At 60.7% G+C, this 113,338-nt stretch carries 108 protein-coding genes and 1 pseudogene (1 of these 109 only partly in view); 51 read left to right on the plus strand and 58 right to left on the minus strand.

Annotation, left to right across the window (positions count from 1 at the left end):
* The 8 genes from mutL to ACEN2R_RS02725 all read right to left on the minus strand — a co-directional run.
* Positions 1-1,243 carry the 5' portion of a DNA mismatch repair endonuclease MutL gene (mutL, locus tag ACEN2R_RS02690; protein WP_442038939.1) on the minus strand. It extends 584 nt beyond the left edge of the window, so only the first 1,243 of its 1,827 coding nucleotides appear in the window; it begins with the start codon at positions 1,241-1,243; its stop codon lies off the left edge, out of view.
* Positions 1,244-1,296: 53 nt separating this feature from the next.
* Positions 1,297-2,610 (minus strand): M16 family metallopeptidase, encoded by a 1,314-nt coding sequence (locus ACEN2R_RS02695; RefSeq protein ID WP_442038941.1) that lies wholly within the window; start codon positions 2,608-2,610, stop codon positions 1,297-1,299.
* Positions 2,607-3,959, minus strand: coding sequence for a M16 family metallopeptidase (locus tag ACEN2R_RS02700; protein WP_442038943.1), 1,353 nt, complete (start codon positions 3,957-3,959; stop codon positions 2,607-2,609). The genes ACEN2R_RS02695 and ACEN2R_RS02700 overlap by 4 nt, the downstream gene beginning before the upstream one ends.
* A gap of 81 nt (positions 3,960-4,040) precedes the next feature.
* Positions 4,041-4,580: a DUF3035 domain-containing protein gene (locus tag ACEN2R_RS02705; protein ID WP_442038945.1), complete on the minus strand. Its 540-nt coding sequence runs from the start codon at positions 4,578-4,580 to the stop codon at positions 4,041-4,043.
* 54 nt (positions 4,581-4,634) lie between these two features.
* The gene (gene lspA, locus ACEN2R_RS02710; RefSeq protein ID WP_442038947.1) at positions 4,635-5,105 is read right to left on the minus strand and encodes a signal peptidase II; all 471 of its coding nucleotides are present in this window, start codon (positions 5,103-5,105) and stop codon (positions 4,635-4,637) included.
* Positions 5,106-5,114: 9 nt separating this feature from the next.
* Entirely contained in the window at positions 5,115-6,704 is a 1,590-nt protein-coding gene (gene purH / locus ACEN2R_RS02715) for a bifunctional phosphoribosylaminoimidazolecarboxamide formyltransferase/IMP cyclohydrolase (RefSeq protein WP_442038949.1), read from the minus strand.
* Between the two features lie 11 nt (positions 6,705-6,715).
* Entirely contained in the window at positions 6,716-8,431 is a 1,716-nt protein-coding gene (locus tag ACEN2R_RS02720) for a heparinase II/III family protein (RefSeq protein WP_442039479.1), read from the minus strand.
* A 130-nt stretch (positions 8,432-8,561) separates the two neighbouring features.
* The gene (locus ACEN2R_RS02725; protein ID WP_442038950.1) at positions 8,562-9,851 is read right to left on the minus strand and encodes an RsmB/NOP family class I SAM-dependent RNA methyltransferase; all 1,290 of its coding nucleotides are present in this window, start codon (positions 9,849-9,851) and stop codon (positions 8,562-8,564) included.
* A gap of 76 nt (positions 9,852-9,927) precedes the next feature.
* Here ACEN2R_RS02725 and ACEN2R_RS02730 point away from each other — a divergent pair, with 76 nt between their 5' ends.
* Positions 9,928-10,107: a DUF1674 domain-containing protein gene (locus ACEN2R_RS02730; RefSeq protein ID WP_442038951.1), complete on the plus strand. Its 180-nt coding sequence runs from the start codon at positions 9,928-9,930 to the stop codon at positions 10,105-10,107.
* 3 nt (positions 10,108-10,110) lie between these two features.
* On the opposite strand, the gene ACEN2R_RS02735 is transcribed toward ACEN2R_RS02730, so the two are convergent.
* Together ACEN2R_RS02735 and dapB are read right to left on the minus strand one after the other, a co-directional pair.
* On the minus strand, positions 10,111-10,467 hold the full coding sequence (locus ACEN2R_RS02735; protein WP_442038952.1) for a dihydrodipicolinate reductase: 357 nt from the start codon (positions 10,465-10,467) through the stop codon (positions 10,111-10,113).
* An 80-nt stretch (positions 10,468-10,547) separates the two neighbouring features.
* Entirely contained in the window at positions 10,548-11,357 is an 810-nt protein-coding gene (gene dapB / locus ACEN2R_RS02740; protein WP_442038953.1) for a 4-hydroxy-tetrahydrodipicolinate reductase, read from the minus strand.
* A 99-nt stretch (positions 11,358-11,456) separates the two neighbouring features.
* On the opposite strand from dapB, the gene rbfA reads away from it, so the two are divergent.
* From rbfA to ACEN2R_RS02785, 9 genes and pseudogenes are all read left to right on the plus strand, one after another.
* Positions 11,457-11,861, plus strand: coding sequence for a 30S ribosome-binding factor RbfA (gene rbfA, locus ACEN2R_RS02745; protein WP_442038954.1), 405 nt, complete (start codon positions 11,457-11,459; stop codon positions 11,859-11,861).
* A gap of 56 nt (positions 11,862-11,917) precedes the next feature.
* Positions 11,918-12,823 (plus strand): tRNA pseudouridine(55) synthase TruB, encoded by a 906-nt coding sequence (gene truB, locus ACEN2R_RS02750; protein ID WP_442038956.1) that lies wholly within the window; start codon positions 11,918-11,920, stop codon positions 12,821-12,823.
* 80 nt (positions 12,824-12,903) lie between these two features.
* Positions 12,904-13,467: a DUF1643 domain-containing protein gene (locus ACEN2R_RS02755; RefSeq protein WP_442038957.1), complete on the plus strand. Its 564-nt coding sequence runs from the start codon at positions 12,904-12,906 to the stop codon at positions 13,465-13,467.
* Between the two features lie 102 nt (positions 13,468-13,569).
* Complete coding sequence (locus tag ACEN2R_RS02760) at positions 13,570-13,920, plus strand: hypothetical protein (RefSeq protein ID WP_442038958.1); 351 nt, start codon at positions 13,570-13,572, stop codon at positions 13,918-13,920.
* A complete protein-coding gene (locus ACEN2R_RS02765; RefSeq protein WP_442038959.1) occupies positions 13,913-14,251 on the plus strand; it encodes a hypothetical protein in 339 nt (112 codons plus the stop codon). Before ACEN2R_RS02760 ends, ACEN2R_RS02765 begins: the two co-directional genes overlap by 8 nt.
* On the plus strand, positions 14,205-14,672 hold the full coding sequence (locus ACEN2R_RS02770; protein WP_442038960.1) for a phosphatidylglycerol lysyltransferase domain-containing protein: 468 nt from the start codon (positions 14,205-14,207) through the stop codon (positions 14,670-14,672). Before ACEN2R_RS02765 ends, ACEN2R_RS02770 begins: the two co-directional genes overlap by 47 nt.
* A 98-nt stretch (positions 14,673-14,770) precedes the next feature.
* Entirely contained in the window at positions 14,771-14,920 is a 150-nt protein-coding gene (locus tag ACEN2R_RS02775; RefSeq protein WP_442038961.1) for a hypothetical protein, read from the plus strand.
* 15 nt (positions 14,921-14,935) lie between these two features.
* Positions 14,936-15,133, plus strand: a pseudogene (locus tag ACEN2R_RS02780) (phosphatidylglycerol lysyltransferase domain-containing protein); the annotation flags it as partial.
* Between the two features lie 116 nt (positions 15,134-15,249).
* Positions 15,250-16,149 carry an alpha/beta fold hydrolase gene (locus ACEN2R_RS02785; protein ID WP_442038963.1) on the plus strand — a complete coding sequence of 300 codons (900 nt, stop codon included), beginning with the start codon at positions 15,250-15,252 and terminating at the stop codon, positions 16,147-16,149.
* Here ACEN2R_RS02785 and ACEN2R_RS02790 read toward each other — a convergent pair.
* Positions 16,146-17,123: a calcium-binding protein gene (locus tag ACEN2R_RS02790; protein ID WP_442038965.1), complete on the minus strand. Its 978-nt coding sequence runs from the start codon at positions 17,121-17,123 to the stop codon at positions 16,146-16,148. The genes ACEN2R_RS02785 and ACEN2R_RS02790 overlap by 4 nt on opposite strands.
* A 194-nt stretch (positions 17,124-17,317) precedes the next feature.
* Here ACEN2R_RS02790 and ACEN2R_RS02795 point away from each other — a divergent pair, with 194 nt between their 5' ends.
* The 3 genes from ACEN2R_RS02795 to pnp all read left to right on the plus strand — a co-directional run bounded on the left by ACEN2R_RS02795 (position 17,318) and on the right by pnp (position 20,361).
* Entirely contained in the window at positions 17,318-17,611 is a 294-nt protein-coding gene (locus ACEN2R_RS02795) for a DUF5665 domain-containing protein (protein ID WP_442038967.1), read from the plus strand.
* 164 nt (positions 17,612-17,775) lie between these two features.
* Entirely contained in the window at positions 17,776-18,045 is a 270-nt protein-coding gene (rpsO, locus tag ACEN2R_RS02800; RefSeq protein ID WP_442038969.1) for a 30S ribosomal protein S15, read from the plus strand.
* Positions 18,046-18,225: 180 nt separating this feature from the next.
* Positions 18,226-20,361: a polyribonucleotide nucleotidyltransferase gene (gene pnp, locus ACEN2R_RS02805; protein ID WP_442038971.1), complete on the plus strand. Its 2,136-nt coding sequence runs from the start codon at positions 18,226-18,228 to the stop codon at positions 20,359-20,361.
* Between the two features lie 81 nt (positions 20,362-20,442).
* On the opposite strand, the gene ACEN2R_RS02810 is transcribed toward pnp, so the two are convergent.
* On the minus strand, positions 20,443-21,096 hold the full coding sequence (locus tag ACEN2R_RS02810; protein WP_442038973.1) for a peroxiredoxin: 654 nt from the start codon (positions 21,094-21,096) through the stop codon (positions 20,443-20,445).
* Between the two features lie 145 nt (positions 21,097-21,241).
* On the opposite strand from ACEN2R_RS02810, the gene ACEN2R_RS02815 reads away from it, so the two are divergent.
* Positions 21,242-22,681: an aldehyde dehydrogenase family protein gene (locus ACEN2R_RS02815; RefSeq protein ID WP_442038975.1), complete on the plus strand. Its 1,440-nt coding sequence runs from the start codon at positions 21,242-21,244 to the stop codon at positions 22,679-22,681.
* A gap of 124 nt (positions 22,682-22,805) precedes the next feature.
* Here the strand turns inward: ACEN2R_RS02815 and ACEN2R_RS02820 are convergent, their stop codons facing one another.
* From ACEN2R_RS02820 to ACEN2R_RS02855, 8 genes are all read right to left on the minus strand, one after another.
* A complete protein-coding gene (locus ACEN2R_RS02820) occupies positions 22,806-23,453 on the minus strand; it encodes an RluA family pseudouridine synthase (RefSeq protein WP_442039481.1) in 648 nt (215 codons plus the stop codon).
* A gap of 31 nt (positions 23,454-23,484) precedes the next feature.
* On the minus strand, positions 23,485-25,926 hold the full coding sequence (locus ACEN2R_RS02825) for a GcvT family protein (RefSeq protein ID WP_442038977.1): 2,442 nt from the start codon (positions 25,924-25,926) through the stop codon (positions 23,485-23,487).
* 70 nt (positions 25,927-25,996) lie between these two features.
* Positions 25,997-28,441, minus strand: coding sequence for a GcvT family protein (locus ACEN2R_RS02830; protein WP_442038979.1), 2,445 nt, complete (start codon positions 28,439-28,441; stop codon positions 25,997-25,999).
* An 11-nt stretch (positions 28,442-28,452) separates the two neighbouring features.
* Positions 28,453-28,578: a hypothetical protein gene (locus ACEN2R_RS02835; protein ID WP_442038981.1), complete on the minus strand. Its 126-nt coding sequence runs from the start codon at positions 28,576-28,578 to the stop codon at positions 28,453-28,455.
* 61 nt (positions 28,579-28,639) lie between these two features.
* Positions 28,640-29,257 (minus strand): LysE family translocator, encoded by a 618-nt coding sequence (locus tag ACEN2R_RS02840; RefSeq protein WP_442038983.1) that lies wholly within the window; start codon positions 29,255-29,257, stop codon positions 28,640-28,642.
* Between the two features lie 7 nt (positions 29,258-29,264).
* Positions 29,265-29,837, minus strand: a complete 573-nt coding sequence (locus ACEN2R_RS02845) for a helix-turn-helix domain-containing protein (protein WP_442038985.1) — start codon at positions 29,835-29,837, stop codon at positions 29,265-29,267.
* A gap of 103 nt (positions 29,838-29,940) precedes the next feature.
* A complete protein-coding gene (locus tag ACEN2R_RS02850) occupies positions 29,941-30,390 on the minus strand; it encodes a GAF domain-containing protein (RefSeq protein ID WP_442038987.1) in 450 nt (149 codons plus the stop codon).
* The gene (locus ACEN2R_RS02855) at positions 30,390-31,568 is read right to left on the minus strand and encodes a thiolase family protein (protein ID WP_442038989.1); all 1,179 of its coding nucleotides are present in this window, start codon (positions 31,566-31,568) and stop codon (positions 30,390-30,392) included. The genes ACEN2R_RS02850 and ACEN2R_RS02855 overlap by 1 nt, the downstream gene beginning before the upstream one ends.
* Before the next feature lie 106 nt (positions 31,569-31,674).
* Here ACEN2R_RS02855 and ACEN2R_RS02860 point away from each other — a divergent pair, with 106 nt between their 5' ends.
* From ACEN2R_RS02860 to ACEN2R_RS02875, 4 genes are all read left to right on the plus strand, one after another.
* Complete coding sequence (locus tag ACEN2R_RS02860; protein WP_442038991.1) at positions 31,675-32,019, plus strand: STAS domain-containing protein; 345 nt, start codon at positions 31,675-31,677, stop codon at positions 32,017-32,019.
* On the plus strand, positions 32,009-32,542 hold the full coding sequence (locus tag ACEN2R_RS02865) for an ATP-binding protein (RefSeq protein ID WP_442038993.1): 534 nt from the start codon (positions 32,009-32,011) through the stop codon (positions 32,540-32,542). The genes ACEN2R_RS02860 and ACEN2R_RS02865 overlap by 11 nt, the downstream gene beginning before the upstream one ends.
* A 187-nt stretch (positions 32,543-32,729) precedes the next feature.
* Positions 32,730-34,307, plus strand: coding sequence for a gamma-glutamyltransferase family protein (locus ACEN2R_RS02870; protein WP_442039483.1), 1,578 nt, complete (start codon positions 32,730-32,732; stop codon positions 34,305-34,307).
* A gap of 3 nt (positions 34,308-34,310) precedes the next feature.
* On the plus strand, positions 34,311-34,694 hold the full coding sequence (locus tag ACEN2R_RS02875) for a rhodanese-like domain-containing protein (RefSeq protein WP_442038995.1): 384 nt from the start codon (positions 34,311-34,313) through the stop codon (positions 34,692-34,694).
* Here ACEN2R_RS02875 and hspQ read toward each other — a convergent pair.
* A complete protein-coding gene (gene hspQ / locus ACEN2R_RS02880) occupies positions 34,691-35,017 on the minus strand; it encodes a heat shock protein HspQ (protein ID WP_442038997.1) in 327 nt (108 codons plus the stop codon). The genes ACEN2R_RS02875 and hspQ overlap by 4 nt on opposite strands.
* 85 nt (positions 35,018-35,102) lie before the next feature.
* Here hspQ and ACEN2R_RS02885 point away from each other — a divergent pair, with 85 nt between their 5' ends.
* Together ACEN2R_RS02885 and ACEN2R_RS02890 are read left to right on the plus strand one after the other, a co-directional pair.
* Positions 35,103-35,990, plus strand: coding sequence for an AEC family transporter (locus tag ACEN2R_RS02885; protein ID WP_442038999.1), 888 nt, complete (start codon positions 35,103-35,105; stop codon positions 35,988-35,990).
* A 66-nt stretch (positions 35,991-36,056) separates the two neighbouring features.
* The gene (locus ACEN2R_RS02890) at positions 36,057-36,641 is read left to right on the plus strand and encodes a transglycosylase SLT domain-containing protein (protein ID WP_442039001.1); all 585 of its coding nucleotides are present in this window, start codon (positions 36,057-36,059) and stop codon (positions 36,639-36,641) included.
* On the opposite strand, the gene ACEN2R_RS02895 is transcribed toward ACEN2R_RS02890, so the two are convergent.
* The 4 genes from ACEN2R_RS02895 to ACEN2R_RS02910 form a co-directional block, all read right to left on the minus strand.
* Complete coding sequence (locus ACEN2R_RS02895) at positions 36,642-37,244, minus strand: LolA family protein (protein WP_442039003.1); 603 nt, start codon at positions 37,242-37,244, stop codon at positions 36,642-36,644. It lies immediately after the preceding gene.
* Between the two features lie 72 nt (positions 37,245-37,316).
* Positions 37,317-40,283, minus strand: a complete 2,967-nt coding sequence (locus ACEN2R_RS02900; RefSeq protein ID WP_442039005.1) for a DNA translocase FtsK — start codon at positions 40,281-40,283, stop codon at positions 37,317-37,319.
* A 14-nt stretch (positions 40,284-40,297) separates the two neighbouring features.
* The gene (locus ACEN2R_RS02905; RefSeq protein WP_442039485.1) at positions 40,298-41,479 is read right to left on the minus strand and encodes an aminotransferase class I/II-fold pyridoxal phosphate-dependent enzyme; all 1,182 of its coding nucleotides are present in this window, start codon (positions 41,477-41,479) and stop codon (positions 40,298-40,300) included.
* Positions 41,480-41,596: 117 nt separating this feature from the next.
* Entirely contained in the window at positions 41,597-42,940 is a 1,344-nt protein-coding gene (locus ACEN2R_RS02910) for an amidase (RefSeq protein WP_442039007.1), read from the minus strand.
* Between the two features lie 84 nt (positions 42,941-43,024).
* On the opposite strand from ACEN2R_RS02910, the gene ACEN2R_RS02915 reads away from it, so the two are divergent.
* Positions 43,025-44,251 carry a UbiH/UbiF/VisC/COQ6 family ubiquinone biosynthesis hydroxylase gene (locus ACEN2R_RS02915; RefSeq protein WP_442039009.1) on the plus strand — a complete coding sequence of 409 codons (1,227 nt, stop codon included), beginning with the start codon at positions 43,025-43,027 and terminating at the stop codon, positions 44,249-44,251.
* 5 nt (positions 44,252-44,256) lie between these two features.
* Here the strand turns inward: ACEN2R_RS02915 and pobA are convergent, their stop codons facing one another.
* The gene (gene pobA, locus ACEN2R_RS02920) at positions 44,257-45,426 is read right to left on the minus strand and encodes a 4-hydroxybenzoate 3-monooxygenase (RefSeq protein ID WP_442039011.1); all 1,170 of its coding nucleotides are present in this window, start codon (positions 45,424-45,426) and stop codon (positions 44,257-44,259) included.
* A 20-nt stretch (positions 45,427-45,446) separates the two neighbouring features.
* On the opposite strand from pobA, the gene ACEN2R_RS02925 reads away from it, so the two are divergent.
* The gene (locus ACEN2R_RS02925) at positions 45,447-46,382 is read left to right on the plus strand and encodes a helix-turn-helix domain-containing protein (protein WP_442039013.1); all 936 of its coding nucleotides are present in this window, start codon (positions 45,447-45,449) and stop codon (positions 46,380-46,382) included.
* A gap of 31 nt (positions 46,383-46,413) precedes the next feature.
* Here ACEN2R_RS02925 and ACEN2R_RS02930 read toward each other — a convergent pair whose 3' ends face one another.
* From ACEN2R_RS02930 to ACEN2R_RS02950, 5 genes are all read right to left on the minus strand, one after another.
* Positions 46,414-46,596 carry a Trm112 family protein gene (locus tag ACEN2R_RS02930; RefSeq protein ID WP_442039015.1) on the minus strand — a complete coding sequence of 61 codons (183 nt, stop codon included), beginning with the start codon at positions 46,594-46,596 and terminating at the stop codon, positions 46,414-46,416.
* Positions 46,593-47,237 (minus strand): LON peptidase substrate-binding domain-containing protein, encoded by a 645-nt coding sequence (locus tag ACEN2R_RS02935; protein WP_442039017.1) that lies wholly within the window; start codon positions 47,235-47,237, stop codon positions 46,593-46,595. The genes ACEN2R_RS02930 and ACEN2R_RS02935 overlap by 4 nt, the downstream gene beginning before the upstream one ends.
* 27 nt (positions 47,238-47,264) lie before the next feature.
* Complete coding sequence (gene trxA / locus ACEN2R_RS02940) at positions 47,265-48,179, minus strand: thioredoxin (protein WP_442039487.1); 915 nt, start codon at positions 48,177-48,179, stop codon at positions 47,265-47,267.
* A 169-nt stretch (positions 48,180-48,348) separates the two neighbouring features.
* Entirely contained in the window at positions 48,349-49,137 is a 789-nt protein-coding gene (locus tag ACEN2R_RS02945) for an exodeoxyribonuclease III (protein WP_442039019.1), read from the minus strand.
* A gap of 318 nt (positions 49,138-49,455) precedes the next feature.
* Entirely contained in the window at positions 49,456-50,142 is a 687-nt protein-coding gene (locus tag ACEN2R_RS02950) for a response regulator transcription factor (protein ID WP_442039021.1), read from the minus strand.
* A gap of 165 nt (positions 50,143-50,307) precedes the next feature.
* On the opposite strand from ACEN2R_RS02950, the gene ribA reads away from it, so the two are divergent.
* Together ribA and ACEN2R_RS02960 are read left to right on the plus strand one after the other, a co-directional pair.
* A complete protein-coding gene (ribA, locus tag ACEN2R_RS02955; protein ID WP_442039023.1) occupies positions 50,308-51,399 on the plus strand; it encodes a GTP cyclohydrolase II in 1,092 nt (363 codons plus the stop codon).
* Positions 51,396-51,890 carry a L,D-transpeptidase family protein gene (locus tag ACEN2R_RS02960; RefSeq protein WP_442039025.1) on the plus strand — a complete coding sequence of 165 codons (495 nt, stop codon included), beginning with the start codon at positions 51,396-51,398 and terminating at the stop codon, positions 51,888-51,890. Before ribA ends, ACEN2R_RS02960 begins: the two co-directional genes overlap by 4 nt.
* Positions 51,891-51,950: 60 nt before the next feature.
* On the opposite strand, the gene ACEN2R_RS02965 is transcribed toward ACEN2R_RS02960, so the two are convergent.
* Positions 51,951-52,604 carry a YggS family pyridoxal phosphate-dependent enzyme gene (locus tag ACEN2R_RS02965; RefSeq protein ID WP_442039027.1) on the minus strand — a complete coding sequence of 218 codons (654 nt, stop codon included), beginning with the start codon at positions 52,602-52,604 and terminating at the stop codon, positions 51,951-51,953.
* 155 nt (positions 52,605-52,759) lie between these two features.
* The gene (locus ACEN2R_RS02970) at positions 52,760-53,698 is read right to left on the minus strand and encodes a porin (protein WP_442039029.1); all 939 of its coding nucleotides are present in this window, start codon (positions 53,696-53,698) and stop codon (positions 52,760-52,762) included.
* 371 nt (positions 53,699-54,069) lie between these two features.
* Between ACEN2R_RS02970 and ACEN2R_RS02975 the strand changes: the two genes are divergently transcribed.
* The 5 genes from ACEN2R_RS02975 (at position 54,070) to ACEN2R_RS02995 (ending at position 59,259) form a co-directional block, all read left to right on the plus strand.
* Positions 54,070-54,552, plus strand: a complete 483-nt coding sequence (locus ACEN2R_RS02975) for a DUF3576 domain-containing protein (RefSeq protein ID WP_442039031.1) — start codon at positions 54,070-54,072, stop codon at positions 54,550-54,552.
* A gap of 75 nt (positions 54,553-54,627) precedes the next feature.
* A complete protein-coding gene (gene leuS, locus ACEN2R_RS02980; RefSeq protein WP_442039033.1) occupies positions 54,628-57,171 on the plus strand; it encodes a leucine--tRNA ligase in 2,544 nt (847 codons plus the stop codon).
* On the plus strand, positions 57,158-57,646 hold the full coding sequence (lptE, locus tag ACEN2R_RS02985; protein WP_442039035.1) for an LPS assembly lipoprotein LptE: 489 nt from the start codon (positions 57,158-57,160) through the stop codon (positions 57,644-57,646). Before leuS ends, lptE begins: the two co-directional genes overlap by 14 nt.
* Positions 57,643-58,668 carry a DNA polymerase III subunit delta gene (holA, locus tag ACEN2R_RS02990; protein WP_442039037.1) on the plus strand — a complete coding sequence of 342 codons (1,026 nt, stop codon included), beginning with the start codon at positions 57,643-57,645 and terminating at the stop codon, positions 58,666-58,668. The genes lptE and holA overlap by 4 nt, the downstream gene beginning before the upstream one ends.
* Positions 58,669-59,259 (plus strand): glutathione S-transferase family protein, encoded by a 591-nt coding sequence (locus ACEN2R_RS02995; protein ID WP_442039039.1) that lies wholly within the window; start codon positions 58,669-58,671, stop codon positions 59,257-59,259.
* A 50-nt stretch (positions 59,260-59,309) separates the two neighbouring features.
* Here ACEN2R_RS02995 and ACEN2R_RS03000 read toward each other — a convergent pair whose 3' ends face one another.
* The 4 genes from ACEN2R_RS03000 to ACEN2R_RS03015 form a co-directional block, all read right to left on the minus strand.
* The gene (locus ACEN2R_RS03000; protein ID WP_442039041.1) at positions 59,310-60,494 is read right to left on the minus strand and encodes a TIGR03862 family flavoprotein; all 1,185 of its coding nucleotides are present in this window, start codon (positions 60,492-60,494) and stop codon (positions 59,310-59,312) included.
* Complete coding sequence (locus ACEN2R_RS03005; protein WP_442039489.1) at positions 60,491-61,801, minus strand: mechanosensitive ion channel family protein; 1,311 nt, start codon at positions 61,799-61,801, stop codon at positions 60,491-60,493. The genes ACEN2R_RS03000 and ACEN2R_RS03005 overlap by 4 nt, the downstream gene beginning before the upstream one ends.
* Before the next feature lie 81 nt (positions 61,802-61,882).
* Positions 61,883-62,491: an enoyl-CoA hydratase/isomerase family protein gene (locus ACEN2R_RS03010; protein WP_442039043.1), complete on the minus strand. Its 609-nt coding sequence runs from the start codon at positions 62,489-62,491 to the stop codon at positions 61,883-61,885.
* Positions 62,488-63,243, minus strand: coding sequence for an SDR family oxidoreductase (locus tag ACEN2R_RS03015; protein WP_442039045.1), 756 nt, complete (start codon positions 63,241-63,243; stop codon positions 62,488-62,490). The genes ACEN2R_RS03010 and ACEN2R_RS03015 overlap by 4 nt, the downstream gene beginning before the upstream one ends.
* A 127-nt stretch (positions 63,244-63,370) precedes the next feature.
* Between ACEN2R_RS03015 and ACEN2R_RS03020 the strand changes: the two genes are divergently transcribed.
* From ACEN2R_RS03020 to lpxK, 7 genes are all read left to right on the plus strand, one after another.
* Positions 63,371-64,885 carry a DUF2125 domain-containing protein gene (locus ACEN2R_RS03020; protein ID WP_442039047.1) on the plus strand — a complete coding sequence of 505 codons (1,515 nt, stop codon included), beginning with the start codon at positions 63,371-63,373 and terminating at the stop codon, positions 64,883-64,885.
* A gap of 54 nt (positions 64,886-64,939) precedes the next feature.
* On the plus strand, positions 64,940-65,332 hold the full coding sequence (locus ACEN2R_RS03025) for an MAPEG family protein (protein ID WP_442039049.1): 393 nt from the start codon (positions 64,940-64,942) through the stop codon (positions 65,330-65,332).
* A 40-nt stretch (positions 65,333-65,372) separates the two neighbouring features.
* Positions 65,373-66,719: a TldD/PmbA family protein gene (locus tag ACEN2R_RS03030; protein ID WP_442039051.1), complete on the plus strand. Its 1,347-nt coding sequence runs from the start codon at positions 65,373-65,375 to the stop codon at positions 66,717-66,719.
* Positions 66,706-67,476, plus strand: coding sequence for a 3'(2'),5'-bisphosphate nucleotidase CysQ (locus ACEN2R_RS03035; RefSeq protein WP_442039052.1), 771 nt, complete (start codon positions 66,706-66,708; stop codon positions 67,474-67,476). The genes ACEN2R_RS03030 and ACEN2R_RS03035 overlap by 14 nt, the downstream gene beginning before the upstream one ends.
* Positions 67,477-67,688: 212 nt before the next feature.
* On the plus strand, positions 67,689-67,934 hold the full coding sequence (locus ACEN2R_RS03040; RefSeq protein ID WP_442039053.1) for a DUF4170 domain-containing protein: 246 nt from the start codon (positions 67,689-67,691) through the stop codon (positions 67,932-67,934).
* A gap of 9 nt (positions 67,935-67,943) precedes the next feature.
* Positions 67,944-69,233, plus strand: a complete 1,290-nt coding sequence (locus ACEN2R_RS03045) for a 3-deoxy-D-manno-octulosonic acid transferase (RefSeq protein ID WP_442039055.1) — start codon at positions 67,944-67,946, stop codon at positions 69,231-69,233.
* A complete protein-coding gene (gene lpxK, locus ACEN2R_RS03050; protein ID WP_442039491.1) occupies positions 69,233-70,231 on the plus strand; it encodes a tetraacyldisaccharide 4'-kinase in 999 nt (332 codons plus the stop codon). The genes ACEN2R_RS03045 and lpxK overlap by 1 nt, the downstream gene beginning before the upstream one ends.
* On the opposite strand, the gene ACEN2R_RS03055 is transcribed toward lpxK, so the two are convergent.
* From ACEN2R_RS03055 to ACEN2R_RS03065, 3 genes are read right to left on the minus strand one after another with little or no spacing between them, the layout of a single operon-like run.
* Positions 70,218-71,360, minus strand: coding sequence for a CaiB/BaiF CoA transferase family protein (locus ACEN2R_RS03055; protein ID WP_442039056.1), 1,143 nt, complete (start codon positions 71,358-71,360; stop codon positions 70,218-70,220). The genes lpxK and ACEN2R_RS03055 overlap by 14 nt on opposite strands.
* Positions 71,357-72,025 carry a DsbA family protein gene (locus tag ACEN2R_RS03060; protein ID WP_442039057.1) on the minus strand — a complete coding sequence of 223 codons (669 nt, stop codon included), beginning with the start codon at positions 72,023-72,025 and terminating at the stop codon, positions 71,357-71,359. The genes ACEN2R_RS03055 and ACEN2R_RS03060 overlap by 4 nt, the downstream gene beginning before the upstream one ends.
* 16 nt (positions 72,026-72,041) lie before the next feature.
* A complete protein-coding gene (locus ACEN2R_RS03065) occupies positions 72,042-72,569 on the minus strand; it encodes a DUF721 domain-containing protein (RefSeq protein ID WP_442039058.1) in 528 nt (175 codons plus the stop codon).
* An 83-nt stretch (positions 72,570-72,652) separates the two neighbouring features.
* Here ACEN2R_RS03065 and mutY point away from each other — a divergent pair, with 83 nt between their 5' ends.
* Positions 72,653-73,702 carry an A/G-specific adenine glycosylase gene (gene mutY, locus ACEN2R_RS03070; RefSeq protein WP_442039059.1) on the plus strand — a complete coding sequence of 350 codons (1,050 nt, stop codon included), beginning with the start codon at positions 72,653-72,655 and terminating at the stop codon, positions 73,700-73,702.
* Between the two features lie 61 nt (positions 73,703-73,763).
* Positions 73,764-74,897, plus strand: coding sequence for an alkane 1-monooxygenase (locus ACEN2R_RS03075; protein WP_442039060.1), 1,134 nt, complete (start codon positions 73,764-73,766; stop codon positions 74,895-74,897).
* A 96-nt stretch (positions 74,898-74,993) separates the two neighbouring features.
* On the opposite strand, the gene ACEN2R_RS03080 is transcribed toward ACEN2R_RS03075, so the two are convergent.
* The 3 genes from ACEN2R_RS03080 to ACEN2R_RS03090 form a co-directional block, all read right to left on the minus strand.
* The gene (locus tag ACEN2R_RS03080) at positions 74,994-76,109 is read right to left on the minus strand and encodes a site-specific DNA-methyltransferase (protein WP_442039061.1); all 1,116 of its coding nucleotides are present in this window, start codon (positions 76,107-76,109) and stop codon (positions 74,994-74,996) included.
* Between the two features lie 88 nt (positions 76,110-76,197).
* On the minus strand, positions 76,198-76,836 hold the full coding sequence (locus tag ACEN2R_RS03085) for a ribonuclease HII (RefSeq protein ID WP_442039063.1): 639 nt from the start codon (positions 76,834-76,836) through the stop codon (positions 76,198-76,200).
* Positions 76,837-76,954: 118 nt separating this feature from the next.
* The gene (locus ACEN2R_RS03090; protein ID WP_442039065.1) at positions 76,955-77,422 is read right to left on the minus strand and encodes a hypothetical protein; all 468 of its coding nucleotides are present in this window, start codon (positions 77,420-77,422) and stop codon (positions 76,955-76,957) included.
* A gap of 199 nt (positions 77,423-77,621) precedes the next feature.
* Here ACEN2R_RS03090 and ACEN2R_RS03095 point away from each other — a divergent pair, with 199 nt between their 5' ends.
* Together ACEN2R_RS03095 and ACEN2R_RS03100 are read left to right on the plus strand one after the other, a co-directional pair.
* On the plus strand, positions 77,622-77,876 hold the full coding sequence (locus tag ACEN2R_RS03095; RefSeq protein WP_442039067.1) for a hypothetical protein: 255 nt from the start codon (positions 77,622-77,624) through the stop codon (positions 77,874-77,876).
* On the plus strand, positions 77,818-78,552 hold the full coding sequence (locus ACEN2R_RS03100; protein WP_442039493.1) for a winged helix-turn-helix domain-containing protein: 735 nt from the start codon (positions 77,818-77,820) through the stop codon (positions 78,550-78,552). The genes ACEN2R_RS03095 and ACEN2R_RS03100 overlap by 59 nt, the downstream gene beginning before the upstream one ends.
* Before the next feature lie 37 nt (positions 78,553-78,589).
* Here the strand turns inward: ACEN2R_RS03100 and ACEN2R_RS03105 are convergent, their stop codons facing one another.
* The 3 genes from ACEN2R_RS03105 to dapE form a co-directional block, all read right to left on the minus strand.
* On the minus strand, positions 78,590-79,864 hold the full coding sequence (locus ACEN2R_RS03105) for a lytic murein transglycosylase (RefSeq protein ID WP_442039069.1): 1,275 nt from the start codon (positions 79,862-79,864) through the stop codon (positions 78,590-78,592).
* A gap of 92 nt (positions 79,865-79,956) precedes the next feature.
* Positions 79,957-82,215 (minus strand): ribonuclease R, encoded by a 2,259-nt coding sequence (gene rnr, locus ACEN2R_RS03110; protein WP_442039071.1) that lies wholly within the window; start codon positions 82,213-82,215, stop codon positions 79,957-79,959.
* A 44-nt stretch (positions 82,216-82,259) separates the two neighbouring features.
* Positions 82,260-83,408, minus strand: coding sequence for a succinyl-diaminopimelate desuccinylase (gene dapE, locus ACEN2R_RS03115; RefSeq protein WP_442039073.1), 1,149 nt, complete (start codon positions 83,406-83,408; stop codon positions 82,260-82,262).
* A gap of 303 nt (positions 83,409-83,711) precedes the next feature.
* Here dapE and ACEN2R_RS03120 point away from each other — a divergent pair, with 303 nt between their 5' ends.
* Positions 83,712-85,340: a Hint domain-containing protein gene (locus ACEN2R_RS03120; RefSeq protein WP_442039075.1), complete on the plus strand. Its 1,629-nt coding sequence runs from the start codon at positions 83,712-83,714 to the stop codon at positions 85,338-85,340.
* Between the two features lie 9 nt (positions 85,341-85,349).
* Positions 85,350-86,429 (plus strand): Hint domain-containing protein, encoded by a 1,080-nt coding sequence (locus tag ACEN2R_RS03125; RefSeq protein ID WP_442039077.1) that lies wholly within the window; start codon positions 85,350-85,352, stop codon positions 86,427-86,429.
* A 3-nt stretch (positions 86,430-86,432) separates the two neighbouring features.
* Here ACEN2R_RS03125 and ACEN2R_RS03130 read toward each other — a convergent pair whose 3' ends face one another.
* Positions 86,433-86,783, minus strand: coding sequence for a hypothetical protein (locus ACEN2R_RS03130; protein WP_442039079.1), 351 nt, complete (start codon positions 86,781-86,783; stop codon positions 86,433-86,435).
* A gap of 6 nt (positions 86,784-86,789) precedes the next feature.
* The gene (dapD, locus tag ACEN2R_RS03135; protein ID WP_442039081.1) at positions 86,790-87,617 is read right to left on the minus strand and encodes a 2,3,4,5-tetrahydropyridine-2,6-dicarboxylate N-succinyltransferase; all 828 of its coding nucleotides are present in this window, start codon (positions 87,615-87,617) and stop codon (positions 86,790-86,792) included.
* A 99-nt stretch (positions 87,618-87,716) separates the two neighbouring features.
* Between dapD and ACEN2R_RS03140 the strand changes: the two genes are divergently transcribed.
* A complete protein-coding gene (locus ACEN2R_RS03140; protein ID WP_442039083.1) occupies positions 87,717-88,565 on the plus strand; it encodes an LOG family protein in 849 nt (282 codons plus the stop codon).
* A 108-nt stretch (positions 88,566-88,673) separates the two neighbouring features.
* On the opposite strand, the gene rlmN is transcribed toward ACEN2R_RS03140, so the two are convergent.
* Together rlmN and ACEN2R_RS03150 are read right to left on the minus strand one after the other, a co-directional pair.
* Entirely contained in the window at positions 88,674-89,858 is a 1,185-nt protein-coding gene (gene rlmN, locus ACEN2R_RS03145; protein ID WP_442039084.1) for a 23S rRNA (adenine(2503)-C(2))-methyltransferase RlmN, read from the minus strand.
* Between the two features lie 106 nt (positions 89,859-89,964).
* Complete coding sequence (locus tag ACEN2R_RS03150; protein WP_442039086.1) at positions 89,965-90,486, minus strand: invasion associated locus B family protein; 522 nt, start codon at positions 90,484-90,486, stop codon at positions 89,965-89,967.
* A 189-nt stretch (positions 90,487-90,675) separates the two neighbouring features.
* Here ACEN2R_RS03150 and ACEN2R_RS03155 point away from each other — a divergent pair, with 189 nt between their 5' ends.
* Positions 90,676-91,671, plus strand: coding sequence for an asparaginase (locus tag ACEN2R_RS03155; RefSeq protein WP_442039088.1), 996 nt, complete (start codon positions 90,676-90,678; stop codon positions 91,669-91,671).
* Positions 91,661-92,398, plus strand: coding sequence for a hypothetical protein (locus ACEN2R_RS03160; RefSeq protein ID WP_442039090.1), 738 nt, complete (start codon positions 91,661-91,663; stop codon positions 92,396-92,398). The genes ACEN2R_RS03155 and ACEN2R_RS03160 overlap by 11 nt, the downstream gene beginning before the upstream one ends.
* 87 nt (positions 92,399-92,485) lie before the next feature.
* Here the strand turns inward: ACEN2R_RS03160 and ACEN2R_RS03165 are convergent, their stop codons facing one another.
* Both ACEN2R_RS03165 and serB read right to left on the minus strand, forming a co-directional pair.
* Positions 92,486-93,244, minus strand: coding sequence for a TSUP family transporter (locus ACEN2R_RS03165; RefSeq protein WP_442039092.1), 759 nt, complete (start codon positions 93,242-93,244; stop codon positions 92,486-92,488).
* Between the two features lie 18 nt (positions 93,245-93,262).
* Positions 93,263-94,138 carry a phosphoserine phosphatase SerB gene (gene serB / locus ACEN2R_RS03170; RefSeq protein ID WP_442039094.1) on the minus strand — a complete coding sequence of 292 codons (876 nt, stop codon included), beginning with the start codon at positions 94,136-94,138 and terminating at the stop codon, positions 93,263-93,265.
* Between the two features lie 156 nt (positions 94,139-94,294).
* Here serB and ACEN2R_RS03175 point away from each other — a divergent pair, with 156 nt between their 5' ends.
* The 3 genes from ACEN2R_RS03175 (at position 94,295) to ACEN2R_RS03185 (ending at position 97,944) form a co-directional block, all read left to right on the plus strand.
* Positions 94,295-95,449: a phosphoserine transaminase gene (locus ACEN2R_RS03175; protein WP_442039096.1), complete on the plus strand. Its 1,155-nt coding sequence runs from the start codon at positions 94,295-94,297 to the stop codon at positions 95,447-95,449.
* Positions 95,450-95,501: 52 nt separating this feature from the next.
* Positions 95,502-97,097, plus strand: a complete 1,596-nt coding sequence (gene serA, locus ACEN2R_RS03180; RefSeq protein ID WP_442039098.1) for a phosphoglycerate dehydrogenase — start codon at positions 95,502-95,504, stop codon at positions 97,095-97,097.
* A gap of 106 nt (positions 97,098-97,203) precedes the next feature.
* Positions 97,204-97,944: a metallophosphoesterase family protein gene (locus ACEN2R_RS03185; protein ID WP_442039100.1), complete on the plus strand. Its 741-nt coding sequence runs from the start codon at positions 97,204-97,206 to the stop codon at positions 97,942-97,944.
* Here the strand turns inward: ACEN2R_RS03185 and ACEN2R_RS03190 are convergent.
* The gene (locus tag ACEN2R_RS03190; RefSeq protein WP_442039102.1) at positions 97,941-98,192 is read right to left on the minus strand and encodes a hypothetical protein; all 252 of its coding nucleotides are present in this window, start codon (positions 98,190-98,192) and stop codon (positions 97,941-97,943) included. The two genes, ACEN2R_RS03185 and ACEN2R_RS03190, sit on opposite strands and share 4 nt — an antisense overlap.
* Positions 98,193-98,304: 112 nt before the next feature.
* Between ACEN2R_RS03190 and ACEN2R_RS03195 the strand changes: the two genes are divergently transcribed.
* On the plus strand, positions 98,305-99,480 hold the full coding sequence (locus ACEN2R_RS03195) for an acetyl-CoA C-acyltransferase family protein (RefSeq protein WP_442039104.1): 1,176 nt from the start codon (positions 98,305-98,307) through the stop codon (positions 99,478-99,480).
* A gap of 96 nt (positions 99,481-99,576) precedes the next feature.
* Here the strand turns inward: ACEN2R_RS03195 and pbpC are convergent, their stop codons facing one another.
* Both pbpC and ACEN2R_RS03205 read right to left on the minus strand, forming a co-directional pair.
* Positions 99,577-101,616: a penicillin-binding protein 1C gene (gene pbpC / locus ACEN2R_RS03200; RefSeq protein ID WP_442039106.1), complete on the minus strand. Its 2,040-nt coding sequence runs from the start codon at positions 101,614-101,616 to the stop codon at positions 99,577-99,579.
* The gene (locus ACEN2R_RS03205; protein WP_442039108.1) at positions 101,613-107,051 is read right to left on the minus strand and encodes an alpha-2-macroglobulin family protein; all 5,439 of its coding nucleotides are present in this window, start codon (positions 107,049-107,051) and stop codon (positions 101,613-101,615) included. The genes pbpC and ACEN2R_RS03205 overlap by 4 nt, the downstream gene beginning before the upstream one ends.
* 135 nt (positions 107,052-107,186) lie before the next feature.
* Between ACEN2R_RS03205 and ACEN2R_RS03210 the strand changes: the two genes are divergently transcribed.
* Positions 107,187-109,409: a response regulator gene (locus ACEN2R_RS03210; protein ID WP_442039110.1), complete on the plus strand. Its 2,223-nt coding sequence runs from the start codon at positions 107,187-107,189 to the stop codon at positions 109,407-109,409.
* Here the strand turns inward: ACEN2R_RS03210 and yaaA are convergent.
* The 3 genes from yaaA to ACEN2R_RS03225 form a co-directional block, all read right to left on the minus strand.
* Positions 109,362-110,138 (minus strand): peroxide stress protein YaaA, encoded by a 777-nt coding sequence (yaaA, locus tag ACEN2R_RS03215; protein ID WP_442039112.1) that lies wholly within the window; start codon positions 110,136-110,138, stop codon positions 109,362-109,364. The genes ACEN2R_RS03210 and yaaA overlap by 48 nt on opposite strands.
* Positions 110,139-110,204: 66 nt before the next feature.
* Positions 110,205-112,247: a DNA helicase RecQ gene (recQ, locus tag ACEN2R_RS03220; RefSeq protein ID WP_442039114.1), complete on the minus strand. Its 2,043-nt coding sequence runs from the start codon at positions 112,245-112,247 to the stop codon at positions 110,205-110,207.
* A 68-nt stretch (positions 112,248-112,315) separates the two neighbouring features.
* Entirely contained in the window at positions 112,316-112,600 is a 285-nt protein-coding gene (locus ACEN2R_RS03225; protein ID WP_442039116.1) for a YggT family protein, read from the minus strand.
* Between the two features lie 138 nt (positions 112,601-112,738).
* Here ACEN2R_RS03225 and ACEN2R_RS03230 point away from each other — a divergent pair, with 138 nt between their 5' ends.
* On the plus strand, positions 112,739-113,269 hold the full coding sequence (locus ACEN2R_RS03230; RefSeq protein ID WP_442039118.1) for a thioesterase family protein: 531 nt from the start codon (positions 112,739-112,741) through the stop codon (positions 113,267-113,269).
* Positions 113,270-113,338 lie beyond the last annotated feature (69 nt).

The raw sequence follows: 113,338 nt of genomic DNA on the forward strand, positions 1-113,338 counted from the left end.
CCGGCACTTCGGCCTCGGCCACATCCTCGACCCGGGCAAACATGGCATTCGCCTCGGCAAAACCGGGGGCCTGCGCCTGATAGGCAGCACTGCGGGCACCTGCCGACGGGCGGTCCATCTGGTAGACCCGCGCGGGCGCGCCTTCAGGCCGGAAAGCCCCCAGCGTCACGCCCGCCACAGTGGTCGAAGCACGGTGCCCCGCATCGGCCAAAGCGTGCCGCAGGCCGGACACGATCAGACCCCGCGCAACAGCAGGCTCTCTGAACCGGACCTCGGATTTAGCGGGGTGGACGTTGACATCGACGCGCTGTGGATCGACGTCCAGAAACAGCACAGCCGCCGGATGCCGATCCCGCGAGAGAAAGTCGAAATAGGCCGCCCGAAGCGCCCCGATCAACAGCTTGTCGCGCACGGGACGGCCATTCACATAAAGAAACTGTTCAACTGCGGACCCGCGCGAATACGTCGGCAAGGCGGCATAACCCGTCATGTGCAGGCCCTCGCGCTCTGCGTCGATCTTCAGCGCATTGTCGGCAAAGTCGCGCCCCAGCACGCTGGCCAGACGCCCGTGCAACGCATCGAACATATCGCCGGTTTCGGCGTCGGCGCGGAACGTCACACGGCCCTCGCCCCCGCCCGTCACATCCCGCAGGGTGAAGCCGACAAATGGCTCTGCCATCGCCAGACGTTTGAGGATATCACCGATCGCCTGCGCCTCGGCGCGGTCGGTGCGCATGAACTTCAGCCGCGCAGGGGTCGCGTAAAACAGATCGCGCAACTCTACCACGGTGCCTGACCGCAATGCCGCCGGTTTCACCTTGTCCATCCGGCTGCCCGCGACATGGATCATCGCGGCATCTGCACCATCCACGCGGCTGGTGATCGTCAGCCGCCCGACCGCCCCCAACGAGGGCAGCGCCTCGCCGCGAAAGCCGAAGGTGTGGATGTTCAGCAGGTCCGATCCGTCGATCTTGGATGTGGCATGGCGTGACATGGCCAGCGGCAGATCCTCCGCCGAAATCCCGTGACCGTCGTCGGTCACCCGGATCAGGGTCTTGCCGCCGTCGGCATAGGCCACCTCGATCCGGCGCGCGCCCGCGTCCAGCGCGTTTTCCACCAGTTCCTTCACCGCAGAGGCGGGGCGTTCCACAACCTCTCCCGCAGCGATACGGTTGATCGCAGCGTCGTCCAGTTGACGGATGACAGGGCGGGTATCGCCGATATTGGGTATGACAGAGGGCATGCCACAATTTGTAGCATGCCCTCGTCCGATTCGACCACGGCCATTCTTAGCGATTATTGCGTCGCAACCACGCCTTCGGGTTGGCCCACGACAACGAACCGCAACGCCTCGGGCTTTATGATCCGCTTGGCGACACGGGCGACATCCGTCAGAGTCACTGCCTCGATCTTGTCGTTCCGGGTCGCGATATAATCCGCAGGAAGGCCGGTGATCTGCATGCCGACCATGATGTCGGCAATCGGGCCGTTGCCGTCAAAACGCAACGGATAGGCACCGGTCATATAGGTCTTGGCGCTGTCCAGCTCTTCCTGTGTAACGCCGGTTTCGGCGACTCTGGCCCATTCATCCTTGATAACGGAAATCGCCTCGGCAACACGGTCATTCGCACTGGCAACCTGCCCCATGATCAGGTCGGCCTGGTCCTTGTCCATCAGGTAGGAATAAACGCCATAGGTCAGCCCGCGCTTTTCACGCACCTCTGTCATCAGGCGCGAGCTGAAATTGCCGCCGCCCAAAATCTGGTTCAGCACATAGGCCGCAAAGAAATCGGGATCTTCGCGTTCCAGACTGTCGTGCCCGAACACCACCACGGATTGCGGCGTATCAAAAGGCACAACGGTCACACCGCCGGTCAACAAGTAGGGCGCAAGGGTCGGCATCGGCGCGCCCTGCTCTGGCAGATCACCAAGCAGCGCATCAATCAGTAGCCCCAGTTCTTCGGCAGTCACATCGCCAACGGCGCTGACATACAGCCGGTCGCGCGTCATGATGCCCGCCTTGGCCGCCAGAATATCATCGCGCGTCAAGGTAGCGACTGTTTCCAACGTGCCTGATTTGGACGATCCATAGGGGTGATCGCCGAACGCCAGCCTGTTAAAGGTCGAGCTTGCAATCGCATTGGGGTCTTTCAGGTCGGACATAATGCCCGACACAACCTGCGCCCGCACACGCTCGACCGCGTCGGGGTCAAACCGCGGCTCCATCAGGGCGGTCCGCAACAAGGCTATGGCCTGATCGCGGTTTTCCGTCAGGAATTTGGCGGAAATCGCCAAAGCGTCATCATGGACCCGAAAGGAATAGCTGGCGGCAAGCGCCTCTTGCGCCTGAGCGAATCCCCGCGCGTCAAGGTCACCGGCCCCTTCTTCCAGCAAACCTGTCATCAGGTTCGTGGCCCCCCGTTTCTCTGGCAGGTCAAGGCTTGCGCCCCCCTTGAACCGGATTTCCAACGCTGTGAAGGGAATCGAGTGCTCCTCTACCAGCCAAGCCTTGATCCCGCCCGGCGACGTGATTTCCTGAATGGGCACCTCTGCCCGCAGCGGCAGGGCAAGCATTACGACGGTCCATGCCGCCAGAACCAGACGGATCATTGGGAGACCTCCACAGTATCGGGTGCATCATCAGACCGCATAAGCCAGCCGGTCACCGAATTCTTGCCGCTAAACACATCCTTGGCGGCGGCGATCACATCCTCTTCTGTCACGGCCTGAAGGACATCGGGCCATGCCTTGACGTCGGCAATCGTCAGGCCCGATGTCAGCGCCTCGCCGTATCGTTGCGCAAGGCCCTGAATATCGTCCTGTTCGTAAATGTAGGACGCCCGCAACTGCATTTTGATCCGCGCGAACTGTTCCGCATCGACACCGTCCTTGATGAAACCGGCAACGACGCCGTCCATCGCATCTTCAGCCTCTTGCAGGCTGACCCCTTCGCTTGGAACAATCACCAATGCAAAGGTCGTATCGTCATACGCGGTCCCGTCATAGGACGCCGAGGTATAAAGCGCTGTCTGCTTTTCGAATTGTAGTTTTTGCCCAAGGACAGACGTAGCGCCGTTGCCCCCCAGAAGCTCTGACAACATGACCAGTGCCGCCGCCTTTTCCTGCGCACCGGGATCGCGTTCAGGTGCAAGGTAGGTGCGGATCACATAGGGTTGCGAAACACGCGGGTCGGCATAGGTCAGGCGACGCTCCGCCAACTGCGGCGGCTCCTGCGCCCGTGCGCGGTCGATCAGCCCTTCGGTCGGCGCAAGAGGGCCATAGTAGGTCTTTGCCAGATCATGCACCTTGTCTGGATCGACATCCCCCGCAACGATCAGAATGGCGTTATTTGGGGCGTAGAATTTACGGTAATACCCCATCGCATCGTCAAGCGAGAGGTCAACCATTTCGTGCCGCCAACCTATGATGGGGGTGCCGTAGGGGTTGTTCAGATATTGGGCTGCACGTCGTTGTTCGCCGAACAACGCGCCCGGATCGTTTTCGGTGCGCTGGTTCCGCTCTTCGATGATGACCTGACGCTCTGTCAAAACGTCCTCTTCGGACAGGCGCAAATTGCGCATCCGGTCGGATTCCATCTTCATCATCAGTTCCAGCCGATCGGCCGCAACACGTTGGTAATAGGCGGTATAGTCCCACGAAGTGAAGGCGTTGTCCGATCCGCCGTTGGCGGCAACCGTTTCCGAGAACTCTCCCGGTGCCATGGTATCCGTGCCTTTGAACAGCAGGTGTTCCAGAAAATGCGCGATGCCGGACCGGCCAAGGGGTTCATCGGCGGCACCGGCGCGATACCAGACCATTTGCACGACAACAGGCGCGCGGTGGTCTTCCAGCACCACAACATCCATCCCGTTTTCAAGGGAGTAGGTCGTTATATCCTGCGCCGTGGCGGAACCCGCCAAAGTAACAGCAAAGGCCGCAAGGCCAAGCATCCGCTTCATCAATATCTCCCGCCGGTTATCTGTCTGTAAGATACGCCTGCGCCGGTCCGGCACAAGCGGGCATACGAGGATGTGAAGGGGTTACTCGTTCTCTGCCGGGTTCGGTGGAACGGCGGGCGTGCGCACGCCTGCACGGCGGAACCTGTCCAGCTCGCGGTACTGGTCAAGCGCCTGTGCCTCGTATGCCCGGTAATAGAGGTTCACGTTGAACAGACGTTCCAGCACCTTGCCCCTGTTGTTCTTGCGGTAGTCAAGATCCTCGGCGGCAAGCTGTTCGCGGATGCCGCCCGCAACACCGTAGCGCGTCGTTTGCGCCAGCAGCCCCTGATCGGCACGGGCCACACCGGATTGCGCCAACAATGCGGGGTTGCCGCCAAGGGCCGCAATCGCATCGCCATGCGGGGTCGGGTCGGTCAGATTTGCCCCGCCCAAGGTCGGTTCGGGCAGGCTTGCGTAGTCGGCAGGGGTCTGTAGCGGCTTTGTCGGCAAAATTCCGAACTCGTCAGGGCCAGCCGTATTGGACCGGATATTCATCAGTTCTGGAACGCGGTCCCTGTTACAGGCCGACAGAAGAATGACCGCCCCTAGCAAAATCGCAAGTGCCCCACGCGCATGCTGCATTGTCCGCCTCCTAAACCACGTCTGTGTTTTGTTTAGCGCATTGCAAAAGGCGCGTCACGGGGTCTTCTTTTCCTTCGTGAACAAGATAAGCCCGAAAGCCCCCGCAAAAATCGCGATGTCCGCGATATTGAAGGCATACGGATTGTCAAAACCGCAGCACGACATGTTCAGGAAATCGGCAACGGCCCCGTAAAGCAGCCGGTCAACGACGTTGCCCATGGCCCCGCCCACCAGACATCCTGCGGAAATATACGAAATCCGGTTTTGCGGATGCCGCCTGACCCAAAGAACGACCCAGGCCGAAATAACAACGGCGACGGCAATAAGCACCCAACGCATAACGTCGGTATCATTCGCCAAAAGGCCAAAATTGACGCCCCGATTCCACGCCATGCGAAAGTTGAGGTAGGGCGGGATGACATCAATCGACCCGATCGTTTTCAGATCCAGCAGATAGACGACGACCAGCTTTGTCAGCTGGTCCGCCAGAAATACCCCGACCGCTGTCCATAGGCCCCACCGCATCCCGCGCACCTAATGGCGGAAGTGGCGCATGCCGGTGAACACCATCGCAAGTCCGGCCTCGTCCGCCGCCGCGATCACCTCGTCGTCGCGCATCGAACCGCCGGGCTGGATCACCGCCGTCGCGCCCGCCTCTGCCGCAGTCAGCAGACCATCGGAAAAGGGAAAGAACGCGTCCGACGCGACAACAGACCCGATGGTCAGCGGCGCGGGCAGGCCCATCGCCTCTGCCATGTCCTGCGCTTTGCGGGCGGCGATGCGGGTGCTGTCAACGCGGCTCATCTGACCTGCGCCGACGCCAACGGTTGCACCATTCCTGACGTAGACAATGGCGTTCGACTTGACGTGCTTTGCAACTTTCCACGCGAACAGAAGGTCGGCAAGCTCTGCCTCTGTCGGCGCGCGTTTTGTCACGACCTTCAGGTCATCCAGTGTGATGTACCCGTTGTCCTTGTCCTGCACCAGCAACCCGCCGGACACCTGACGCACCGTCAAAGACCCGATCAGGGGGTCGGGCAAACCATCTGTCGTCAAAAGCCGCAGGTTCTTCTTTTTCGCGAAAATCTCGCGGGCGGCGGCATCGGCACCGGGGGCAATCACAACCTCGGTAAAGATCTGCACGATCTCTTCGGCGGTTGCGGCATCCAGCGGCTGGTTCAGCGCCACAATCCCCCCAAAGGCAGAGGTGCGATCGCAATCATAGGCCGCGCGGTAGGCCTCCAGCAGGGTCGCGCCACGCGCCACGCCGCAGGGGTTCGCGTGCTTGATGATCGCACAGGCGGGGCCGCCATCAGGTGCAAATTCCGCCACCAGTTCGAATGCGGCATCGGTGTCGTTGATGTTGTTGTAGGACAGTTCCTTGCCCTGATGCTGCTGCGCTGTCGCAACGCCTGGGCGGTTGCTGCCATCTGTATAGAACGCCGCCGCCTGATGCGGGTTTTCGCCGTAGCGCAGCGTTTGGGCCAATGTGCCGGCAACCGCGCGACGGCGCGGCGCCGCCTCGTTCAGCGCACTTGCCATCCATGTAGAGACCGCCGCGTCATAGGCTGCGGTGCGGGCATATGCGGTCTGCGCCAGTGTCTGACGGAAGGCATAGCCGGTGGCGCCATCGTTCGCCTCAAGTTCTGCCAGCAGGGCTGCATAATCTTCGGTATCAACAACGACGTTCACGAAGGCATGGTTTTTGGCCGCAGCGCGGATCATCGCGGGGCCGCCGATGTCGATATTCTCGATGCAGGTGTCATAGTCGGCACCCTTGGCGACGGTCGCCTCGAATGGGTAAAGGTTGACCACCAGCAGGTCGATCCCGCCGATACCGTGGGTTTCCATCGCGGCCAGATGCTCGTCATTGTCGCGCAGTGCCAGCAGACCGCCATGAACCGCCGGGTGCAGAGTCTTGACCCGGCCATCCATCATCTCGGGGTATCCGGTGACATCCGCCACATCAATCACGGTCAACCCCGCCTGACGCAGGCTGGCGGCGGACCCGCCGGTTGACAGCAATTCGACCCCGCGCGCCGAAAGTGCACGGGCCAGATCAATCAGACCGGTCTTGTCGGATACAGAAAGAAGCGCGCGGCGCACAGGCGAAAGATCGGTCATCGGGTCATTCCTCAGGTTATCAGTCCAGTGTCATCGGGATCGTCGCGCTCAAGGTCTCTGATGCTGAAGGGCGTATCCTGAGCCTTGGCAAGCGTCCATGTGACCCGCGTCGCATAGTCCATTGCGACGGCAGATAGAACAACCTGTTTTGTCGCGCGTGGCTTTAATCGGCCTTTTTCCAGATAAACACTCGGGTCCAGCGTCAATTTTGCGGTTCCGTCATGGCGAAACACCCAGATTTCACCGCTTTTCAGCGCCATCGAGATCGCGGTGCCACCCAGATCAATCTCTGCATCGACGTCGGGGTGCAGGTGAAACCGGACGGTAAACAGAATGCCCTGCAATTTCGACCTGTCCAGCATCCGGTCAAACAGGCGTTTGTCGGCCTCCGACAGCACATGCAGCGTTTCCTCGCCGGTAACGGCACGCCCGTCGTTCGATATATCCAAGCGCCGCACATGGGTGATGCCATGGGTCGAGACATATCCCGAATGCGAGGCCTGAAGGCTGGTGCCGTCGTTCAGAACCGACTGCTGCACCCTGACATCGCGGGGCACATCGACCAGCAATTCGCGCTGCCCACCGGCCGCAAAGCCGCCGCCACCAAGGCGGGACGACGAAAAACCCTCGATCCCCAAGGCGGAATGCGACGGCGTGGCCCGCCCCGCGCGCCGCCATTCCTCGCCGAACGACGCACCAGAGCCGCAACTGACAATCAACGGACGCCGCCCCGACGTCAGCTCGAACGCAAGCGTGGACGCGTGCCCCCCGCCGGATGCGGCCCCGACGGGCGGTGCGCTGGCATCGACGATGACGCTGGTCCGTCCGGCGGACAGGCGAGCGTATCCCATCGAAAGGCCAGTGGTTGCGCTTGCTCTGATGCCCGACATCGCAAGCGCAAAGTCCAGATGCCCCTCGCCCCCGCGACCGCCACCCTGAAACCGCGCAAGGCCGCCATCGGAATGGCGCAGCGCCCGCAGCGTTGGCGCGATCCGCTCGATCGCCTGCAAATGCTCTGTTCGGGGGGTTCTGCCCGCTTCGGTCAGGGCGGACGCGCACCATGTCAAAAGGGTGAATACCTCTAGCAACTCTTCCGGGTTGCGTGTGGGAATTCCGCCTTCTTCGTCAATTTGCGATGAACACTCCCGCGCCAAAGCCTTTATCGCCGGCGCGACATAGCGGTCCATGCCGGTCAGGGACAACCCCGCGTAAATCAAACCTGTCAGCGCCTCGAACCTCGGCAGACCTGCTGCCGCACTTTGCCACCGGCGGCTGAGAAATATGGTCTGATGGGCCAACGAGCCGAAGTAGGCCTCGGACATTGCGCGGTCCTGACCGTTCAGAAGGAACAGCGCATGATTGATCCACCGGATCATCCGCCGCCCCGTCAGGTCAGGCGACCAACCCGGCCCGCGGCCGCGGCCAAATCGCTCGATCCAGCCTTGGGTCCAATCCTGCGCCGATTTTCGCGCGGCAATATCCCCCACCGCCGCCAGATCATCAAGCCATGCGAACCCGTGCAACTGCTGCTCGAAGGTCGGGTCGGGCATCGGCAGTTCCCACATCGGGGTATTGGCGGCCTCGACCAGATATCCGGCAAACAGAAAGTTCCCGGCGGTCAACTGCCGACCACGGGCAAACGACCCCATCGTTCTGGGCTCTGGTTGCGATACGAACCCGGTGGCAGGGCGCGCCAAGCCGCTTAACCGCGCATGAAAGCGGTTCATCCAGCGCGTTTTCCGCCTGGGCCAACTTTCTTTCCGGGTCACGCCTGCCTCGCCTTGCTAACCAAGTGCTTCATTGCTCGACCACAATGATACGCGGGGCAATCGCACCTGTCACCGCCGAAATCCGGCCTTAGGCGTCTTTACGGAAGGCGACGATGAAAAACCCGTCCATCCCGCCAATATCCGCCCAATAGTCGGGACGCAGACGCAAACCGCCCTCGACAGACATCCAGGCCGGATCAATTCCCGCAAGCTCCAGCGCTTTGGTGTCTACGGTCAGCCCACGCTGACGCGACAAGGCATCGGTGACCTGAATTTCACCCTCGTCGGGCAACAGCGAACAGGTGCAATAGACCAGACGACCGCCCGGCTTCAGCATCTGCACGGCGCGGTCGATCATCTGCGCCTGCAAGTCGAACAACCCCGGGAAATCGCCGCCGTCCTTGGCATAGGGCAAATCGGCATGCCTGCGGATCGTGCCCGTCGCGGAACAGGGCGCATCCAGAAGGATCGCATCGAACAGCTCTTCGGGTTCCCACGCAAGCGCGTCCGCGACAATGGTCGTTGCCGTCAGGCCGGTCCGGCTGAGGTTTTCGCGCACACGCCCCATGCGCCCTTCGGAAATATCAAGCGCGGTCACATCGGCACCGGCGGCGGCCAGCTGCATCGTCTTGCCACCCGGTGCGCAGCAAAGATCAAGCACGCGTTCGCCCTTTTGGACGGCAAGAACACGTGCGGGAATGGCTGCGGCGGCATCCTGCACCCACCAATCGCCCGCCTCGAAGCCAGGCAGGCCGGTGACCTGAACATTGCCTTCCACCCGAACGCTGCCCGTTGGCAGAACCGCGCCGGAGACCTGCTGTGCCAGCGCCTCGGCATCGCCGTTTTTCGGGGTCAGATCCAAAGGTGCGCCTTGTGCCTGCACCGCCTCAATGGCCGTGATGACCGCCTTGCCATAATCCGCGATCAGCGGTTTACGCAGCCATTTCGGCATCTGCGACGGTGGCAAACCACCCCAGACAGACGGGCCATCGGCGGCGATCTTGCGGCAGACCGCGTTGACCAGACCGGCCATCGCACTGGTATGTTTGCCAAGGCGCGTCATTTCGACCGCCGCGTCGACCACACCATGCGCCGGTGTCTTCTCTGCGCACATCTCGACCGTGGCCAGACGCAATGTGTTGTGCACCGAAATGCCCGGAACCTTGTGCAGGTATTTTCCCAGCATCCGGTCGGCGCGATCCATTCCCCGCAGGGTGGTCATCGCCAGACGCTGCGCACGGGCGCGGTCTTGCGGCTCCAGCCCGGCCAACGGGCCTTTGGGATGATTGGCAAGTTCCGAGATCAGCATCCCGTCCCCAAGGACGGAATCCAGCATCTGAACCGCAGCGCGGCGAGGGGCGAGGCCGGGTTTTGACATCTGGGCATCCTTTGAAATCTTGTTTCGTTCGTCGGGGGACGTATATCATGGGAACAAGCGCCACAAGGATGACACGATGACCGATGAAACCCGAACCGACCTTCCCCCTGCCGCACTTCGCGCATTGCAGGAGGCCGAAGATCGCAGAAAAGCGGCCAAAGCTTTGGAATTGCCCACAGAACTTGGTGGACGCAAGGGCCCCGAGCCAGTGCGCTTTGGCGATTGGGAAAAAAAGGGAATCGCGATAGATTTTTAGGCGCTATCGCAGGCGCAGGTCTGCGTATCGCCCGTTTCCCCTGTCAGAGATGAAGCGGATCGTGTCGCCAGCCACCTTAACACTCTGGCAATTCGGCCCCAGATCACGGTCTCCCCAAGAAAGATCCCGGCAGAAAAAGCCGTTGGTCCAAGTCCATGCACCGGTCACGGATTGCCCGAATGCCGCACCGGTGATCTTTCCATCCTGCGTGACATCAAGCTGAATTCCAAGCCGCGTCAGGCTCTTGCCCGACACGACCCTCAGAAACGATGACCTGTCCTGCACCGTGGTAAATTCCTCGGCCAGTGCCGGGGCTCCCGCAATACCGACCAACAAAGCTGCGATGAGTAATCGAATCACCTGATCTATCCCAACCGATTTGCTCTTTTACGCAGCAATAGCCGGCCTGGATGACTCTTTCGTAAACACGCGCGCCAAGATTAAAGCCCAAGCACATCCATCATGTCGTATTCGCCCGGCTTCTGGTCCTGCCCCCAAAGAGCCGCCTTCAACGCACCCCGCGCAAAAATGCGCCGGTCTGTCGCGACATGGCGCAGGATGATGCGCTCGCCATCGGCGGCAAACAGCACGTCATGCTCGCCCACAATATCCCCACCGCGAATAGCCGAGAACCCGATGTCGCCGCGCCGCCTTGGCCCGGTGACGCCGTCACGCCCGCTGTCCGACACCTCTGACAACACAACGCCACGACCCGTTGCCGCGGCCTCGCCCAGCATCAGCGCCGTGCCGGATGGTGCGTCGACCTTGTGGCGGTGATGCGCCTCGATCACCTCGATGTCGAAATCGGCGTCCAGCGCCTGCGCTACTTTTTGTGTCAGCTTTACCAGCAGGTTAACCCCAAGGCTCATGTTCCCTGCCCGCACGATCACCGCGTGACGCGCGGCGGCTTTGATCTTTGCAAGATCGTCGTCGGTCATGCCGGTGGTGCCGATCACATGAACCGCACGCGCCTGCGCGGCCAATGCGGCAAAACCGATCGTCGCGGCGGGGGCGGTAAAATCAATCACCGCCTGCGCCTTGGAAAAAACATCCAGCGCATCGTCGGTCACAACCACGCCCGCCTCGGCGCCGCCCATGGCAACCCCAATATCGCGCCCGATCCAGTCATGGCCGGTCCGCTCTACCACGCCAACCAGCCGCGCCTTGCCGCTGTCCAGAACCTCGCGGATCAACATCTGACCCATGCGCCCGGATGCCCCCGTAATCACTATGCCCGGCAGTTCGCCCATCTTCCGTCTCCTCATGCTATCGGATGATTTAGCCCCTACGCGCCCCGCCTGCAAAGCGATAGGTTGCGGGAGACGTCGTTCCGCCTTACATCAGCGCCCATGGCACAGAAAAGATCCTCCTCCGGCCCGTCTCAACGTCAGCTTCGCGTCGGCGAACTGATCCGTCGCACCCTGTCCGACGCGCTGATGCGCGGCGAGGTCCACGACCCCGATCTGAACCGCATCTCGATCACCGTCGGCGAGGTCGTCACCTCGTCGGATCTGCGGGTCGCGACGGCGTATATTCTGCCGCTGGGCGGTGAAGGCGCCGAAGAGGCGCTGTCGGCCCTGCGCCGTAACCGCCACGAGCTGCGCCGCCTTGTCTCCAAGGCGATGACGATGAAATACTCGCCAGAGCTGCGCTTTCAGATCGACCAGACCTTCGAGCGGATGGATCACACCCGCCGGCTGTTCGAAAACGAGCAGGTCCAGAAAGACATAGCGGCCCCCGACGAGGAAGAGTGACGCAAAGGCCATAAGGCCGCGTTCCGCCCCCCAACCTTACGAATGGAGCCCGCACGATGGGACGCAGAAAATCAGGCCGCGATGTGCATGGCTGGCTGATCGTTGACAAACCTGCGGGGATTTCCTCGAATGCGGTCGTGAACAAGGTTCGCTGGGCGTTGGGCGCGAACAAGGCGGGGCACGCGGGCACCCTTGACCCCGAAGCGACAGGCGTTCTGGCCGTGGCACTGGGAGAGGCGACCAAAACCGTGCCCTACATCACCGACGCGCTGAAGGCCTATGTTTTTACCGTCCGTCTGGGTCAGGCCACCAATACCGACGATGCCGAAGGCGAGGTGATCGCCAGTTCCGACCTGCGCCCGACCGACGAAGAGATCACCGCCGCCCTTGCGCCCCTGACCGGGGAAATCATGCAGGTGCCGCCGAAATTCTCGGCCGTAAAGATCGACGGCCAGCGCGCCTATAAACTTGCCCGCGACGATGAAGAGTTCGAGATCGCCGCGCGCCCGCTTTGGGTCGAGGAACTGAACTTTATCGAACGCCCCGATGCCGACCATGTCGTGCTGGAAATGATCTGCGGCAAGGGTGGATACGTCCGCGCCATCGCCCGCGATCTGGGCGAGGCTTTGGGCTGTTGCGCCCATGTGCAATCCCTGCGCCGCACATGGTCGGGACCGTTCGATGCAGAGGACGGGATCACCCTTGATCTGGTGGACAGCCTTGCCAAAGACCCGCAACTGGACACCTATCTTTTGCCGCTGGAAATCGGGCTGGCTGATCTGCCTGAACTGCACTGCACAGCCGAGGGCGCATCAAAGCTGCGGCACGGGAACCCGGGAATGGTTCTGACATCGAACGCGGAATACGGCGACGAGGCCTGGGCCTCTCTGAACGGCAAAGCCATCGCCGTCGGGGTCTACAAGGCGGGCGAACTGCACCCGTCGCGTGTATTCAACACCTGACAAAAGCCGGGCGGGGGGCTGTCCCATCAGGGGGGCCGAAAGAGCTGTTATTCCCTCGCTCTATCGCTAAGGTGACCGACATGGAATTCGACCCAAGTACACAGCACGACCCCGGTGGAAAGGTCCGCCTTGCCCTGCCCGAAGGCGTGATCGGTGGCGCGACATTTTCGGACTGCGGGCGCTACAGGCAAAGCCTGTCGCGCGATTGGACCCCTACGGGTCAGGTGCCGCGCACGATCATGTTTCTGGGTCAGAACCCATCGGTCGCAGGCATCGAGGTTTCGGACCCGACCTGCCACAAAGAGGTGTCTTTTGCGATGCGCTGGGGGTTCACCCGCTATCTGAAGGGCAACATGCTGGACTGGCGGGCAACATCGCCAACGGACGTGCCAAATGACCCGGATCTGGCATGCAGCCCTGCCAATATTCCTGCGCTTCTGGACATGGCAGCAGAGTCTGAACTTATTGTTCTGGCCTACGGAAACCTGCACAAACGCCATCAGCAGACTGTAGGGCAAATTCTGACCGCGATCCGGGCAACCGGCGTTCCGCTTTACTGCCTTGGCCTGAACAAAGACGGATCGGCCAAACATCCACTATATCTGCGCAATGACACGGACCTTATAGAATTCCCGAATACATAAAGACAACAACGACCGGTAGGAACTTCGAGGATCAACGGGACGTGATGTCAGCCAATAAAACGCCAGAACGACAGAACAGCGACGGCAGGGTCACTGCCCGTGATGCGTTACGAAAAAGCATTGCAATCGTTGCAACACCGCTGCTTTTTCTGGCCGGAATTTGCGCTTTACCACCTTTTGGCACCGCTGGATTTCAAAGAGGTCCTGGCGAATTTGCGGGCAACCCCCTGGACTATCTATGCTCCGGCGCTTCTGGCCACATTGCTCGGCTATGCCGCGCTGATCGGATATGACTGGTCCGCGCTGCGCTATATCGGCAAGCGGTTACCGTTGCCCGTCGTCGCCCTTGGCGGGTTTCCTGGATATGCCTTCGGCAACACCATCGGGTTAAGTGTACTGTCCGGTGGGGCCGTGCGGTATCGCATCTATTCGGCACTGGGTCTTGATGCCTGACGTCGCTGCAATCGCCAGTTTTGCGGCGCTGTCTTACGGCATCGGTGCGTCCTTGATCGGTTTGGGGGCGCTGGCGGTTCATCCCTCAGCCCTTCAGGGGATCTGGTCTGTTGCCCCCGCAACACTGCGGCTTTGGTCCATCATCGCGTTGATCGGCATTGTCGCCCTTCTGGTCGGGTTCGCGTGGCGGGGAGGAGAGATAAAGATCGGCAATTTTGCCCTGCGCGCCCCCGCTCTTGGTGATATCTTACGCCAGTTTGTTGGCGGTCTTTTCCATCGCGACCATGGTCGGCGTCGCATGCCATGGTCCGGGCGGCGTTGGCGTTTTTGAAAGCATCGTCATCGCGGCCTTGCCAGCGGATGGTGCCCTGAACGACGCGGTCGTGTCCTATGGTGTGAAGGGGATGTCCTGGATCGCCTTCGGCGCACCCGTGGGCGCACCCGAAGGCCGCGAGGAGCTTGCGTGGGAATTCCACGATGCGGCAAGGGCAGCGGCGGCGCGTCCGATATTTTACGAAACCCCGTCATCATTCACCGATCGGACCATCGAGATGGGTCTGGCGCTGCACAAGATGGGGGAAGAGGCCGTCGTGCGGCTTGAAACATTCACATTGGACGGGCCAGACCGAAAAAAACTGCGCGCCACCCATAGCCGGGCCTTGCGCGATGGCCTGACCTTCGAGGTCATGCAACCACCGCATGCGCCCGCATTGCTGGACGCGCTTGCGGTGATCTCTGCCGCTTGGCTGTAAGAGCGGAACACAAAGGAAAAGTCGTTCTCTGTGGGCCGCTTGATCGCGGGTATCTTCAACAATTTCCGCAGGCTGTGGTCCGACACAACGAACGGATCGTGGCATTTGCAAATATACTGACCGCCGAAGGGAAGAAATCCTCTTCGATCGAATTGATGCTGTATCTCTGCGCCAGAGGGTATTCGGATTTCAGCCTTGGTATGGCACCGTTCTCGGGTATTACAGCGCGGCGCGGATCGGATTTATGATCAAAATTCGGGACACTTGTGCACCAGTATGGCGACCGCTTCTATAATTTCGAAGGCCTGCGCCGGTTCAAGAACAAGTTCGATCCAGACTGGCAACCGCGCTACTTTTGCTGCCGGTCAATTCTGCCGCCTGTCGCACCTTTGGCGGATGTGACTCGGTTGATTTCCGGCACGTTCACCGCCCTGAACGACGGTCGCGCCATTCAAGGCTGACGTCACGTTGTCTGATCAAAATGTGATCCTTGCGCAGGTGAAAGCGATGCGGACGAAACGCCGCCACTGGACCTGATGGGGAACGCTCCGCTAGTCTCCCCGTAACGGAGGGTTCCATGACATCCCATATTACAGGCTTCACAGAAAGCCGAATCAAGACCAACGGCATCACGCTTTCCGTTCATCAGGCCGGACAGGGGGTGCCGTTGATCCTGTTGCACGGCTACCCCCAGAACCACATGTGCTGGTCCCGCGTCGCACCCGAATTGGCCCGGCATTTTCACGTCATCATTCCCGATCTGCGCGGCTATGGCGAAAGTGATGCGCCAGCAGATGATGCCGATCACACCACCTATTCCAAGCGCACAATGGCGCTGGATATCATCGGACTGATGGATGCGCTGGGGCTGAACACCGCCGCAGTTCTGGGCCATGATCGCGGCGCGCGCGTCGCCTATCGTCTGACGCTGGATCACCCGGAACGCATCTTGAAACTCGGGATTATCGAGATTGTCCCGACAGGCGACTTCTGGGCGGCATGGGATGCCAATCTTGCAATGAAAGCCTACCACTGGACCTTTCTTGCGCAACCCGCCCCCCTGCCAGAGCGGATGATCGGCGCTGATCCAGTCGGCTATATCGACTGGACATTAGCGGCCTGGACCCTGGGGAAATCACTGGCCGCATTTCCTGCCGCGTCTTTGGAAAGCTACCGCAAACAAGCGCTGGACCCGGCACGCATTCACGCGATGTGCGCGGACTACCGGGCGGGGGCCACCTTCGACCGCACCGCAGACGAGGCGGATCGCAGCGCGGGGCGCAAGATCACGGCACCGCTCAGGTTCCTCTGGGCGAAAAGCGGGTTCCCCGCGCAAACCGGCCATCCGGCGGACCTATGGGCGAATTGGGCCACCGATGTCAGCGATTCCAGTTGCGAAAGCGGTCACTTCGCGATGGAGGAAAATCCGCAGGCGGTTCTGGACTGCTTTGTGCCGTTTTTCCGGTACGAGGCCTAGCCCGTCGCCTGTAGAATGATCTGGGACGACTGAAGCCCCAGACCATTGGCAATCAAGGCCATTGGCAACCCGTCCACAAACACTTGTGCGTCAGTGTCGCCAAACGGTTCCACCGTGACATTCGGGGCGCCACCCTGCGACGGATCATACAGAACAACAATTGCATCCTCGTCGGCGTTGAAATCGGCAATCGTGGCTTCATCATCGCTCGTGCCCGCCTGCATTTCAAACCGGTCCAGCCCCAGCCCGCCGGTTACAGTATCGCCCGCCCCGACGGTCAGACGGTCATCGCCAGAGCCACCGTCCAGGCGGTCTGCACCTGCCCCGCCATCCAGAACGTCATTTTCGGTGCCGCCGTCCAATGCGTCATCGCCCTCGCCGCCGAACAGGGTATCTTGCCCCGCGTTGCCGAAAAGGTGGTCCGCGCCGGCGTTGCCGGATAACAGGTCGTCCCCGTTGGAGCCGTCGATGATATCGTCGCCCTCGCCACCCTCGACCACGTCGTCGCCGTCCCCCGCCCAAAGCTGATCGTCGCCCAAGCCGCCATACAAGGCATCGTCGCCCGCAGCGCCATAGGCCTCGTCGTTGCCATCGCCGCCGTAAAGCGTATCGTCATCGTAGCCGCCAAACATCAGATCATCGTCTTCATCGCCGAACAGCGAATCATCGCCATATCCACCGCGCAGCGCGTCGTCACCCGCACCACCCGAAACCGTATCGTTTCCAGCACCGCCACCAAGGATATCGTCGCCGAGGAACCCGGAAATACTCTCGTCGGCGTCCGTGCCGGTCAGCGTGTCTGCCTCCTGCGTGCCTGAAATCAAATCAAGAAACCCTTGGGACTCGGGCCCTGACGCCGATGCATCGTCCTCGACCGGATCGTCGGGCACCGGATCATCGGTTTGATCCTGACCTCCGCCGTCCATAAACATGCCCGCAAAAAGCGCGCCCAAAATCCCTAATAATCCCAACATCTTTACCCACCTCAATCGTGTTCCACCCCTGGAACAAGCCACTCACCCATCTTAGTGCATGCGACCTAAAGATTAATAATTCGTTAACATAACACAGAATTATTCAGCCGTTTCCGGTGTTTCCCGCAGATCCGCTTGGTCTTTCCCCCTCCAGACGCTAGGTTTCTTTTGGATAAGAAAAGAAAGCCATAAGATTGAACCGCAAGCCGAAAACTCCTGCGCCCGACACTGAACCGATGTCCGACATCGAGGCCCTGCGTCGGGAAATCGCGCGGCTGAACGATAATCGCTATCTCAGAATCCAAAGTTCCGTTCCACGGATGATGGGGCACACATTTCTGCGTGGATTGGCGATGGGGCTTGGGACTGTTGTGGGGGCCACTATTCTGGTGTCGATTCTGGCGTTTGTTCTGGCACAGATCAACTTCATCCCGATCATCGGCGATTGGGCCGCGCAGATCGCGGAGCAGATCCAGGTTCGAGACTGACCCCGGTCATCGTCGCGGGGGCCTTTGGAAAACGATCTTTCCTTTTGCCCGAATTTCCCCTATACGCGCGCATCGGCCCGGATTCCGGGAAGATACCTCCACGGGCCTTGCTGGACGACATCCCGGCCTGCGCCATCCACATTTTGACACCGAAGGAGACCCCGATGTCGATTACAGTCGAAGAAAAAGCACGCGTTCTGAAAGAGTTTGCAACGAAAGAAGGCGACACTGGTTCGCCCGAAGTTCAGGTTGCAATCCTGTCCTCGCGTATTTCCACGCTGACCGAGCACTTCAAGGCCCACAAAAAGGATAACCATTCCCGTCGTGGTCTTTTGATGATGGTCGCACAGCGCCGCAAACTTCTGGATTACCTCAAGGCTCGCAACGAGCAGCGCTACATTGATCTGATCAAGCGCCTCGGCCTGCGCCGCTAACGACGACAAAGCCGCGCCCCTTCGGGCGCGGCTTTCATTTCGGGGTCCCGCAAGAGACCTCGCCGCAGCTTCTCCCGCCGGGCTTCACGGGACAGGCAGATGCACGATCGAGGCCACGGGCATACGGCCCGTACGCAAACGGCCTAGGGAAGGGTCCCGACAGCCAACATAGGAAACGTAATGTTTAACGTAACGAAAAAATCGATGGAATGGGGCAACGAGACCCTGACTCTGGAAACCGGCAAGATTGCCCGTCAGGCAGACGGTTGCGTCATTGCCACGCTGGGCGAGACCAGCGTCATGGCTGCGGTCACTTTTGCAAAAGAGCAAAAGCCCGGGCAGGACTTCTTCCCGCTGACCGTCCACTATAATGAAAAATACTATGCCGCCGGTAAAGTTCCGGGCGGTTTCTTCAAGCGCGAGGCGCGCCCGACGGAAAAAGAGACGCTGACAAGCCGTCTGATCGACCGCCCGCTGCGCCCGCTGTTCGTCTCCGGCTTCAAGAACGAAGTTCTGGTGATCTGTACTGTTCTGTCGCACGATCTGGTCAACGACCCTGACGTCGTCGCCATGATCGCGGCATCGGCTGCTCTGACTATTTCCGGCGCGCCTTTCATGGGTCCGATTGCCGGTGCCCGCGTTGGTTTCGCAAATGGCGAATACACGCTGAACCCAGAGATCGACGACATGCACGATCTGCGCAACAAGCCAGAACAGCGTCTCGAGTTGGTCATCGCCGGCACCAAAGACGCCGTCATGATGGTTGAATCCGAAGCCTACGAGTTGTCCGAAGCAGAGATGCTGGGCGCTGTGAAATTCGGCCATGACGCGCTGAAGCCTGTCATCGACCTGATCATTGATCTGGCCGAAGATTGCGCCAAAGAGCCGTTCAACTTTGCCCCTGCCGACTACAGCGATCTTTACGCTGCGGTCAAAGCCGCCGGCGAGCCCGCAATGCGCGCCGCCTTCGCGATCCGCGACAAGCAAGAACGCACAACGGCAATCTCTGCCGCACGCGACACCGTCAAAGCAGCCCTGACCGCCGACCAACTGGCCGACGCGAACCTTGGGTCTGCGTTCAAAAAGCTGGAATCCTCGATCCTGCGCGGCGACGTTGTGAAAACCGGCATCCGGATCGACGGTCGTGATACAAAAACCGTTCGCGCCATCGAATCCGAAGTCGGCCTTTTGCCCCGCACGCATGGCTCTGCCCTGTTCACCCGCGGTGAAACACAGGGCCTGATCGTCACCACGCTGGGCACCGGCGACGACGAACAGATGATCGACGCGCTGCACGGCACCTACAAGTCGAACTTCCTGTTGCACTATAACTTCCCTCCCTACTCGGTTGGCGAGGTTGGTCGTTTCGGCCCTCCGGGTCGTCGCGAAATCGGTCACGGTAAACTTGCATGGCGCGCCCTTCAGGCCGTTCTGCCTGCTGCGACAGACTTCCCCTACACCATCCGTCTGGTGTCCGAGATCACCGAATCCAACGGGTCGTCGTCGATGGCCTCCGTTTGCGGTGGCTCTTTGTCGATGATGGACGCCGGTGTTCCGCTGAAGGCACCTGTTGCCGGTGTGGCCATGGGCCTGATCCTAGAGGATGACGGCCAATACGCCATCCTGACCGACATCCTCGGCGACGAGGATCACCTTGGCGACATGGACTTCAAGGTAGCCGGCACCGAGAACGGCATCACCTCGTTGCAGATGGACATCAAGATCGCAGGCATCACGCCAGAAATCATGGAAGCCGCTCTTGCTCAGGCAAAAGACGGTCGCATCCATATTCTTGGCGAAATGTCGAAGGCGTTGACTGCGGGTCGGAACGAGTTCTCCGCCCACGCCCCACGCATCGAGACCATGCAGATCCCGACCGACAAGATCCGTGAAGTCATCGGGTCCGGCGGCAAGGTCATCCGCGAAATCGTCGAAGTGTCGGGCGCAAAAGTCGACATCAACGACGACGGCATTATCAAGATTGCATCGGCAAACGCCGACTCTATCAAGAAAGCCTATGAGATGATCTGGTCCATCGTTGCGGAACCCGAAGAAGGCGGCGTCTACACAGGCACCGTCGTGAAGATCGTCGACTTTGGCGCCTTCGTGAACTTCTTCGGCAAGCGCGACGGGCTGGTGCACGTTTCCCAGATCGAAAACCGCCGCCTGAACCATCCGTCCGACGTCCTCAAAGAGGGCCAGGAAGTAAAGGTCAAGCTGTTGGGCTTCGACGATCGCGGCAAGGTTCGCCTGTCGATGAAATGCGTTGACCAGACCACTGGCGAAGAGATCAAGGAAGAAGCCGCCGAGGCGTAAGCCAAAGCATCTTTGACCGGAAAACCAAAAAGGCCCCGATGGAAACATCGGGGCCTTTCTTTATTCCAACAGGCCTGAAAATCAGGACTTCAGTTTTGCCTTGCGCAGATAGGGCAGAACCGCGTCGAACGTGCCGAACTGTTCCTTCGCCTGCTCGTCATTCAAGGACAGCGCGATGATAACGTCCTGCCCGACGGTCCAGTCTGCGGGTGTTGCAATCGGAACACCTGCCGTCGCCTGCAGCGCATCCAGCGCGCGCAGGATTTCGGCAAAATTACGCCCGACAGACATCGGGTAGGTCATCGACAGCTTCAGCTTCTTGTCCGGCCCGATAATAAACACCGACCGCACGGCGGCCGTATCATTCGCGGTGCGGCCATCAGGCAGATAGGCCTCAGCGGGCAGCATATCAAAGGCCTTCGCAACGCTCAGATCTTCGTCGGCGATGATCGGAAAGGTCACCTTTGCACCGGCATAGGTTTCGATATCACTTTTCCACTGCAGGTGCTCGGGCACGGCATCCACAGATACGCCGATCACTTTTGTTCCGCGCTTTGCCCACTCGTCGGCCAACCGCGCAACAGCACCGAATTCCGTGGTACAAACCGGCGTAAAGTCCTTCGGATGGGAAAACAGGATTGCCCAGCTATCGCCGATCCAGTCATGAAAGCCGATCTTGCCTTCGCTTGTGTCAGCAGTAAAATCCGGAACGGTATCATTGATCCGCAATGCCATGTCTTTCGTCCTTTGATGAATGTCGCAACCGGGCACGCAATCCCAGCCTGTCGTTCCTATATAGGTAGAAGAAACGGCGATTTGCACCCCCTTGCAGAGGCTAAATACCAGTGACAGGATGTCGCGAATTCCACCGGAGGAAAGCATGATTGAAAATCGCAATTTCTACATCGACGGCAAATGGGTAGCCCCATCCAAAAGCAACGATTACGAAGTGATCAACCCTTCAAACGAAGAAGTATGCGCCATCATTTCGCTTGGGTCACAGGCCGATACGGACGCGGCTGTCGCGGCTGCAAAACGCGCCTTTAACGACTGGGCTGATGTGCCCAAGGCGGAAAAGCTCGCGCTTCTGGAAAAGCTGCTGACCATCTACAATCGCCGCGCCGAGGAAATGGCACAAGCCATGAGCCTTGAAATGGGGGCGCCCATTGATCTGTCCCGCGTCCAGCAAACGGGCGCAGGAAGCTGGCACCTCGAAGGCTTCATCAACGCCTTCAAGGACTTCGAATTCGAACGCCCGCTGGGCGCCCATGCCCCGAACGAGATCATCCGGATGGAGCCCATCGGCGTTGCCGCGCTGATCACCCCTTGGAACTGGCCGATGAACCAGATCGTGCTAAAGGCCGTCCCCGCATTCGCCACTGGCTGCACCATGGTTCTGAAACCGTCCGAAATTGCGCCGCTGTCCGGTTTGCTCTTTGCGGAATTCATCGACGAGGCAGGCTTTGCCGCAGGCGTGTTCAATCTGGTAAACGGTGACGGCACCGGCGTCGGCTCGCAACTGTCCGCACATCCCGACGTCGACATGGTTTCATTCACCGGATCGTCCCGCGCGGGCATCGCCATCTCCAAGGCCGCCGCAGACACGCTAAAGCGCGTCAGCCTGGAACTTGGCGGCAAAGGCGCCAATATCATCTTTGCGGACGCCGGGGAAAAGGCCGTCAAACGCGGTGCACAGCGCTGCTTCCGGAACACCGGACAGTCCTGCAACGCACCGACCCGCATGTTGGTCGAGCGATCAATCTACGACAAAGCGGTCGAGATCGCGGCAGAGGCCGCCAATGCCACCCGTGTCGGCCCCGCATCCCAAGAGGGCGACCACATCGGCCCCGTTGTCAGCCAGTTACAATACGACAAGATCCAGGGGCTGATAGAGGTCGGCATCAACGAAGGTGCCCGACTTGTTGCTGGCGGTCTTGGCCGTCCAGAGGGGCTAAACCGCGGATACTACGTCCGCCCGACCGTGTTTGCCGATGTTCGCAACGACATGGCAATTGCCCAGCAGGAAATCTTCGGCCCCGTCCTGTCAATCATCCCCTTCGACTCCGAGGCCGACGCCATCGCCATAACCAACGACACCCCTTACGGCCTGACCAACTACATCCAGACCAACGACGACGCCAGACGCGCGCGCATGGCCCGCAGCCTAAGATCCGGCATGGTCGAAACAAACGGTGTCGGTTTTGCGCAGGGCTCACCCTTCGGGGGGTACAAACAATCCGGCAATGGCCGCGAGGGCGGCGTATTCGGCCTGCACGAGTTCCTGGAAATAAAGGCGATGTCCGGTTTGGCCCCCGAATAAAGTCTGGCCATTCTTCTCGGCCAAAATACTCTCGCGCGAAGCGCAAAAAAACCGAGCCCCCTTTTGCAAAAAAGGGGGCGAGACAAAAGCGTGGCGCGGAACGCGCCTCCTTCGGATCAGTCTTCTAAAACGGGCAGGGCGATTTGAAGGTATGCGACACGCCGCCGTCGGGATGCCGCAATCGCAGACTTTCCGCATGCAGCATCAACCGCGGTGCGTCCCGCGCCTCGCCGCTGGAATAGAACGGGTCACCCAAAATCGGGTGGCCTATCTCTTTCATATGAACCCGCAACTGATGGCTGCGACCGGTCTTTGGAAACAGCCGGACGCGTGTCGCGTTCTCCTCGTATTTCATCACGGTCCAATCGGTCACCGCCGGTTTTCCCGTCTCGAAATTCACATGCTGCAAGGGCCGGTTCGGCCAGTCTACGATCAGCGGCAGATCGACAGTCCCTGACCGCTCTGCCATCCGGCCAAAGACCCGCGCGATGTAGGTCTTTTTCATTTGCCGATGCTCGAACTGTAGGCCCAGATGGCGCTGCGCATGGGGTGTCATCGCAAAGACCATGACCCCGCTGGTGTCCCTGTCCAGCCGGTGCACCAGCAACGCGTCGGCGAAAACGGCCTGGACCCGCGCGATCAGGCAATCGGCCAGATGCTCTCCCTTACCCGGAACCGACAAAAGGCCCGCCGGCTTGTCCACCAGCAACAACTGATGATCGTGGTGAAGGATGTTCAGCGGCACGTCGGGCGGGGAATATACATTGTCCATCCCGCCGCCATAAGGCGCCGCGCCCTTTGCATCAAGCCTTTGCGCGCGCTCCTGTCGGATCATACATCGGCTTCAGCGATATATCGGCGTCATAGCGCGTGCCTGCTACATCAATCTGGTAGGTCGAGCCAAGGACATCCGCCGCCGTCTCGCCCTTGCAGGGCACATACCCCATGCCGATGGCACCCCCCAGATGGTGACCATAAGCACCGGACGAGACGAAGCCCACGATCACACCGTCGCGCAGGATCGGCTCATTATGATACAACAGCGGCACAGGATCACGCAGCTTGAATTGCGCCATCCGGGTGTTCAGGCCTTCGTCCTTTTTGCGCAGGACGGCATCACGCCCGATGAATTCCGGCTTGCCGGTCTTGACCGCAAAACCAAGGCCCGCCTCCAGCACATGATCCTCGCTGGTGATGTCATGGCCAAAATGCCGAAAGCCCTTTTCGATGCGGGCGCTGTCCATCATGTGCATCCCGCACAGCCTGGCGCCCATCGCCTGTCCCGCCTCGTGCAGCACCTCGAACGCATGGCCCGCCATATCGGCGGAAACGTAAATCTCCCAGCCCAGCTCTCCGACATAGGTTACACGGTGCACGCGCGCCAACCCCATACCCAATTCGATCTCTTGCGCCGTGCCAAAGGGGTTCGCGTCATTTCCGAAATCATCCGGTGACACGGCCTGCATCAGCTTGCGCGCATTCGGCCCCATCACCGCCAGAACGCCCTCGGCCGCCGTCACGTCGGTAATCACGACGTTGAAATCGCCCCTGTGGCGCTGCATCCAGACCTGATCGGCCAGCCGCGTGGCTGCAGGCGTGACCACCAGATAGGCGGTCTCGGTCAGGCGGGTCACGGTCACATCCGCCTCTATCCCGCCGTGCCGGTTCAGGAACTGGGTGTAGACAATCTTGCCCAGAGGCACCGAAAAATTACCGCCCCCGACATAGTTCAGGAACGCCTCTGCATCGTGACCCTCGACGCGCAGTTTCCCAAAGGACGACATATCGTAAATGCCGATGTTGGTGCGAACCGCCGCGTGCTCGGCGGCGACGTTGCCGAAGAAATTCTGCCGCTTCCAGCTATAGCGATACTCCCGCTCCTGCCCCTCGCTGGCGAACCAGTTCGCGCGCTCCCATCCGGCCAGCTCTCCCATGACGGCACCCTGCGCCAACAGGTGCGCATGAAAGGGTGTGCGCCTGATCCCGCGGGCCGTGGCCTTTTGCCGGTAGGGATAGTGATCGGCGTAAAGCAGGCCCAGCGTTTCCCTGGACCGCTCGAACAGATAGGTCTTGTTGCCCTGAAACGGCTGGTTCCGCGCGATATCGACATCGCCCAGATCAAAGGGTTTCTCGCCGGCATCCATCCATTGCGCCAAGGCCATGCCCGCCCCACCCGCAGACTGGATCCCGATAGAGTTGAACCCCGCTGCAACCCAGAAATTGTCCACCTCGGGCGATTGCCCCAGATGATAGGCATCATCGGGCGTAAAGCTTTCAGGGCCATTGAAGAAGGTTTGAATGCCCGCCTCTGCCAACACCGGAAGCCGGTTCACTGCCTTCTCCAATATCGGCTCGAAGTGGTCGAAATCCTCTGGCAACTGGTCGAAACAGAAGTCGGACGAGATGCCCTTCATCCCCCAGGGCTTTGCAACAGGCTCGAACGCGCCCAGCAGGTATTTCCCGGCGTCCTCTTTGTAATAGGCGCATTCGTCCGGCACCCGCAGAACAGGCATCCGGGTCAGGCCGGGGATTGGCTCTGTCACGATATAGAAATGCTCGCAGGCGTGCAGCGGCACGTTGACCCCCGCCATGCGCCCCACCTCAAGGCCCCACATGCCGGCGCAGTTGATGACATGATCGGCGGTCATGTGCCCTGTCTCTTCGCCTTGCGCCCAGTCGACGCCCGTCACCCGTTTGCCGTCGCGCCTGATCGCGGTGACGCGCACGCCTTCCACCACTTTTGCGCCATGCATCCGCGCACCTTTGGCCAGCGCCAGCGCGATATTGCCCGGATCGCCCTGCCCGTCCTTGGCCAGATAGACACCCGCCTTGACGTCCGCGATGTTCAGATGCTCGTAACGCGCCTTGACCTCGGCCGGACTGATTTCCTCGATCTCGACACCAAAGGCCCGCGCCATTGCCGCACTGCGAAAGATTTCTTCTTTCCGCTCGTCTGTCAGCGCGACGGTAATCGACCCCACGCGGCGAAAGCCGGTCGCTATGCCCGTCTCGTCTTCAAGACTGCCGTAAAGCTCCTGCGAATACTTCGCCAGCTTCGTCATATTCGCCGTTGCCCGCAATTGCGCAATCAGTCCTGCGGCGTGCCATGTGGTGCCAGAGGTCAGCTGTTTACGCTCCAGCAAAACAACATCTGTCCAGCCAAGTTTTGTCAGATGGTAGGCAACAGAGCACCCGATTATGCCGCCCCCGATGATGACGGCACGCGCATGCGAAGGAAGGGTCATAGCGGCAATTCCCGGTTGAAAATGCAGTGGCCTGCCGCCACCACGGCGCGGATCGGCGTTGCGATATATCTCATGCTCTGATCCTTGCGTTCTCTGGATCCCACAGCGGCGTATCGGGCTGCACCGTTGCCTTCACCCGCTCGCCAAAAATTTCAACCTCGACCTGCGTGCCCGCAACGGCCAGATCCGCCCTGACCATACCAAGCGCGATGGACGCGCCAACGCGGTAGCCCCATGCGCCGCTTGTCGTCTCGCCCACGATTTTGCCGCCCTGCCAGATCGTCGACATATAAGGTGCGTCGCAATCGCCCGCGTCGACCCGCAGGGTCACAAAGCGTTTGGTCACGCCCTGCTGTTTTTCGGCCAGCAGCGCCGCTTTTCCGGGAAAGCCCTGCGGCTTGTCGAATTTCACAAACCGCTCCAGCCCGCCCTGAAGCATCGTGTAGTCGGTCGACAGATCACCTTTCCACGCGCGGTATCCCTTTTCGATCCGCAGCGCGTTCAGCGCATACATCCCAAAAGGCTTTGCCCCCGCAGCCAGCACCGCATCATAGATCGCAGGCATATCCGCGTTGGGCGCATGGATTTCCCATCCAAGTTCTCCCGCAAAGGACACCCGAAGCAATTCAACGGCCTTTCCGGCAACGGTTGCCGATTGGTGCGACAGCCACGGCAACGTCAAATCCGCCTGTGCAATGCCCGAAAGCAACGCCCGCGATTCCGGTCCCGTCACAATCAGCGTTGACCGCCCTGATGACCGGTCAGTCAATGTCAGACCGGCAGGCAGGGCGCGGTGCAGCAGCTCGAAATCATGCCATTGCGCGACCGAGGCGGTGATCAGCGTAAAGCGGTCCTCGGCATGGCGGATGATCGACATCTCGGTCAGGATACGCCCGCGACTGTCCGGGAAATACCCAAGGTTCAGGCGGCCGATTTTGGGCAAGGCCCCGGCGATGCGGCCCCGCAGCCACTCGGCGGCACCCTCCCCCGACAGGGTGAAACGCGAAAATCCCGGCAGGTCCAGAACGCCGACACTGTCGCGCACCGCCTCGCATTCCTCGCGGATACGGGCCTGCCACGGGCCAGTGCGGCCCCATGTCAGTGTCGCCTCTTCCGAGGTGTCGTCGCCGTCTTTGGCGAACCAGTTCGCGCGTTCCCAGCCGTTATAGGCCCCCATCTGGCCGCCAAGGCCGACAACCTTGTCATGCACCGGCGACAGCCTGCGGTTCCGGCCTGCGGGCCATTCGTGGTGCGGGAAATGCATCGCGTATTCGTGGCCATAGGTCTCGACCGCCTTGGCCAAGGTATAGTCATGGTCGGCATGGCCGGTGTAACGGCGCGGATCGCAGGACCACATATCCCATTCCGTTTCGCCGTGCATCACCCATTCCGACAGCACCTTGCCCGCACCGCCGCCCTGCGTGATGCCAAAGGTGAACACACACGCCTCATAGGCGTTCCTGACCCCCGGCATCGGGCCGAGCAACGGCAAACCGTCGGGGGCATAGGGGATCGGACCGTTGATGACCCGCCCGACGCCCGCCGTCCCAAGGATAGGCACACGCGCTATGGCATCCTCGATATACCACTCCAACCGCTCCAGATCGTCGGGGTAAAGCTGAAAGCTGAAATCCTCGGGCATGGGATCATCGGGGGTCACCCAATGCGCCTTGCAGTTCCGCTCGTAGGGGCCAAGGTTCAGACCGTTCTTGTCCTGTCGCAGGTAATAGGAACTGTCCACATCGCGCAAAAGCGGCACCTTGCGGCCGTTCTCGGCGGTCCACTTGGCAAGTTCCGGAATTTCTTCGGTCAGGAAATACTGATGGCTCATCACCACCATCGGCACGGTTCGCCCGCCATAGGGCTTGAACCATTCGCCGACGCGCTGCGCATAATAGCCCGCCGCGTTGACCACCTTTTCACAGCGGATATCACCTTTGTCGGTGTGCACGATCCACTCGTCACCCTCGCGGGACACGCCGGTTGCCGGAGTGAAGCGCAGAATTCTGGCACCCATCTGGCGCGCGCCCTTGGCCAGCGCCTGCGTCAGCTGGGCGGGGTCGATATCCCCGTCGTCGGGGTCATAAAGAGCGCCTGCCAGATCATGCGTCTCGATAAAGGGATACCGGTCCTTGATATCCGACACGGCCATCATCTCGATATCCAGTCCCTGATAACGGCCCATGGATTTGACCCGCTCGAACTCTTGCATCCTCTCCTTGGAATGGCCCAGACGGATTGATCCCGTAACGTGATAGTTCATCGGATAGTCGACCTCGGCTGCAAGCCCGCGATACAGGTCCAGCGAATAGCGCTGCATGTTCATCACCGCCCACGAGGCGCTGAAACTGGGACAGTTCCCCGCTGCATGCCATGTGGACCCCGCAGTCAGCTCGTTCTTTTCCAGCAGGACGCAATCGGTCCAACCCGCCTTGGCCAGATGATAAAGCGCCGAAACGCCAACCACCCCGCCACCAATGATGACAACCCGTGCTGTCGTCGGAAAATCAGACATTCCCATCCCCCTCAATCAATCAAAAGGCGCAGCGCAAGCCCGCCGAAAAGCAGTGCCGTCAGTTTGTTCAACAGCAACCCCGCGGCAATGAAGGCCCCCAGAACCGCAGGATCAAAGGCCATAGGAGCACCCATCATTGGCCAACCTTCGGCACATCATCGCCCTTCATCCGTCCGGGCGGGCGTGGTCCGTTTCGCATCACGCCCCCCGAAACCCGGACGCGCCCAGGGCCGCCCCGTAAAGGATGAAACACACCGCCATGACCCGCCTGAACCAAACGTTCAGAACCGCCCCCAACGCCAACCGGCCAAGCCCCGCACCTAGCATTGTAAAGCCGGTATAGCTTAGCGCGGTGATGGTCAGGGCGGTCGGCATGATGACAACCATCTGGTCCCAGATCGGCACATCGGGCTGAACAAACTGCGTAAATGCGGCCAGATACCCCGCCACACTTTTGGCATTGATCACGGCAATCAGAAACGCGCGCCCGAATATCCCGTGGCCTGTCACATGGCGCGGCTGAACGGCCTTTCCGGCGTTCAGCAACCCGCGCAGACCAAGGAACACCAGAAACACCGCCCCCACAACCTTGGCCCAGAAAAAGATCGTCGGCGATGCGGTAATCAGTGCGGTGACACCCAGCGCCGACAAGATCAGGAACAGCGTTGCCTGACACAGGATCGCCAGAACGCCCCACATGGCCCGCCTGATACCAAAGGTCATTCCATTGCCGATGCAATTCACGGCATTGGGTCCGGGTGTGGTCACGAAGACCACCCAGAACACCGCAAAGACTGTCCAGGCATGAAAACTCATCGGGCCCTCAATACACCGGCGGGGCGATCACCCAGATCGCGACGGCGGGTTGCTCATAGGGGTTGGACCAGCGGAACGGCTCTCCGCGAATGCGAAAGCTGTCACCGGGGCGGATGGTAAAGCTGCGGCCGTCGATCCATAGATCCAGCGTGCCGGACACCAGATAGCCGACCTCCTGCGTCTGACGCATCACCGGTTCGGACAGTGCCGCGCCGGGGCGAAAGGTGGAATGCACCATCTCGAAGTCATCGGTCAGATCGGGCGAAAGCAGTTCCTCGACCAACCCCTGCTCTGCCCCGCCGATGGGCCGCCGCGCCCCGTGCCGCACGACAAAGCCCTGCTCCTCGACCGGGGCGAATGCCTGACCGAACAGGATCGACATGGGAACACCCAACGCGGCAGACATGGCGCGCAGGTCACTGATCGACGGTTCTGACATATCCCGTTCGACCTGCGACAACCACCCGACAGACCGGCCCAGCGTTCCGGCCAGCCCGGCAAGGGTTTGCCCCCTGGCCTTGCGTAGGGCCCGCAGATCGGCCCCAAGGCTTTTGGTTTGCTGCGGGTCAGCGTGAACCACTGGATCGCCTTCGTGAAAATGACGTTACAATTTTCACACTGGCATGGCGCCGTGAAATTTCAAAGCAAAATTTCACGGACCTTTTACCGAGCGAAACGCCGTATCAGGCGAACACGGTTTTCAGAATTCCGGTCAACGCATCCGCGTCGGTCCGGTCAAAGGCATCCGGTTGATTGCTGTCGATGTCAAAGACGCCCAGCAACTGCCCCGCGCCATTCCAGACCGGCAAAACCAGTTCCGACCGCGTGGAGGAGGCACAGGCGATATGGCCCGGAAACGCGTCGACATCGGGCACCAACTGCACCTCTCCGGTCTTTGCCGCCGCCCCGCACACGCCGCGCGAAAACGGAATCACAAGGCAGCCGTGGCCACCCTGATACGGCCCGATCTTCAACGTCTCGTTGCCGACATGACGGTAGAACCCGGTCCAGTCGAACCGATCATCCGCATGGTGCACCTCGCAGGCGACTGTCGCCATCAACGACACGACATCCGTCTCGCCCTCTGTCAAGGACGCAACAGTTGCAGCCAGTTCCCTGTAATCGACGCGCATCAAACCCTCTCTATCGCAATTGCCGTGCCTTCACCGCCACCGATACAGATTGCGGCAACGCCACGCTTTAACCCCCGCGCCTCCAGCGCGTGCAAAAGCGTCACGATAATCCGCGCGCCGGACGCCCCGATCGGGTGACCCAAGGCGCAGGCCCCACCGTTTACATTCACGATGTCGCGGCGTACACCCATCTCGTGCATGAACGCCATCGGAACTACGGCAAAGGCTTCGTTCACCTCCCACAGGTCCACATCGCCAACGGTCCAGCCGATCCGCTCCAGCAGCTTTCGCGCGGCGGGCACGGGGGCCGTCGTGAACAAGGCCGGGGCCTGCGCATGGCTGGCATGCCCGACAATGCGCGCCCGCATGGGCAGCCCCAGCGCCTTTGCCCGATCCCCCGAGGCAATCACCAGCGCCGCAGCACCATCCGAAATCGAGGACGAATTCGCCGCCGTCACAGTGCCATCCTTGCGGAACGCTGGCTTCAAATGAGGAATCTTCTCGGGCATCGCCTTTGACGGCTGTTCGTCCATCCTGATCACAACATCCCCCTTGCGCGTCGTCAGGGTCACCGGCGCGATTTCGGCATCGAACCCGCCATTGGCCTGCGCTGCCAGCGCATTCTCAAGCGATTGCAACGCATAGGCATCCTGCGCCTCGCGGGTAAAGCCGAACGTTTCGGCACACTCTTCGGCAAAGGTTCCCATCAGGCGCCCCTTGTCATAGGCATCTTCCAGCCCGTCCAGGAACATGCTGTCAATCACCTGCGCATGGCCGATCCGTGCGCCCGCCCGCATTTTCGGCAAAAGATAGGGCGCGTTTGTCATGCTCTCCATCCCGCCGGCGACCATTAGGCCCGTATGCCCCAGCGCCACCTGATCATAGGCGGTCATCACGGCCTTCATGCCGGACCCACACATCTTGTTCAGCGTCGTCGCGGGAACGTCCTCGCCCAATCCGGCGGCAAATCCGGCCTGCCGCGCGGGGGCCTGCCCCAGTCCGGCGGGCAGGACACAGCCCATCAGCAGTTCCTCGACCGATGTTGCATCCGCCCCCGCATGGGCCAAAGCAGCGCGGATTGCGGTCCCCCCCAGAAGGGGCGATCCGGTTTCGGAAAATACCCCTTGAAAGCCCCCCATCGGGGTCCGCGCGGCACCGGCGATCACGACGTTTTCCATCACGGGGTTCCTTTCAGGGGAATTCGGGGAAGCACACGAACAAACATACAGAATGGTAACCTTTGGCGTCTAGGCATGATCCCGTTGATGTGATCGGAGAAGGTAAATGGATCTACAGACAGAGATTCGGGGTGACGCCCTTTTTGTAACGGTAACCGAAAAACGGATTGATGCCGCCGTGGCGATCCAGTTCAAGGACAAAATGCGCGACGTTGCGGAAAACGGGCCCGTGCGGGTGGTGCTGGACCTTTGCAATGTGGATTTCATCGACAGCAGCGGATTGGGCGCAATTGTCGGCACGATGAAGCTGTTGGGCAAAGATCGCCGCTTTGAACTTGCCGGTCTGACGCCCAACGTCGACAAGGTATTCCACCTGACGCGGATGGATACCGTCTTTACCATTCACAGGTCTCCGCAATCCGCCGTCGCAGAAATTTCGAATGCCTCCTGATGCACTGCGCCGCACCCCATACCCTGCGGACCCGACAGACCGGCAACAGATGCGCCTTAGGTCTGTAAATCTGGTCCTTCTGGCCAATGCCACTGCGGTTCGCAACGCGCTGGTGACGGTTTTGTCCGGCTTACGTCATTCGATGTCCGGTTCCGGCATATCCGGCACGGTCGAACTTGTTCTGGCCGAGGTGATGAACAACATTGTCGAACACGCCTACGCAGGTCAGACCAACGGCATCATCCAGCTTTCCATACGCGAAGGGCGCATGTGTCTTTTCGTCGAGGTCAAGGACAGAGGTCTGCCCCTGCCGAACAATGCCCTGCCGACGCCCCGTTTGCCCGACTTGATTGGCAATCAGGCCTCTCTGCCAGAGGGTGGTTTCGGGTGGGCGCTGATCAACAGCATGACCGAAAACCTGTCTTATACGCGTCAGGACGGGCAAAACCTTCTGTCTTTCTCGATCCCGAGACACAGGCAGCAGACCAAAGAAAACGCTTGCGCCTCAAAGATGCCCGATTAAGTCCGCACCGAAGACAGAATGCTCCGCGACAAAGATGATGTAGCTGCATATAGCTTCCCTTGGCGTCGCGTGTAACGGCCCCCACCCAGTGCGCGACGCCGAGGTTCAGTTCTTTATGACGATTGCCGATTGGAAATCGCTGCGTAACGCCCTACGCTTTGGCAAAATCGTCAATGAAGAGGCACATATGCGCGATCTACAACTCCCCGGCCGCTCTCCTGTTTTTGCTACAAACGGAATGTGCGCAACGTCGCACCCTTTGGCCAGCAAGGTCGCCATTCAAATTCTGGAATCAGGCGGAAACGCCGTTGATGCCACCCTTGCCGCTGCGGTACTTTTGGGGATCTGTGAACCGCAAATGACCGGAATTGGCGGCGACTGCTTTGTCCTTGTCAAACCGGCGGGCAGCGACGACATCGTTGCGCTAAACGGGTCCGGGCGTGCGCCTGTTGCCACCTCTGCCGCAGCGATGCGTGAAAGGGGATTGACCGGCATTCCGGTTCACGGGCCGGAAGCTGTGACAATTCCGGGGGCCGTTGATGCGTTTTGCCGACTGTCAGCCGATTGGGGCAAGATCGGAATGGCCGCAACGCTTGCGCCCGCGATCCATTATGCAGAGGCCGGCGTTCCTGTTGCGCCGCGCACCGCGTTTGACTGGGCCCTGTCAACCGGTTTCCTTCAGGGCAAGGCGCGCGATTACTATCTGATGGACGGCAAAGCGCCCGTCATCGGTCAGGTGTTCCGCGCACCGCAACAGGCAGAGGTCTTGCGCCAGATCGCATCCCAAGGCCGCGCCGGTTTCTACGAAGGCGAGGTTGCCGAAGATATGGTCGCCGCCCTGAATGCGGTCGGCGGGGCCCACACGCTGGACGACTTTGCCATGACGGCCTGCGACTATACCACCCCCGTCAGCGGCACCTACAAAGAGATCGAGCTGGTCGAGCATCCGCCGAACGGACAGGGTGCCACCGCCATCCTGATGAACAACATCCTCTCTCACTTCGACATTGCAGCGATGGAACCTTTCGGGGCGCAGCGCGCGCATATCGAGGCCGAAACCGCAAAGCTCGCATATGACGCCCGCAACCGTTTTATCGCAGATGCAGACCACGTCACCCGGCTGGCGCATATGCTGGCACCCGAAACCGCAGCGAACCTGGCCGCGCTGATTGACCCGAAACATGCGATGGGCGACGGACACAAACTGTCGGAAACGGTTCACAAGGAAACCATCTATATCACCGTCGTTGACAAGGATCGCATGGCGGTGTCGCTGATCTATTCGATTTTCAACAGCTTTGGTTCCGGCATTGCCTCTGACAAGTTCGGCGTTCTGTTCCAGAACCGTGGGGCGGGTTTCAACCTGACCGAGGGCCACGCAAACGAGGCGGCGGGCGGCAAACGCCCGATGCACACCATCATTCCCGGTATTCTGAAAAAGGCGGACCGCGTGATTATGCCGTTCGGCGTCATGGGCGGGGCCTATCAGCCGAACGGCCATGCACGGTTCATTTCCAATATGGTCGATTTCGGGATGTCCCCGCAGTCTGCCGTGGACGGCCCGCGCAGCTTTTCTGACGCGGGCACGATGAAGGTAGAGCGCGGATATTCAGACGCCGTGCGCGCCGAACTGGCGGCGATGGGGCACAATGTGATCATTCCGGACGGCCCGATCGGCGGCGCACAGGCCATTCTTATCGACGACAGCGGCGTATTGCAGGGGGCGTCAGACCCCCGCAAAGACGGCTGCGCATTGGGGTATTGAACCATGACCATCACACCCGTAAAGACGCTGGTCGCGCAGGCGAAAGGCCAGATCGAGACCCTGTCGTTCGAACAGGCGCTGGCTGCGGCCAAGGCCGGCGAAATCTTGCTGGTCGACATCCGTGATGTGCGCGAACTGGAACGCGAGGGGCGAATCCCCGGTGCATTTCACGCCCCACGCGGCATGCTGGAATTCTGGATAGATCCCGAAAGCCCCTACCATAAACCCAGCTTGGCGACCGACAAAAAGCTGGTGCTGTTTTGCGCCAGCGCATGGCGATCGGCGCTGTCGGTCAAGGGGCTTCAGGATGTCGGCATGACGAATATCGCCGAGCTTGACGGCGGCTTTTCGAACTGGAAGGCCAGCGGGGGACCGGTTGACCCCTAGTTCATCTGAAAATGAAGCGGGTAGCGTCCGTCTTCAAAATCTCCGAATAAATCAGCAAGATCAGGGTGATCGACCGGCTCTCCGGTGTAATCCGGCAAAAGGTTTTGCTCTGACACATAGGCCACATAGTAGCTTTGCTCGTTCTCTGCCAACAGGTGGTAGAACGGCTGATCCTTTGCCGGGCGGCTTTCCTCTGGGATGGCATCATACCAATCTTCGGTATTTGAGAACATCGCGTCCACGTCAAAAACAACCCCGCGAAAGGGGTGCTTTCGGTGGCGGACAACCTGTCCCAGATGGTATTTCGCACGTGTCTTCAACATTGTATCGAGGCCCCCAATGTGCCGTTAGTAAACGCTCCAAAAGGGCTTTGTCCATCAACCACTCCAAAATTGCAGGAAACAGTCTGTGAACCTTATACTGACAGTGCTTGAAATTGTTGCTCCTGTGTTCCTTTTGGCCGGTATCGGTTTCGGCTGGGTCAAGTTCGGGTTTGAATACCGTGTCCAGTTCGTGACCCAGATGGCGATGACCCTTTCGGTTCCCTGCCTGATCTTCACAGCACTGATGAAAACCAAGATCGACCCGCAATCGCTGAGCACCGTGATCATCGCGACGGTCGCAGCCTATGCCATCGTCACCGCCGCCAGCCTGCTTGTCGTCAAAATGGGAAAGTTCGACTCTGGCACCTATCTTGCGCCGATCATTTTCGGCAACACCGGCAACCTTGGCCTGCCCTTGGCGTTGTTCGCCTTTGGCGATGTCGGGTTCGGCTATGCCGTGGTGATTTTCGCGGTCATGGCCATCTATTCCTTCACAATCGGGATCTGGATGGTGTCGGGCGGCGGGTCGATGACAAAGGTTCTGAAAGAACCATTGGTGGCTGCGACTTTGCTGGGCGGCTTGTTCCTGTGGCAAGGCTGGCAGACGCCGCCCTTTCTGACCAACACGCTGGAACTTGTGGGGCAGATGGCCATTCCCCTGATGCTGATCACTCTTGGTGTCGCGGTGGCGCGCCTGAAACCGGGGCGCATCCTGCGGGCGGTCTGGTTGTCGTCCGCCAAGGTTGCGATCTGCGTTGCGGCCGCCTGGACCGTTGGCCGCTGGTTCGGCCTGCCCGACATCGCCTTCGCGGTTCTGGTGCTTCAGGTTTCGACACCGGTTGCGGTGACATCCTATCTGCTGGCGGAAAAATACGGCGCCGACGCGGATGCGGTCGCGGGTCTGGTGGTTGTGTCGACCCTGATGTCGGTTGTTGTCATACCGGTCATTCTTGCGTTTCTTGTGGTGTCATAACCCATTTGTCATTTTACCCAATTCAATTTTCAGCTATGGTTGCCTCAATAAAAAAGCGAGGGGCATATGAGCAGACTTCTTCGCGCAACAGCTTTGATGGTTCTACTCGCCGGTTGCGGCGGGGGTGATTTTTCTGCGCCGCGTAATCTTGATAACGCATGCAGCATCGTAAGCCAGCGCCCGGCCTACCTAAGGGCCATGAAAAAGACCGAACGCCGTTGGGGGGTGCCTGTGCACGTCCAGATGGCGACGATCTATCAGGAAAGCAAATTCATCGGAAACGCCCGAACCCCGCATCAATATGCGCTGGGGATCATCCCGATGGGCCGTCAATCCTCCGCCTACGGATACGCGCAGGCGTTGGACGCGACATGGGATGAATATCGCCGTGAAACGGGGCGTCGTAGTGCCAAGCGCGACAAGATCGACGACGCCGCCGACTTTATGGGCTGGTATATGGACAAGACGGAAAAGCGGAACGGCATCTCAAAAACCGATGCGCGCAATCAGTATCTGGCCTATCACGAAGGCCACACTGGGTTCGCGCGCGGATCATACAACGCCAAATCCTGGCTGTTGCGCGTCGCCAACCAAACCGGTGACCGCTCGTTCATTTATGCCCAGCAGCTGCGAAGCTGCCGCAAGGCCTGATCACCGCATCCGCTTGTTGGTTTCGGCGGTAATACTGAACAGGGAGGCGCGCAGATCGCCGCCCTTTTTCAGGTCGCCCAGAATGACCGTGGTCTGAGAGCCGGAATCGTCGGTGATGACCCATTGGCGCAATTCAACCGGATTGCCCGTGAACACCATTTTGATCGTTCCGTATTCCGGATGCTCTGGGTCCTGCGCCGTCACGGCGGTTGTGGTGGCATCAGATGAATGCCCCACAACCATTTTCGCCCGCCCCAGATCCACGTTGCGGGCAAGGATCAGGTTCAAAGGCGTCCGCGCCAGTGGATATTGTTCTGGCGGCGCATCGCTTTTGCTGTCGAAAATCGCAACCTGACCACCGCCGGCCATCACCAGATTCGCATCCGGTGGATTATATTCGAACCGGGCGCGGCCCGGACGCTTGATGTAGAACGTTCCGGTCGAAATCGACCCGTCCCCGTTGATCTGCGTGAATTCCGACTGTGCCGTCGTCAAACCGTTCAGATAGTTCGACAGCTGTGCCAGCGGAATTTTATCCGCCAAAGCCGGAAGCGAAAGGGCAGCCCAAAGAACGGGCACAAGGAGCATGCGCATATGTTTCATACCCCCTAGATAGTCAGAGACACCGCGCATTGCACCGCCCAAATTCTCACAAAGCAGAGAGTTGCCAGAGCGCTATTGCTCTGGCACCAGAATTTCGCGCTTTCCAACATGGTTTGCGGGGGAAACCAGACCCGCCTCTTCCATTTGCTCGACCAGACGCGCGGCCTTGTTATAGCCGATCGCCAGTTTCCGCTGGATATAAGACGTCGAGCACTTGCGGTCCTTGATGACAATCGCAACTGCGGTATCGTAAAGCGCGTCTTCCAGATCGTTGCCGCTGCTGCCAAGGCCAAGCACCAGATCAATGCTGCTTTCGGAATCCTCGTCCGGCCCTTCGACAACGCCACCGATGTAGGATGGCGGGCCGAACCCCTTCAGGTGGTTCACAATTTCTTCGACCTCTTCATCCGACACAAAGGGCCCATGCACGCGGGTGATCTTGGCGCCACCCGCCATATACAGCATGTCGCCCATGCCCAGCAGTTGCTCTGCGCCCTGCTCGCCCAGAATTGTGCGGCTGTCGATCTTGCTGGTCACCTGGAACGAAATCCGGGTGGGAAAGTTCGCCTTGATCGTGCCGGTGATCACATCAACCGAAGGGCGTTGTGTGGCCATGATCAGGTGAATACCCGACGCCCGCGCCATCTGCGCCAGACGCTGGATGCAGGCCTCTATCTCTTTGCCGGCAACCATCATCAGGTCGGCCATCTCGTCCACGATCACCACGATATAGGGGATCGTTTCCGGCGCGAACTGTTCCGTCTCGAAGATCGGCTCGCCGGTATCCTCGTCGAAACCGGTTTGAACCGTGCGGCTGAACAGCTCGCCCTTGGCAATCGCATCCCGCACGCGGCCATTGTAGCCTTCGATGTTGCGCACGCCCATCTTGGACATCTTGCGATAGCGGTCTTCCATCTCTCCCACAGTCCATTTCAGCGCGACAACGGCCTTTTTCGGGTCGGTCACCACGGGGGACAGAAGATGCGGGATGCCGTCATAAACCGACAGTTCCAGCATCTTGGGGTCGATCATGATCATCCGGCATTCGTCCGGCGTCAGTTTGTATAGCAGCGACAGGATCATCGTGTTGATCGCCACGGATTTACCCGAACCGGTCGTTCCCGCAATCAGAAGATGCGGCATTTTCGCAAGGTTCGCGATGATGGGATCGCCGCCGATATCCTTGCCCAGGGCCAGCGGAAGCCGCATGTTGCTGTCACCAAAGTCGCGTGCAGACAGGATTTCGCGCAGCACGACCTTTTCGCGGTGAACGTTCGGCAGTTCGATGCCGATCACCGACCGGCCCGGCACAGTCGACACACGCGCAGACAGCGCAGACATCGACCGCGCGATGTCATCGGCAAGACCGATAACGCGCGAGGCCTTCAAACCGGGGGCCGGTTCAAGTTCGTACATCGTGACCACAGGGCCGGGGCGAACCGATACGATCTCGCCCTTGACGCCATAATCATCCAGCACGTTTTCCAGCATCCGCGCATTCTCTTCCAGCGCTTCATCCGACAAATGGTGCCGTTGGATTTCCACCGGGCTGGACAACAGGCTTAGCGGGGGCAGTTCATAATCCGATCCGCTTTCGTCAAACCGCAAAATGGGCTGCGCCTCTGCCCGCGCCTGCCGCGAAGGCGGGGGGGCCTTGCGCTGAATATGCTGCACGACTTTCTTCGGTTCCGTCACCGGGTGCTCGTAAACCATCGGTGTTTCGACCAGTTCGGGATCGGGCAGATAGGCGCTAAGATCAGCGTCGTCATCGTAATCCAGCGACACAAGATCATCCGCATAGTCTTGCGAAAACTCTGGCGGGGACGGCATCATCGGCGGCTCTGCGAAGGGGGCCATCGGCACACGCGGCGCGACCGGGTTCAGCACCAAAGGGTGCGGGCGTTGGGCGCGTGCCACAGGTGGCTCTTGCCGCCCCAGTTTCAATTCCGGTGCGGGACGCATGGTATGCGCCGCAGGCATCTGCCGCACACGGTTCTTGATCACGCTGGAAATCTTGGCCTTGATCCGGTCCTCGCCAGCGGGCGCATCGCCATACTCATAGGCGAAAGGTTCGATCATCTCCGGCTCGGGTTCCTGGGTCCGCTTCATCAAAGAGGGAATGCGCGACAGCAGGCTGGTCTTTTCAGGGGCCTGTTGCACGGGATGTTCATAGTTGGGTTCGGCCCGCAGCGGGGCTTTGGTCGCACGCAAAGGCGCAGGCGCGCCCCAATCCTGTTCGGCACGCTGAACCATCGCGCGCGCATCACGCGGTCGCACGGCCTCCTCGGCTGCGGCATAGGCTGCCGCTTCGGCCCGGTCCTGCGCCTTTTGGTCCCGCCGGATCGCATTGCGCTCCTGCAAGGTGCGCGCGGCAACCGCCGCCGCCCCAGCCCCTTTGCCAAGCAGGGTCATCATCATGGCATAGCTTGTCACAAGACCGATCAGCAGAAACCGCGCAATCGACTGCAATTCGCGTGCGGTAAAGCCCAGAACAAACGCCGCCATCCCCAGCATTCCGGCCCCGACAAAAAGCGACATGACCTTAAGGCCAAAGGTCGCGTTCACGGGCGCCACGCCCAGAACCGCCCCAAGGAAGGTGTCGCCGAACAGGCCGCCCAGACCAAAACTGTGGGTCCATTCGATGCCGGGCACATGGGTCGAGGCATAGACTGACGCCAGCGCAATGCCGATGGGCGCGAAAATCAGGCGGTTGATGGCGCGATCTTCGCCCTTGTGCAGCGCGAAACGTGCGCCCCACGTCAACAAAACAGCGGCAAGGCCCCAGGACCCCATCCCCACAATCACAAACAGAGGCGACGCGATAGACGCCCCGATCCGGCCCAGAAAATTCTGCGCAGGCTGGTCCGTCGCGGCAAGCCAGCCGGGATCTTCGGGCACATAAGACATCAGCATCAGTGAACACAGCAGGCCCGCAACAATAAGGCCGACGCCAAGCAGTTCTTTGCCACGGCGTTCAAGTGCGGCCTGGGTGTTGCTGTCCAAAAGCGGATCGCGCTGCCTGATCTGATAGGATGCCATGCTTTTTCCCTCGATTATTCGTACAAGCAGTCACGAAGCTGGATCAGCCCGCGCCGCATGTCGTTGATTGGGGCCACCATCGCCACACGAATGTAGCCTTGGCCCGGATTAGTGCCGTTTACGTCGCGGCTAAGATAGGCACCGGGCAAAACCCGAACGCCTGTTTGCTGCCAAAGTTTCAGCGCCGCCGCCTCGCCGTTCGCGACGGGCAACCACAAGAAGAACCCCGCCTCGGGGCCTTTGTAGCCTTGCATGCCGCCGAAAACCTCGTCGGCGACCTTGAATTTTTCAATGTATTGCGCGCGGTTCTCGATCACATGGGTCTCGTCGCCCCATGCCCGCTCTGCCACTTTTTGCAGCGGCAGCGGCAGGGGCGCGCCAGCGTAGTTGCGCAATTGCTTGATCTCGGCGATCGACCGCGGGCCACCCGCAACAAACCCGGACCGTAAACCGGGCAGGTTCGACCGCTTGGACAACGAGTGGAATATAACCACCCGCTCTGGATCGGCCCCCACCTCCTGCGCCACTTGCAGGGCACCGACCGGGGCATCGTGCCGATAGATTTCGGAATAACACTCGTCCGCGAAAATCTGGAAATCATGCTTCTCCGCCAGCGCGATCAGATCGACCCAATAGGCGCGGCTTGCCACCGCACCCTGCGGGTTCGACGGCGAACAGATATAGGCAATCGCCGTGCGGTTCAAAACCTCGGGGGGCAGTCCCGCGTAATCGGGCAAATATCCGGTTTCGCGCGTCGCGGGCACAAAGACAGTCTCGGCCCCCACAGCCTGCGCCGCCACCGCGTAAACCTGATAAAACGGGTTCGGCGTCAGAACCACCGCTGTCTTGCCATTCTTTACCTCGGGGCACAGCGCGATACAGGCGTTGAACAGCCCCTCGCGCGTTCCGTTCAGCGCCATCACCTGAGTGGCGGGATCGACGACAGCACCAAAGCGCCGCTTGATCCATGCCGCAGCAGCAGAGCGCAATTCAGGCGTGCCATCGTTTGGCGGGTATTTTCCGAAACCTGCGGTGTTTTCGGCAATCACCGGACCGACCCAATCGGGAAACGCGTGCTGCGGCTCGCCGATGGTCATGGCACGCACCTCGCCACCCGGCGCATGCGCGTCAAGCAGCGTCCGCAAACGCGGAAAAGCGTATTCAGGCAGGTTCGAAAACCGCTCGGGAAACGTCATTGGTGCCTCAAAGCTCGGAGTCATTATCGCCCCGTTTCTTTCAAACTACCGAACGTTTCCCCGTAGGTCCAGAAAAACGCTTACAAATGATACGCTTGTGCAAAAGATTTGTGGCTTTTAGGTCGTGATCTTCGCCAATGCCGCCTCTGCCGCCGCCCCCAAACGCAACAGTTTTTCTTCCGAACCGGGCGGAGTCATCAGCAAAATCCCCGTCGACGGTACGCCTGTGGGCAGTGTCAGGCCCGGCAACCCCATCAGGTTCCCGATCCTTGTGTTGCGCAACGCCAACAGGTTTTCCGCAACAAAATAATCGTTGTCCGCGATCAAGCGCTTCAGATCGGGCGGCATGATCGCCGCTGTCGGGATGATCACGGCGTCATATCCGGCCGTCTTTTCAAGATAGACCGCCCGCAGTGCCATCATCCTTTTCTGCGCCGCGACATAATCGACGGCCTTGAATGCCCCGCCCGCGCGGAACCGTTCCAGCACACGGTCGAACATCAGATGGGGCGCTGCCTCGATCTTTTCGCGCCACTGGGCATAGGCCTCGGCGGTGAACAAAACCGCCGACAGGGTCATTGCCTCGGCGATTTCGGGCACCTTGACGTGGGCCACCGACGCACCTGCGGCCCTCAATCGGTCAACCGCTTGCGCGAACCCGTCCCGCGGGCCGTCCCGCAAGCCGTCCATCGCGACCGTGTCCAGCACCATCAGCCGAACACCATGCAACGACGCGCCGGACAGATCCGCCGCCGGCTTGCCCTCCAGCGCGGCCAACATCAGCGCCGCATCTTCAACCGTGCGGCACAGCGGCCCAACCGTGTCGAAACTTTCGCATAGCGGCACGACGCCGGTCAGGCTCAGCCTGCCGCTGGTTGTTTTCAGCCCCACCAGATCGTTCCACGCCGATGGCAACCGAACCGAGCCGCCCGTGTCGGACCCGATCCCGCAAGGCGCCAGACCAAAGGCAACCGATGCCGCCGCACCCGACGACGACCCCCCGGGCACCGCACCTGCATCGTTCACGCAGGGCGGCGTTTCCTTGACGGGGTTATAGCCCAACCCCGAGAACGCCAGCTCTGACATATGGGTCTTGCCCAAACACACCAGACCCGCCGCCGTCGCGTTTTTCAGCACTTGCGCGTCCTCGGCCGGCACGCGCCCCTTCAGCAGGTCCGATCCCGCCTCTGTCACCACACCTGCCGTATCGAACAGGTCCTTCCATGACACCGGCACACCGTCCAGCGGACCCAGTCGCTGCCCGGCCTTCGCCCGCGCCGATGCGGCACCCGCCTCGGCCAGCGCGCGCGCCTCTGTCACCCGCGCGTAAATCCGGTCGCGCAGGGGATGCGCGTTGATCGCGTCCAGATAACAGCGGGTCAACGCCACTGGGTCAATCTCGTGCGCCGCGATCCCGCGTCCCAGATCCGCCATGCTCATCCGCAACCATGTGTTCGACATTTCCGCACCCTTTGCCAATTTGTCGCGACGGTAACGGCAAGGCTTTGCATGGACAATCCCGTTGATGCGCTCATATTGAGGGGCATGAAACATGATGCGGATATTTTGATCATCGGTGGCGGGCTGAACGGCTCTGCCTTGGCACTGGCGCTGGCGTCGGGCGGCATTTCAACCTGCGTTATCGACGCACTGCCGCTGGACACGCGAACGGGCGACCGGTTCGACGGTCGCAGTTATGCGCTTGCCCTCGCCTCGCAGCGGTTGCTGTCCGCCATCGGCATCTGGAACGGTATCGCGGATCAGGCCCAGCCGATCCTGGAGGTAAAAGTTACCGATGGGCGCGCGGGCGAAGGCCCGTCGCCCTTTGTGCTGCACTTCGATCACCACGAGATCGAGGAAGGCCCGATGGGCTATATGATGGAAGACAGGTATCTGCGCCGGGCCTTTCTGTCGGCCATGGCCGACAGCCCGCTGATCACCCATCTGTCCGGCGAAACCGTCGTTGCCCAGTCAACCGACGCGAACAGCGCGACCGTCACGCTTGCCAGCGGAAAAACGCTTTCCGCCCGCATCCTTGTGGGGTCGGACGGGCGGCGCAGCGGCACTGCCGAACGCGCCGGCATCAAGCGCACCGGATGGGGCTACGGGCAGACCGCGCTGGTCTGTGCCATCGGCCACGAAAAGCCCCACGACGGCATCGCGCATCAGTTCTTCATGCCCGCCGGCCCGCTGGCCATTCTGCCCTTGCCCGGCAATCGCTGCTCCATCGTCTGGAGCGAGACAGACGCCAACGCCGCCGCGATCAATGCGCTGGACGACGCGGCCTATCTGAACGTCCTGCGCCCGCGCTTTGGCGATTTTCTGGGCGGGATTTCCCTGACCGGCGCACGCTTTACCTATCCGCTGAACCTGACGCTGGCCAACGCGATGACCGCCAACCGCCTTGCGCTGATCGGGGATGCGGCCCACGGCGTCCATCCGATCGCCGGACAGGGCCTGAACCTTGGCCTGCGCGATGTCGCTGCGCTTGCAGAGGTCATCGTTGACGCGAAACGGCGGGGCGAGGACATCGGCACCAGCCTTGTCCTTGACCGCTACCAAGGCTGGCGGCGGTTCGACGTCGCCTCGCTTGCGGCGGCGACGGATGGATTTAACCGACTGTTTTCCAACGACAACCCAATCCTGCGACTGGGGCGCGATCTGGGGATGGGGATGGTCAACGCCCTGCCCGGCCTGCGCCGCCGCTTTATACGAGAGGCGGCAGGCCTGACCGGCGATCTGCCCCGACTGATGCAGGGCAGACCGATCTAGATGCGTTAAAACGGCAGACCGGTATAGTTTTCGGCCAGAACCAACCGCCGCGCCTCTGACGTTTCAAGGTACGCCAGTTCGCTGTCCTGCATCCGCTGCTCGAACGCGTTCTGGTCGGGGAACCGGTGCAGCATGGTCGTCATCGACCAACTGAAACGCATCGCCTGCCAGACCCGTGACAGCGCATCGGCGGAATAGGTCTCAAGGCCCGAAAGATCACCGCCCAGATAGGCCTTTTTCATCGCGGCGACCAGATAATGCACATCCGATGCGGCAAGGTTCAATCCCTTCGCCCCTGTTGGTGGCACAATATGGGCCGCGTCCCCGCACAGGAACAACCGGCCCCACCGCATTGGTTCGGACACAAAGCTGCGAAGCGGCGCGATGGATTTCTCGATCGACGGCCCCGTCACCATCGTTTCTGCGACAGAGGGCGGCAACCGGCGCTTCAGTTCCGCCCAGAAGGCGTCGTCAGACCAGTCTTCGACTTTATCCGCCAAATCCACCTGAATGTAATAGCGTGACAACGTCGCATTGCGCATCGAGGCCAAGGCAAACCCGCGCGGATGGTTGGCATAGATCAGTTCTTCGGCGGCGGGCGGCGTGTTGGACAAAACCCCGAGCCAGCCAAAAGGATAAACCTTTTCATACTCTTGCCGGACATCCGCCGGAATCGACGGGCGGCTGACCCCATGGAACCCGTCACAACCGGCGACATAATCACACTCCAGCCGCTGCGCCACGCCGTCCACTGTGTAGGTGACATAGGGCGCATCACTGTCCAGATCGTTCAGCACAACATCCGACACGTCATGAAGAACCGTCGCACCTATGGCATCCTGCGCGTCATACAAATCGCGCGTCACCTCGGTTTGACCGTAAACCATCACCTGACGTCCGCAGCTTTCCTTGAAGTCGACACGCACCATCCGCTCGGACGAACTGAACAGGCAGCCGTCATGCACGATACCGTCGCGGTTCATCCGGTCGCCCGCGCCCGCCTCGCGCAGCATTTCGACCGTGCCCCATTCCAGCACACCGGCACGGATCCGCGACAGAACATAATCGCGCGACTTCCTCTCCAGGACGACGGTTGATATTCCCGACCGGTTCAGAAGTTGCGACAGCAAAAGCCCTGCGGGGCCGCCCCCGATAATTGCCACCTGCGTTTTCATCCAACCCTCCAAAGATCTGGATGGATATACTATCGCGTCCGCGACAGATCAGAATGGACGATCCGCGTTGCATCTGGCACTATTCGGACATGAAACGCGACCGCACGGCCCACAATCAGATTCCCGCCTACCAGCTTTATGGCGAAGACCGCGTGTTTCCCGACGTTCTGCACTGCGAAAGGATCCTCGACCGCGCGGCGGGTCTGGAATGGACGATTGCGCCGCATCGGCACCTGCATCTGCACCAGATATTCCTGCTGCGCAGCGGGGCGATCACGCTAGAGGCGGATGGAACAGATTACACCCTGTCACCCCCGACAGTCGTTTCAATTCCGCGCGGCATGGTGCACGGGTTCCGGTTTTCAAAAGGAACGGACGGCTATGTTTTGACGGTTCCAACACAGGAACTGCCCGATGTGTTCGGGCCGAACTCTGTCCTTGCCCAGCCGATTTCGCAGTTCAAGACAGGCGCGGCGGATGATGCTGTGGCGCAGCTTTTTGACCGGATATTCGCCGAGTATCAGACGACAGGTCCGGTGCGGACCCTGATGATAACGGCGCTGGCAACACAGATCGCCTGTCACGTCGTCCGCCCCTCTGACGGATCAGAGACGATCACATCAAGCCCGCCGAAGAACCCAAGAATGGAACAATTCAACGCGCTTTTGATGGCACATTTCCGCCAGAAATGGCAGGTGTCCGATTACGCCAGATCCATGTCGGTATCGGCCCGCCACCTTAGCCGGATATGCGCCGCGGCTACGGGGCGCCCTGCCGCGTATCACATCGAAGCAACCACATTCCAGGAGGCATGCCGCCTGCTGGTATATACCCGCATGACCGTTGCAACCGTCGGCTATCAGCTTGGCTTTGATGACCCGTCGTATTTCTCTCGGGCGTTCCAGCGGCACATCGGGCTTTCCCCGACCGCCTATCGCGACAGGTTCGACCGATAGCGATGGCCCGCAGCGGAACCGGCCAACGCCGTCACTCGATCTCGCGGGCCTCGTCGATCAGCATCACGGGGATGCCGTTGCGGATCGGATAGGCCAAATGCGCCGCCTTCGAAATCAGTTCCTGCGCCTCGGCGTCATAGGTCAGCGGCGCACGGGTCTTGGGACACACAAGTGCTTCCAGCATCCGGCGATCGAATTCGATGGCATCATTCATTGCATTATTTCCTCGTTGCTGCCGCCCCGTAACCCGAATTCAATCAAGGTAACAAGGGTTTCGCGCCGCGTCGCAAGCGATGGCGCCTCTAGCAATGCCTGCTTTTCCTCGGGATCAAAGGGACAAAGCATCGACAAAGAATTTATCAACATCTCGTCTTCTGCCTCTTTCAGGCTGTCCCAGTCCGTCGACAGATCCTGCGAGGCAAAGTAGCGGCCCAGAAGGTCCAGAAACGCGGGCCGGTCAAAGTCCGGGTCTTTTTCCGTCGGACCAAGGTCGCGCTCGAACCCGCCCCAGCTCACGTCAGCGCGCAAATACGGGGCGAAACCCGATACTTCGCGCTGAATGCGGAAACGGGAAATGCCGGACAGCGTAACCATGTAACGTCCGTCCTCGGTTTCGGAAAATCCGGTCAGGCGACCGGCGCAACCGATCATATGCAACCGCTTTCCCGCGCCCTCTGGCACCTCTCGCGGCTGGATCATACCGATCAGCCGATGCGCGGTTTTCAACGTATCGTCCAACATCGCCAGATAGCGCGGCTCGAATATATGCAGCGGCAACCGTGTGCGCGGCAACATCAAAGCCCCCGGCAAGGGGAACAACGGGATCGTTTCGGGTAGGTCTGCGGAGGTCATCATGTCGATGTATCTAGTCCGCTGTCAGTATCAGGCAAACACCATCGACGACAATTTCCGCCGCCCCGTCAGCGCGATCGGATCCTGCGGTTTCAGCGCCTCGAAGATGATGAACAACTGCGCCTTTGCGGCTCCGTCGTTCCAGTCGCGGTCGCGCCGGAACAGATCCAGCAATTCGGCAACCGCCTCTTCGACCTTGCCGTTCGCGTGCAATGCCAGCGCCAGATCGAACTTCGCCTGATGATCGTCAGGGTTGGCATCGACCGCCGCGCGCAGCTCTGTTTCGGGGCCCGCGTTGGCGGCTTGTTTGGCCAGTTCGATTTGCGCACGCGCAGCTTCGATGACAGGCTTCAGCGCGATCTCGGCAGGAACGCCGTTCAACACGGCTTCTGCCTCTTCCGGCTCGCCCAGTGCCAGATACCCACGGATCATGCCGGAAAAACTCTCGGCATTCAGCGGGTCCTCTTCCAGAATGGCCGCAAAGGTCTGCATGGCATCTGCAGTCTCTCCGGCGTCCAGCATGGCCTCTGCCGCCTCGACGGCGTCCGCCAGACCATTGTCCGGCGCACCGGCAAGCGCCGCCGCCTTTTCAACGAACGCCTTCAGTTCTGATGCGGGCACGGCCCCCTGAAAGCCGTCAACAGGCTGGCCCTGCCAAAAGGCATACACCGTGGGGATCGACTGAATGCGCAGTTGCGCCGCGATTTGCTGGCATTGGTCCACATCGACCTTAACCATTTTCACGCGGCCCCCCGCCGCTTTCACAGCCGCCTCCAGCGCGGGACCAAGCGTCTTGCACGGCCCGCACCAAGGCGCCCAGAAATCGACGATCACAGGCACTGTCTGGCTTGCCTCTACGACATCCGCCATGAACGTCGCTTCGGTTACATCCTTGATCAGGTCGCCCGCCGCCGCTGGTGCCGCGGCCTTGCCCAGTTCGATCATCTTGTCCGGTTCCATTCTATTGTCCGTCTTGGTCAATAAATGGGGCATTTGCCGGTGCAGCGCAAGGGCAGCGCCTGTGCCTTTCGCAAAAGCGCTGTCCCCACGGGGACACGCATAGGCAGAGTTCCGAGGCGGCACACCCTGCACGAGCCGCGCCCGAATCCGGTGCCTACAGATCGAATGTCGCAAAGACCGGCGCATGGTCAGACGGTTGCGTCCAGCCCCGCGCGGCACGCAACACACGGCTGCCGTGGCCTGCCGACGCGATATCGGATGTGGCCCAGATATGGTCCAGCCGCCGCCCCTTGTCGGCCTCGTCCCATTCTTTGGCGCGATACGACCACCACGAATAAAGCCGCCCGTCGGGAATGTCGGCGCGGGTCACATCGACCCAACCGCCCGCACCTTGCGTCTCTACCAGATGCTCGACCTCGATCGGGGTATGGCTGACGACCTTCAGCAGCTTCTTGTGGTCCCAGACGTCATCCTCGCGCGGGGCGATGTTCAGGTCGCCGACAAGGATCGACCTTTGCGGTTTGTCCGCATGAAACAGGTCGCGCATCTCTGTCAGAAAATCCAGCTTCTGGCCGAACTTCTCGTTGACCTCGCGGTCGGGTTCGTCGCCGCCCGCCGGTATGTAAAAGTTGTGAATGGTGACGCCGTTATCCAGCCTCGCCGCAACATGGCGGGCATGGCCCATCTGCACAAAGTCACGCCCACCCGCATCAGTGATCGGCAGTCTGGACAGGATGGCAACCCCGTTGTAGCCCTTCTGCCCGCGCGCAACCATATGGGTATACCCCAGGGCCTGAAACCGCTCGACCGGGATCTTTTCCACCGGCGATTTGCATTCCTGAAGGCAGATCACATCGGGGGCCTCTTCGGTCATCAGCTTGCACACCAGTTCTTCGCGCAGGCGGACCGAGTTGATGTTCCATGTGGCAAGGGTAAAGGTCATTATCTCTCCTTGACGGAAATATCCGTGATGTGGACTGATCCTGCTCGGACCGGAATTAAAGAAACCAAGATCACGGAGGGCGCCCGAAAGTCAAACAAAAGACCCCTACTAGAGGGCGAAAACTGGCAGGGCATGACCCGCAACGCCCTGCGGGCACCCCCATTTGGGGAGATAAAAAAAGACCCCGCACAAAGGCGGGGCCAGTCCAACAGGGAGGATGTCGCGTTATAACCCCAACGCGACCAGGGGATGCCAATTCAGAAACAATTCTATCCTATTTGAGAGGATTGCCGATGATTTTGTCAACATTAAGGCAGTCTAGGCGACCAGCCGATATCCACCGGACTCTGTGACCAACAAGCGCGCATTCGATGGATCGGGCTCTATCTTCTGGCGCAAACGGTAGATGTGGGTTTCCAGCGTATGGGTCGTGACACCCGCGTTATAGCCCCAGACCTCGTGCAGCAGAACATCACGGGCAACGACCCCTTCTGACGCGCGGTAAAGGAATTTCAGAATATTCGTCTCTTTCTCGGTCAGACGGATTTTCTTTTCATCCTCGGTCAGAAGCATCTTCATGGCCGGCTTGAACGTATATGGCCCCAACTGGAACACAGCATCTTCGGACTGTTCATGCTGGCGCAACTGGGCGCGGATACGGGCCAGAAGCACCGGAAATTTGAACGGCTTGGTGACGTAGTCATTTGCGCCCGCGTCCAGACCCAGAATGGTGTCCGCGTCACTGTCATGGCCTGTCAGCATCAGGATCGGGCATTTCACCCCCTGCTTGCGCATCAGACGGCACAACTCCCTGCCGTCTGTATCGGGCAGGCCCACGTCAAGGATCACCAGATCGTACAGCGCCTCTTTCACCTTGATCATGGCCTCGTGGCCATCACCGGCTTCGAAGACATCGAAGTCTTCGGTCATAATCAACTGCTCGCTCAGCGCCTCGCGCAGGTCCACTTCGTCGTCAACCAGCAGGATCTTTTTTACGGTGCTCATCTGAACATTCCTTATAAGCTCGTTTGATAGATGTTCTTGAGTAACGCCCACGACAAGTTTTCCGACCGGCTCCTCACGCTCTCGTGTGATAATGACGGGAAATGTTTCATATTCGGGCGGAAACAGCTACAGCACTGAAACAACTGTAACCATATTTGGCCCGAAATGACCCTATCGCCCGACATCGTCGAACGCCTGGCCCGCGCCCGCGCCGATTTGCGCATGGGTGTGCCCGTTGTTTTGCAAGGCCCGGACAGCGCCGCATTGGTGTTCGCCGCCGAAACCCTCAGCGCGGACCGCCTTGCGCAACTGCGGGTTCTGGGCGGTCAGCCGGTTCTTGCGGTGACCGACAAGCGCGCCGAAACCCTGAAGGCGCGGGTCTATGACGGCGACCTCGCACGCATCGTGCTGCCGGTGAATGCCACGCTGGACTGGGTTCATGGCGTGGCCGACCCCGCAGACGACCTCAACGTGCCGATGAAGGGGCCGCTGGTCACCCTGCGCGACGGATGCGCCGACCTGCACCGCATCGCCATCACGCTGGTCAAATCTGCACGGCTTTTGCCCGCGGCAATTGTCTTGCCCATGCCTGACGGGGCGGGCATTGCAACCCGCAACGACCTGACCCTGATCAACACCGCCGCCGCCGCCGCCGTTCTGACCGCCAGCAGCCCCCTGCACGCCATCATCAGCGCAAAGCTGCCGCTGGAGGTATCAGAGGCGGGCCGCCTGCATGTCTTCCGCCCCGAGGATGGCGCAGAGGAGCACTACGCCGTCGAAATCGGCAAACCGATGCGCGACGCGCCGGTGTTGGCGCGGCTGCATTCGGCCTGCTTCACCGGCGACCTGCTGGGGTCGCTGAAATGCGATTGCGGGCCGCAGTTGCGCGGCGCGCTGGCACAGATGGGCGAGGCAGGCGCAGGCGTGCTGCTCTACCTCAACCAGGAAGGGCGCGGCATCGGCCTTGCCAACAAGATGCGCGCCTACTCGCTTCAGGATCAGGGGTTCGACACGGTCGAGGCCAACCACCGCCTCGGGTTCGAGGATGACGAGCGTGATTTCCGCATCGGCGCCGACATTCTGAAGGCGATGGGGTTCAGCGCGGTTCGGCTGCTCACCAACAATCCCGCCAAGATCGACATGATGCAGGCGAACGGCATCACGGTCACAGAACGCGTGCCGCTAAAGGTCGGCCATACCCGCCAGAATGCGCACTACCTTGCGACCAAGGCAAAGAAATCCGGGCACCTGCTGTGACGCCGCGGGATCTGGTCCTGACCAAACGCGGCCTTCGCTTTATGGGGCGGCAGTTCCCCTGCACCATCGGGCGCACGGGCCTGACATCCGACAAAACCGAAGGCGACGGAGCGACGCCAAGGGGCACCCACAGCCTTGTCGGCTGCCTGTACCGCCCCGACCGTCTGGCAAAGCCCTGCGATTGGGCGGTGCCGATCCGGCCCGCCGACCTTTGGTCAGACGATCCGCGCGACGAGGATTACAACCTGATGGTCCGCGCGCCCTACCCCCACAGCCACGAGCGCCTGTCACGCGCCGATCCGATGTATGACATCGTGCTGATCACCAACTGGAACTGGCCCTATGCCGAACGCGGCAAGGGCAGCGCGATCTTTCTGCACCAATGGCGCCGGCCCCATGCCCCGACAGCGGGCTGCGTGGCCTTCGCCCGCCGGGACCTGATCTGGATCGCGGGCAAGATCACCCACCAAACCCGCCTGATCATCCGCTAAGATGTTTTCTTTGTTCCTGAAAATATCCTCGCCGAAGGCTTAACTCTTTTCGGCACAGCCCTAATCATACGCCCGCGCGCCGAAAATCGCGGACCCGACACGCACATGGGTCGCCCCCATCGCAATCGCCTTTTCGAAATCGTCGCTCATCCCCATCGACAGCCCCGCCACGTCGTTCCGCGCGGCGATCTTGCGCAGCAGGGCGAAATGCAGGGTCGGCTCTTCGTCGGCGGGGGGAATGCACATCAGCCCGACGACCGGCAGGTCAAGCGCGCGGCATTCCGCGATAAAACCATCGGCCTGCGCGGGCAATACACCGGCCTTTTGCGGTTCCTCGCCGGTGTTCACCTGTAGAAACAGGTCGGGACAATGCCCCAGTTCCTGCGCCAGACGTGCGATGCCTTGCGCCAGCTTGGGCCGGTCTACGGAATGGAATGCCTCGAACAACTCCATCGCCTGACGCAGCTTGTTGCTTTGCAGCGGCCCCAGCAGATGCACCTGCACGCCGTCATAGGCCTTGCGCAGGGCGGGCCATTTGCCTGCGGCCTCCTGCACTCGGTTCTCGCCGAACAGGCGGTGGCCTTCGTTCAGAACGGCCGTGACCCGCGCAAGCGGTTGCACCTTGGACACGGCGATCAGGTTCACACAGCCGGGAACGCGACCCGACCGCAGTTCTTCGGCGCGGATACGGGCGGTGATTTCTGACAGGGACATGGGATTTCCAATCGGGACGGACAGACCTGTCCTTCAATGCCTGATCGGGGGGCGGGGTCAAGACCGATTGACCGCACCGGATACGCAAAGCCGGTGCGCCCATAAAAAAAGAGCGGGCCTAAGCCCGCTCTTTCCTTCAAACCAATCCGTTAGGATTAGAAGGACATCTTGATGCCGAGTTCGGCTTTGGTTCTTTTGTTGATCTCGCCAACAGCACCCATCAACTTTGCGCCGCCGCCCAGGTCGTAGGATGCGCCGATAGCAGTCGATGCGCCATTGACAGCAGTGCCATTAGCACCAGCAGGTGCGTTGTTGTCAGCATAACCAACGGACAGGGTCAGAGCGTCCATGGTGTACGAAGCGATAACGCCGTATGCTTCCAAGTCTTTGCCAACTTCTGGGTTAGCAGCAGTGTAGACTGCGTCAACCTTGATCGCGCCGAACTTGCCGCCAGCACCAACCGACACTGCGTCGAAATCGGTTGCTACGGAAGCAGCTTCCAGGTTCACAACGTTGTAACCAGCGCCGACATAGTAATCACCAAAGTTGTACTTTGCGCTTACGCCGTATGCTTCGTTCTTGTCAGGAGTGCCGAGTACAGCAGGCACAACACCGACTTTTTTGCCAATGGCAGCCGACGCAGCAACAGTCACCGCACCGAACGAACCGGTGTAGTTTACGTTGTGGCCGATGCCGTTGTCGTCGCCGCCGAATGCTTCAGCAGTGTTGTCAAAGCCGATGCCGTTGTCGCCGAAATCGGACAGACCGAATTCACCAGCTTCGGAAACTGCGCCCATGGTCAGCTTGCCGAATGCGCCGGAGATGTAAACGCCGGAGTCATCGTTTGCGATTGCGCCGTTGTCGTTGACGATGTGGTTCGTGAACGCACCAAAGCCCAGACCGCCATCGGTTTCGCCGGACAGGGCGAAGTTGATGTTTACGTCAGCGTCTGTGGTGACTTCGGAGTTGCCAGTGTTTGCAACGTCTTCAGCATAGGCGAAGCCCATGTAAGCCGAACCGGAGATCGCTACTTCTGCGGAAGCAACACCAGCGGTCATGACCAGAGCGGTGGTAGCCAAAAGAATCTTGTTCATCGTATTCCCTCGTGAGTTTATAAGGTGTGCCCAATTCAGGGAAATCCGAATTGAGTATGTGTCTATCTCTCTCCTACCGGCCTTGATTGCAACAAAGTCGAAAACCCCCACGGCAACATTCCGGTTTCTGGTGCATCTTTGCCACAAATTTGACATCCACCCGGCGCGGCGGCGCGACCGCATCAGGGCCGGTTCGGCCCCCCGGTTTGCCGCCGGAACGCGCGCTGCTGGGCAGGGGCCTATATATATAGTCGGATTTATGGCCTGCCTTGGCGGGGTGCGGCACACAAAACCGCAACAAAACCTTGTCGCGGCGCAAGGGCTTCGCTACTAAAAGGCAGACGAACACAGTCCAGGGGCGCGTGGCAGGCATGACATTGCAAAAATCAATCGGACGGGTTCTGGCGGCAGCATCTGTAATGGGCCTTGTGTCCTGCGGCGGATTCGGATCGGCAGGATCGTCCAATTCCAGCGCCGGCATCAAAGCCACCCCCGAGGTTCAGGAAAAAGAGTCCACAATCTGGGACCTTCTGGACAACAAGGCGGACCCGAACACCACGATCGCGGTAAACCGGTATATCTGGACTGCGGCGCTTGATGTTCTCAGCTTTTTGCCCGTCGAGGCGGCTGATCCGTTTTCGGGTGTGATCGTCATGGGCTATGGCACCCCGCCGGGTGGTGGCCGCGCCTATCGCGCGACGGTCTATGTGCAGGATCCCGCGCTTGACGCGCGGTCGCTGAACCTTGCGATCCAGACCCGCAACGGCCCGGCCAGCGCGGAAACCGTGCGCGCGGTCGAAGATGCGATTCTGACCCGCGCCCGGCAATTGCGGATTGCCGATTCCAAGCTATAGACCGTGCCATTCCACTGTGTATGACGTTCGCCGGGCCAGACTGCCCGGCGTTTTACTTGATAAGGACCACCTGACATGTCCCGCTATTCTGCCGATGACGTTGAACCCAAATGGCAACAGGCCTGGGATAGCGCCGAAGTGTTCAAGGCCCGCCGCGACCCGTCCAAGCCGAAATATTACGTGCTGGAGATGTTCCCCTATCCATCGGGGCGCATTCACATGGGGCATGTGCGGAACTACACGATGGGCGACGTCATCGCGCGATACAAGATGGCGACAGGGCATAACGTGTTGCACCCGATGGGCTGGGACGCCTTCGGGATGCCCGCCGAAAATGCCGCGATGCAGATCGGCGGCCACCCCAAGACATGGACCTACGGCAACATCGCCGACATGCGCGCCCAGATGAAGCCGCTGGGCCTGTCGATTGACTGGTCCCGCGAATTTGCCACCTGCGACCCCGAATATTATGGCCAGCAACAGTCGATGTTCATCGACATGCTGCACAAGGGTCTGGTGTATCGAAAGAATGCCGTGGTGAACTGGGACCCGGTCGATATGACGGTTCTGGCCAACGAACAGGTGATCGACGGCAAGGGCTGGCGGTCGAACGAACCTGTGGAGCGGCGCGAGCTGACGCAATGGTTCTTCAAGATCTCGGATTACTCGGAAGAGCTGCTTGGCGCGCTGGACACGCTGGAAAACTGGCCCGACAAGGTCAAGCTGATGCAGGCGAACTGGATCGGCAAATCGCGCGGTCTGCAATTCGCCTTTTCCACCATCGACGCGCCGGACGGGTTCAACCGGATCGAGGTGTATACAACCCGCCCCGACACGCTTCTGGGGGCGTCGTTTGTCGGTATTTCCGCCGATCATCCGCTGGCCAGGCAGCTGGAAAAGGACAATGCCGGGATCGCCGCCTTCAACACGGAATGCCGCGCGCTTGGCACCACCGCCGAGGCGATGGAGAAAGCGCCGAAGCTGGGGTTTGACACCGGCCTGCGCGTGCGCCACCCATTTGATACCGCGTGGGAATTGCCCGTCTACATCGCCAACTTCATCATGATGGATTATGGCACAGGGGCGATTTTCGGCTGCCCCGCCCATGACCAGCGCGATCTGGACTTTGCCCACAAATACGGCCTGCCCGTTGTCGACACCTTTGTGGCGCTGGAAAACGGTGCGCCTGTCGGGACCGAGGCCTTTGTGCCGCCCAAGACGGAACCCGTGCGTTGGGTCAAATCTTTTGCCGGCGAAGAGATCCAGACCGGCGAACAGGCGATCAATGCGGCGATCGAGTTTTGCGAGACGAACGGCATCGGCCACGGTGTTACCAATTACCGCCTTCGGGATTGGGGCCTGTCGCGCCAGCGGTATTGGGGCTGCCCGATTCCGGTGGTGCATTGCGACGACTGCGGTGTGGTGCCCGAGGCCAAGGAAAACCTGCCCGTCCGTTTGCCCGATGACGTGACCTTTGACAAACCCGGCAATCCTTTGGACCGGCACCCGACATGGCGCAATTGCGCCTGCCCCGCCTGCGGAAAGCCTGCGCTGCGCGAGACCGATACGATGGACACCTTTGTCGATTCGTCCTGGTATTACGCGCGCTTCACCTCGCCCCACGCGGAAACGCCCACCGACGCGGCGGATGTCGATTACTGGATGAACGTCGACCAATATATTGGCGGTATCGAGCATGCGATCCTGCACCTGCTTTACTCGCGCTTCTTTGCCCGCGCGATGCACGCCACCGGCCACCTGCCCGCAAAAGCGATAGAACCGTTCAACGCGCTGTTCACCCAAGGCATGGTGACACATGAAATCTATCAAACGCGCGATGACAAAGGGCGGCCGGTGTATCACCTGCCAGAGGACGTGACCGGCGGCAAACTGGCCGACGGGACCGAGGTGGAAATCATCCCCTCGGCGAAAATGTCCAAATCCAAAAAGAACGTCGTCGATCCGATGAACATCATCGGCGCCTATGGTGCCGATACCGCCCGCTGGTTCGTTCTGTCCGATTCGCCGCCCGAACGGGATGTGGAATGGACTGCTTCCGGTGCCGATGCCGCGTTCAAGTTCCTGACCCGCGTCATGCGTCTGGCAACGGACCTTGCCGAAAACGGGGCCGACACAGCCGAGGGCGACCTTGATCTGCGAAAGGCGATGCACAGGGCGACGGACGAAGTCACCCGCGGGATCGAAGGCTTTGCCTTCAACAAGTCGGTGGCAAAGCTGTACGAGTTTGCCAATACCATCCAGAAATCAGGGGCGGGCCGCATTGCCAAGCGTGAGGCGATAATGGTTATGGCGCAGTTGATGTCGCCCATGACGCCCCATATCGCCGAGGAAATATGGGCGTTGCTGGGCGGTCAGGGTCTGGTCACCCAAGCCGCGTGGCCACAGGTCGACCCTGCGATGTTGGTCGAGGATACCGTGACCCTGCCGATCCAGATCAACGGCAAACGGCGCGCCGAACTACAGGTTCCCGCCGACATGCCGAAGGAAGAGGTTGAAAAGCTCGCGCTGGCGCATAAAGCTGTGCAAAAGGCGCTGGACGGCGGCGCGCCCAAGAAACTGATCGTCGTGCCTGGCCGGATTATCAATGTCGTCATTTAACCGCCGCCTCTTTGTTTTGTCGCTCGCAGCCCTTGGTGGCTGCGGGTTCCAGCCCGCCTATGGCCCGACTGGCCCGGCAAAAGCCCTGCGCGGCCAGATTCGCGCCGCAGACCCGACAAGCCGCGATGGCTTTAACTTGGTGAGACGGCTGGAGGACCGGCTGGATCAACCGGACAACGCGAAATACGCGCTGAACTACGAGATCACCAAAACACCCGAAGGCGTTGCGATCACGCCCGAACAAGTCGTTACGCGCTACACCGTCGAAGGCAGCATCGTCTTCACCGTCACCGACATCGCGACCGATGCGCAGGTCTATTCTGGCAGGGTCAACAGCTTTACCAGCTATTCCGCGACAGGCACTGCCCTGAACACCCAATCTGCGGCACGCGACGCGGACGACCGCCTGATGACCATTCTTGCAGACCAGATCATCACGCAACTTGTCGCCACATCCGCAGGCTGGGCGACATGAAACTGACCGGGCGCGATGCGAATGGCTATTTCGCGCGGCCTGATCCGAAACGCATGGGGCTGCTGATTTTCGGTGCCGACGCCATGCGCGTCGCCCTGAAGCGGCAAGAGGTCATCGCGAACATCATCGGCCCGCAGGGCGACGACGAAATGCGCCTGACCCGGATTCCCGCCTCTGACCTGCGCAAAGACCCCGCCATGCTGACCGACGCGATCAAGGCGCAGGGATTTTTCCCCGGCCCCCGCGCCGCCTTTGTCGAGGACGCGAATGAGACGGTATCGAAGACCATCATTGCAGCGATCAAGGACTGGCAAGAGGGCGACGCCGCGGTCATCGTCACCGCCGGTGCGCTGAAGGCAACATCTGCCCTACGCAAGGCATTCGAGGGACACAAGAACGCCTACGCCATCGGCATCTACGACGACCCGCCAACCCGCGAGGAGATCGAGGCCGCCCTGCAGAAGTCCGGCGTGAAGAACGTCGACCGCGAGGCAATGAACGACCTGACCGCCCTAGCAAGAGAACTTGACCCCGGCGACTTTCGCCAGACGGTTGAAAAGATCGGGCTGTACAAGCTCAACGATCCGACACCGGTCAATTGCGACGATATCAGCGCCTGCGCCCCCACCTCGACAGAGGCCGATCTGGACGATGTGCTGAACATCGTCGCCGAAGGGCGACAGGCGGAAATCGGGCCGGTCATGCGCAAACTGGAAGGTCAGGGAATGCAGCCTGTTGGCCTGTGCATCGGCGCGATGCGCCATTTCAGGACGCTTCACGCTGCGGCCTCTGCCCCCGGCGGCGCGGCGTCGGGCATATCGCGCGTGCGCCCGCCGGTCTTCGGGCCGCGCCGCGACCGGATGCTGAAACAGGCGCAGGGCTGGGGCACGCATAAACTGGAACAGGCGATCACCATGCTGACGGACACCGACCTGTTGCTGCGCTCTGCTGGTCAGCGGGCCCCGCAAATGGCTCTGGTCGAACGCACGCTGATCAGAATCGCAATGTTGGGGCAACGCTGAATGTACAAAGTCATCGGCAACATCCGCACCCGCACGCTGCGTGTTCTATGGGTTCTCAACGAACTGGAACAGCCCTTTGCGCATGTGGCCGCGGTCCCCGGCAGCGCAGAGGCAAAAGCCGCGAACCCCTCTGGCAAGGTGCCGGTGCTGCTGGACGGCGGTGCCTGTCTTACGGATTCCACCGCCATCATCCAATACCTTGCCGACAAGCACGGCACACTTACCTTTCCGGCAGGCACGATAGATCGGGCGCGCCAGGACGGCTTTACCCAGATGATCCTCGACGAAGTTGACGGCGCCCTGTGGACTGCCGCGCGCCACAGCTTTGTCCTGCCGGAAGATATGCGGATCGCCGAAATCAAGCCCTCGCTCAAATGGGAGTTCGCGCGCGCGCTCTCGCGCCTTTCGGGGCAACTCGGCGACAAGGCCTTTCTGATGGGCGACACGATGACTGTGCCCGACATCATTCTTGCCCATTGTCTTGGCTGGGCGACCTCGGCGGGTTTTCCTGTCGAAGACGCCAATCTTCAGGCCTACGCCGCGCGCCTGCGTGATCGCGCCGCATTCAAGGCGTCGATGGGCGCGGCCTGATACTTTGTTCCAAAAATACTCTCGCCGAAGGCGTTCTGCCTTCGGCAATCCTATTTTACGTGGTAGGCCGCCGCATGCTGTCCGGCCCAACGTCCTGTGGCAAGGCAGGCGGTGATCAGGTAACCGCCCGTTGGCGCCTCCCAATCCAGCATTTCGCCGGCGCAGAATACACCAGGCGCTGACTTTAGCATCAGCCCCTCGTTCATTGCCGCAAAAGGCACGCCGCCAGCGGTTGAAATTGCCTCGTCGATCGGGCGCAGACCGGTGTGTTTGACCGGTAGCTTCTTGATCAACTGCACCAGCATTTCACCGCTTGGCAGGGGGCGGCCGAATTCCATCAACAGGGCCATACGCGCCGGATCCAGCTTTAGCGCCTTGCGGATATGGTTGACCACGGTGTCCTTGCCACGCGGACGCGCAAGGCGTTCGGCAACCTTTCCATGCGTCCAGTCAGGCATCAGGTCAAGGGTCAGGTCCGCACCGGTGCGGACCGCCTTCGACACGGCGTAGATGCCGCCGCCTTCCAGCCCGCGCTTTGAAATCACGAACTCGCCGCGCACCGGATCGCCCGCATTCAGCGCAACACCTTTAACCGGTGTCCCGAACAGCGGGGCCATATGGGGCGACCATTCCACCGAAACCCCGGCGTTCGCGGGCTGGAAAGGCGACAGGGCGACGCCGCGCTCCTCCAGCAGGGCGGACCATGCCCCGTCAGAGCCCAGTCTGGCCCAACTCGCGCCGCCTAACGCCAGAACAGTCACCGCAGGGCGCAGCACCTGCGGGCCGTCCGGCGTGGCAAACGCGAAACCACCATCGTCCCATCCCACCCAACGCCAGCGCGTCTTGACCTCGACGCCCAGCGCGGCCAATCGGCCCAGCCACGCCCGCAACAGGGGCGATGCCTTCATCGTTTTCGGAAAGACGCGACCGGATGTGCCGGTAAAGACCTCTTGCCCCAATCCCCTTGCCCAATCCTGAACCGCAATCGGATTGAACGCACGGATCATGGGCCGGATCACCCAACGAGCCTCGCCGAAAACAGGCTCTAACAAGGCCATATCTTCGTCTTTGGTCAGGTTCAGGCCCGATTTTCCGGCCATCAGGAATTTACGCCCGACCGACGGCTTCGCCTCGACGATCAACACCTTGCGCCCCGCCTTGGCCAGTTCCTCGGCGGCCATAAGGCCCGCCGGACCAGATCCGATCACCAAAGCGTCGATTGCGATATCATTCATTGCGGAAACCCGCCTTTTATTTCGACCACGCGATGCGGGTATGGAATTTCAATGCCAGCGTCCTTCAATGTGTTCCAGATCACGAACAACACATCGGACGTGTATTTGTTTTTGCCGTCGTCCAGACCGTTCACCCAGAACTCCAACGCGAAATCAATGCCGCTGTCACCAAATCCGCGCAGTTCGCAGTCGGGCCGGTGATCGTCTTTCAGAATACCGGGCAGCTTTGCCACGGCTTTGGTGATCAGATCGGGCACCAGATTGATGTCAGTATCATAGCTGACGGAAAACGGTGCCTCGTAGCGTTTTGCAGACCCTGCGTCGGAATAGTTGATCACCCGTGTGGTAATGAAATCCTCGTTCGGAACAGCGATCCATTTGCCGTCGAAGGTTTCCAGAATCGCCGCGCGGGCGGTCATTTTGACAATCGTTCCCGCCTCTCCCCCGTCCAGCTCGACGTAGTCGCCGACGGTTGCCTGCCCTTCGAGCAAAAGGATCACACCGGAGATGAAGTTCGACGCGATCTTTTGCAGGCCAAAACCCAGACCGACACCGATGGCACCGCCCAGAACCGCCAAGGTGCCAAGGTCGACACCGATGATGTTCATCAACAACAGGAACGCCGCGCCGAAAATCGCAATTTCGACGGCTTTGGCGGCCAGTTCGCGCGTTGCGGGGCGCATTTCCTGCTTGCCGATATAGTCCGCACTTTGCCGGTTGGACCAGTTTCCAAGCCAGATCAGGATACTGCCCGCAATGGCACCGCGCACCAGTGACATGGCAGAAAAGCGGATATTGCCAAGGCCCAGCGTCAACTCTTCCAGATAGGTCGACACCTCGTCCAGAATGCCCAGCGCATATAGCCCCGCGACAGGGACCAGCACAAAGCGCCCCAGAAGCTTAAGAAACGGATCCTGTAGGATCGTTTGCACAAGGATACGCGCCGCAAAGAACAGGAACACCCGCTTGCCAAAGGCGATCACGGCGCCCGACCCGAACAGCGACCGCGTGATCTGCTCTCCGATACCGGTAAAGGCATAGGCAAGGACCGGCATGATCAGCGGCAAGAAGATCAGGATGAAACGGCGACCTTTGGCAATAAGATGCGTCTGGTCGGCGGGCGGCGTGATCAGCGAGACCAAAGCGCGGGTCAACCGCCGCGATACAAGCACCGCCAGAAAATAAGCCACCAGAAGAATGGCAAACTGCGACCAGGCGGCGGGGCTTAACAACCACCCCGCAGCCAGATCCCATGCCTGATTCAGATACCCCATCGCCTGGGTCACAAGTTCTGATTGACCGTCCATCATGGCCCCATCGTTAATCTTGGTCCCTGTTACACACTTACAGGGGCCACGCAAAGGCACACAATTTGGTCCGGGATCTGGTCAGACGCACATCGCCTTTATCGCTGCCACATGCGCGGGGGTCGCAGACAGCGCGTCGGTGGCCAGCGCCCGCGCATCGTCGATCAGCGTCTCTTTCGGGATGATCCGATCGATCAGCCCGAACGACAGCGCCTCGATCGCGGTCAGTTTGGCGCCACCCATCAACACCAGCCTGGCGCGCGACGGGCCGACCAGTGCGACCATTCGCGCGGGATCACTCGGCTGGGGCAAAAAGCCCAGCTTCATCACGGGGTAAAAGAACTTTGCGTCGGGCACGCCAAGCCGCAGATCACAGGCCAGCGCCATGCCGAATGCGCCCCCTGCCAGCGTCCCGTTCAGGGCGGCGATTGTCAGGCAGGGCAGTGCGGCGATCGCGCCCGATAACCGTTCCCAGACCGGATCAGTCGCCAGACCGGCGCGCGCCTCGTCCAGATCGGCCCCCGCGCTGAACACCTTTCCCGCGCCGGTCAGGATCAACGCCTGCGCGCCTTGCGCGGTTTCGGCAATGTCGGCCAATTGTTCCAGCATGGCGCGGGTGACAGAGTTGGCCTTATCGGGACGGTTGATCGTTACGATCCAAAGCCCGCCCTCCTTCGAGACCTCTATCATGTGTTCAGTCCAATCTGCCGGCGAATGCTGTCGTCTCGCAATGAGATCTCCTGCCCCAGAAATCCGTCGGCCTTTTTGCCACACATCCAGACCAGAGCTTTCGCGGGCCAATCGGCCGGAATATGGGCTGACCAATCAAGTGCCGCAACCGGGCCCACGCCGCTTTCCTTGATCTCGCGCTGCATTTCCGTGGCCACGGTTCCGGGGGATAGCCCGATCGCGCGGATGCCTTTGGACCGTCCTTCTTTATCTGCGCACATGGTCAACATAGCGGCCCCCGCTTTGGACGCGCAGTACTGGCTCCAGCCTTCCAGAGGGTTATGGGCGGCGCCCGAACTGATCGTCAGGATCGTCCCGCCCCCTGCCGCCTGCATCACCGGCATCGCCGCGCGCATGCCGTAATAGACGCCCTTCAGGTTGATGTCGATGACATGGCCCCATGCCTCGGGGTCAGATACGTCGAGCATCGAAATAGGCTCTATCACGCCCGCATTGTTGATCAGAACGTCCAAAGACCCAAATGTCTTCACGGTCACATCGACGGCACCGGCCACCTCCCAATAGCGGCTGACATCGCAGGGAATGGCGATCGCGGCATCGCCCAGTTCTCCGGCCAGGTCGGCCAGCGCCTCTCCGCTGCGGGCCAGCAGCGCAACGCGGGCACCCGCCGCGACAAACTGTCGTGCCGCCGCCGCGCCAATGCCGCGGCTTGCACCTGTAATCATAACGGTTTTTCCAGCGAGATCGGTCATGACATCCTCCTGTTGGTCACGCTCACGTTAGATTACGCCAAGGCACAGTTCCAGCCTCCTTGCCCCCTTGACGCTCGGGCTGGTCCGGCGGACACTACTGCCCGTATATTGGAACAAAGGTCAGAGTATGCCACATTGGATGAAAATTGGCGGCACAGCCGCGATGATCTGCATTGCAGGGGCGACAACGGCGCAAGCCGATGTGACCGCACAGCAGGTTTGGGACAACTGGAAGTCAATGTTCGCGGCCTATCCAGAGCTGGAAATCACCAGCACCGAAGCCATGTCGGGCGATACCTTGACCATCAGCAATTATACGGTCCGTGCGGATACCTCCGAGGGCGGGTTCACCATGACCGTGCCCCAGATCGCATTCAAGGAAATGAACAACGGCACCGTGTCTGTCACGATGTCCGATCAATATCCGGTTCACATGGTGTCAAAGCGAGGCACGGGCGAAAAGACCGACATGACGCTGATGATTCGCCAACCCGGTCTGACGCTTGTCGCCCATGGCGACGAGGCGGACACGACCTATGATTTCTCGGCCCCCACGACCCGCATCACAATGGACAAGATGGTGGTGAACGATACCCCCGCCGATGTGGTTCTGGATGTGGCTGTCAACGGGATGGCCGGGTTCTACAACGTCAAAGGCACCGGCGTTCAAACTGTGACATCCGCGTTCAATGCCGATACCGCAACCCTTGAAATCAAGGTCGCAGACCCGGAAAAGAATGGCACATTCGCGCTGAATGCCGATGTGGCAGACCTGAAGTCCAGTTCAGAAAGCAGCATGGGCGAGATGTTCAACAGCATGAACATGGCGGACTCGTTGAAGGCCGGATTCGAGGCTGGCGGCGTGTTCAGCCATGGCGCGATGGCCTATGATGCCTCGTTCCGCAACGAAGGCTCCAGTTCGGCGTCGAAAGGCGCGATTGCCTCGGGCACGCTCGACTTTAAGATGGGCAAGGATCAGCTGGAATATGGGGGCACATCGTCCGGTGTCGCGATCGAGATTTCGGGCACCGATATTCCGTTTCCCTCGATCAACGTTGCACTGGCGGAAAGCGCGTTCAACCTTTTGATGCCGATCACTCGGACCGATACCCCAAAGGACTTTGGGCTACTGGTCAAACTTGCCGGCCTTTCGGTCAGTGATGACATCTGGAACATCTTCGATCCCACCGCCGTCCTGCCACGCGATCCTGCGACACTGGTTATGGATTTCGCCGGCAGGGCGACCTGGCTCGTCGATATTCTGAACCCCGAAGTGGCCGGAACACTGTCGGGCAAAAAACCCGGAGAGGTGCAATCCCTGACCCTGAATGATCTGACGCTGCAAATTGCGGGCGCGGATCTGACCGGCACCGGCGATTTCACCTTCGACAACACCGATCTTGCAACATTCGACGGCTTTCCAAAGCCCACAGGCGCCATCGACCTGAAACTGGTGGGCGGCAATGGCCTGATCGACAAGCTGGTCGCGATGGGCCTGGTCCCGCAGGATCAGGCGATGGGCGCACGCATGATGATGGGGCTTTTCGCCCGCCCCGTCGAAGGTGCCGAGGATACCCTGACCTCGCAGATCGAGGTCAAGGAAGACGGATCGGTCGTAGCCAACGGTCAACGTCTGCGTTAAGCTCGACCCAAGGCACGGCGGACCCTCTGCCGTGCCATTTTAACAGGGCCTATGATGACCGAACAGCTTCAGACTTTTGCGATCTACGTCGGGCTGAACGGCCTTATCCTGTTGTGGTTGATGACAGAGGTCGGCTTGGTGCGCGGCAGCGTCAAAGTCTCTATCGGGGACGGCGGCAGCTTTGAATTGATCCGCGTGATGCGCGGGCAGGCGAACTTTGTCGAGACGGTGCCCTATTGCCTGCTGATCCTGCTGGGCATGGCCCTGATGGGTGCGCCCGTCTGGGTGATCCATCTTTTCGCCCTACCCCTGACGATCAGCCGCATCCTGCACGGTCTGCACTTTGCAGGCCGCGGCCCGGCGGTGTTCCGCGCGATCGGTGCCGGTGTGACAATGCTTGTCCTGTTGGTCGGATCCATCGGCGTGATCTTGCACGCGGTGCTTTAGACCATTAGATCCGTCTGGACCCTTCAAAGGAACCCGACGGATGGCAAACACCCTAGAGACCCTGACAGCCGCACTGCTGGACGCCGCCCGCAAGGCCGGTGCCGATAGTGCGGATGCGATTGCGGTGGATGGAACCTCGGTCTCGATCGACGTGCTGAAGGGCAAACTGGAACACGCCGAACGATCCGAGGGCGTCGATATCGGCCTTCGGGTGATGTTGGGCCAGCGTCAGGCCTGCGTGTCTGCCAGCGACATCAAGCCCGAAACCATGGCGCGGATGGCAGAACGCGCCGTTGCCATGGCACGCGAGGCCCCTGTTGATCCGACAGTCGGCCTTGCCGATGCCGCGCAACTGGCGCGCGACTGGGATATCGCAACCTATGAGCTGGCCGACCCCGAAGCAGAGCCCGCAGCGGCAGAGCTGGAGGATCACGCCCGCCGTGCCGAGGCCGCGGCGCTGGAGCATCAAGGAATTTCGCAGGTCCAGGCCGCCTCTGCCGGATATGCGCAGCAACGCATGCATATCGCGGCAACCAACGGGTTCTCCGGCGGATATTCCCGCACCAGCCGGTCGATCTCTTGCGTTGCGATCACCGGATCGGGTGCCACGATGGAGCGGGACTATTACGGCGATGGCCGGATTTTTCAGGCCGATCTGGACAGCCCCGAAACCGTCGGACGCATCGCGGCAGAGCGGACGTTGGAACGCGCCGGTGCGCGCAAACCGAAAACCGGCGCCTACCCCGTCCTGTTCGACGAACGCATAGCATCCTCGCTGATCGGCCACCTGATCGGCGCGATCAACGGGGCCTCGATCGTGCGCGGGTCCAGCTGGCTGCGCGACGCCATGGGCGAACAGGTTCTTCCCGCGCATCTGTCGATCATCGAGGATCCGCACCGCCCGCGCGCCTCTTCGTCCCGCCCTTTCGATGCCGAGGGGCTGCCAACGCAGCGCCGTGCGCTGGTCGAAAACGGCATTCTTCGGGAATGGACGCTGGACCTTGCCAGCGCCCGCAAGCTGGGCCTGCAAAGCACGGCAAACGCATCGCGCGGCACCTCCTCGCCGCCATCCCCCGGCGCGGGCAACCTTGCCCTGACGCAGGGCACGAAAAGCCGGGCAGCGTTGCTGGCGGATATGGGCACCGGCCTGTTGATCACCTCGATGATCGGCTCTTCGATCAACCCGACCACCGGCGATTATTCGCGTGGCGCGTCAGGCTTCTGGGTCCAGAACGGAGAAATCCAATATCCCGTCAACGAATGCACAATCGCCGGCAACCTGCGGGACATGCTTCGCACAATCGTTCCCGCAAATGACGCCCGGCCGCATCTGTCGCGCGTGGTGCCATCGCTGCTGGTCGAAGGGTTGACCCTTGCCGGCGAATGATCTTGCCCTTCTGGTCGACGCCGCGCGCGCCTCTGGCGACATCGCGATGCGCTTCTGGAATGCTGCGCCGCAGGTCTGGGATAAACCGGACAACGCAGGTCCGGTAACAGAGGCCGACCTTGCCGTGGACAGAATGTTGCACGCGAACCTTCTGGCGGCACGTCCCGACTATGGCTGGCTGTCAGAGGAAACCACAGACAGCGATGCTCGCCTGTCCTGTGACCGGGTGTTTATCGTCGACCCGATCGACGGCACCCGCGATTTCATCGCAGGCCAGCGCACCTGGGCACATTCCATTGCGGTTGCGGAAAAAGGGCGGGTCATCGCGGCGGTGGTCTATCTTCCCCTTCACGACAAGCTTTATACCGCCACGCAACAAGGCGCTCTTCTCAACGGTCAACCGATTCGTGCAAGCGCCCCGCACGGGATCGAAGGCACGACAGTCCTGTCGAACAAGCATAATCTGACAGCACCCTTTTGGCCCAACGGCCTGCCCGCGTTCACGGCGCATTTCCGTTCGTCTCTGGCATATCGCCTGTGCCTTGTGGCAGAAGGCGCGTTCGATGCGATGCTGACGTTTCGCGATACATGGGAATGGGACGTCGCCGCCGGCAGCCTGATCGCCGCGCAGGCGGGGGCAATCGTGACGGACCAGAACGGCCAGCCACCGACATTCAACAACCCTCACCCGCAACTGAAAGGCATGATCGCGGCCGGAAAAATGATGCATACCGCAGTCCAGACCGCCAGAGGCTGATCAAAAAGGCGAGTATTTGGACCGAGAAGAACACTTACATTCTTCTTGGAAAAATATCCTCGCCGAAGGCAAAATGCCGAGCCGCCGCGCAGGCGGGGCCGAGATAAAAAGAGTCGCGCGGCACGCGCGTCTTTTGGATTTCCAGCGAACCTTGACCCTACCTCCCATTACACTAGTGTGCGGCGAAACCCGCAGATCAAAGGACCCCTCTCATGACCCAACGCCTGCACCTCGTCTTTGGCGGAGAGCTTGTCGACCCGACAAAGAACGTGTTCAAGAACGTGAACGACATTCACATGGTCGGGATGTTTCCAGACTATCCAAGCGCCTATGCCGCCTGGAAATCCGAGGCGCAGCGGACTGTCGACAATGCTCATATGCGGTATTTCATCGCCCATATTCACCGGCTACGGGACGAGGCGACCGCTGCCTCGGCAACCGAAGAGCTGGGCAGTTAAGCGCGTTTCATGGGGTGGTCTCCAAGCCTTTTTCTGTATCTTGCGGCCTCTCGTCGTGCAGCGTCCAAGGCCGCACAGAAACTTGAAGACGGGTTGAAGAACGGGACCGAGGAAAACGGGCGCACGGACGAGCGTCTGGGCATTCACAGTGCCGCGCGCCCATCGGGGCCACTTTTGTGGTTTCACACCACCAGCGAAGGCGAAGCGCTGTCTGTTCAAGAGCTTATTCGCCGGATGGCTGAAGATCGCGACGAGCTGTCGTTTCTGATCACAACAACGACTCCCGCCGCTGCGGCCATCGTCGCAAGGCGCATGCCCCTTCGCACCCAGCATCAATATGTGCCCTATGATGTCGTACCCTTCATTGAGCGGTTCCTGGATCATTGGCGACCCACTGTTGCAATATGGACCGATGCAGAGTTTCGCCCTGCGCTTGTCACCCTGACCGCAGATCGGGGTATCCCTGTCTTTCTGATAGACGCGCGCCTTGCCACAAAAACCTATCAGCGCTGGCGCTGGGTGCCGGGGCTTGCCGGAACCTTGCTACGTCGTTTTGAAAAGGTTCTGGTCGCCGATAGCCAGACCGCGACATATTTGCGGCGCCTCGGTCTGCCGAAGGCAAATATCGAGGTGACAGGCGTGCTGGAGGAAGGCACCGCGGCGCTGGCCTGCAACGAAGCAGAGCGCGATGCACTGGCGCGCGTTCTGGCGGCCCGGCCTGTTTGGCTGTCGGCCTTTACCGATCCAAGCGAAGAAAGTCTGGTCAGCGAGGCGCACCGCATCGCGATCCGGATGTCCCACCGGCTTTTGCTGGTTCTTGTGCCCAGCAACCCCGATGAAGGCGAGGCGATCGCCGCGCGGCTGGAGGCCGAGGGCTGGACGGTGGCCTTGCGGTCCCGCAACGAAGAGCCAGAGGAAGACACCCATATCTACGTCGCCGATACGCGCGGCGAAATGGGCCTGTGGTACCGGCTTGCGCCGATCACCTTTATGGGCACGTCGATTGCCAGCGGTGGCGGTCGCAATCCGTTCGAGCCCGCCGCCCTTGGGTCCGCGATTTTGCATGGGCCGAACGTCAGCAGCTTTACCGACAGCTATTCCCGCCTTGGCAAAGAGGATGCGACAAGGCTTGTTCGGACCGCCGAAGAACTTGCGCATCAGATCGGCGAGCTATTGTCGCCCGACAAAGCGGCAGCGATGGCTCATAACGCATGGATGGTCAGCTCGTCCGGCGCAGAGGTGACCGACCGCGTGATGCAGCTGTTGTTTGACGCGCTTGACAGCCGGACGGCCTCTTGATGCGTCCGCCGGGGTTCTGGTTCACCCCGCCAGACCAGCCTGACTGGCGCGCGCGCGTTCTTGCGCCCCTGGCGATGCTTTTTGCTGCGGGCACGGCGCGCAGGCTGTCACGGGTGGGCACCGTGGTTGGCGTGCCTGTGATCTGCATCGGCAACCTGAACGCAGGAGGCACCGGCAAAACGCCCACCGCGATGGCGATCGTTCAGCATCTGCAAGCCATGGGCAAAACGCCTCATGTTGTCAGCCGCGGGTATGGCGGGTCGCTGGAAGGGCCGGTTCAGGTGATCGAGCGCAAGCACTGTGCCGCCGACGTCGGGGACGAGCCGCTGTTGCTGGCCGCGTTTGCGCCGACGTGGGTTGCGAAAGACCGTGCCGCCGGTGCAAGGCTTGCGGCAAAGGCTGGCGCAGATGTCATTTTGCTGGATGACGGGTTTCAAAACCCCAGCCTGAAAAAGGATCTTTCGATCATTGTTGTCGATGCAGTCAAAGGCTTCGGAAATGGCCGTGTGATGCCGGCTGGCCCCCTGCGCGAACCCGTGGCGGCGGGCATGTCCCGTGCCGATCTGGTGCTGTCGATCGGACCGAAGGCCGCGCAACGCCAGTTCGGTGCGGATTGGGGCAATACCATTCGGGTGCCGCGTGTCACTGGCACGTTGGAACCGCTGCGCACCGGAATGGATTGGGCCGGCTTGCGCGTTCTGGCCTTTGCAGGCATCGGCCACCCCGAGAAATTCTTTGCCACCCTTCGCGCGCTTGGGGCCGAGGTGATCAAGGGCGAGGCGCTGGATGACCATCAGCCGCTGACCGACACCCTGATGAAGCGTCTGGAGCTGGAGGCAGATGCCTTGGGGGCGCAACTGGTCACAACCGAAAAGGATGCTGTGCGCCTGTCGGACAGTTTCCGGCAGAATGTGCTGACCCTGCCGGTGCGGTTGCAAATCGACGACTGGGCAGCCATCGACGCCGCCCTTGCCCGCGTCGGAATTACCGCGCCTTGAGGGCGTCCAGTATTCGGGCGCTGTGTTCGCCCAGCTTTGGCGAGGCGTTTTCCAGCACCAGATCCGCCCCCGAGAACACAAAGGGCGAGCGCACCGAAGGCACACCGTCCAACGAGACCTGCATCCCGCGATGAACAACCTGCGGGTCGGCAAAGACCTCTGCCAGATCGTTGATCGGGCCGGCGGGAACACCCTGCGCCTCGCAGGCGGCCAGCAATTCGGTTTTTGACATTTTCAGCGTTGCGTCGGTCAGCCGACGGGTCATTTCGACCCTGTTCATGATCCGCGGGGCGTTGGTCAGATATTCGGGCGCTTGCGCCATATCTGGCAGGTCCAGCAAGGCGCACAACCGTTGGTATTGGCCATCGTTGCCCGTGGCGATGATGATAAACCCGTCGGCGCAATCGAACACCTGATAGGGCGTCAGGTTCTGGTGGGCGTTGCCGATCCGCGCGGGCGGGATCCCTGTGGTCAGGTAATTCATCGCCTGATTTGCGGTCACCGATGTGGCAACATCCAGCAGGGCCATGTCGATATGCTGCCCTGTTCCGGTTTGACCGCGTTGATGCACCGCCGCCAGAATGGCCGAAACACTATAGACGCCAGTCAGGATATCGGTGACGGCAACGCCCATTTTTTGCGGCTGGCCGTCCGGTTCGCCCGTGATCGACATCAGCCCGCTCATGCCCTGAATGATATAATCATACCCGGCGCGATGGGCGTAGGGGCCAGTTTGGCCAAAGCCGGTGATCGAGCAATAGATCAGCCTTGGGTTCACGGCGCTCAGGCTGGCAAAGTCCAACCCGTATTTCGCCAGCCCCCCGACCTTGAAATTCTCGATCAGAACATCCGCGTCGCGCACCAGATCGCGGATGGCCTGTTGCCCGTCTGGGGTTCTGAAATCAACGATGACAGACGACTTGCCGCGATTGCAGCAATGAAAATATGCGGCAGACCGGTCCGTGCCGCGATCAATGAACGGCGGCCCCCATTTTCGGGTATCGTCACCCTCTGGCGCCTCGACCTTGATTACCTCGGCCCCAAGATCCGCCAGGGTCTGTCCAGCCCAGGGGCCCGCCAGAATGCGGGCCAGCTCGATCACTTTCAGTCCGGCAAGAGGTGCCGTCATTTAGCGGCCAGTTTCTCGTCAATCAGCTTCGAGAATTCCGCATAGCCCATATTGCTGTACTTGGTGCCATCCACAACAAACGAAGGCGTCGATTCAATGCCGTCTGCCTCGGCGTTTTTCTGGTACCAGACCACAAGCGTTTCAGCCTGAGCGGCGTCATTAAGGGCGGCATTCATCTGCTCGTCGGTCAATCCAGCCGAGCGGCCGATGCGGCGCAGGTTATCGGCGATCACGGCCGGATCATTCGATCCTGTCCATTCTTTCTGGGTGTCATAGATCATCTCGATGATGCCGAAATACCGCATTTCGCCACCAGAACGCGCAATCATGCTGGCCCAAAGGCCGAAGCGGTCGAAATAGACCTCGCGGTAGATGAACCGGATTTTGCCGGTGTCGATGTAATTCTTCTTCAGTTCTCCGAACACATCAAAATGGAACCGCGCGCAATGCGGGCAGGTGAAAGAGGCATATTCGATCACGGTCACAGGCGCATTCGCATCGCCCATCGCCATATCCATGACCGCCGAAGTGTCGGTGTCTGCGGTGGCCACCTGTGCCTCTGCGCTGGACATCGTGGGCAGGCCGTCTGTCCGCGGGAAGGCGATATAGGCGGCGCCGCCCGCAAGGACGACAGCAAGAGTGGAAAGCGCGGTTCTGCGTTGCATCAGGGAAACCTCTTTTTCAGCGTTTTGAACGGGATAATACGTTTTGCGCCAAGGCCTCAAGGGCATGGCGCAGGTCGTCATCATGAACAGGCGCTGCAACCTTTTTGGCAGCAGCCTGCATTTCGGGGTCGGGGGCCGGTTTTTCGCGCACAGGCGCAGGCCCGAAACTGGCCTGACCTTCGGCAAAACCTGTGGGCGCTGTCTGGGTAATGCGGATCTTGGAAATCGCGTTGTAACCATAGCAGGCATTCACCCGCTCGCGGATTTTCGGCAGATCGGCCTGCAACATCGGCGCATACGCACCCTTGGTCAGGATGGTCAGCGTCGCGCCCAGCCCGTCTTTGGCATAGGAGACGTTGACCGGCAACGCGATCCGCGCGGTCGCTTCGCCGACAATTTCGGCCCAGTGGGTCAACAGCCGTGTCACGGCAAAGCCCCGCTTTTCACCGACGGTCCTGATCTGCGGTTGCAGCAGGCCGGACGTGCGCTGAAACCCTTTGAAGGAGCGCTTTGTAAAGTCGGCTGAACGGGTTGGCGGTTTCATCTGCTGTCTTTTCCTCGAACTCGCGCTAATCTAAACCTTGGGCTGAATGATACCAGCAGAATGACGATCAGGGACCATAAAGATTGCGTGACGCCGAACTGCCCCAGACGCTTCTTGAGTGGTATGACCGCCACGCACGGATGATGCCGTGGCGCACCCCGCCACAGGACAAATGCGCGGGCGTGCGGCCTGACCCCTATCGCGTCTGGTTGTCAGAGGTGATGTTGCAGCAAACCACGGTCGCCGCTGTCCGCGCCTATTTCCACCGGTTCACGGAGCGCTGGCCCACGGTTGCGCAACTTGCCGCAGCCGAGGACGGCGATGTCATGGGCGAATGGGCGGGGCTGGGGTATTACGCCCGCGCCCGCAACCTGTTGAAATGCGCACGGGCCGTCGCGCAGGATCACGGTGGTGTTTTCCCCGATACCTATGCCGCCCTGCTGACGCTGCCCGGCATCGGCCCCTATACCGCTGCGGCGATTTCTTCGATCGCGTTCGACCGCGCGGAAACCGTGGTGGACGGCAATGTGGAACGGGTGATGGCCCGATTATACGCGGTGCAAACGCCGCTTCCTGCGGCCAAGTCCGAGCTTACGGCACTGGCCGCCACGCTTACCCCGCAGGACCGGCCCGGCGATTATGCGCAGGCTGTGATGGATCTGGGCGCCACGATCTGCACGCCGAAATCGCCCGCCTGTGGCATTTGCCCGTGGCAGGCCCCCTGCAAGGCCCGCGCCGGAGGGATACAGACAGACCTGCCGCGCAAGACCCCGAAAAAGGCCAAACCGACGCGTCTGGGGATTGCCTATCTCGCCCGTCGCAGCGATGGCGCCTGGCTGTTGGAGCGCCGTCCCGACAGCGGCCTTTTGGGTGGAATGCTTGGCTGGCCGGGCCCCGTTTGGGGGGATGCGCCCGTCGATGCGCCCCCGATGCTGGCGGATTGGCAAAGGCTGAACGTCGAGGTGCGCCACACCTTCACCCATTTCCACCTGATCCTTGCCCTGCGGGTCGCAGAGGTGCCGATGGATGCCGCGCCGGACACGGGGCATTTTCTGACGCCCGTAGATTTTCGCCCCTCTGATCTGCCGACCGTCATGCGAAAGGCGTTTGATCTGGCGCAGGGCATGACGTGACGAAACAGGTAAGGTCTTAGAAATTCGAGTAACATGCCGCCTAAGCCAAACGGAGCGCCACATGATCCCCGCCAGTCAAGTTTCCAAGCTGAACAATGCCTTGCCGTTCTGGTTGTCGCTCGGGTTGATCCCGTTGGCCATTGTCGGCGCGGTCTATGGGGGCTGGTTCATCGCCCTGCTGCCTTTGTGCGGCTGGGGGCTGTTTTCGGTTCTGGATGCGCTGACCGGGCAGAACGAAGAAAACGCCGATCCTGCAACCCCGGACGACGCGCTGTTCTGGTATCGGGCGATCACCATCATCTGGCTGCCGCTACAGCTTTGCACAATTTTCGGAACGATCTGGTGGGTGACCGCGACAGACCATCTGGTCTGGTGGGAAGAACTGGCGTTATTCTTTGGTATCGGGGTCATTTCCGGCACCATCGGCATCAACTACAGCCACGAATTGATGCACCAGAAACCCAAGGCGGAACGCTGGCTGGCCGATGTCCTGCTGGCCTCGGTCCTTTATGGCCACTTTCGGTCAGAGCATTTGTTGGTCCATCACCGCTATGTCGCAACCCCCCGCGATCCCGCCACGGCGCGGTATAACGAGGGGTTCCATCGCTTCTTTCCCCGCGTTCTGGTGACATCGCTTGTTTCGTCGTGGAAGGCGGAAAAGGCGATGCTGGCGCGCAAGGGCCTGCCCGCGCTTCACCGCTCTAACCCGTTTGTCCGCTACGCGGCCCTTCAGGCCGGTTTTTTGCTGCTGGCGCTGGTGATCGGCGGATGGTGGGGGCTGCTGTTGTTCGCCTATCAGGCCTTGATTGCGATCTGGCAACTGGAACTGGCGAATTACGTCGAACATTACGGCCTGACCCGCAAACATCTGGGCGATGGCAAATACGAACATGTTTTGCCGCGCCATTCCTGGAACGCGTCGAACAAGGCCTCGAACTGGCTGCTGATCAACCTACAGCGCCATTCCGACCACCACTACAAACCCGATCGCCGTTTTCCCTTGTTGCAGACATATGGCAAGGACGACGCGCCCCAACTGCCTTTCGGATATCCGGTGATGACGATGGCGGCGATGGTTCCACCGCTGTGGCGGCGGGTGATGAACCCGCGTGTGCGGGCGTGGCGCAAACAGCATTACCCCGACATCATCGACTGGTCGGCCTATAAGGCCGCGACCAACCCCTTGCCGCGATAACAAAAGACCCCGCAGTGCAAGCACGGCGGGGCAAGTAGTGCTGTGGTCAGGCCACAGGCACCGGCGGTAAACTTGGGGGAATGGAGGGGGAGAGCCCTAGTGAGGGCGCTCTTCCATTTCGGCGCGGATCTGCTGGCGCAGCAGGTCGATCGGCACCTGTTTTCCATCGCGCTTGAACGACCAGTAGGTCCAGCCATTGCAGCTTGGCGCGCCCTCCAGATGGGCGCCGACCTGATGGATCGATCCTTTGGTATCGTGCGAAATCAGCGTGCCATCGGCGCGCACCTTGGCCTTGTAACGACCGTTCAGGCTCATCAGCTCCTCACCGGGGCTTAGCATGCCGCGTTCGACCAACTGGCCGAATGGCACCCGGGGCTCTGCCCGCTTGGACGTGCTGACATGCAGGGATTCCTTGTCGAACTTGCGCACATTCGCCAACCGCTTTTCCGCGACCTTGCGGTAAGCGGCCTCGCGTTCGATGCCGATAAATTCGCGGCCCAGCTTTTTCGCAACGGCGCCCGTGGTGCCCGTGCCGAAGAACGGGTCAAGAATGACGTCGCCGGGATTGGTAGAGCCGACGATAATGCGGTGCAGCAGGCTTTCGGGTTTCTGGGTCGGATGGGCCTTGTCGCCCGCCTCGTCTTTCAGGCGCTCGTGGCCGGTGCAGATCGGCAGAACCCAGTCAGACCGCATTTGAACACCGTCGTTCAACGCCTTCAGCGCTTCGTAGTTAAAGGTGTATTTCGACGCCTGTTCTTTCGACGCCCAGATCATCGTCTCGTGAGCATTGGTCAGACGCATTCCGCGAAAGTTCGGCATCGGGTTGGACTTGCGCCACACCACGTCGTTCAAAATCCAGAAACCTTCGTTCTGCAAAGCCGATCCGACGCGGAAGATGTTGTGATAAGAACCGATCACCCAAATCGCCCCGTGGGGTTTGAGCAACCGGCGCGCCGCCTTCAGCCAGTCTTGGGTGAACTTGTCATAGGCGGCGAAAGAGGAAAACTGGTCCCAATGGTCGTCAACTGCGTCGACTTTGGAATTGTCAGGGCGATGCAGTTCGCCGCGCAATTGAAGATTATAGGGGGGATCTGCGAAAATCAGATCGACCGAGTTCGCCGGAAGACTGTTCATCACATCGATGCAGTCGCCATCAATGATGGTATTCAAAGGAAGCGTCACCGCCTCCGAAATCTTTGTTTTGCTTGCCATGTCTGCCTCTGCTCCGGCGCATTTTTGCGCTCAGTTGTTGAGAACGAACATGAGTCAAAGATGATTCGTGGTCAAATTCTTTTTTGAATCAATCACTTACTGATTTATCTTGATACAAGATATTGTGTACAGGCTTAAACGAACGTCTATGGTGTGGGGTAACCCCAAGATTTTGAAGCGCCGCCATATGCGTTTTTGACCCGTAACCGGCGTTGGTTTCCCAGCCATACCCCGGATGCTGTTGCGCCAATGCCATCATCATCCGGTCGCGTGTTACTTTTGCCACAATGGACGCCGCCGAAATCGACAGCGATTTGGCATCGCCCTTGATGATCGCCTCGGATTTCACGCTCAGACCACGGGGGATCATGTTGCCGTCGATCAAAAGATGGTCGGGCGGAATGGCCAATCCGGTCACCGCCCGCTCCATCGCCAGATGAGAGGCGCGCAGGATGTTGATGTCGTCGATTTCCTCGACAGAGGCATGGGCAATGCAAACGTCCGCCTGCGCCATGATCTGCTCAAAAAGCACATCGCGTCGCTTGGCCGTCAGAACCTTGGAGTCGTTCAACCCGTCGGGAATACGCGCGGGGTCCAGCCGGACAGCCGCGGCGGTGACAGGCCCCGCCAAGGGACCGCGACCAACCTCGTCCACGCCGGCCACACGAAGGGCGCCGCGCGCGAACGCAGCCTGTTCAAAGGAAAAATCGGGAAAGCTGTGTGTCATGGACGAACATCAACCCTGTTACGTCCTGTGCCGCAATAGCAAAAAGCGGGGGGCATTTCTGCCCGCCCGCCCTTTGCGACGCGGAGGATTTCAAAAACCGCGTCTCTGCCCGGGTCGCTTAACGGCGACCTCTCTCGATGGTGTAACCATAGTCGCGCATGCAGCGGGCGGCATAGATCGTCTCGCGCCCGTGGCGTGTCCGCACCTGCTGTGCGCAGGCGGCGGGCAAACGGACGTGATGACGCATGTTGTTTTGCAAGCACCTGGCCCCGAACCCGCGAAGCGCACCGCGGCGGGTGTCATACTGGCCGAAACAGGCGCGCGGCAGTTCCTTGCGATTCGCGCGAACGTGCCGCTGCGGGATGGGTGCCGCGTGGTTTCGCGTCTCGTTTCGCGTCGGCGCGGAATAGACGGGTGCTGCACGCTGTTTCTTGTTGTCACTGGCAACTTTGGCGATAACAGCGATCGCGGCGACCCCAAGCAGGACTTTTCCAATATCGTTGGTGTCTGCGCGGGCAGGGGCGGCGGCCAGTCCGGTAACGGCCAATGTCGCGGACAGAACAAAGGCGAGAAGAGATTTGGTCATCATATCGGTCCTTATGTCAGGGCGCCGACGGGTCTGCCGAACGCTATGTCCGAACTTTGGCCCGGACCACATTTGCTAGACAATATCGGGGCCGTGTTACCGGATAACACAGCGCCCGCGCCGCTTTGATATTGTATAACGCCCAATACATTCGCATCTTGGCCGGATGAAACACGCACTCCTCCTGTCCGCGCTTTTGATGGCGCTTGTGGCTGCGCCCGCATCGGCCGCATGCTATGCAGATTACAAGGCAAAGCGGGAAACCCCGCTTCGCCTGCACTACGGTGTTATGGCTATCAGCGACAGGGCCTGCACCAAAGATGCAGCCGCCACAGAAATCGCCCCGCGTCTTGCCGCACAGAACTGGGCACTATTGAATGTGGTATCGGTTTTCGATGAAAGCGGCCTGCAACAAAGAAAGGGTGCGGCCGGTGAATTCTTCCTCCGTTACTGACAGCAGGCGCACGGGAAACCGCATTGTCCTGCTGGGCATTGCCGCGATTGTCCTGATCCTGTTGGTGGCCGCCCTGCTGTTGTTCATGACCCTGCCCGACGCGAATGCGTTCAACCAGCGGGTCGAGCAGATCTTTGTCGAGAACGATGCGCTGACTTCTGGCGCTGAGATCAAGCTGCTGGAAATTCTCGCGCAATCCGGCACCTCGTTTTCCGGTGTGCTGGCGTCCTATCGAACCGTGATCTTCGTTCTTCTGGTGTTTTCAACATCCCTGCTTGTCGCGGCATTGGTGTTTCTGCTGACCATCGTTGAGCTGAACAGGCGCATGTCAGAGGTCGAGAAAAGCGGCATTCAGGTGTCGTCTCTGATGATCAGCAGGGCGGAAAAGGCCGTTTATCTGAACAACATGGCATTCAAACTGACCGATGCCGCGATTGAAACCCTGTCGGTTCTGGCAGAGGCGCGGATGGACGACGATGTGATGTCCGGCGCCGAGATCGAAGCGGTCATTTCAGGCCGCGACGCCGCCGATTGTGACGAGGCGGCGGGTGCCACGCGGATCAAGCGCCTGCGGGACACTTTGGGAAACCAACTGGTCAGCGAGCTGTTGATCAAGAACATCACCCGAAAGGGCTATATGCTTGCCATCGACAAAGACGTGATCCGGATGATCTAATGTCGGCACCCCACAAGAGTGCGGAACCGCGCCCCGTTTACCGCCGCTTCAGCAGCGTCATCAGCCCCTCTGAGGGATAGCCATCAGGGGTTGCACCTGCTGCCTTCTGGAACGCGCGGATCGCGTTGATGGTGTTCGGCCCTATGATGCCGTCGTCACCGTCCGTATCAAAGCCCTTGCGGGTCAGCAGGCGTTGCATTTCCTGCTTTTGGGTGAACGACAGGGGGGTATAGCCCCGTGGCCACCCCGCCTTGATCGGGCCGGCGCCGCCGATCCGGTCGGACAGGTGCCCGACCCCGATGACATAGGCGTCGGCCGCGTTGTATCGTTCGATCGCGCTGAAGTTCTTGAAGATCATAAAGGCCGCGCCCTGGCTGCCTGCGGGCAGAAGGATCGAAGCAGAGCCATAATCGGGCACGTTGCCGCCACCTGCGGCCTTGACCCCCGCGGCGCCCCAATCGCCGGGCATTTTCTGAATCTTGCGGCTGGCGAGGGTATAATCGAACCCGCGCGGCAACGTCACCTCGACCCCCCATGGCATGCCCTTGCGCCAACCGGATTTCGCAAGATAGGCGGCGGTGGACGCCAGGGCGTCGGTCGGGTCATCCGACCAGATGTCGCGTTTTCCGTCGCCGGTGAAATCCACCGCGAAAGAAAGATAGCTGGTCGGGATGAACTGCGTATGGCCCATAGCACCGGCCCAGGAACCGGTCATATTCCGTGGTGCAACATCGCCGTTTTGCAGGATTTGCAGGGCGGCAATCAACTGCGCCTCAAAGAAAGAGCCGCGGCGCCCATCGAAGGCCAGCGTCGACACAGCCTCGATTAGCGGGATGTCCCCGCGCCGTTCGCCATAGGCGCTTTCAAGCCCCCAGATCGCCACGACGACTTCTTTCTCGACGCCGTAATGCGCCTCTATCCGGTCCAGAACCCGCCGGTGCTTGCGCAGGGCCGCCTTGCCGTTCTTGATCCGCGTGTCCGATGCGGCACTATCAAGGTAGTCCCAGATTTCTTTGGTGAACTCTGACTGGTTGCGATCCTTGGCGATCACGTCGGTGTTGTATCGGACCCCGCGAAAGGCCGCATCAAGGGTCGATGCGCGAATGCCCTGCTGTGCGGCGCGCGCCCGAAAACCGTCGATCCAGCGATCAAACCCGATGTTGGACGTAGACATCTGAACCCGGGTCACAGCGCCCCCTCCCGTTGTTTTTGCCGCAGGGCGGATCGAGGTTTCGACAGCCAAAGTGCCCGCGTGCCCCCCGAAAGGGACGATCGCCGCGACCAGCCCGACAACACCAATAAATTTACGCATATCACCGCCCGATTTGATTTTTATATTTGGGTCAGTGTAGCGCGAATTCCGGTATGCAGGAAGGGACCCGCTGGCCGATCAGCAAGGACCCGCTAACGCCTTTTCCGTTCGATCTTTTTCTTCAACTTGGCCGCTTTCGACTTGGCGGGGCCCGCCTTGCGCCCTTTGAAACTGCTGCGCCCGCGCTGCGGCGTTCTGGGCAGGGCGTTCCCGTCGACACTGAGCAGTTCCAGCATAAGACCACCGGTGACTGGCACCGCCTCGGCCAGCCTGACGGTAACCCGCAAACCGATGCCAAGGGTCAGCCCGCTGTCAGAGCCGCGAAGCGTATTCGCATCAGCGTCGTGATGGAAAAACTCACGACCCAGTGTGCGGATCGGGATCAGGCCGTCGGCCCCTGTTTCGTCCAGTTTCACGAAGGCACCAAAGCGTTGGATGCCCGAAATGCGGCCCGAAAACTCGTTGCCTACACGTTCTGACAGATAGGCGGCCAGATAGCGGTCGGTGGTGTCGCGCTCGGCGGCCATCGAACGCCGTTCCGCATCGGATATCTGTTTGCCGGTTTCGTCCAGCCGTTCGATGTCATCGACGCTAAGGCCGTCCTTGCCCCAGCCATGCGCGGTGATCAGGGCACGGTGCACCAGAAGGTCGGCGTAGCGGCGGATCGGCGATGTGAAATGCGCGTAGTTGCGCAGCGCGAGGCCGAAGTGACCAAAGTTGGTGGCCCCGTAATAGGCCTGTGTCATGGACCGAAGGGTGGAAATGTTGATCAGCTCATCCTGATCGGTGCCTTCGGCCTGACGCAGCAATTGGTTGAGGTGGCGGGTTTGCAGCACCTGCCCCTTGGCCAGTGTCAGGCCAGATGCCTTGGCAACCTCGCGCAGGGCATCCAGTTTCTCGGGGCTGGGTTCTTCGTGAACGCGGAACAAAAGCGGGCGTTTTCGTGTAACCAGTTCCTCTGCGGCGGCGACATTGGCAAGGATCATGAATTCCTCGATCAGGCGATGCGCGTCGAAGCGTTCGTAGTAGTTGACAGAGGTCACCTTGCCATCATCCGATAGCTGGATGCGGCGCTCTGGCAGGTCAAGATCCAGCGGCTGACGCACCGCACGGGCGGTTTTGGTGGCCTCGTAGGCGGCATAAAGCGGGCGGATGATGTCATCCATCAGCGGCGCAGTGCGGTCCGTCGTCTCGCCATCCATCGCCGCCTGCACCTCGGCGTAGTTCAGAGAGGCGACGGAACGCATCATGCCGCGCACAAAGCTGTGGCCGATCTTTGCACCATCGGCGTCCAGCACCATGCGCACCGCGATGCAGGCCCGGTCGACGCCTTCGTGCAGGCTGCACAGATCGCCGGACAGGATGTCGGGCAGCATCGGCACGACCCGGTCGGGAAAATAGGTGGAGTTGCCGCGCAGGCGCGCCTCGCGGTCCAGCGCGGAACCGGGGGTGACGTAATACGCGACATCGGCAATGGCGACCCAGACGATATGACCGCCGGGGTTCTTGGGATCATCGTCGGCATGGGCAAGACAGGCATCGTCGCGGTCGCGGGCATCAACGGGGTCGATGGTGATCAACGGCATATCGCGCAGATCGGTCCGGCCCTTCATGCTGGCAGGTTCGGCGGCGTCCGCCTCTGCCACCACGTTATCGGGAAAGGCATCGGGGATGCCGTGTTGGTGGATCGCAATCAATGACACGGCGCGGGGCGCTGTCGGGTCACCCAGACGCTGCACGATCTGCGCACGGGGCAGGCCCATGCGGCCACCGCCGCCACCCAATTGTTCCGCCTCGACCAGTTCGCCATCTTTGGCGTCGTTCACGGCACCCGCAGGCACCAGCCAGTCCTTGTCGGCGCCTTTGTCGATCGGAACGATGCGGCCCCCTTCCGCTGAAACGCGGAAGACGCCGATGATTTTTTGCGGATTGGTGCCGATGCGCCGGATCAAACGCGCCTCAAAGGCGTGATCGTCGGACGGCACGGCGGTCAGTCGCGCCAGAATACGTTCGCCAGCGCCCAGCGCCGGATCACCCTTGCGCGGGATGAACAGGATGCGCGGCGGGTCGCCTGCGCCGGTCCATTCCATCGGACGGACATACAGATCGCCGTCGGACGACGGGCCTGTGACCTGCACAATGGTGACCGGCGGCAATGTATCGGGATCGCGATAGGTCTTGCTGCGCTTTTGCAGCTTGCCCTCGGTTTCCAGCTCTTTCAGCAGACGCTTCAGGTCGATACGCGCAGCGCCTTTGATCCCGAAAGCACGGGCGATATCGCGTTTCGCGGTCTGGGTCGGGTTCTGGGAAATCCATTCAAGGATTTCCTCTTTTGTCGGGATGTTGTTCATGCCCATTCCGTATCACGCGCAAAGCGGCGCGTCATGCCGAAAGATCAGGCGAAATAGTCCCGCAGGATACGGGAATAGATCGTCTTAAGCTGACCGACCTGCGCAACCTCTACCCGCTCATCCACCTGATGCATCGTGCGCCCGACAAGACCGAATTCCACGACGGGACAGTGATTTTTGATGAACCGCGCATCCGATGTTCCACCCGATGTAGACAGGCCCGGCGTGACGCCGGTTACGCCATGAACCGCCTTTGCCACCAGATCCGACAGGGCGCCGGGGGGGGTCAGAAAGCTTTCGCCGGATACTTTGGTCGATGCGGTAATGATGACGCCGGTTTCCGCCTCGATCTTGCGGGCCTCGACGTCCAGCCAGGCGATAAGGCCATCCGAGGTATGGGCATCGTTGAACCTGATGTTCACGGTCGCCTTGCAGTCCGCCGGTATGACATTGGTGGCGGGATTGCCGGTGTCTATGGTGACGATTGCCAGCGTCGAGGCGTCGAAATGGTCGGTGCCCTGATCCAGCCGATGACTGGCCAGCCTGTCCATCAGGCGCACCATGGCGTGGACCGGGTTTTTGGCGCGATGGGGATAGGCAGAATGGCCCTGCACACCTTTCACGGTGAAATAAGTGGTCATCGACCCGCGGCGGCCGATCTTCATCATCTCGCCCATCGTGTCGGGGCAGGTCGGTTCCCCGACCAGACAAACGCTCATCGCTTCGCCGGTCTGCGCCATCCAGTCAAGAAGCGCGGTCGTGCCGTCCAGCGCGTCACCCTCTTCGTCGCCGGTGATCGCCAGTACCACGGCGCCGTCAGGGGGCGTTTGCGTTACGAAATCCACCGCAGCGGCGGCAAACGCGGCCACGCCGGATTTCATATCGGTGGTGCCACGACCATACATAAAACCGTCTTCGACCTCTGCCCCGAAGGGATCATGCGCCCAGGCCGCGGCATCCCCGACAGGAACCACATCGGTATGCCCGTTGAACCCGAAGGTACGGGGATGATTTTTTTCACCCCAGCGCGCAAATAGATTTTCGATTCCGCCCCGGTTGACCCGTGTGCAGGCAAATCCTGCCCCTGTCAGTAACCCATCCAAAATAGTCAACGCACCACCTTCTGTAGGGGTGACAGAGGGGCAACGCACTAAATCTGCGGTAAGGGCAACGGGATCGACGGGGTTGGTCATGATGAAATGCTCCTTCATGCCCAGTGATAATGGCTGCGAAGCGGAACTGCAATTGCGACAGGATGCGGCATAACCCGTTGCCAACATGAAACATATTCAAAGTGATCCACCCGATTGTGGCAAGATTCAGTTAACACTTCGGCAGGAATAGCGTTATCGTCGGATTAATAATATTGACCCGAGGCAGGGCAAGCAGTGGGATCCAACGCGGTCCAAGACGCGCAGTAAGACCGAAACGACTACGTCTTGGCGGGGTGCATCCGCCCAATGATTTGCGTTGTCTCCAAGGAATTGGGGACAGGAATGGTTGCGGCATCGAAGCTTCCGATCAACACAAACGCCAGCGCGATGCAGATGGCAGAGACGATTTTCGGCGACGGGGTCACCGTAACCGGCGCGTCCTATTCCGGCGCAAACGGATCATCCGGCATCTATACCAACGGCGATACCGTATCTCCCGGCGTCACACCCGGGGACACGGGCGTCATCTTTTCGACCGGCAATGCGACCGACTTTACCAACAACGCCGGGACGACCGGATGGGGCAACAACAAGACCCCGACCCAGTCGAACCAAAGCGCCTCAACCTCGACCAATACAAGCACAAGCAATAATGCGCCGCTGGATGCAGGTGCACAGGCGCAGTTCAACGCCGCCGCCGGCACAACCGCGTATGATATTTCCTACCTCGATGTCGATTTCATCCCGGTCGGCGACACGATGACGATGCAGTTCGTTTTTTCGTCCGAGGAATACCCCGAGTATGTGAATTCGCTTTATCAGGACTTTGTCGGCGTCTGGATCAACGGGACGCAGGTGAACCTGACGGTCGGAAACGGCGATATGGACCCCGGCAACCTGAGCTCGACGACCAACCAGAACCTTTATATCGACAACACGTCGGATCAATACAACACCGAGATGGACGGCTTTACCGTCACCATGACGCTGACAATTCCGGTGATTCCGGGGCAGCCAAACTCGATCCGTATCGGGATCGCGGATGTCACCGACAGCAACTATGATTCCAACCTGTTGATTGCTGCCGGATCGGTGCAAACCGTATTGATCGCGACAGATGACTACGGCCATCTGGCCATGGGTCAGACCAGAACGCTGGACGTTCTGGAAAACGATATCAACCCCGGTGGCGGGACGTTGACCATCACCCATATCAACGGCATCGCCGTCACGGTTGGCAGCACCGTCACGCTCTCCACCGGCCAGCAGATCACGCTGGGGCCGGATGGCATCCTGAGCATGGTCAGCGACGGCACCGACGAGAATTTCAACTTCACCTATTCGGTCAGCAACGGAACCAACACGGACACCGGATATGTGATCGTGGATTCGGTGCCGTGTTTTGTGGCCGGAACGCTGATCCTGACACCCGACGGCGAGGTGCCGGTCGAGACGCTTCGACCCGGCGATCTGGTGATGACCCATGACGACGGTGCGCAACCGCTGCGCTGGATCGGCCAGCGCGAGGTCGCAGCAGAGGGCAGTTTTGCCCCGATCAGGATCAACGCCAACACCTTTGGCATCCACCGCGAGCTGCTGCTGTCGCCGCTGCATCGCGTCATGATCCGGGACAGTCTGGCAGAGCTGTTGTTCGGCGAGGACGAGGTCCTTGTTGCCGCCAAAGATCTGGTCAACGACTATTCCGTTCGGCCAGTCGAGGGCGGAACAGTGACCTATGTGCATATTCTGTTCGACCGGCATCAGGTTGTGTTTTCCGAAGGCCTGACCACAGAAAGCTTCCTTCCTGGCCCGCAGACCACAAAAAGCTTCGAGCAGGGTATCGTGGACGAAATCTGTGCCCTGTTCCCGGAAATCGACCCTGAAACGGGCCGTGGATACAGCCCCGCTGTCCGCCGCACATTGCGCGGGTTCGAGGCACAGGTGCTGTTTCGCGATCAGCGGGCAGCATAGGATGTGTCAATGAACTGGATCGGCTATTCCGACTTTTCAAGGTCGATGTTCTCGGCCTCGGGCCTGACCGGAACCAAAGCGGCGGCGACGTCCGATCTGGTTCTGACCGGCAGCATTGTTATTGAAACAGCCGTTTCAATTCCGGGCGATACCCCCCAGATCCTGCTGGATTATCACCGCCAGCAGGGGTGGACCACGCGGCTGATAATCCTGCTGAACGCCAAGGGGCGACTTTCAGTCGCACTGCGTCAGGGGGATGTGACCAGTCTGGTCAGTGTCTCGACCGACCTGTTCGGCAAACGTCAGAACCTGCGTGTGACCTATTCCTGGGACGCGCCCAAACGGCTTGGCCTTCTGACGGTTGAAAACATCGAAACCGGAAGCCTGCGACAGACGGAATTCGGTGATCCGCAGGCTCTGCCGCTGCGCGATGTCGAACAGATGACGCGCAGCATTCGCGGCAGGTCCGCCCCGCGCGAGCCGGGTTTTTTTGCCGTATCCTCTGGCATGGCCCCCGTGGGATTCATGCCGACGATCGCAGAACGTTCGCCCGTCGCAACGCCGAAGGGCGAGCGGATGATCGAAGACATCCGCCCCGGAGACTTTGTTCTGACCGCCGACAATGGGCCAAAGGCGGTGCGCTGGATCGGGTATCGCGACGTGCCAGCCGTGGGCGGGTATCAGCCCCTGCGCCTTCGGGCACCTTTTTTCGGTCTGACCCGCGATATTATCGTCGCACCCGAACAAAGGATTCTGGTCGCGGGCGCGCAGATCGAATATCAATTCGGCATGGAAGAAGTGCTGGTAGAGGCGCAACATCTGGTCAATGGCGTCTCTGTCATGCGGGAAAAGCGCGGGCCATTCGTGAGATACTACCAGATCCTGCTGGATCAACACGAAATCCTACAGGTCGCGGGCGCCGATCTGGAAAGCATGTATATCGGCAGCATCCGCGACAACCGCCCCCTGCTGGACACAACGATCCTGCGGAACATGCCGCGACAACTGATCCCCGATCACGACGGGCCCGCACGCCAGATCCTGAAGGATTTCGAGGCGCTGACCCTTCAGATCGGGCTTGCCTGCTAGGGCCTATTCCTCGTCAAAAAACGGCGTCATCTGCGCCACGATCACCGAGTTTTCATCCAGTGCGCGCTGCATCAGTTCCCGCTCGTCCTCGTCGATGTCATGACCTTCGGCCAACCGTTCCTCCAGCGTGCCGTAGCCCGACACATCCAGCGGCGACAACTCTGCCTGCTTCAGTATCGCCACGGTTTCGCGCACGGCCTCTGCCTCGTCCACACCCGATGCATAGCACATCAGCGCGGCACCGGTCGCCCCTTTGGGCAATCCATCATCCTTGGACCGACCAACCTCGACCAGCAGGGTATAGACCTGCTGGCGCGACGGTTTCTTGACTTTTTTCTCGGGTGCGTCGGTCACGGCGGATCAGTCCCTCAACAGCTCGTTAATCGAGGTTTTCGACCGCGTCCGGGCGTCCACCTTCTTGACGATGACAGCGCAATACAGGTTCACACCGTTCTTCGACGGCATTGATCCGGCCACAACAACGGACCCCGCCGGCACTTCGCCATAGAAAACCTCGCCGGTTTCGCGATCAAGGATCTTGGTCGACTGGCCGATGAACACGCCCATCCCCAAAACCGACCCTTCGCGCACGATGCAACCCTCGACAACCTCGGACCGCGCCCCGATAAAGCAGTTGTCCTCGATGATCGTCGGTCCGGCCTGCATCGGCTCCAGAACGCCGCCAATGCCGACGCCGCCGGACAGATGCACGTTCTTGCCGATCTGGGCGCAGCTGCCCACCGTGGCCCAGGTGTCAACCATCGTGCCGCTGTCGACATAGGCACCAATATTCACAAAGGACGGCATCAACACCACGCCGGGCGCGATAAACGCGGACTTGCGCACAACGCAGTTCGGCACAGCGCGGAACCCTGCGGCCTTCCAGTCGGCGGCGGTCCATCCCTTGAACTTGCTATCCACCTTGTCCCACCAGCCGGCACCCTGCGGGCCACCGTCGTGCTGTTCCATATCCTTGATGCGGAACCCCAGCAGAACCGCCTTTTTAGCCCACTGGTTGACGTGCCAATCACCGTTGGCCTGTCTTTCGGCCACGCGCAGCGTTCCGCTGTCCAGCGCGTTCAGTGTCGCTTCGATGGCGTCGCGCGTTTCGCCAGTGGTGGCGGAAGTGATCGCATCGCGCGCCTCCCAGGCGGCTTCTATGGCAGTTTCAAGCTGTGCGTTGGACATGGCACTCTCCGGTTTGTCTATGACCTCGTTTTGTAAAAGGCTATAGAGGCAAGCAAGGACAGGCGCAACGCCGCCGCGTCAGAGCATAAGGAAAACACGATGAAAGACGATCCAAGAAACCATCCGTTTCGCGACAGCCATCAGGATATCGAAACCGCGCGGCACATCCCCGACACCCCCCAGACACGCGCGCCGTCCTACCGGCTTGCCTTTGCCGATGATGAATTCCTGTGCCGCGACGAACTGCGCCCCGTGCGCCTGCAACTGGAACTGCTCAAACCCCAGATGCTGCTGGACGAGGCCGGCATCGCCTCGACAGTCGTCCTTTTTGGCGGCGCACGCATTCCCGAACCGGCAAAGAGAGACACGGCGCGCACGCCCACACTTGCCGATTTGTCAAAATACTATGACGAGGCGCGGGAATTCGCCCGCCTGATGACGCTCAAATCCCTGCAAAGCGGTGGCCGGGAAAACGTGATCTCTACCGGCGGCGGTCCCGGCGTGATGGAGGCAGGCAACCGCGGAGCCGCAGACGCGGGCGGCGCGTCGATCGGGCTGAACATCGTGCTGCCCCACGAACAGGCGCCGAACGAATACGTCACACCGGGTCTGTGCTTCAACTTTCACTACTTCGGCATCCGCAAAATGCACTTCCTGATGCGGGCCAAGGCGGTCGCAGTCTTTCCCGGCGGATTCGGCACCCTTGACGAAACCTTCGAGGCCCTGACCCTTATCCAGACCGGTCGCATGGAACGCATCCCCTTCCTTCTGTTCGGAGAGGCGTTCTGGCGCAAGATCATCAATTGGGATGCGCTGGCAGAGGCAGGTACGATCTCTGCCGAAGATCTGGATCTCTTTGTCTTTGTCGAAACCGCACAGCAGGCCGTCGCCGCAATCGAGACTTGGCAAGGCGCCGGGGAAAAGCGCGGAAGCATTCCGGGCCGCTAGACCCTGTCAGGTTCTTCTCGGCAAAAATACTCTCGCGCGAAGCGCAAAACCCGAGCCCCCGAAAGGGGGCGAGACTAAAGGAGTGACGCCACAGGCGTCCCCTCTGGATCAGTCCGGCGCTGCGTCAGCCTCAATCACCTTGCGGGATTTGCGGGCGCGTTCTGTCGCCGACTTCAGCTGACCGCAGGCCGCCATGATATCCTCGCCCCGCGGCTTGCGGACCGGAGAGGCATAGCCCGCATGATAGATGATATCCGCGAAGGCACGGATGCGGTTGTTCGATGACCGCTTGTAGGGCGCGCCCGGCCATTCGTTGAACGGGATCAGGTTGATCTTGGCCGGAATGCCCTCGATCAACTGCACCAGACGACGCGCATCGTCGTCGCTGTCGTTCACCCCGTCCAGCATCACATACTCGAACGTGATCCGTTCTGAATTCGACAACTTGGGATAATCGCGCAACGCCTGAAGCAATACGGCGATGTTCCACTTCTTGTTGATCGGCACCAGCCCGTCGCGCACCTCGTCGGTGGTCGCATGGAATGAAATCGCCAGCATGCAACCGATTTCATCCGCCGTTCGCGCGATCTCGGGCACCACGCCCGAGGTCGACAGGGTGATCCGGCGACGCGACAGGGAAATTCCTTCGGGGTCCATCGCGATCTTCATCGCGTCGCGCACGTTCTCGAAATTGTACAAAGGCTCGCCCATGCCCATCAGAACGATGTTCGACAACAGCCGCGTCTTGTCCCTCGGGGCACGGCTCAGTTCGGGCCATTCATCCAGATCGTCGCGCGCCACCATGACCTGCCCGATGATTTCACCGGCGGTCAGGTTGCGCACCAGCTTTTGTGTGCCGGTGTGGCAGAACGAACAGGTCAGGGTGCAGCCGACCTGGGACGAGATGCACAGCGTTCCCCGATCGGTTTCGGGAATATAGACCACCTCGACCTCGTGACCGCCCGCGATCCGCACCAAATACTTGCGGGTGCCGTCCTCGCTGACCTGCTTGGTCACCACCTCAGGCACCTCGATCACGAAATGCTCTGCCAGAAGCGCACGGTAGTCCTTGGCCAGATTGCTCATGACATCAAACCGGCGAACGCCTTTTTCGTAGATCCATTGCCAGACCTGACCGGTCCGCATCCCGGATTGTTTTTCCGGTGTGCCCGCAGCGATCAACGCGGCGCGCAGCCCGTCGCGAGTCAACCCGACAAGGTTGATCTTGCCGCCTTCGGGCAACTTGCGGGGGATCGTAAACACGTCCTGCGTGATGGGGGCGCTGGTGGTCATGGTGTTTTGCTCCGTGGATCGACGCAGCCCATACAGGATTCGTGCGTCAAAAGAAACAGGGGGCGCGGCTGCCCGCACCCCCTGCCGATTTCATGTGTATAACGTCTTAGCCCGCGCACTGCTTTTCGGCTTCGTCCAGCGCGGCCGTGAACCCAAGCAACGAAAAGCTGTCCTTGGTGATCGTGCCACGACCGGACCGCGCGGACAAAGCCGCACTGGACCCGCGTTTCATCGCGGTGATGATCTTGGCATCATCCGCATCGGATGCAGACCAGGCCCACTCGCCGTCCGAAAACAGCTCGAACGGTGTGCCACCGATATCAAGCGTCACAGTTGACCCGCTGGCAAAAGGATAGCCGCCGGTGAACGACACTTCGCCCTTGGGGCCGGACCCGGACCGGTAGGTGACAAACAGCAAGATATCACCGCGCTTTACCGCAACCACGCGCCCGTCCTTGGAGTTCACGGTTTCCTTGGGGCTACTGACGGCCCAGCATTCGGTGGGTTTTGCTGGCGGTTCTGCAAAGACCGCCCAGTCTGTCTTCGCAGCGACGCGATTTGTGGATTCCTGCGCCGATACGCCCGTTGCGGCCAGCGCCAGAACTACGCCGGCAATGCAGCGCGTCATTAATGGTGTCATATTCTCACAGCCTCCAGCTGTTTCTGCCTCAATGTCCCGTCCGGATAGCCGATCTTTCGCGAACTTTTCTTCAGAGCGGGTGGTTTTCAACTCGATAGTGCTACACTAACGTAAAAGTGCCAAATTGGGAAAGCCCCGTTGGCGGAAAATCGCGCAAGAGTGAGAGAGAGCAGCACAATGACATCCCCAGTTCCCATGGCAGAGGTCTGGCGCGGCGCGTTTCTGGAATCCGTGCACAGCGGACATGCGGTGATTTGCGACGCATCCGGCGGCATTGTGCAGGCCTGGGGAAACCCCGATGCGATCATCCTGCCCCGCTCGTCCTGCAAGATGCTGCAGGCTTTGCCGCTGCTGGACAGCGGTGCGGCGGACGCTGCCGGACTGACGCCCGAAGATCTGGCATTTTCCTGCGCCTCGCATCAGGGGGCGGCAATCCACACCGCCCGCGCCGCCGCTTGGCTAAAGGGTCTGGACCTGTCACAGGACGACCTGCGGTGCGGCACCCATGACCCCTACGATACCGATACGCGGGACGCATTGCTTTTGTCCGGTGAAACCGCCTGTCAGTTGCACAACAACTGCTCGGGCAAGCACTGCGGCTTTCTGACGGTGAACAAGCATCTGAAGGCCGGACCGGAATACGTAGACCCCAATCACCCGCTGCAACTGGCAGTCCGCGAGGCATTCGAGGATGTAACCGGCATGGACAGCCCCGGCTTTGGCATCGACGGATGCTCTGCCCCGAACTTTGCGACCTCGGTCCACGGCCTTGCCCGCGCAATGGCGTTTTTTGCGGCATCATCCGAAGGTGGCGCAACAGTGCGTGAACGGTCCGCCGCACGCCTGACCCGCGCCATGGCCAGTTTCCCGGAACTTGTCGCTGGCGAAGGCCGCGCCTGCACCGAACTGATGCGGGCCATGGGCGGAAAAGTGGCGATCAAAACCGGAGCAGAGGCGGTTTTTGTCGCGATCCTGCCGGACCAGAAATTGGGCATCGCACTGAAGATCACCGACGGGGCTACCCGAGCCTCTGAATGCGCCATTGCGGCGCTTCTGGTAAAACTGGGCGTTCTGAATGCGAACCATCCCGCAACGCTGAAACGGCTGAATGCCCCCATTACCAACAGGAAGGGAACCGTCACCGGTTACCTGCGGTCCTCGAATGTCTTCTAAACCCCTGCGCTTTTTCCTTGGTCTTCCGTTTCGCCTGTTCCGGCTGCTGACCAATGGCGGTTTCTGGGTCGCCGTCATCGGCATGGCCGGACTGAACTTTGCCACCCTGACGGTGGACCCGCTGAATGCGGATGTGTCGTCCCGGATCGAAAAGATCGCCGGCGTGACCACGGTGCGCGGCACACGCGATATCGAAATTGCCACGGCCCGAAAGGCCCAAGAGGCCCAATTCATCGACGATCTTGCCGAATTGGAAAAGACCCGCAGCGCGTTGGTTGATGAAAACAACTGGCTGTCGGGTGAGCTGATGAAAAGCACGGACCGGATGGCATCCATGACGGCGGATTTCGAGGCGCAAAAGCTGACGATCATCGACGGTCTTGATGATCTGACCGCCCGTGTCGAACAGGGGGTCTTGCGGGTGCGCGCCACCATCGCCGCGCAGGGCATTCCCTATCTGGGGGTTTTCGCGGTTCGCAGCAACGCGGCGCAACAGGTCCGCGATGCCTGCCTGACCATCGCCGGTCTGGCGGCGGTCGGGGCGCACCCGACGCTGCCGAACCTTTGCGCGGACACCGTGCCATCCAGAGAGGCGATCGTGTCCTCGGTTCGCGAAAACCCTGAAGGTGTCTGGAAACAGGCCCAGCGGGAATTGCCCGATCTGCCCAATTTCCAGCTATTGCTTGACAGTGACCTGCGCCGGCAGTTCGGACCGCGTCTGGACTAAGGCATGCTGCATCAAATCGCATTCAGAAGTTCGCCGTAAGGCCCGGCGAATTCTGAAACTCTTGGGTTTGATTGGATGCAACACGCTCTAGATCAAATCCCACAACAGCCTTGCGGCCAGCAAGGTCGAGGTGACGACCAGCAGCGGTTTGATCACGCGGGCCCCGATGCGCATGGCCAGCGCCGACCCAAGCCGCGCCCCCGCCATCTGGCACAGGCCCATCAACAGGCCCGTCACCCACAAAGGCGCCCCCGCCAACGCGAACCCCAGTAGCCCGCCGATGTTGGACGCAAAGTTCAGCAGTTTGGTATGCGCCGTGGCTTTCAACACGCCGTATCCCGCAAGGGTCACAAAGGCGATCATATAGAACGATCCCGCGCCCGGCCCCAACAGCCCGTCATACCCGCCGATCATTGGCACCATCGTCAGCCCGAACAACGCGGGCGTCATCCGTTCCGTGCGGTCCAGATCATCAAGGCCCGGCTTGAACGCGAAGAACAGCGCAATGCAGACCATGACAACCGGCAAGGCATAGCGCAGAACATCCGTCGGTAGCCATGTGGCCAGCGCGGCACCAACCGCAGACGCGACAAAGGCCGTCAGCGCGGGCCGCACCTGTTTGCGCAGATCCACATGGCCCCCTCGGGCAAAAGACCATGCCGCAGTCCCCGACCCGAACATGCCCTGCACCTTGTTGGTGCCCAATGCCTCGATCGGGGTGGCCCCCGCCAAAAGCAACGCAGGCAGCGTGATCAGGCCACCGCCGCCCGCAATCGCATCAACAAAGCCTGCCACAAAGGCGGCACACAACAGCAGGGGCAGAACCTGCACGCCAAGCTCGAACATCGGTGTCTTTCGGAAAGGTCAGGCCGCGAACTCGTCGCGCGAATATCCCTGAATGTAAAGCAGCGCCGTCAGATCGCCGTGATTGATGCGGATATCGCATTGCGCGGCGACAGACGGCTTGGCATGCAGCGCCACACCCGCACCGGCAAGGCCCAGCATCCCCAGATCGTTGGCCCCGTCACCAACGGCCATCACCGCGTCATGGGGCAGACCAAGGCGCGCGCTGATATCTTTCAGCGCGGACACTTTCGCCTCGCGCCCAAGGATCGGATCGGCGACCTTTCCGGTCAGCTTTCCTGCCTCGATCAGCAACGTATTCGCGCGGTTTTCGTCAAACCCCAGATGCGCCGCGACGCTGGTTGTAAAGGCGGTAAACCCGCCCGACACTAGGGCGGCATAGGCGCCTTGCGCCTTCATCGTCGCCAAAAGGACGTCCCCGCCGGGCATGTAGGTGATGCGTGTGTTCAGAACATGGGCGATCACGCTTTCGTCCAGCCCTTTCAACAGGCCGACACGTTCGCGCAGCGCGCCTTCGAAATCTAGCTCTCCGTTCATGGCGCGTGCGGTGATGCCGGTCACGCGCGGGCCAACGCCCGCCTCGGCGGCCAGTTCGTCAATGCATTCCTGCTGGATCATCGTGCTGTCCATATCCGCCAGAAGCATCTTCTTGCGGCGGCCTTGCATCGGCTGCACCACCAGATCAACGCCGATCGCCTGCAACCCCTGCCAGACATCCCAGCGATTCGCAGGAATGCCGTCCAGCGCGAATTCCGCCGCAACCCCGACCGACAGCCAAACCGCATTGCCGCCACCCCACGCGTCACGCAGCGATTCAACTGTGGCACGATCCAGCGAGGCGGCGGCAGGATTGGTCAGAAGGGTCGCAACAAACATGGGCAAGTTTCCGATAGTGGACGCGCGCGTCGTTTTTTGAGGGTCAAGCGGCGCATTACCGCAGTTTTCCGTCTTGTGCCAGCCCCGCACCAAGCGTAGACGCAACAGTGGGACACCCTTCCCCAACGAAGGGCAAATATCTGTGAGGATACCATAATGACCACGACCACTCCGTCCACGCGGCCGGCCAACCCGCGTTTTTCTTCCGGCCCTTGCGCCAAAATTCCCGGATATTCGCTGAATGCACTTGCCGATGCGCCCCTGGGCCGCTCGCACCGTGCCGGCGTTGGCAAGGCCAAGCTGAAGGCCGCCATCGAAACCACCCGCGACATTCTCGGCATCCCCGCCGACTATAAGATCGGTATCGTTCCCGCGTCCGACACCGGCGCGGTTGAAATGGCCATGTGGTCGCTTCTGGGTCAGCGCCCGGTCGAGATGGTCGCATGGGAATCCTTCGGCGAAGGCTGGGTCACCGACGCAGTGAAGCAGCTGAAGCTGGACGCGAATGTCCACAAGGCCGACTATGGCCACATCGTTGACATGGCCGCGCTCGACTATGACCGCGACGTTGTTTTTACATGGAATGGCACCACATCCGGCGTTCGGATGCCGAATGGCGATATGATCCCCGCCGACCGCGACGGCCTGACCATCTGCGACGCCACCAGCGCCGCCTTTGCGATGGACCTGCCCTGGGACAAACTGGATGTCACCACATTCAGTTGGCAAAAAGTGCTGGGCGGCGAAGCGGCCCACGGCATGCTGGTTCTGTCGCCCCGTGCCGTTGCGCGGCTGGAAAGCTACACGCCCGCATGGCCCATGCCCAAGATTTTCCGCCTGACCAAGGGCGGCAAGCTGATCGACGGTATCTTTGTCGGCGAAACCATCAACACGCCCTCGATGCTGGCGGTCGAGGATTATCTGGTCGCGTTGGACTGGGCGAAATCCATCGGCGGCCTGAAGGGCCTCATTGGCCGGGCAGACGCCAACACCGCCGCAATCACCGCCTTTGTCGAAGCCCACGACTGGATCGACTTTCTGGCGGTCGACCCTGCGACCCGGTCCAACACCAGCGTCTGCCTGAAGTTCACCGATACCCGCATCACCGACGGCGCAGCATTCGCCAAGGCCGTGGCCAAGCGTCTGGAAACCGAAGGCGTCGCGCTGGACATTGGCGCATACCGCGACGCGCCTGCCGGTCTGCGGATCTGGTGCGGTGGCACGGTCGAAACCGCCGATGTGGCTGCGCTGATGCCGTGGCTCGACTGGGCGTTCAACGCCGAGATCAACGCAGTATTGCAGGCGGCCTGATCCGGCCGCCTTCCCTTCCCGAATTCAATCGTTTCAAAAAAGGAGCCTACCCATGGCACCACGTGTTCTCATTTCTGACGAACTGTCAGACGCCGCCGTCCAGATTTTCCGCGACCGCGGCATTGATGTCGATTTCCAGCCGAAACTTGGCAAGGACAAGGAAAAGCTGCTTGAGATCATCGGCAACTACGATGGCCTTGCCATCCGGTCCGCAACAAAAGCCACTGAAAAGCTGATCGAGGCTGCGACCAACCTGAAGGTCATCGGCCGCGCCGGCATCGGTGTCGACAACGTCGATATCCCCGCCGCGTCGAAGAAGGGTATCATCGTGATGAACACCCCCTTCGGCAACTCTATCACAACCGCAGAACATGCCATCGCGATGATGTTCGCCGTTGCCCGCCAGATCCCCGAGGCCTCCGCCTCGACCCATTCCGGAAAATGGGAAAAGTCCAAGTTCATGGGCGTCGAGCTGACGAGTAAGACACTTGGCGTGATCGGTTGCGGCAATATCGGTTCTATTGCGGCTGAACGTGGCGTTGGCCTTAAGATGAAGGTCATCGCCTTCGACCCGTTCCTGTCCGAAGAGCGGGCCGACAAACTGGGCGTGACCAAGGTCGATCTGGAAGAGCTGCTGGCGCGGTCCGACTTTATCACTCTGCACGTTCCATTGATCGACGCGACGCGCAACATCCTGTCCAGGGAAAACATCGCCAAGCTGAAACCCGGCGTTCGGATCATCAACTGTGCCCGCGGCGGTCTGGTCGATGAACAAGCGCTGGCCGACGCCCTGAAAGAGGGCCGCGTTGCCGGTGCCGCCTTTGACGTCTTTGCGGTAGAGCCCGCAACGGACTCGCCGCTGTTCGGCCTGCCCAACGTCGTCGTCACCCCGCACCTTGGCGCGGCAACGACCGAAGCACAGGAAAACGTCGCCCTGCAAGTGGCAGAGCAAATGTCGGACTTTCTGCTGTCGGGTGCCGTGACCAACGCGATCAACATGCCGTCGATTTCTGCCGAAGAGGCAAAAGTGATGACGCCATGGATCAAGCTGGCAGGCCATCTTGGCGCGTTCATCGGCCAGATGACCGACGAGCCGATCAAGGCGATCAACGTGCTTTATGACGGCACTGTTGCCGACATGAACCTTGCCGCCCTGAATGCCGCAACCATTGCCGGCATCCTGAAAACGGCGAACCCCGATATCAACATGGTATCGGCCCCAGTTGTCGCAAAAGAGCGCGGCATCCAGATTTCGACCACGAAACAGGAACAGTCCGGCGTATTCGACGCCTATATCAAAGTGACCGTTGTGACCGACACGCGCGAACGCTCGATTGCCGGCACCGTGTTCAGCGACGGCAAGCCACGCTTTATCCAGATCAAGGGTATCACCATCGACGCCGAGATCGGCCAGCACATGCTGTATACGACGAACGAGGACGTTCCGGGCATCATCGGCACACTTGGCCAGACCATGGGCGAGAACAAAGTCAACATCGCGAACTTTACCCTTGGCCGATCCGCCGCAGGGGGCGAGGCGATTGCATTGCTATATGTCGATAACGCGATCCCGACAAAGGTTCTGGACAAGCTGAAGGCAACCGGCCTGTTCAAGCAGGTCAAGACGCTGGAATTCGACGTCGCCTGATCGCGCCCCGATATGAACCGACCAAAGGCCCCCTGTTTCCACAGGGGGCCTTACGTTTTGGAAAACAGACCCTATTCTGGCGTAAATCACGCATACGGAGGTGACCATGACCCACCGCATCTACGCCATCGGCGACATCCACGGCCAGCTGGACATGTTGCGCGGGGCCCATGATCTGATCGCAATGGACCGCGCGATAACCGGTGATCCGGTTGCGCAGGTGGTTCATCTGGGCGATCTGGTCGATCGCGGCCCCGACAGCCGCAAAGTGATCGACGTGTTGATGAACGGTCAGGCCAAGGGCGCGCCATGGGTCGTGATAAAGGGCAACCATGACCGCCTGTTCACGCGGTTCATCGACGCCCCTGATTACCATGATCCCGCCATCCTGTCGGGTCTGCATTGGCTGCATCCGCGCCTTGGCGGCAGCACAACACTGGCGTCTTATGGCGTGGCAGATGCGGCAGACCGTCCCTTGGCCGAGGTCCATGAACAGGCGCTGAAACAGGTGCCCGCCGAACATCTGGATTACATCAACGCGCTTCCACTTCAGCACCGCGTGGCCGACCTGTGGTTTGTCCATGCGGGCATCCGGCCAGGCGTCGCCGCCATTGACCAGCAGGAGAATGACCTGCTCTGGATTCGCGACGGGTTTCTGGATGACACCCGCGACCACGGGCCGCTTGTGGTGCACGGCCATACCGCGCTCGACGCTCCGCAGAATTACGGGAACCGCCTCAATATCGATTCCGGTGCCGGATATGGCCGCCCGATCACCGTCGTGGTGATCGAAGACCGCACCGTATGGCGGCTGACCCCCACGGGCCGCACGCCGCTTAGGCCCTAACGCGCCATCAGAACCACAACATTCGCCATACAGACCAAAAGGCTGATCTTTATCAGCCGCACCCGCATCTGCGGCACCTCGCGTCCGGCAAAAAACCCGCGCCAGACAAAGACCATCGCCCCAAGCGCCGGAAAAGGGTGCCCACGCTGCGCCCGCGCGCAGGACAGCAGGACACGGTGCAACCGCAGCACCTCCCAGATCCAGCCCGCGAACAAGGCACCCTGCAAGGCAATGACAACATTTTGCACCACGCACGCCTCCCGCAAAACGTCCGCGCAGGTCCGACGCGACGTTACTGACGCCTGACTACGCAAAATGCGTTAATAAATCGCAGACCATTTCGATAAAAAGGGGTTCCCCATGACCGACATCGTAATTCTTGGAGGCGCACGCACCGCTATCGGCGCCTTTGGCGGATCGCTGGCGGGCATCCCGCCCGGCGACCTTGGAACCATCGTCGCAAAAGCGGCGATGCTGCGTGCCAATGTGGACCCTGCACAAATCGGCCACGTGGTCTTTGGCCACGTCATCAACACCGAACCCCGCGATATGTATCTTGGCCGCGTTGCCGCGATTCAGGCGGGCATCCCCGACACGGTCCCCGCGATGAACGTCAACCGCCTTTGCGGCTCGGGGGCGCAGGCCATCGTGTCCGTCATACAGTCTCTGATACTGGGCGATTGCGCATTCGGCCTTGCCGGCGGTGCCGAAAGCATGAGCCGCGCCCCCTATATCCTGCCGTCGGCACGCTGGGGCCAGAAGATGGGCGATGCAGGCGCACAAGATATGATGCTGGGCGCGCTGAACTGCCCCTTCGGGACGGGCCACATGGGTGTCACGGCGGAAAACGTCGCGGCAGAGCATGGCATAACACGCGCAGCACAAGATGAGTTCGCGATGGAAAGCCAACGCCGCGCCGCCGCCGCAATCGCCGGCGGGCACTTCAAATCACAGATCGTGCCGGTTGATCATCTGGTGAAACGCCAAACGGTTGTCTTTGATACCGACGAGCATCCCAAAACCACAACAACCGACGCATTGGGCGGCCTGAAAACCGTGTTCAAAAAGGATGGCACGGTCACCGCCGGCAATGCCTCCGGTATAAACGACGGCGCAGGGGCGCTGGTTCTGGCGCGCGCGGACGCCGCCGAACAGGCGGGATTGAAACCACTTGCGCGGATCATCGGCTATGCGCACGCAGGCGTTCGGCCAGATGTGATGGGTATCGGCCCAGTGCCCGCGGTCAAGGCTCTGCTAACCAAAACCGGCATGGCGATCACCGATTTCGACGTGATCGAATCGAACGAAGCTTTCGCGGCGCAGGCCCTTGCGGTGAACAAAAGCCTCGGCCTCGATCCCGCCCGCGTCAACCCGAATGGTGGTGCCATCGCGCTTGGCCATCCTGTGGGCGCGACCGGCGTGATCATCACGATCAAGGCCCTCTTCGAACTTCAGCGCACAGGCGGAAAAACCGCGCTGATCACAATGTGCATCGGTGGCGGACAAGGTATCGCGCTTGCGATTGAACGTCTCTAACTTAGCCGGAAAGCTGAAGTTAAAAGTTATGGACTTGAGTATTTAAAGAACAAAGTTGGCCATTCTTCTCGGCACAAATACTCAACTTTTTCCGGATCACCGCAACTGGACATCCGCACGCGCAGCGCGGCCTTTCGCATCAATGACGGACAGACTCAAAAACCCTGTGCCGGGCCAGTCGACGATCGACTGACGGTCGTATGTTGCCACCGCCACCGGCATGCCATCTGCCAGCCATGTAAAAGGCGGCACGCCATCGCGCACCTTCAGGACCAATGCGCCACCGGTTTCGATCAGCGAACCGTCGGGGGGAAACGCCACCTCTGGCGCGTCACGGTCTGGCAGAAACAACGCCTCGCGGCTGCGAAACCGTTGCAGTGGCGCGGGCAATTGCGCATTTGCGACGATCAGGGCATCCGGCGGCGGCGGCGGCAAAGGGTCCAGCGCGGGCTTGATCCGCGCGAAGGCGTCGAACAGAACCGGCGCGGCAAGATCCCCACCAAAGGCCCCCGGAACCGGCGTGCCATCGGGCCTGCCCATCCAGACCCCGGCAACATGCCGCCCGTCATACCCGATCGCCCAAGCGTCGCGGTGCCCGTAACTCGTGCCGGTCTTGAAGGCCAGCTGCACGCGGGGGGTTCCGGCAGGACCGGTCCCGCCCGACAGGATGTCACCCAACTGCCAGGCCGCCACGCCCGACAATACGCGACGCCCCGTTCGAGCCGGAACAGAGCCTGATTTCCAGCTGAGCGCGACAGGTTCGCCTCCCCGGGCAATCGCCGCGTAAAGCTGCACCAGGGTTTCAAGAGTCACACCAACACCCCCCAGAGCCACCGCCAGTCCGGGCCGCCCGCCCGGAACAACCGGGGCGATTCCGGCTCGCCGCAGGCCCGCCATCAACGCGGCGGGACCGATCGCATCGGTCAGAACAACCGCAGGGATGTTCAGGGACTGCTGCAATGCCTCGCGCAGGTGGATCGTTCCACGATACTGCCCGTCGAAATTCTGCGGCATATAGGTGCCAAAGGCGGTTGGCCGATCCTCGATCAGGGTTTCAGGGTGAACAAGCCCCTCGTCCATCGCCAACCCGTAGACCAACGGCTTCAGCGTCGAACCGGGGCTGCGGATTGCACGGGTCATGTCGATGAAACCCTGTCGCCCGTCGGCGCTGTACGCGGCCGATCCAACACTGGCCAAAACCTCGCCTGTCCGGTGATCCGCCACAACAATCGCCACTTGCAGCCGCGCACCCTGCGCACGCACTGCCATTGCCGCAAGCGTCTCTAAACCGGCCTGAATGCCCGCATCCACAGTCAGTCGGTGCACCCGCGCAGATGGCTCTGCCCCAACCACACGATCGGCCAGATGCGGGGCCAAGGCCGGAAACGGGTGACGACGGTCGGGAACCGCTTCGCCATTCGCGGCCGTGGCGGCCTCTGCCGCAATCACCCCGTCCTTTGCCAATCGCGCCAGCACACGGTCCCGCGCAACCTTGGCTGCATCCGGGGCCCGGTCGGGCCTGCGCGCCTCTGGCGATTGGGGCAAGGCCACCAACAGCGCGGCCTGCGCCGGTGTCAACCTGTGCGGTTCTTTTTCGAAATAGCCACGGGTCGCGGCACGAATGCCTTCGATGTTGCCACCGTAAGGGGCGCGGTTCAGATAAAGGTCAAGGATCTGGTCCTTGTCCATTCGCCGTTCCAGCGCCAATGCGACCCTGATCTGGCGCAATTTTCCGGTCCAACGTCCGGTTCCGCTGTTCTCCAGCAACCGCGCGACCTGCATACTTAGGGTAGAGCCGCCGGAAACCACCCGCCCGTTCCAGACCGATTGCCAAACCGCACGGGCCATAGCCAAAGGGTCGATCCCATGGTGCGTGTAGAACCGCTTGTCCTCGAACCCGATCAGCATCCGCACAAAATCCGGGTCAACGGCAGCCACCGTTACCCCCATCCGCCAACGCCCGTCAGCCACGGTATAGGCCCGCAGCAAGGTGCCGTCGCGCGCCAGAACCTCTGCACCCACCTCTGTCGTCAGAGGCGGAAGCACGGTCGCCCCCACCCAATACTCAACGGCATCCCGCGCCAGCGCGACCGCAAACAGCCCGCCGACGATCAAGAACAGGGCGTAGCGTTTCACTGGGTCACCGTCACCCGCCCCGCTGCGGTTCTTGCACGGAATTGTGGGCGATACATGTCCTCGACGCTTGCGGCAGGCTGGTGATAGGTGCCGGGCGAAATCGCCCTGACGATGTATCCCAACCTGAAGGCCTGATCCGACCGCCAGTCAATCGCCGCCAGAAAGCGATCCGACCGCGCCTCGGTCGAGCGGGTTTCGGCGGTCAGGTCCAGCCAGTCCAACGCGCGGATATCGCCGCCGCGCAACAGGTTCGGATTGTCGATCTCGAAGCCCGCTGGCAGGGGGTCATTGACCATCAACCGCGCCTCGCCATCACCAAAGGGCGTCACCGTCAGCACCGCCACCAGACGGGTTCCAACCGGAACGCTCTCGATGCGCGCGGGTTCTCCCGTCAGGGTGAAATAGCTGCGCTCTATCGCATAGCCGTTGCCCCCCGCCGGTTCAGGCTGCGTGGGCACGCCGAACGTGGTCAGCGTCACGGTCTGCGGTGCGCCAGTTGCATTGCGGATCTCGGTCGGGTCCAACCCTGACTCGTTCTGCACCACCCGCACCATTGGCCCGTCAACCGGCACGCCGTTCACCGTGATCCCCTGCATCGACGGATCACCGATCAACGCATTCGCCGCCAGCAGCGACCACATCGCCTCTTGCGTGGAACGGGTTTGCCCGCCCTGCGCCCCGATCCGTTGCGCAAGCACCGTGCGGTCCACTACGGCACTGCCCGCCTCGACCGCCAGTGTCAGAACACCCGCCGCGTCGCGCAGGTTGCTTCCGTAGTCACTGCGCCAGACGGGGGTGTTCTCTGGTCCGGTCAGGCCCGTCAATTGCCGTGCAGCCAGTGCAAACAGGGCGTCAGCCCGCGTCTGATCGCCATAAAACGCCAATGCAGAGCCTAATTGTGCCACGGCAAGCGGGGTCGAGAACGCCTCGGCCTTCACATCGGCATAATAGCGCAAATCGCCGATTGCCGCCGCCCCCTCGCGCGCCAGCACCATCAGCGCATAGGCCAGCGCCTCGCCTCCCTCGTCGAAATCAGCGGCGTAGTTCACTTGATTGCGCAGATTGTCCACCGCAAGCCGGAACGCCGTGTCGGGAATGGCAAAACCCTTTGCCTTTGCGCGGGACAGAAAATCGGTGACATAGGCATCCAGCCACATGTCGCCCGATTCCGCCCGCCACAAGCCAAAGCCGCCATCGCTGGCCTGATTGGTCAGCACTCTGGCAATGGCCTGCGCTATCCGCCGGGCAATGGCGTTGTCGTTGGTCAGCCCCATCGCCGTTGCCACCTCGTCGAAATACAGCAGCGGCAAGGCCCGCGATGTGATCTGCTCGGTGCAGCCATAGGGGTATCGGTCCAGCGCCGTCAGCAGGCCGGGCGCGTCGAACCGGGCCAGGGGGCCAATCGCCAGCGTCGCCGCCCCCGATCCAGCAGCCAGCCCCGAAAATACGTCACTGTTCAGGCTGAACACCGCGCCATCCGCCAGATCGAACCGGCTGGTCCGGGCGATTTCAGGGTCATTGACCAGCACCGGCACTGTCAGGGTTTTCAGCAATCGCACGCCATCCGGCGTGGTCAGTGCAATCTGAACGCTTTGCGCCCCGACCGCACCCGCCGTCACCGGAACGGACAGCACGGCATTGCCCTTGTCTGCCAGATCAACGCCTGACGGCACCGCCCCCAAATCAAGCCCCTGCGCCGTCACGTCCAGCCCCATCCGCCCTGACGGGCCAGTGGCATGGACAATCTCCAGCCGCAGGGCGCTGACATCGGTGGGGGCCATGAATCGCGGCAGACTGGCCGTAACAACCACCGGATCGCGCACCAGAACATCGGCATGCGCCTGCCCGACACCGGTCTTTGACCATGCCACCGCCATAAGCCGCACGGTTCCGTTGAACGATGGCATCTGGAACGACGCCCGCGCCAGACCATCCGCGCCAACCGCCACCGGACCGCTGAAATACGCGACAAGCTCCTCGGTGGGGGGCGGCGATTGCATCCGCATCTCTGCGCCCGCATCGCCGCCGGATCGCACCGCCCCAAGAGCCCCGTTCATCCCGTCAATCAGCCGCCCATAGATATCGCGCAACCCTACGCCAAGCTTGCGCTGGCCGAAATAGTGCCCGGTCGCATCCGGCAAATCGAATCCGGTCAGGTTCAGAATGCCCAGATCGACAGCGGCGATTGTGACATAGGCGGTGTCCCCATTCGTCACGCCGTCCACCCTGACCGCCACATCCAGCGCACTGCGGGGGGCTGCCTCTGCCGGTGCCTCAAAACCGGCGGTCAGCTTTCGCGCTCCCGGATCGACAGCGGCATAGGACACCCCCAAAGCCCGCGCCGGATTGCGCCCTGCCGTGTTGTCCATCGGGCGCAACACCGTCGCGGTCACGTAAACGCCCGCGCCCCAGTCATCGGTGACCGGCAGCGCGATCAGGTTCTCGCCCTCGGTGACATCGACCGCCTTCATGTCGATCAGGCGGTTCGATACAACCGTCACAAGCGCCTTTCCGGCATAGCGCGGCACAACGCGCAACTGCGCTGTTTCGCCAGACTTATAGGCAGGTTTATCCAGTGACACCGCCAAAGTATCCGGCGTTTGGCTGGTATCTGCGGGCGCATACCAGCCCGCATAGAATGCGGTCGACGTGGCGGCGAATGTGCCATCCACCCGCTCCACCCGAAGTTCGTATTGCCCCCAGTCAACCGGCGCCGAAATCGTGACCGGCCCAGCGCCCAGATCGACCTCTTCGCTGGCAATGCGGCTGCGGGTCGTCACCGGTTCCCATTGCCAGTTGCCGTAGGATTGATACCACTGATACCGTGTCTCGATCCGGTTCATCGTCCATTTCACCCGCATCGTCGCGGGGGCCGCGCCCGCACCGACCGCCAAAAGATCAAAGCGCGCACGCGCCCCTTCGGCCACCACATCGTCGAACAGCGGTTTCACCCCGATCATCGCACCGGACGGCATCAGCGCATGGCTTATACGCCGCTCTACCGGTCGCCCCGACCCCTCTGTCACACGCGCCGTGACGCGCAATTCAAGCGGGCGCGCCGGATCTTCGACATCGGGCAGATCGACGGGCACAAGACCTTGACCCGACGCATCGGTCCGATTGCCGAACGGCAAGGATTCCAACCGCGCATTGAACGGCTCGTCGTGACGTCCGAACAGATAACCGGGATAGGCCGCCAGACCCGTCGCCGCCCGCAACAGGACTTCGCCCTCGATCGACAGATCGGCTCCGGGCGCCCCGAACAGATAGTCGGCCTGCACCGTCAAAACCGGATTATCCGACAGGTAAATCGGCCCGTCGGGCAAGGATAGAGCCACATCAATCCGCTCGGGCAGGAAATCCTCGACCAGCACGTTCACAGTCGCCAAAGCCGCCCCCTTGGGGTCTGCCAGCACGGATAGCTTCCATGTGCCGCGCGGAACGGTGGCACCCAACGGCAGGGGCAGAACATGCCCGCCGGCAACAGCGCCAACCGACATCACGCGACGGTATTCCACGCCATCGGGCCGTGTCAGTATCGCCGTCAACGGCAAGCCCTCGATCGCCGCCGCATCGCCATCGCGGGTCAGCGCGGTCGCGAATATGGTGTCGCCCGCGCGGTAGGCCCCCCGATCCGTGGTCAGGAACACGTCAATCGGCGGCGCGGGTTCGCGCCCTTCGACGCCACGATCAGACAGGTCGAACTCTGCGTCGGTCAGGGAAAGGAACGCGATATCGGCATCCCCATCCATTGCCGTTACCAACGCAGGTGCCGCAGCCCCCGTGCCACGCGTCAGGCCCGCGTCGAAACGCGCGTAGCCATCTGAATCAGTCTCTGTTTCAGCCAAAATCGCATTTGCCCGCGACAACAGAGTTACGGTTATGCCCGCTTTGGCCCCCGCCGTTCCCAGCGACCGGACAAACACATGAAGCCCGTCAATGCCGGCCATCGTCGTCAACCCGAGGTCACTGATGACAAACCATTGGGTCGCCGTCGGGCTGTCATAGATATCCGCCCCCGGCACACGCGCCTGAAGCGCGTAAATCCCCGCATCCAATCCGCCCACAACCCCGTCCAGCGGCAGGCGCGTTGTGACATCGCGGTTCAGCTCCAGCGCCACCTCACCGGTGCCGTGCCAGATCTCTTCGGCGATAGAGCCTGCGAAATCTTCCTGCTGGTAGGTCGGAACGGGCGCGTCAAGATAGCCGCTCTGGATCGAGCGCAGCAGATTCCGGTCACTGATCCGGCGCAATACCAGATCCACGCCGGTCAGGTTCACCGTCTCGATCGGCAACGCAGCGTCACCCGATTTCGGCAGAACATAGGCCCGGCCCGGAAACCGGACAGATGGTGTCCTGTCCCGCACGTAAAGCGTCAAAGTCGCTGGTTTAGTCAGTGTTTCACCGCTTTCCGCGGGCAATCCCTCGCGGAAGGTGACACGGTATCGCGACCCGTGTTCGACCCCCTCGACGCAAATCTGCTGCCCCTGCGCTTCTACCGTCAGACCAGAGGCCTCAACAGAAACAAACGGCCCGTAATCGACCCCCGATTGAGCCAACTGTTCAGAAAACGTCGCACAGATCCGGGGGCGGGCGGCGTCATTGTCCACCGTCTGGTCAATAATCCTGAATCCGTATTTCGCGACGGCATCCTCCAGCATAAGGGCGGTGTCATCGCGCGGGGAAACCTGCTGCGCCAGGCGCAACGCAGGGATCATATCGCGCCCTCGCCCCAGCTGTTGCAACCCCCCCGCCAGAACGGTCAGGGCAGTGGCCGACGTCGCAGGTGACGCGCTGCGCAGGTAACCGTTGATCGCTGCGGTTACGGCGCGGTCCCGATACTCTTGCTGCCGCGCCTTGTCCCGCCCGGCCATGTCCAGCGCAAGCCGGGCGTAGTCGATCCAAAGATCCGGCGCATCGGTCAGGGCCAGAACCGCACCCGTCAGGCGCAATGCCCGGCTTGTATCGCCACTGGCACGCGCATCGCTTTTGGCCTGTAACAGGTCATCCGCCGAGAATTCGCCCGTCGGATGGTCCAGCGCCAATCCCGTCGCCTGTGCCTTTGCGCGGGTCAGATCATCGTCCCGCAAAAAGGAAAGTTCCCGCGCTTTCGTCTCTGAGTTGGCCAAAACGCCCGAATCCGTCTCGAATATCTGCGCGGAAACAGCGCCCTGATATGGCTTGCGATCGGTGATGTCGCTTTTGGGGAAACAGGAATTCGACCGGCTGTTGAACGTGAACGCATGACACCGGTCATCCGCCAGACAGGCCTTTTGGCAAGCCTCCAGCGTTGTGTCGAAAATGTTCTTCAGGTCGGAACCGTAAAAATCCACATCCTGCGAAATCGCCGCGCGCCGCGCGGGAACAGCCCCCTCTGCCAATGCCATCTGCGGCAGCCCCAGTGCCAGAAAAAGTGCCAACCGAAAGATGCGCATCAAATGTCTCCTGCTTTGGAATGCCGCGATGCTGACAGTTGCCCCCCGCGAAGGCAACGATTCACTGCCCCCGTTAACCCTGCATTCAAACTGTTCGTTCAACTTGCGCAAGCAGAGGACACGAACGGAACAGATATGGGAATCGACCTTTCGCAACGATTGATGGCCGAACGCCGGGCGCGGCTTGCGGCTGAACACCTGCTTGACCAGAAACAGGCAGAGCTTTTTGCCGCCAATCAGAAACTCGGCCTTCATGCGCGCGCGTTGTCGGACGAAATCGTTGTTACCCGAAACGAGGTTCAGGTCGTTCGATCCGATCTGGAAAAAGCCAACCACGCCGCCGGCATCGCGGAACGCCGCCTGTGGGATTCGCTGGAAACCATTCTGGACGGGTTTGCCGTCTTCGGCGCGGACAATCGCCTGATCGCGGCCAATCGGGCCTATCTGTCCGTATTCGACGGTTTGGAAGGCGTGGTGCCCGGAATCGAATACGCGCGCATTCTACAACTGATTGTCGAAGAGGGGATCGTTGATATCGGCAACACCGACCCTGCGGATTGGCAACGCATCATGCTGAACCGGTGGACGACATCGCCGATCGAACCCCTTGTCATCGAACTGTGGAACGGACAGTTCATCAAACTGGCCGACAAACGGTCGCGCGACGGCGACATGGTATCGCTTGCGCTGAACATCACAGAAACCATCCGCTACGAATCCGAACTGAAAGAGGCTCGAACGCGGGCCGAAGTCGCCAATCGTGCCAAATCCGCCTTCCTCGCGAATATGAGCCACGAGATCCGCACTCCGATGAACGGCGTTGTTGGCATGGCAGACCTTCTGACCGACACCCCCCTGACCGAGGAACAGCGGCTTTTTGTCGAAACCATCAAAAACTCGGGCGAGGCGCTGTTGGTGATCATCAATGATGTCCTCGATTATTCCAAGATCGAGGCGGAAAAGCTGACCCTGCATCTGGACACCTTCGATCTGGAACGCACCATCCACGAAGTCGCCTTGCTGATGCAGCCCGCCGTGCAGGAAAAATCCATAGATCTTCTTGTTGATTTCGACATGTTCCTGCCGACCCACTATATCGGGGATCAGGGGCGTGTGCGGCAAATCCTGATGAACCTTATGGGCAACGCCGTCAAATTCACCAGCCGCGGCCATGTTCTGATCCGCGTCGTCGGGCTAGAGGGCGACACCCCTGAAGAGCGGCGCGTGCACATAACGGTCGAGGATACGGGCATCGGCATCCCCGAGACGATGATCGAACACATCTTCGGCGAATTCAATCAGGTCGAGGGAGAGAGCAATCGCAAGTTCGAGGGCACCGGTCTGGGCCTTGCGATCACGCGACAGCTTGTCTCCCTGATGAGCGGCGAGGTCTGGGTCGACTCGCAAGAGGGCAAAGGCTCTTGTTTCGGGCTACGGCTAAGACTGCCCGTCGCGCTGGACTCAACCGAGATCACAGGCGTCCTTCCCGAACATCTGAAACATGCGTTGGTCATTGACGATCAGGGCATAAACAGGACCATTCTGGAACGCCAGCTGGTTCAGTTGGGCATTCGCGTCGACACCTGCCGCACCGCGACAGAGGCACTGGACCAGCCGATGAAGGACTATGACCTGATCATCGCCGACCACCGGACACCTGATCTGAACGGCCTTGGTTTTGTTGCTGCGCTTCGCGCCCGTGGCGTCGATGTTCCGGTGCTCGTTCTGGCATCGAACCCCTTGGATACTGCGGTTGCGTCTGCTGGTGACCCGCGGACATTCGTCCTAAAAAAACCCGTTCTGCGGCGGGATTTGTTTCTGAAACTACAATCGCTGCATGCAAGCACGCCCGCCCTCAGGGTCGGCGAACAGCCCGTCATCGGGGAAAAGCGCGCGATGCGCGTCATGACCGCAGAAGACAACCGCACAAATCAGCTGGTGTTTCGCAAAATGGTAAAGTCACTTGATATCGACCTTGTCGTTGCCAACAACGGCCTGGAGGCCGTCCAGCAGTTTACCGCGTTCCGGCCCGATCTGATCTTCATGGATATTTCGATGCCCGAAATGGACGGCAAACAGGCCACTGCCGAAATCCGAAGACTGGAACGCGCGGGCAATCTTGGCCGCGTTCCGATCGTTGCGCTGACCGCCCATGCGATGGCGGGCGACGACGCTGAAATCCTTGCTGCGGGCCTGGATTACTACATGACCAAACCGCTGCGCCGCGCCGAAATCACCGCAATGATCCTGGCCCACGCCCCCGTTTCCGCCCGCCCGCCCGAACCGGACAGCCCGACAAACGCCGGTCCGTCAAACTTCGGGGTAGTCACGCAGGAAAACCCAAGCGTCACCCTGTGACAATTCCGGGCGATAGGCATATCCGCCCGTATCGAAATCCTTCAATCCCTCGGGGTCGGTGATGCGTTGTTCGATCATGAACCGCGCCATAGACCCCCGCGCCCGTTTCGCAAAAAAACTGACGATCCTGGCCTTTCCGGCCTTTTCTTCCATAAAAACGGGCGTGATCACACGAGGCTTCAGCGCCGCCATATCCACCGCGCCAAAATATTCCTGACTGGCGCAATTCACCAAAGTATCCACCCCCAAAGCCGCTGCCTGCGCGTTCAGCGCCTTGGAAATCCTGTCGCCCCAGAACGCATAAAGCGACCCGCCGCGACGGGTTTTCAACCGGCTTCCCATTTCCAGCCGATAGGGCTGGATCCGGTCCAGCGGGCGCAACACCCCGTAAAGCCCTGACAAAATCCGCAGGTGATCTTGCGCCCAAAGCATCGCCTCATCGTCAAGCGTTCCCGCCTCCAGTCCCTGATAGGTATCGCCCGCAAAGGCCAGCGCAGCGGGCTTGGCGTTTTCAGGCGTTGATGCGGCCTCAAACGCCTTGAACCGGTCGCGGTTCAACGTCGCCAGCGCCTCGCTGATCCCCATCAGCTTTTGCAGGTCGGCCACCTTCAATTGTCGCGCATGCCCTGCCAGTGTATTCGCCTCGTCCTGAAATTCGGGCAGGCTCGGCGCCGGATGCGCCATGGCGGCCCAATCAAGTTTCTTTGCGGGGGAAAGTACAACCAGCATATCGGGTCCTTTGTTCATCTCTTGTCGGGACAGAACGTAGCGGACAAACCCGCGCGGTCCAGTGTCTTAGTCCTGCTGCAAAACATCCAGGAACGCCGGGCCAAAGCGTTCGGTGCGCCTGTCGCCCAGCAACCGCTCCATTCCGCCCAGATCGCGCGGCTTCACCTGCGCCACCTTCGCGACCAGGGCGGCAGTGCAACTCATCGGCTTGCCCGTGCCATCGTCACCGCGCAGCAGATCGGCCTGCGCCTGCATCAACCGATCATAGACCGTGCCCGCATCGCGCCCCGACAACTTGCGGCGCATCGGGTGTTCATCGCCGGGCACTTCGCCCGCGATCACGGTCAGAAACGCGTCGCCATAGCGTTCCAGCTTGGTCGCCCCGACACCGCCGATACGGGCCATCTGGTCGCGGGTCAAAGGCCGCGTTTCCGCCATTTCGATCAGGGTCTTGTCGTTGAAAATCATATAGGCTGGCAGGCGGGCGTCCTCGGCCAATGCGCGGCGCTTGGCCTTCAGCGCGGATAGCAGCGGCGCGTCCTCTTCCGACACCAGCATCTTTACCGCGGGGCGTGCGCCCTTGGCCTTTGTGATCGTATCGCGGCGCAGTTCGATCCGCGCCTCGTCCCGCAGGATCGGCCGCGCCTCTTGCGTCATCCGCAATGCCCCGTGCCGTTCCGCATCGGGGCGCACCAGATCATGCCCCATCATCTGCCTGAAAATCGCCTGCCACTGGCGGCGGTCGAATTCCTTGCCAACGCCGAACGTGGGCAAGGCATCATGCCCGCGCTGCTTGACCTTATCCGTCGCATTTCCAGTCAGGATGTCGATCAGATGGCCCGCGCCGAAATACTCGCCCGTCCGCAAAATGGCCGACAACGCCTTGCGCACCGCCTCGGTTCCGTCGAACACATCGACCGGCGTATCGCACAGGTCGCACTGGCCGCAGGCGTCGGATGTTTCCCCGAAATACCCCAGCAGCACCTGCCGCCGACAGCGCAGCGCCTCGGCCAGCCCCAAAAGCGCATTCAGCCGCGCATGGTCCGCCGCGCGGCGTTCCGGCGGGGCCAGCCCCTCGTCGATCTGGCTGCGGCGCAGCCGGATGTCATCCGGCCCGAACAATGTCAGCGTTTCGGCGGGGGCACCGTCGCGCCCCGCGCGGCCGATCTCCTGATAATAGGCCTCGATCGACTTGGGCAAATCGGCATGGGCCACCCAACGGATATCGGGCTTGTCCACCCCCATGCCGAACGCCACCGTCGCAACCACGATCAAGCCGTCTTCCTGCTGAAACCGGCCTTCGACGACCCGGCGCGCCTCGGACTCCATGCCGCCATGATAGTGGCAGGCGACATGCCCAGCATCGCGCAACGCCCCCGCCAGCGTCTCTGTCTTGGCGCGGGTGCCGCAATACACGATCCCCGACTGCCCCTTGCGGGCGGCGGCAAAGTCAAGGATCTGGCGGCGCGGGGTGTCCTTGCCCTCGAACGCAAGATGGATGTTCGGCCGGTCAAACCCACGCAGAAACGTCTCTGGCTGGATGCCGTCGAACAGGCGGGTGACAATCTCGGCACGGGTTTCCTCATCGGCGGTCGCGGTAAACGCGGCCAGCTGAATGCCCAGCGCCCGCCGCAGTTCACCGATCCGCAGGTAGTCGGGACGGAAATCATGCCCCCACTGGCTGACGCAATGCGCCTCGTCCACGGCGATCAGCGTCGTGCCGATCCGCCGGAGCAAGGCCTGCGTCCCACCAGAGGCAAGTCTCTCTGGTGCCATATACAGCAGCTTCAAGCGACCCGCATCAAGCGCGGCGAACACCTCTGCGGTTTCCTCGTCGGTATTGCCGGATGTCAGCGCACCGGCCTCGACGCCCACTTCCCGCAGGGCACGCACCTGATCGCGCATCAGGGCGATCAACGGCGATATGACAACCGTTACGCCCTCGCGGCACAGCGCCGGAAGCTGGAAACACAGCGATTTGCCACCCCCCGTCGGCATAATCGCCAAGGCGTTGCGGCCAGCCATAACAGCATCCACAATCTCGGCCTGACCGGGCCGGAATTCATTGAATCCGAAGATCGACGAAAGAAGTGCGCGTGCCTGTGGCATGAACCTGCTGTAGTTGGTGGATTGCCCGATTTCCCGAACAATCCCACACTATGCAGCGGTCAACAAGGTCAGAAGCTATACATGTTGTTGGCGATGACAATGCGAAGCGCGTAAACGGCCAGCAACACAACCAGCGGCGCAAGATCCAGTGCGCCTGTATTGGGCATGAACTGGCGCACGCGGCTGTAAACAGGTTCCACCAGCCGATTGATCCCGTCCCACAACTGCGCCACCAAAGGCTGCCGCAGGTTCAGAACCTGAAAATTGATCAGCCAGCTCATGATGATGTGGACGATGATGATGAACCAGACAAGGTTCAAGACCAACAGTAAGATCTGGAAAAGCGATGTCATAATAAGTAGCCTTGCGGTTTTTTCTTTGAGGACGGATGTAAGCTGCGCAAGACCGAAGGGCAAGCACCGCGTGCCGCAACGTCGCACGTTGACCCCCACGTGCTGCGCGATACACAGGCCCCCGCAGAAGGAGCCGCCATGTATCCGTTTATCCGCCTCGCAAAAGAGGTGCTTGTTAACCGCAATGCCCCCGCCCTGCCGTTTTTCGGCACCCATGTTTCCCGCCACATCTGCTGGCCCTGGGATCTGGATGTCTGGATGGAGCTGAACAATGGCCGCACCCTGACGCTGTATGATCTGGGGCGCGTGCCGCTGGCGTCCCGCGTCGGCCTGACCAAAGCGATGCGCGACAACCGCTGGGGTCTGACGATGGCCGGGTCTTCGGTGCGGTATCGCAGGCGGGTGCGGATGTTCGATCAGGTGACGATGCACAGCCGCGCCATCGGATGGGATGATCGGTTCATCTACCTGCTCCAGTCGATGTGGAAAAAGGGCGACTGCACCAGCCAACTGCTGATCCGCGCCGCCGTGACCGACAATAGCGGCATCGTTTCACCCCGCACCGTTGCCAGGGCGATGGGGCAATCCGGTGATAGCCCCGTTATGCCCGACTGGGTCACGAACTGGATCAAGGCCGAGCAATCGCGCCCGTGGCCCCCTGAAAAGTAGGGCCATCCAACCCAACGAAGCCTTGCGCGATCCTCGATTTGACTGTCTTACTTCAGCAAAAAGCATTCA

The sequence above is a fragment of the Pseudogemmobacter sp. W21_MBD1_M6 genome, from assembly GCF_052119585.1.
Lineage (GTDB): Bacteria > Pseudomonadota > Alphaproteobacteria > Rhodobacterales > Rhodobacteraceae > JBGQOJ01.

What these genes read in the sequence shown, in the direction of transcription:
- ACEN2R_RS02695 (WP_442038941.1), bottom strand. Translation starts at nt 2,610, where the DNA reads ATGATCCGTCTGGTTCTGGCGGCATGGACCGTCGTAATGCTTGCCCTG.
- ACEN2R_RS02700 (WP_442038943.1), bottom strand. Translation starts at nt 3,959, where the DNA reads ATGAAGCGGATGCTTGGCCTTGCGGCCTTTGCTGTTACTTTGGCGGGT.
- ACEN2R_RS02705 (WP_442038945.1), bottom strand. Translation starts at nt 4,580, where the DNA reads ATGCAGCATGCGCGTGGGGCACTTGCGATTTTGCTAGGGGCGGTCATT.
- lspA (WP_442038947.1), bottom strand. Translation starts at nt 5,105, where the DNA reads ATGCGGTGGGGCCTATGGACAGCGGTCGGGGTATTTCTGGCGGACCAG.
- purH (WP_442038949.1), bottom strand. Translation starts at nt 6,704, where the DNA reads ATGACCGATCTTTCGCCTGTGCGCCGCGCGCTTCTTTCTGTATCCGAC.
- ACEN2R_RS02720 (WP_442039479.1), bottom strand. Translation starts at nt 8,431, where the DNA reads ATGAACCGCTTTCATGCGCGGTTAAGCGGCTTGGCGCGCCCTGCCACC.
- ACEN2R_RS02725 (WP_442038950.1), bottom strand. Translation starts at nt 9,851, where the DNA reads ATGTCAAAACCCGGCCTCGCCCCTCGCCGCGCTGCGGTTCAGATGCTG.
- ACEN2R_RS02730 (WP_442038951.1), top strand. Translation starts at nt 9,928, where the DNA reads ATGACCGATGAAACCCGAACCGACCTTCCCCCTGCCGCACTTCGCGCA.
- dapB (WP_442038953.1), bottom strand. Translation starts at nt 11,357, where the DNA reads ATGGGCGAACTGCCGGGCATAGTGATTACGGGGGCATCCGGGCGCATG.
- rbfA (WP_442038954.1), top strand. Translation starts at nt 11,457, where the DNA reads ATGGCACAGAAAAGATCCTCCTCCGGCCCGTCTCAACGTCAGCTTCGC.
- truB (WP_442038956.1), top strand. Translation starts at nt 11,918, where the DNA reads ATGGGACGCAGAAAATCAGGCCGCGATGTGCATGGCTGGCTGATCGTT.
- ACEN2R_RS02755 (WP_442038957.1), top strand. Translation starts at nt 12,904, where the DNA reads ATGGAATTCGACCCAAGTACACAGCACGACCCCGGTGGAAAGGTCCGC.
- ACEN2R_RS02760 (WP_442038958.1), top strand. Translation starts at nt 13,570, where the DNA reads ATGCGTTACGAAAAAGCATTGCAATCGTTGCAACACCGCTGCTTTTTC.
- ACEN2R_RS02765 (WP_442038959.1), top strand. Translation starts at nt 13,913, where the DNA reads ATGCCTGACGTCGCTGCAATCGCCAGTTTTGCGGCGCTGTCTTACGGC.
- ACEN2R_RS02770 (WP_442038960.1), top strand. Translation starts at nt 14,205, where the DNA reads ATGGTCGGCGTCGCATGCCATGGTCCGGGCGGCGTTGGCGTTTTTGAA.
- ACEN2R_RS02785 (WP_442038963.1), top strand. Translation starts at nt 15,250, where the DNA reads ATGACATCCCATATTACAGGCTTCACAGAAAGCCGAATCAAGACCAAC.
- ACEN2R_RS02790 (WP_442038965.1), bottom strand. Translation starts at nt 17,123, where the DNA reads ATGTTGGGATTATTAGGGATTTTGGGCGCGCTTTTTGCGGGCATGTTT.
- rpsO (WP_442038969.1), top strand. Translation starts at nt 17,776, where the DNA reads ATGTCGATTACAGTCGAAGAAAAAGCACGCGTTCTGAAAGAGTTTGCA.
- pnp (WP_442038971.1), top strand. Translation starts at nt 18,226, where the DNA reads ATGTTTAACGTAACGAAAAAATCGATGGAATGGGGCAACGAGACCCTG.
- ACEN2R_RS02810 (WP_442038973.1), bottom strand. Translation starts at nt 21,096, where the DNA reads ATGGCATTGCGGATCAATGATACCGTTCCGGATTTTACTGCTGACACA.
- ACEN2R_RS02815 (WP_442038975.1), top strand. Translation starts at nt 21,242, where the DNA reads ATGATTGAAAATCGCAATTTCTACATCGACGGCAAATGGGTAGCCCCA.
- ACEN2R_RS02820 (WP_442039481.1), bottom strand. Translation starts at nt 23,453, where the DNA reads ATGGACAATGTATATTCCCCGCCCGACGTGCCGCTGAACATCCTTCAC.
- ACEN2R_RS02825 (WP_442038977.1), bottom strand. Translation starts at nt 25,926, where the DNA reads ATGACCCTTCCTTCGCATGCGCGTGCCGTCATCATCGGGGGCGGCATA.
- ACEN2R_RS02830 (WP_442038979.1), bottom strand. Translation starts at nt 28,441, where the DNA reads ATGTCTGATTTTCCGACGACAGCACGGGTTGTCATCATTGGTGGCGGG.
- ACEN2R_RS02835 (WP_442038981.1), bottom strand. Translation starts at nt 28,578, where the DNA reads ATGATGGGTGCTCCTATGGCCTTTGATCCTGCGGTTCTGGGGGCCTTC.
- ACEN2R_RS02840 (WP_442038983.1), bottom strand. Translation starts at nt 29,257, where the DNA reads ATGAGTTTTCATGCCTGGACAGTCTTTGCGGTGTTCTGGGTGGTCTTC.
- ACEN2R_RS02850 (WP_442038987.1), bottom strand. Translation starts at nt 30,390, where the DNA reads ATGCGCGTCGATTACAGGGAACTGGCTGCAACTGTTGCGTCCTTGACA.
- ACEN2R_RS02855 (WP_442038989.1), bottom strand. Translation starts at nt 31,568, where the DNA reads ATGGAAAACGTCGTGATCGCCGGTGCCGCGCGGACCCCGATGGGGGGC.
- ACEN2R_RS02860 (WP_442038991.1), top strand. Translation starts at nt 31,675, where the DNA reads ATGGATCTACAGACAGAGATTCGGGGTGACGCCCTTTTTGTAACGGTA.
- ACEN2R_RS02865 (WP_442038993.1), top strand. Translation starts at nt 32,009, where the DNA reads ATGCCTCCTGATGCACTGCGCCGCACCCCATACCCTGCGGACCCGACA.
- ACEN2R_RS02870 (WP_442039483.1), top strand. Translation starts at nt 32,730, where the DNA reads ATGCGCGATCTACAACTCCCCGGCCGCTCTCCTGTTTTTGCTACAAAC.
- ACEN2R_RS02875 (WP_442038995.1), top strand. Translation starts at nt 34,311, where the DNA reads ATGACCATCACACCCGTAAAGACGCTGGTCGCGCAGGCGAAAGGCCAG.
- hspQ (WP_442038997.1), bottom strand. Translation starts at nt 35,017, where the DNA reads ATGTTGAAGACACGTGCGAAATACCATCTGGGACAGGTTGTCCGCCAC.
- ACEN2R_RS02890 (WP_442039001.1), top strand. Translation starts at nt 36,057, where the DNA reads ATGAGCAGACTTCTTCGCGCAACAGCTTTGATGGTTCTACTCGCCGGT.
- ACEN2R_RS02895 (WP_442039003.1), bottom strand. Translation starts at nt 37,244, where the DNA reads ATGAAACATATGCGCATGCTCCTTGTGCCCGTTCTTTGGGCTGCCCTT.
- ACEN2R_RS02900 (WP_442039005.1), bottom strand. Translation starts at nt 40,283, where the DNA reads ATGGCATCCTATCAGATCAGGCAGCGCGATCCGCTTTTGGACAGCAAC.
- ACEN2R_RS02905 (WP_442039485.1), bottom strand. Translation starts at nt 41,479, where the DNA reads ATGACGTTTCCCGAGCGGTTTTCGAACCTGCCTGAATACGCTTTTCCG.
- ACEN2R_RS02910 (WP_442039007.1), bottom strand. Translation starts at nt 42,940, where the DNA reads ATGTCGAACACATGGTTGCGGATGAGCATGGCGGATCTGGGACGCGGG.
- ACEN2R_RS02915 (WP_442039009.1), top strand. Translation starts at nt 43,025, where the DNA reads ATGAAACATGATGCGGATATTTTGATCATCGGTGGCGGGCTGAACGGC.
- pobA (WP_442039011.1), bottom strand. Translation starts at nt 45,426, where the DNA reads ATGAAAACGCAGGTGGCAATTATCGGGGGCGGCCCCGCAGGGCTTTTG.
- ACEN2R_RS02925 (WP_442039013.1), top strand. Translation starts at nt 45,447, where the DNA reads ATGGATATACTATCGCGTCCGCGACAGATCAGAATGGACGATCCGCGT.
- ACEN2R_RS02930 (WP_442039015.1), bottom strand. Translation starts at nt 46,596, where the DNA reads ATGAATGATGCCATCGAATTCGATCGCCGGATGCTGGAAGCACTTGTG.
- ACEN2R_RS02935 (WP_442039017.1), bottom strand. Translation starts at nt 47,237, where the DNA reads ATGATGACCTCCGCAGACCTACCCGAAACGATCCCGTTGTTCCCCTTG.
- trxA (WP_442039487.1), bottom strand. Translation starts at nt 48,179, where the DNA reads ATGATCGAACTGGGCAAGGCCGCGGCACCAGCGGCGGCGGGCGACCTG.
- ACEN2R_RS02945 (WP_442039019.1), bottom strand. Translation starts at nt 49,137, where the DNA reads ATGACCTTTACCCTTGCCACATGGAACATCAACTCGGTCCGCCTGCGC.
- ACEN2R_RS02950 (WP_442039021.1), bottom strand. Translation starts at nt 50,142, where the DNA reads ATGAGCACCGTAAAAAAGATCCTGCTGGTTGACGACGAAGTGGACCTG.
- ribA (WP_442039023.1), top strand. Translation starts at nt 50,308, where the DNA reads ATGACCCTATCGCCCGACATCGTCGAACGCCTGGCCCGCGCCCGCGCC.
- ACEN2R_RS02965 (WP_442039027.1), bottom strand. Translation starts at nt 52,604, where the DNA reads ATGTCCCTGTCAGAAATCACCGCCCGTATCCGCGCCGAAGAACTGCGG.
- ACEN2R_RS02970 (WP_442039029.1), bottom strand. Translation starts at nt 53,698, where the DNA reads ATGAACAAGATTCTTTTGGCTACCACCGCTCTGGTCATGACCGCTGGT.
- ACEN2R_RS02975 (WP_442039031.1), top strand. Translation starts at nt 54,070, where the DNA reads ATGACATTGCAAAAATCAATCGGACGGGTTCTGGCGGCAGCATCTGTA.
- leuS (WP_442039033.1), top strand. Translation starts at nt 54,628, where the DNA reads ATGTCCCGCTATTCTGCCGATGACGTTGAACCCAAATGGCAACAGGCC.
- lptE (WP_442039035.1), top strand. Translation starts at nt 57,158, where the DNA reads ATGTCGTCATTTAACCGCCGCCTCTTTGTTTTGTCGCTCGCAGCCCTT.
- holA (WP_442039037.1), top strand. Translation starts at nt 57,643, where the DNA reads ATGAAACTGACCGGGCGCGATGCGAATGGCTATTTCGCGCGGCCTGAT.
- ACEN2R_RS02995 (WP_442039039.1), top strand. Translation starts at nt 58,669, where the DNA reads ATGTACAAAGTCATCGGCAACATCCGCACCCGCACGCTGCGTGTTCTA.
- ACEN2R_RS03000 (WP_442039041.1), bottom strand. Translation starts at nt 60,494, where the DNA reads ATGAATGATATCGCAATCGACGCTTTGGTGATCGGATCTGGTCCGGCG.
- ACEN2R_RS03005 (WP_442039489.1), bottom strand. Translation starts at nt 61,801, where the DNA reads ATGGACGGTCAATCAGAACTTGTGACCCAGGCGATGGGGTATCTGAAT.
- ACEN2R_RS03010 (WP_442039043.1), bottom strand. Translation starts at nt 62,491, where the DNA reads ATGATAGAGGTCTCGAAGGAGGGCGGGCTTTGGATCGTAACGATCAAC.
- ACEN2R_RS03015 (WP_442039045.1), bottom strand. Translation starts at nt 63,243, where the DNA reads ATGACCGATCTCGCTGGAAAAACCGTTATGATTACAGGTGCAAGCCGC.
- ACEN2R_RS03020 (WP_442039047.1), top strand. Translation starts at nt 63,371, where the DNA reads ATGCCACATTGGATGAAAATTGGCGGCACAGCCGCGATGATCTGCATT.
- ACEN2R_RS03025 (WP_442039049.1), top strand. Translation starts at nt 64,940, where the DNA reads ATGACCGAACAGCTTCAGACTTTTGCGATCTACGTCGGGCTGAACGGC.
- ACEN2R_RS03030 (WP_442039051.1), top strand. Translation starts at nt 65,373, where the DNA reads ATGGCAAACACCCTAGAGACCCTGACAGCCGCACTGCTGGACGCCGCC.
- ACEN2R_RS03040 (WP_442039053.1), top strand. Translation starts at nt 67,689, where the DNA reads ATGACCCAACGCCTGCACCTCGTCTTTGGCGGAGAGCTTGTCGACCCG.
- ACEN2R_RS03045 (WP_442039055.1), top strand. Translation starts at nt 67,944, where the DNA reads ATGGGGTGGTCTCCAAGCCTTTTTCTGTATCTTGCGGCCTCTCGTCGT.
- lpxK (WP_442039491.1), top strand. Translation starts at nt 69,233, where the DNA reads ATGCGTCCGCCGGGGTTCTGGTTCACCCCGCCAGACCAGCCTGACTGG.
- ACEN2R_RS03055 (WP_442039056.1), bottom strand. Translation starts at nt 71,360, where the DNA reads ATGACGGCACCTCTTGCCGGACTGAAAGTGATCGAGCTGGCCCGCATT.
- ACEN2R_RS03060 (WP_442039057.1), bottom strand. Translation starts at nt 72,025, where the DNA reads ATGCAACGCAGAACCGCGCTTTCCACTCTTGCTGTCGTCCTTGCGGGC.
- ACEN2R_RS03065 (WP_442039058.1), bottom strand. Translation starts at nt 72,569, where the DNA reads ATGAAACCGCCAACCCGTTCAGCCGACTTTACAAAGCGCTCCTTCAAA.
- ACEN2R_RS03075 (WP_442039060.1), top strand. Translation starts at nt 73,764, where the DNA reads ATGATCCCCGCCAGTCAAGTTTCCAAGCTGAACAATGCCTTGCCGTTC.
- ACEN2R_RS03080 (WP_442039061.1), bottom strand. Translation starts at nt 76,109, where the DNA reads ATGGCAAGCAAAACAAAGATTTCGGAGGCGGTGACGCTTCCTTTGAAT.
- ACEN2R_RS03085 (WP_442039063.1), bottom strand. Translation starts at nt 76,836, where the DNA reads ATGACACACAGCTTTCCCGATTTTTCCTTTGAACAGGCTGCGTTCGCG.
- ACEN2R_RS03090 (WP_442039065.1), bottom strand. Translation starts at nt 77,422, where the DNA reads ATGACCAAATCTCTTCTCGCCTTTGTTCTGTCCGCGACATTGGCCGTT.
- ACEN2R_RS03095 (WP_442039067.1), top strand. Translation starts at nt 77,622, where the DNA reads ATGGCGCTTGTGGCTGCGCCCGCATCGGCCGCATGCTATGCAGATTAC.
- ACEN2R_RS03100 (WP_442039493.1), top strand. Translation starts at nt 77,818, where the DNA reads ATGAAAGCGGCCTGCAACAAAGAAAGGGTGCGGCCGGTGAATTCTTCC.
- ACEN2R_RS03105 (WP_442039069.1), bottom strand. Translation starts at nt 79,864, where the DNA reads ATGCGTAAATTTATTGGTGTTGTCGGGCTGGTCGCGGCGATCGTCCCT.
- rnr (WP_442039071.1), bottom strand. Translation starts at nt 82,215, where the DNA reads ATGAACAACATCCCGACAAAAGAGGAAATCCTTGAATGGATTTCCCAG.
- dapE (WP_442039073.1), bottom strand. Translation starts at nt 83,408, where the DNA reads ATGACCAACCCCGTCGATCCCGTTGCCCTTACCGCAGATTTAGTGCGT.
- ACEN2R_RS03120 (WP_442039075.1), top strand. Translation starts at nt 83,712, where the DNA reads ATGGTTGCGGCATCGAAGCTTCCGATCAACACAAACGCCAGCGCGATG.
- ACEN2R_RS03125 (WP_442039077.1), top strand. Translation starts at nt 85,350, where the DNA reads ATGAACTGGATCGGCTATTCCGACTTTTCAAGGTCGATGTTCTCGGCC.
- dapD (WP_442039081.1), bottom strand. Translation starts at nt 87,617, where the DNA reads ATGTCCAACGCACAGCTTGAAACTGCCATAGAAGCCGCCTGGGAGGCG.
- ACEN2R_RS03140 (WP_442039083.1), top strand. Translation starts at nt 87,717, where the DNA reads ATGAAAGACGATCCAAGAAACCATCCGTTTCGCGACAGCCATCAGGAT.
- rlmN (WP_442039084.1), bottom strand. Translation starts at nt 89,858, where the DNA reads ATGACCACCAGCGCCCCCATCACGCAGGACGTGTTTACGATCCCCCGC.
- ACEN2R_RS03150 (WP_442039086.1), bottom strand. Translation starts at nt 90,486, where the DNA reads ATGACGCGCTGCATTGCCGGCGTAGTTCTGGCGCTGGCCGCAACGGGC.
- ACEN2R_RS03155 (WP_442039088.1), top strand. Translation starts at nt 90,676, where the DNA reads ATGACATCCCCAGTTCCCATGGCAGAGGTCTGGCGCGGCGCGTTTCTG.
- ACEN2R_RS03160 (WP_442039090.1), top strand. Translation starts at nt 91,661, where the DNA reads ATGTCTTCTAAACCCCTGCGCTTTTTCCTTGGTCTTCCGTTTCGCCTG.
- ACEN2R_RS03165 (WP_442039092.1), bottom strand. Translation starts at nt 93,244, where the DNA reads ATGTTCGAGCTTGGCGTGCAGGTTCTGCCCCTGCTGTTGTGTGCCGCC.
- serB (WP_442039094.1), bottom strand. Translation starts at nt 94,138, where the DNA reads ATGTTTGTTGCGACCCTTCTGACCAATCCTGCCGCCGCCTCGCTGGAT.
- ACEN2R_RS03175 (WP_442039096.1), top strand. Translation starts at nt 94,295, where the DNA reads ATGACCACGACCACTCCGTCCACGCGGCCGGCCAACCCGCGTTTTTCT.
- serA (WP_442039098.1), top strand. Translation starts at nt 95,502, where the DNA reads ATGGCACCACGTGTTCTCATTTCTGACGAACTGTCAGACGCCGCCGTC.
- ACEN2R_RS03185 (WP_442039100.1), top strand. Translation starts at nt 97,204, where the DNA reads ATGACCCACCGCATCTACGCCATCGGCGACATCCACGGCCAGCTGGAC.
- ACEN2R_RS03195 (WP_442039104.1), top strand. Translation starts at nt 98,305, where the DNA reads ATGACCGACATCGTAATTCTTGGAGGCGCACGCACCGCTATCGGCGCC.
- ACEN2R_RS03205 (WP_442039108.1), bottom strand. Translation starts at nt 107,051, where the DNA reads ATGCGCATCTTTCGGTTGGCACTTTTTCTGGCACTGGGGCTGCCGCAG.
- ACEN2R_RS03210 (WP_442039110.1), top strand. Translation starts at nt 107,187, where the DNA reads ATGGGAATCGACCTTTCGCAACGATTGATGGCCGAACGCCGGGCGCGG.
- yaaA (WP_442039112.1), bottom strand. Translation starts at nt 110,138, where the DNA reads ATGCTGGTTGTACTTTCCCCCGCAAAGAAACTTGATTGGGCCGCCATG.
- recQ (WP_442039114.1), bottom strand. Translation starts at nt 112,247, where the DNA reads ATGCCACAGGCACGCGCACTTCTTTCGTCGATCTTCGGATTCAATGAA.
- ACEN2R_RS03225 (WP_442039116.1), bottom strand. Translation starts at nt 112,600, where the DNA reads ATGACATCGCTTTTCCAGATCTTACTGTTGGTCTTGAACCTTGTCTGG.
- ACEN2R_RS03230 (WP_442039118.1), top strand. Translation starts at nt 112,739, where the DNA reads ATGTATCCGTTTATCCGCCTCGCAAAAGAGGTGCTTGTTAACCGCAAT.